Genomic DNA, 113,779 nt, shown 5'->3' with positions numbered 1-113,779 from the left:
CGCGCGGGCAGCACCGAGCGGGAGATCGCGGCCGTGGTCTCCGCCTCGATGGCGGCCGCCGGCCTGGAGCCCAGGTTCGTGGTGGTGACCTCGGGTGAGCGCAGCGCCCTCGCGGACGCGTACCCCACCGACCGGCCGTGGAACCCCGGTGAGCTGCTGCGTTTCGACGTCGGCGGCACGTATCACGGGTACTGGTCGGACCTCGGGCGCACCGCGGTGCTGGGCGAGCCCGACGCCGAGCAGGCCGCGCTCTACGAGGCGGTCCTGGCAGCCGAGGACGAGCAGTTGGCGCTGATCCGGCCCGGCGTACCGGCGAACCGCGTGTTCGACGTCGCGATCGAGCGCGTGCGCGGGGCCGGGGTCCGGTACCGACGGCACCACGCCGGGCACTGCATCGGGCTGCTGCTCTACGAGCCGCCGATCATCTCCCCCGGCGAGGAGGCGCCCCTCGAAGAGGGCATGACGATGTGCATCGAGCCGCCGTACTACCGGCTGGGCTGGGGCGGAATGATGGTCGAGGACACGATCGTGGTCACCGCGGACGGCTGCGACCTGTTGAGCGTGTCGGATCGGAGTCTGCGGGTGGTGGAGGCGTGAGCTATCTCGGATACCTGCGGTGCCTGCGCTGCGGCACGAAGGTCGCGGCCGGCGCCGGCTACGGTGGCTGCCCCGACTGCGCGGCGGCCGGTGTCAACGTCAACGCGCTGCCGGCGTACGACCTGTCCGGAGTGGACGATCTGATCCCGGTCGACCGGAGCCAGCGGGGCATCTTCCGGTACCGTCGACTGCTGCCGCTGTCGGGCGGCGACCCGGTGGTGAGCCTGGGCGAGGGCGGGACCCCGCTGCTCCCGGTCCCCCGGCTGGGCGCCGCCCTCGGCGTGCCGCGGCTCTACCTCAAGGACGAGACCCGCAACCCGACCTGGTCGTACAAGGACCGGCTGGCCGCCGTGGCGATCAGCCGCGCGGTCGCGGACGGGGCGGAGACGGTCGTCGTGGCGACGACCGGAAACCACGGCGCGGCGGTCGCCGCGTACGCCGCCGCGGCGGGGCTGCGGTGCGTCGTGCTCACCCTCGAGTCGGTGCCACAGACCATGAAGACCCTCATGCAGGTGTACGGCGCCGAAGTGGTCGCGCTGCGCGCCGCCCCGGAGCGCTGGCAGCTCATGGCCGAGGCGGTCCGCGAGCGCGGCTGGGTGCCCATGTCCGGCTACCGCAACCCGCCGGTGGGCTCCAACCCGTTCGGCGTGGACGGCTACAAGACCATCGCGTACGAACTCGTCGAGCAGCTCGGCACCGCGCCGGACGTCGTGGTGGTACCCACCGCGTACGCCGACGGCCTGGCCGGCATCGGCCGGGGCTTCGACGACCTGCGGGAGCTCGGCGTCATCGGGCGGGCGCCTCGGCTCGTCGCCGCCGAGTCGTTCGGGCCGTACTCCGACGCCCTCGCCAGCGGCGCCGAGCTCGGCGGCCCGGTGCCGGCCGGGCCGACGGTCGCGTTCTCGATCGGCTCGCCGTTCGGCACCTACCAGGGCCTCGCCGCGCTGCGCGGCTCCGACGGGGTTGGCGTCGCGGTGCCCGACGACTCCGAGATCCTCGACCACCAGGCGCTCGTCGGGCGTACCGAGGGCCTGTACCTGGAGAACGCGTCGGTGGTCGCGGTGGCCGCAGCCGGGAAACTGGCCCACGCCGGCCAGCTCGGTCCACAGGAGACGGTCGTGGTGATCGGCTCCTCCACCGGCCTGAAGGACGTGGGCGCCACGGCGGCGCGGCTGCCGGCCGTGCCGGTCATCGCACCGGACCTGGCTTCGCTCGATGCCGCTTTGGGAACGGTCACGCGATGAGGCTCGCGTACTCTCTGTCGGGGCAGCGCGACCTGCGGGAGGCCGTCGCCCTCACCCAGACCGCCGAGGCCAGCGGCTTCGACGAAGTCTGGGTCACCGAGGACTACTTCGAACGCGGCGCGTTCACCGCCGCGGCCGCCATCGCGATGGCGACGACCCGGGTACGGATCGGCGTCGGCGTGGTCAACCCGTGGACCCGCCACCCGATGCTGACCGCGATGGAGCACGCCAGCCTCGACGAGCTGTCCGGCGGCCGGGCGATCCTTGGGCTCGGCGCGAGCAACGCCCGCTGGATGGAGGAGATGCTCGGCATCCCGTTCACCCAGCCGCTCCCCCGGCTGCGCGAGTCGGTGGAGATCCTGCGCAAGGCGCTGGCCGGCGAGGCGGTCAGGCACGACGGCGACGGCTGGCGGGTCGACGCCCGCCTGTCGTTCCGGCCGGTACGCACGAATCCACCGATCCACCTCGGGGTGAAGGGGCGGCATGCCCTCGCGCTGGCCGGCGAGATCGCCGACGGCGTGCTGCTGTCGCTGCTGTCCTCCCCCGCGTACGTCACCTGGGCGCGGGAACGCATCGAGCGAACGTCCTGTGATGTCGGCGCCTACCTCGCCTTCGCCTGTGGCCCCGCCTCCCACCGGGCCGAGATCCGCGATTCGCAGCGGCCCCTCGTCGCGCGGTTCCTCGGTATCCACGGCGTCCACGACATCACGAAGGTGGCGGGCATCGAACCGGAGCTGGCCGAGCGGTTCCGGGCCGCCTGGCGGTCCGGCGAGCCCGCCGTCGACCTGGTCACCGACGACATGCTGGACATGTTCACGGCGGCGGGCACGACGGACGACGTGGTGGCGTCGTTCGCCCGGTTCCGCGACGCCGGTCTGACCACGATCGTGGTGCGCGACGATCCGGCCGTACCCGACCCGTCCCGGCTGATCGCGGATGCGGCCGTCTGCTTGCAGGTGGCCGCGTCATGATCACCCGGAGTTTGCGGTGTCATAGCACCGCAAACTCCGGATGATCACGGGGACTACTTGAGCCGCTGCCAGAAGAACTCGAGGATCAGCGCCCGTTTGAACGCCAGCTGCTCGTTGTCGGCGGCGGCGCCGTGCCCGCCTTCGACGTTCTCGTAGTACGACACGTCGTAGCCGTGCTCGCGCAGCAGCGCCACCATCTTGCGGGCGTGCCCGGGGTGGACCCGGTCGTCGCGGGTGGAGGTGACGAACAGGACCGGCGGGTACGGCCGGCCGGCCCGCACGTTGTGGTACGGCGAGAACCTCGACAGGTACGCCCAGTCGGCTTCGGTGTCCGGGTCGCCGTACTCGGCCATCCAGGACGCCCCGGCCAGCAGCAGGTGGAAGCGGCGCATGTCGAGCAGCGGCACCTCGCTGACGACCGCGCCGAACAGTTCCGGGTAGCGGGTGAGCATGACCCCGGTCAGCAGGCCGCCGTTGCTGCCGCCCCGCACCCCCAGCCGCTGCGGCGTCGTGATGCCCCGCTCGACCAGGTCGGTGGCGACGGCGGCGAGGTCGGCGTACGCCCGCGGCCGGTTCTCCCGGAGCGCGGCCCGGTGCCAGCGCGGGCCGTACTCCCCGCCGCCCCGGATGTTGGCCACCACGTAGGTGCCGCCGCGGGCCAGCCAGCCCCGCCCGATGGCGGCGTCGTAGCTCGGCGTCAGCGAGATCTCGAACCCGCCGTACGCGGTGAGCAGCGTCGGCCCGGCGGCCGGGTCCTGCGGCCCCACCACGAAATATGGCACCAGGGTGCCGTCGGCGGAGGTGGCGAAGTGCTGCCGCACGGTCAGGCCGGCCGCGTCGAAGAACTCCGGCTCCCGCTTGAGGTCTTCGACCTCACCGCCAATCTGGCCATAGCGAAGCGTGGTGGGCCGGGTGAAGCCGGTTACCGACAGCAGGTACGCGTCGCCCACGTCCGAGTCGGTGTCCACGATGTCGGCGTGGTCGTACTCGGTGGCCCCGGCGAGCGGCGCGCGACTCCAGCCCGCATCGCCCGGAGTGAACACCTCCAGCCGGCTCCGCACGTCCGCGAGCGTGGCCAGGAGCAGGTGGTTGCGCGTCCACACGTGGTAGCTCAGCGAGGTCCGCTCGTCGGGTTCGAACAGGACGGTCAGGTCCCGGTCGCCGGCGAGGTACGCGTCGAGCCCGGTGACCAGCACGGCCCCGGCCGGGTAGGTGACCGCGCCGACGGTCCACGGCGACCGTAACCGGATCAGCAGCCACTCCCGGTGCATGTCGATCTTCGCGTCGTCGGGCACGTCGAGGCGGATCAGCTCGCCTGCGGCCGTGCGGACGTACCGCTCGCTGCGGTAGAAGTCGAGCATCCGGTACACGTAGTCGCGCTCGAAGCCCGGCGTCGGGTCGTGCTCGGCGCCGACGGCGACGTCCTCCGCCGCGCCTTCGAAGACGGTGACCGCCGCCGACAGCGGCGTCCCGCGCCGCCACCGCTTGACGATGCGCGGGTAGCCGGAGTTCGTCAGCGAACCGGGCCCGAAGTCGGTCGACACGTAGATGTGGTCGGCGTCGATCCAGCCGACGCCGCTCTTGGCCTCGGGCAGAGTGAAGCCGCCCGCGACGAAAACACCGTCACGCAGGTCGAACTCGCGCACGACGCTGGCGTCGGAGCCGCCCCGGGACAGGCTGATCAGGCAGCGCTCGTAACCGGGCTTCAGCACCTCGACGCCCTGCCAGACCCAGTTCTCGCCCTCCCGCTCGGCGAGGGCGTCGAGGTCGAGCAGCACCTGCCAGTCCGGCGCGTCCGTGCGGTAGCTGTCGAGGGTCGTGCGCCGCCATAACCCGCGCGGGTGCGCGGCGTCCTTCCACAGGTTGTACAGGTACTCCCCGCGCAGCGTCGGGTACGGGATCCGGTCGGCCGAGTCGAGCACGTCGCGCAGTTCCGCGCGCAGCGCGGCGAACGAGTCGCCGAACGTCAGCGCCCCGACCGTCTCAGCGTTGCGGTCGCGGACCCACCGCGCGGCGCCCTCGTCTTCAAGATCTTCCAACCACAGGTACGCGTCGTCGCCGCCGCTGACCGTCTCGACCACGTTCCAACCGTCCCGGAGAGTAGGTGTCGGGCAGCCATGACGAGAATCCATGGCTGCCCGACGAACGCTACCCCGTGCCTGGGACTACTTCGCCGACGCCGGCACCTCTCCGTGCCAGTCCTCGCCCAGCTCGCCGATGACTTCACCGTTCTCGTTGAAGACCGAGCGGCCGGTGTGGTTGCGCGAGAGCGGAGAGTCGGGCGTCAGCGCCCGGTCGCTGAGGCGGTAGAGCTCCCAGTACAGATCGGCATCGACCGGCATGCCCTGAGTGGCGACCGCGTCGACCGGGGAGGCGTCGGCGGCGCCGCGCTCAGCGACGATCTCGACGCTCTCCGGGGACAGGAACTGTACGTCGACCCGGAGGCCGTCCTGAGCCAGGTGCGGCAGCACGGCCAGCAGATCCGGCCGGGTCACGCCGTCGACGCGTACCCGCGCATGGGCGTGCCGGGCGACGGTCAGCGCCGCGACGTCGAGCAGGCCGGGCACGGCGAAGAAGGCGTGCACGCCGGTGCCGTCGACGACGACGTCGGCGCCGTCCGACCGGAGCGCGAGCCGCCGGCCGACCGACTCGGTGAGCAGGTCGAAGTCGTCACGCAGCCGCCGGAACCCGGCCAGGCCGACCGCCTCGCAGGCGATCACCGTCTCGCGCGCGGACGGGGCGGCGCCCAGCGGGATGCCGGTGAGCCACAGCGTGCGCCCCACCGTGACCCGGGCCTCCCGGAGCGAGATGTTGAGAATCGACATGGTTACGCACGCTCCGCAGGTCGTTCGGGGTAGATCCAGTCCAGCCCGCTGCGCTGGTTGAGGTCGGCACGGGTCGGCGCGCCGTGCAGCAGCAGACCCATGACGAACCGGCCGAAGTTGTCCACCGTCTTGTCGATGCCGTGGAAGGCCGCGTTCATCAGCCGGATGATGTGCACCGGGATGAAGTCCTCGGCCAGCATGTTCATGTGCGGCGAGTGGTAGGACAGCTCCGCGAGGCCCTGGATCCGCTCGACCATGCGGCGATCCTCCGGGTAGTCCAGGAGGTACTCGCCGACGGTGCGGTCGGTCGGCTCGGCCTCGAGGCGTCGGGTGATCCGCTGCACCTCACCCGGGATGTCAAGCGCCCACTCGTGGCTGACCGGGACCTCCTCGACCGGGCCGCGCCGCGGCTCCTCGGCCGTCTCGGACTTGTACCAGCGGTAGCGGCACTGGCGCGGGTCGGCCATGTCGTAGGCGTACGCCCAGCCGTAGTCGCGCCGGATGAGATCCAGAAGCTCGCGTACGGTCGCCTCCGGCCGTCCGCGCAGCGTCTCGTCGACGGCGAAGTGCTCGATCGCCGCGTCGACCTCGTCGGGCCGCAGCTCCAGCAGGAGCACGTTGAAGACCTCGATGGCCTCCTGACACACGTCGTACCGGTCGCTGGCCACCACGTCGCCGTACCGGACGTCGCCGCCGGCCGCGGCGAGCGCCTCGAGCTCCTTGCGGATCAGGCGCAGCCCCTCGGCGATGACCGTGGGGTGCGTGAAGGCCTCGTACGGGCTGGGGTCGTCGTCGTAGAACCGGGCCGCCCGCCGCAGCAGGTCGTGCATGCGGTTCCACGCGGGCGACCCGACGACGACGGGGAGGTCCTGGCACATCCGCACCGCTTCGGCGCGCAGGGTGAGCCACCGGTCCAGGAGCACCGGGTGGTTGTTGACGAAGTAGACCAGGCCGAGGCCGGAGCCGTTGCCGAGCCCGAGGATGCGCTTGAGGTCGGCGTCGAGCGTCGCCGCCTGCGGGTTGATGGTCCGGGCGAGGTGCTCGGCGAGGTCGAACGAAAACTCCCGCATGAGGAACACCGCGAGCATCTGGGCGTGGTACGGCACCCGCAGCGGGTGGTCGGCCTCGTACGCGACGAACGACTTCGTCCCGAAGGTGCCGTTGCCGTCCAGGCCGGTGTTGCGCATCAGGTACCCGACGCGCCACAGCTCGTCCCCGTCGGGCTGCGCCCCGGCGGCGAGCCGCTCCACCACGTGCTCGAAGAGCCGGAGGCTGCGGTTGGAGCGGCACCAGATGAGCGTGTTCGGGGTGGCCCGGCCCGCGTACAGCTTCGGCATCTCGGCGCGGGTCTGGTCCACGATCTCGGGCGTGGCCTCGCCCTCGACGAGCGCGCCGAGCATGTCCCAGGCCGTCCCGATGATCCGTCCGGTCCGCCCCTCCAGGACCGGCTCGAACGAGAAGACCATGAAGTCGAAGCTCATGCCTGGGGCGTGGACCCGGTAGATGGCCTCGCCCCGGGCCCGGTCGTCGATGTCGAAGCGGACACACTCGACGGACCACTCTTCCCGGGCCATCTTGTTCAGCAGCGACCGGCTCGCGCTCAGCCGGGAGGGCGCCAGCGTCGCCAGTCTCGTCGGCTGCATGAGTTCGTCCGGGGCGGGCAACTGGGCGCGCACCGGGCTGGTCGGTTTTTGCGTGTCAATCACAGTTCTCTGCTCCTCGTTCACAGCGGCGAAGCGTCCCCAGGACCCGGCGTCGGTCAGAGCAGGTTGGGCTCGCCCGGCTCGGAGGCCTCCGGGACGTAGCCGTACTTGTCGAGGATCTTCTTCAGCTCACCGCTCTTGCGCAGGGTCGCGACGTTCTCGTCCATGGCCTTGCCGAGGTCCTCGTTGTCCTTGCTGACCGGGAACTGCGTCTGGCCCGGCTTCAGCGTCGACTTGACCGCGGGGTCCGGCCCCGGAATCTTGATCTTGGCACCGTCGATGGGGTGCTTCTGCAGCTGGTACGCCGCGGCCGACGAGCCGTTGACGGCGACCTCGATGCGGCCCGCCTTGAGGTCGGCGTACTCGGCCTCCGCGGAGTCGTACAGCTTGTAGTCGTCGCCGAGCAGCTTCTTCATGTCGTCGTTCCAGAGGAAGCCCAGGACGGAGCCGACCTTCTTGCCCTTCAGGTCCTGGATGCTCGACACCCCGCTGGCGGAGACCAGGGAGAGCCGGTCGGCCACGACCGGGGCACCGAGCCGTACGACCTCGGCCCGCTTCGCGGTGCGGTACCAGCTGCCCAGGGTGGTGTCGGCGCGCTTCGACTGGACATTGGGGATCATCGCGGAGCTGGCGCCCTGCACGACCTTGATCTTCAGGCACTCCATCTCGGCCACCTTGGTGAGGATCTCGCCCTCGGCCCCGGTGAGCTTGCCGTCCTTGACGTCGGCGAACGGCGGGTACACGTAGGCCGCGACGGTCAGCGTGCCCTGCTCGATCGTCTTGACGTTGTTGTGGGCGGGCTTGCAGCCGCCGCCGGCCTGTGCGTCGTTGCCATTGCTCTTGCTGTTGCCACCGCAGGCGGTGAGCGCCAGGGCGACCACCACGGAGCCTGCCGCGGCGGCTAACTTGGGCGTGCGCGTACTCATCGTTGAGGACCTTTCTGACGGACAGGTGGGCGCGGAATCTACAAGTGCCGGCTGAGTCGTTTCTCGACGAGAGAGACCAGGCCGGACGCTGGAATCGTGACGGCGGCGTAGAGGAAGCCCGCCGCGAGGAAGACGGACAGGTAGTCGAAGTTGACCGTGCCCAGCAGGTACGCCGCCTGCATGATCTCGGGCAGCGTGATGACGTAGGCCAGGGACGTGAACTGGAACCACTGGACCGCCAGGTTCATCAGCGGCGGCACCGCGAGCCGTGCCGCCTGCGGCAAGATGACGAACCGGAACGTGTCGCGGTCACTCATGCCCGCCGCGATGGCGGCCTCGCGCTGGCCGACCGGGACCGCCACCAGGCAGGCACGGATGACCTCGGCCGAGTAGGCGGCCGCGGACCAGGTGAACGCGGCTACGGCCGAGACCATGGCGGTCGCCGTCAGCCCGACCTGGGGCAGACCCTGGTACACCAGGTACAGGAGCACGAGCAGCGGCAGCCCGCGCCCGATCTCGACCAGGCCCACGGCGACGAGCCGGAGCGCGCGTACCCGGCTGTCGGTCAGCTTCGCCAGCACCAGGCCCAGCGGGAAACCCAGCAGCAGCGAGAGTCCGGTGAGCCGCAGGGCGACGCCGAGGCCACTCGCGAGCTCCGGAAGGTACTCCGTCCATTTCATGAGAGCGCCCCCATCACGTCATCGCGTAGCGCGCACGGATGCGGCTGTCGAGCCGACGGGACATCGCCGCCAGCGGCAGGCTCAGCAGGACGTAGAGGACGCCGGCCGCGACGAAGAACGTGAGCCCCAGCCCGGTCCGCTGCGTCTCGGCGTTAGCCCGGAACGCGATCTCGGCCACGCCGATCGCCGAGGCGAGCGCGGAGTCCTTCAACAGCCCGATGAGGTAGGTCGCCGCGGTGGGCAGGATGACCCGGAGCACCTGCGGCGCGACCACGTGCCTGGCGGTGTCGAGCCCGCTCATCCCCAGGGCCGCGCAGGCTTCCCACTGTCCCCGGTGGATGGCGGCCAGGCCGCCCCGGTAGATCTCCGCCAGGTAGCTCGACGCGATGACGCCGAGCGTGACGATGGCGGCGGTGAGCGGCTGGAGGCTCACCCCCACCTCGGGCAGGCCGAAGAAGACGACGAAAATCCAGACCAGCGGCGGCACCGCGCGAATGATCTCCACATAGGTACGGATCAGCGCGCGTACCGGGAAGAAGCGGGAGCGCTGCGCCCATGCGACCGGGGCACCCAGCACCGCTCCGATGGCGAAGGCGGCGCCCGTGATGACAAGGGTGCCGACGACCCCACCGAGCAGGTAGACCAGACTCTGCGTGTTCATCGGCCGAGCACCGCGCTCAGGAACTGCCGGGTCCGCGCGTTCGTCGGGTCACTCATGACCACCTCGGGGCTGCCGTCCTCGACGACGGCCCCGTCCACCATGACCACGACCCGGTCGGAGACGTCGCGGGCGAAGGCCATCTCGTGGGTGACGACCACCATGGTCATTCCGTCGCCGGCGAGTTCGCGCATGACGGCGAGGACCTCCATGCCGACCTCCGGGTCCAGCGCCGAGGTCGGCTCGTCGAACAGCATCACGGCCGGGTCGAGGGCCAGGGCCCGCGCGATCGCGATGCGCTGCTGCTGGCCGCCGGAGCAGCGCGACGGGTAGCTGTCCGCCTTGTCCTTCAGCCCGACCCGCGCCAGCAGCGCGCGGGAGCGCTCGTCGGCCTCCTGCCGGGACCGGCCGAGCACCCGCTCCTGCGGCAGGGAGATGTTGCGCAGCGCCGTGAGGTGCGGGAACAGGTTGAACGACTGGAACACCATGCCGACGTTGCGGCGCAGCGCGGCGAGGTCCTTACGCGACGGCGTCGCGTGGTCCGGGCCGACCGCGACCGACCGGTCGCCGATCGTCACCGCGCCCGCCGTGGGCATCTCCAGGAAGTTGAGGCAGCGCAGGAACGTGCTCTTGCCGGCGCCGCTGGGGCCGATGATGGAGACGACCTCGCCCGCCTTCAGGTCCATCGACACGTCGTCGACGGCCCGGTGGTCGCCGTACGCCTTCACGATGTTCGCAGCCCGCACGAAGGCGGCCGGGCCGGCGCTACCCTGCGGAGTGTCATATTTGTCCATGGCTAACTTCCCTGGTCAGCTGATGCAACGGCCGCGATGGCGCTGATTTCGATCCGCTTGCCGCCGCGGAACCCCGCAACCTGCACGGTGGTGCGAGGTGGAAGCGGTCGTCCGCGCAGTCGCGCCAGGTAGGCGGCGTTGTACGCGTCGAAATCGGCTAGATCGGCAAGGTACACGGTGAGTTGCAGCAAGTGATCTAGGTCTGACCCTGCGGCGTGGAGAACGCGCTCCAGATTGTCCAGACATACCGTGACCTGCTCGGCGAAATCGGCCGGGACGACTCCGTCCGTACGTACCGGGACCTGCCCGCACGGGTAGACGACGCCCCCGTGCACCGTCGCCGCCTGGTACGGACGGTCCTGGCCGTCCGCGTGCGGAATGATTCGGATCGAAGCGGGCATCACGCGCTCCCCTCGAAGACGGTCTCGAACAGGTTCAGCCAGTTGCCGCCCAGGACCCGCGCCACGTCGTCGTCGTTCAGGCCGGCGTCGAACAGTCCCTCGGTGAGGGTCGGGAAGTCCTCCGGGCCGGTGAACCAACTCGGCCACGACGGCCAGGTGGGCTTGTCCCCGTCGCCGCTCGGCGGCTGCCACCGGCCGTTGCGCAGCCAGCCGACGTAGTCGTCGTCCCAGTTTCGGGCGCAGTCGCTGCCGATCGCGACGTGTTCGATGCCGATCTCGTCGACCAGGCGTACCACCATCTCGCAGAACTGCTCGCGGGTGACCCGGGCGCCGCCGAGGACGTTCGGGTAGAGGCAGCAGCCCAGGATCCCGCCGCGGTCGACGAGGGCCTTGATGACGTCGGCTGGCTTGTTGCGGGCGGTGTCGAAGAACCACGTCGGGTTGGCGTGGGTGATCGCCACCGGGGTGGCCGAGGCGTCGATGGCATCCCGGCAGGTGCGGTTGCCGACGTGGGAGAGGTCGACCAGCATGCCGACGCGGTTCATCTCGGCGACGATGTTGCGCCCGAAGCGGGTGAGGCCCGAGTCCTCCGGGTCGTAGCAGGCGCCTCCGACGACGTTCTGAATGTTGTACGTCAACTGCGCGATCCGTACGCCGAGGCGGTGGAACACCTCGACGAGGGTGTAGTCGTCGGCGAAGGGCGAGGTGTTCTGGAACCCGAGCAGGACGGCGATCCGGCCCTCCGCCTTGGCCGCCACGATGTCGCCCACGGTGGACGCGAGGGTCACCAGGTCGCTGTGCTTGCGCGCCAGCTGGTACCAGTCGCCGATGTTGCGCAGCGCCTCGGTCGGCCCTTCCCAGACCGCGCAGGTCGCGTTGACTCCCGACACTCCCCCGGTGCGAAGCTCCTCCAGGGCCGCGCGATCCCAGTTGGTGATCTGCAGACCGTCGATGACGAGGAAGTCCTCCCTCCAGACGTCGCTGCCGCGGTTCGCTGTGTTCGGCTGAGCCACCGGTTCTCCCCTGCGGAATCCGTACTTGATGTCCACGATGGCGATGAGCGTAAGGACGACATCATTCGGAACACAAAGACCAATCGACGCAAGATTAATAAGCGAATATGCTTAATCGATGGAGCTCTCGCAGCTGCGCTACTTCCTCGCCGTCGCGGACGAACTACATTTCGGCCGCGCCGCCGAGCATCTGCGCATCGCCCAACCCGGCCTGAGTCAGCAGATCCGCCGCCTGGAGCGTGAGCTGGGCACACCGCTGTTCATCCGGACGACGCGCAGGGTGGAGCTGACCGACGCGGGCCGGGCCATGCAGTCGGAGGCTCGGCGCGTGCTCGCCAGCGTGGAGCGAGCCAGGACGTCGGTCACTCAGGCGGCGAACGGTGAGGCGGGCGTCCTTCGCCTCGCCTTCGTCTCGTCGGCGGCACTCCAGATCATCCCCAACGTGACGAAGGCCCTGCACCAGCGCTGGCCAGGGATCGACCTGCAACTGCACGAAATGACCACACCGGCCCAGTTCGACGACCTCCGGGAGGGCCGACTCGACGTCGGCATCGTGCGCGAGGCGGGCGTGGTCGACGATCTCGTCATCCGCCCGCTCGTACGCGAGCGTCTGTACCTCGCGGTGCACGAATCCCACCGCCTGGCCGGACAGCGCAGCGTGACGCTCGCCTCGCTGGCCGGCGAGCGGTTCATCATCTTCCCGCGCCACCGGGTGTCGCTGCTGTACGACCACATCGCCGGGCTGTGTCACGCCGCCGGGTTCCGCCTCGAACCCGCCGAGGAGGCCGTCCAGTTCCCGACGATTCTGGGCCTCGTGGCCAGCGACGCGGGCGTGGCGATCGTGCCCGACTCGCTGCGGTCGCTCAGGCTGCCCAGCCTGCGCTACCTCGCGCTGGAGGACGCGGCCGCCAACACGGAGGTGTCGATCGCGTACTCGCCCGAGCGGGCGCTGTCGCGTACGGTGCAGAACTTCGTCGAGGTGGCGCTGAGCGTGTACCGAAACGACACCGGCGCCGCAGCGGCCGGTTAGCCGGGGCCGCCCCGGGTAGATTTTGTCAGCCGATGTCGGCCGTGCGCCGCCGGCGCTTGCGCATCACGCGCACGATCGCGACCGTGGCACCGGCCTTGATCAGCAAAATGGTGCAGAACACGATCGTCAGGATCCGGTTGCTCGAAGCGTGCTGTTGCGCCTGGATCGTGGGCGACGGCAGCCGGTGGCCCTGGCACGCGGCCGCGTCTGCGACCCGGCCGCCGGACTCCACGACCTGGAAGTAGAACTTGCTCTGCTGCGCGTCACCGTCTCTGGCCACCGTCGAATACGACACCGCGTACACCCCCGGCCGCTGCAGCGCGGTCACCGAGAGGCAGAGCGTGCTGCCGTCGACCAGTACCGGCTGCCCCGAAGCCACTGGCTTGTCATCGGGGCCGGATACGCTGACCCGGTGCGGCCCCTGATCGCGTAGCGGGCCGAACGTCAGGGCCACGGCCTGCGCACCGGGGGCGATCTTGTCGCCGGGGCCGGGCGAGGCGCTGACCAGGCCACTGTGCGCCGATGCCGGCGCGGGGACGGTGAGCATCCCCGCGGCCAGCATCAGGATGGTCAGAAGTCGGCGCATGCCAACCTGTTGTCCATCGCGTCCATGGGGTGCACGACCAGCGCGCGGGCACCATCGCCGACCTTGCGGTCGTTGGCGACCGTCACCGTCGCCTTGCCGGCGGCATCGGCGGTGAAGCCCAGGTGCACCTCGTTGGGCGGCGTCGTCGGGCCGGCCGGGTCGAACATGAAGTGCGGACCGCCGTTGTCCTTGGCGCAGGCCTGCGCGTGCAGGTGGGCCATGTACTCCTTGCCCGGCTTGAGTCCGGTCATCGTGATCGTGACCGTCGTGCCCTTGTCGTTCTGGGCCAGCCAAGCTGTTCCGGCCGCGCTGTCGGTGCCGGGCGGCCGGGTGTCGAGCAGCGTGAAGGTCGACTTCTTCGCACCGTCGATCTTGTCTGCGGGGGTCGCCGAGGGGTCACCCATCGACATGCCGGAGGGCACTCCGTGGGCGCTGGCCGGCGTATCGGTCGGAGTGTGGGCCTTTCCGCCACACCCAGCCAGCGCCGCGACGGCAAGCAGGCCAACAATCGACATTCCGACCTTCACCCGGCCTGGACGAGCAGTACGCTCGCGCATCAACCCTCCCAAAAATCGCTCAGCAGCATCGAATCAGGTAGTCGTCGACTCGACCCGGGAGGTTCCCGGAGAGGCGAGCGTCACGTCTCTTGCCTCCCTAACGTGATCCGACCCCTCCTCAATACGCGCTGGAGTCAACCTGGCGCAGGGCGCAACATTAGCGCAGGTCAGAGGACAATCGGCCGCCGTCCCGTCGACAACGCCTGCGGCAGACAAGCGCCTGCGGTTGCATACGCCCGACTTCACTGCGCCAACCAAGGACATCGACACCTTTCGCTGCATCCGTACGCAGCAACCGCCACCGCTCAGCCCTACCGGGCGCACCACGGGGCAGCACGCCAGACCGTGAAGCGTTAAGTTTGTCGATGTCACGCTCGTCAACGCGGAGCCACGGACAAAAAGAAATAGATCGCATTCGAGGGCGGGCGGACAGTCTCGAGCGCACCCTGCTGCAACTACGGCAGTCGCCACCCGAAGCTGCAGCGTAAGCAGGCAAGGGACCTCTATCACGGGAGACGCACGATGAATGGATCTTCGCTAGCGCTCTCGTTCATGCTCCTAGCGGCTGCGCTGCTGCCAGTAGGCCTGATACTCCAGCTTTCCAACTGGGCACATAGCAGATTCCGCAATCACCTGTGGAATCTACGAGATTCGCTGGTCGACGATTTACTCAGCGGGGCAATAGAGCTCAGCCCGGGGGCAATCAAGCTACTAGACCTCATCGAGACCCATATACGAGACGCGAAGAGACACTCTTTTTCCGACGTGATGCTGGCCGTCGTCCTGCTTGGCGAAACGCGACTTCCGTCAATCACCGACGACATGCTCAATGACCGCGTTCCACTGACGGATCGCCAGGCACTCCTCAAGTACTTCAGTGACTTCAGGGCGGCGAACCTCGAGCATCTCCTGAACAGCTCGCCGTCTGGCTGGATCGCTGCAGCATTCCTGTGGCTGGCGAAGCACACATTCCGTCGCCGACCTGATGCCGCACCAGTCAATCCGGAACTGCAAAAACAGGTCATACGGGTAGAACTTCGCGTCATGCCCGAGTTCATGCCAGCGAAGCACCCAAAACACAACGGGCCTATCACCGACAGCGCCGTCGCAGCGTGACGATATCCCATACTCGAATAGGCCTTGATCGCTAAACGCGAGCGCCTTTCGCCGTAGGCCGTGACCAGTCGCCTCAGTGCCACCGGGTCACGGCCGACGCGCATGGTCCCGGCGAAGATTCGGCGATACCGCCGGCAGCGCGGGAACCCGGTCGCGCGGTCCGCACCGGTCGGTCACTGCTCGTGATGGCGCGCAGCGCACTCACCCGACGGGACGGGGGCGTACTTCGCTAGCTGATCATTTCGGTGCGCCACGCGCGGGCGCGGAGAAGGCGCAAGCCGTTGAGGCCGACGATGACGGTGGAGCCCTCGTGGCCGGCCACACCGAGGGGCAGTGGCAGGTGGCCGAACAGGTCCCAGGCGACCAGCACGGTGATGAAGGTCGCGGCGATGACGAGGTTGGCCACGACGAGCCGCCGGGCTCGGCGCGACAGTGCGATGACTGCGGGCAGGGTGGGCAGTTCGGCGCGGACGATGACCGCGTCGGCTGTCTGCAGCGCGAGGTCGGAGGCGTGACGACCCATGGCGACGCCGAGGTCGGCGGCGGCCAGGGCGGGGGCGTCGTTGACGCCGTCGCCGACGAGCAGTACCCGCCGACCGTCGCGTTGCAGGTCCCGTACGCGGGCGACCTTGTCGGCAGGCAGCAGTCCCGCGTGCAGGTCGGAGATGCCGACCTCGTCGGCGAGGCGGCGGGCGGCGCCGGAGTTGTCGCCGGTGAGCAGCACCGGCGGAGTGCCGGTGAGTACGGTCAGCGCGCGGACGGTGGTGGCAGCGCGCGGGCGCGACTGGTCCGCGAGGGCAAGGACACCGGCGGGGACGTTGTCGACGATGACCACGACGGCGGTGCGACCGGCGTTCTCGGCAGTATCGACCGCGGCGGTGACCTGCGCCAGCGCGTCGGTGCCACCCGACGTCGGTGACAGGTCGGCCAGCAGCGCGGGGCTGCCCACCCACACCTGCCGCCCCTCGACGGTGGCGGACACTCCTCGGCCGGGGGTGGACGCGAAGCCCGCTGCCACCGGGACGGCCAGTCCGCGTTGGCGGGCGGCGGCCAGCACCGCCGTGGCCAGCGGATGCTCACTGGGGTACTCGGCGCCGGCAGCCAGCCGCAGCAGCTCATCGCCGCTGAGCCGGTCGGCGGGGTGGATCTCGGCGACGCGCGGGGCGCCCTCGGTCAGGGTGCCGGTCTTGTCGAACGCCACCACCTGGCTGTCGGCAAGCTGTTCCATGACCACGGCGGATTTGACCAGCACACCGTGGCGGCCGGCGTTGGCGATCGCCGCCAGCAGCGGCGGCATCGTGGCCAGCACCACCGCGCACGGCGAGGCGACGATCATGAAGGTCATCGCCCGCAGCAGCGTCGGCTGCAGCGCCGCGCCGAGCGCCAGCGGAATCGCGAACAGCGCGAGAGTGGCTACGACGACGCCGACCGAGTACCGCTGTTCGACCTTCTCGATGAACAACTGGGTACGGGCCTTCGTCGCGGACGCCTCGTCGACCAGGGCGACGATGCGGGCGATCACCGATTCCCCGGCCGGGCGGTGTACGCGTGCGGTGAACGAACCGGTGCCGTTGAGGGTGCCGGCGAACACCTCGTCGCCGGGGTACTTGGACGCCGGCAGCGGCTCGCCGGTGATCGAGGCCTGGTCGACCTCGCTGGCCCCGTCGACGACGACGGCGTCGGCGCCGACGCGCTCGCCCGGCCGTACCCGGACCACGTCCCCGACCTCGAGGACTGCGGCGCCGACGATCTCCTCGCCACCGTCGGGACGGACCCGGATGGCCTTCTCCGGTGCGAGATCGAGCAGGGCGCGTACCGAATCGGCGGTCCGCGCGGTGGCGAACGCCTCCAGCGCGCCGGAGGTGGCGAAGATGACGATCAGCAACGCGCCGTCGAAGACCTGCCCAATGCCGGCGGCCGCGACTGCGGCGACGATCATCAGCAGGTCGACATCGAGGCTCTTGTCCCGCAGCGCCCGTAGCCCAGCCAGCGCGGGTTCCCAGCCGCCGGCCGCGTAGCAGGCCAGGTACAGCCCCCACCACACCGGCCGCGGTGCCCCGGCCAGCTGCGCGGCGCCGCCGAGGGCGAACAGCACGGTGGCGAGCGCCGCCCAGCGCACCTCCGCCAGGGCCCACAGCCTGGCGGGCAGCCTGCGGGCTGCGGATTGCCGGGGCGTCGGCGCGGCAACCGGCGTGGAGATGTCTTCAAGGCTGACCGTCACACCGAGCCACAATACCTGCGTACTCACGCAGGTAGCCAAGCAGCTAGGCAGACGAATAGAGATGTTCACGTTAGGCTGGGCGCGTGCATAGCTCGCTGCCGGACTTCCAGATGCCCAACGACGAGCAGGTCCACCTCGCCGCCGAGGGCTTCCGACTGCTCGCCGACCCGACCCGCATCAAGATCCTGTGGGCGCTGTTGCAGGGCGAGTCGTCGGTGGCGTGCCTGGCCGAGCTGGTCGGCGCCGCCCCCACCGCCGTCAGCCAGCACCTGGCCAAGCTGCGCCTGGCCGGCCTGGTCCGCGGCCGCCGCGAGGGCACTTTCGTGTACTACTCCGCCGCCGACGTCCACGTCCGCGCGCTGCTGAACGAGGCGTTGTTCCACGCCGACCACACCGACCGAGACCTTCCCGACCACGCCAGCGACGACCTGGCCACCCATACCGGCACGCCCACCCCGGTAGCCGGCTGAGCGGTACGCCCGGGAGCACTTCGGATAGGCGTCGCATAGCGTTTCGTGGATCAGCCGCGCTACGCGAAGCCTTCCCGGCGCGCGCCGCAGTACTCGCAGGTCACCGCGGATTCGTCGACTACGCCTGCTGACCTGCTCGATCTGTCGGCCGGCTTGGCTGTACGGATGGCTGTACAGCGACACGGATGGCTGTACAGCGACCGGCAGGGGCGCGTATGCGATCTGGGCGAGTTCTTCCTGGGATTGAGGCACCGGTTATTGGAAAGGTGAGAGCCATGAAGCTCACCGTCATCGGCGGTACCGGACTGATCGGCTCGCAGGTGGTCCAGAAGCTGACCGCGGCCGGACACGAGGCCGTCCCCGCGGCACCGTCCACCGGCGTCGACCTGATCACGGGGAAGGGTCTGGACCAGGCCCTAGAAGGCGCCGAGGTCGTGGTCAACCTGGCGAACTCGCCGACATTCGACGAGGCGTCCCTGGACTTCTTCCGCACCTCCATGAACAACCTGCTGGCCGCCGGAGAGCGCGCCGGTGTCCGGCACCAGGTGATCCTCTCGATTGTCGGTGTGGACCAGGTGCCCCAGCTGGACTACTACCGTGCCAAGGCCTTGCAGGAGGACCTGCTCCGCCAGGGGCCCACGCCGTACTCCATCGTGCGTTCCACCCAGTTCTTCGAGTTCATGGACGCGGTCGTGTTCTGGACCTCCGACGACACCACCGTTCGCCTGCCCTCTACCCGCCTTCAGCCGATCGCCGCTGCGGACGTCGTCGACGCGGTCGTCGACGTCTCCACCGGCACGCCGCTGCGAGGCATCCGCAACATTGCCGGCCCGGATGTCTTCCCCCTCGACGAACTCGGCAGGGTCACCCTGGCGGCACAGCAGGACAACCGGACCGTCATCACCGACGACAAGGCCGGCATGTTCGCGGGCGTCACCGGTGACGTGCTCATCGCAGGCCCGGACGCACACCTGGCACCCACGCACTACCAGGACTGGATCCAGACGGCCCGGTAACCGGGCAGCCGGCGGAATGCCGTGGTTCGTGATCGGCTGGACGGTCTGCTGAGCGCCGGACGCTTACCCGACGCCCATCCGGACACGTAGCCGGCCTCCGCCCCTGATCGACCCGCGCTGGAACGACTCTTCGTTTGCCACACTCTACGATCCGCCGAGACGCCCACGCCGCTCTCGCCCGGCTGACGGCAACGTCCGCTCATCGCCAGAGTCGGACGAGTGCTGCGGCCATCTCATGTTCCGGAGGCCATGTAGGCGGCGATCTGAACCGCCGCACCTCTTGCAGCCAGCGAACGAACAGCTCGATGTCGACTCGCCGCGCAGTCAGTACGTCGACCCCGACCTGGTCACACCAGCGTATAAACACCTGGAGATCGGACTCGACGGTGCGCTGCCAGCGGTCGCCACCGGAACCCCAACCTATCTGCGGCAAGAGCGGATGTTTCATACTGCCCGGCTTACCAACGTCGACGGGCCGCTGTGGCGGTCTACTCGCCTGCGTCTGCGTGGGTGAGTAGGCGGGCGGCCAGGGCGCGCACCTCGGCTCTGAGTTCGGTGGGCCGTTCGATGGTGAAGGGCCAGCCGAGCCCGGCCAACATCTGGGCGGCGCCGTCGAGGTGTTCGGCTCGGGTGGTCAGCCGCACTCCGTTGGGGACCTCTGTGAGTGTGCCGACCGATGGAGGGATCCGCCGCCGTGCCTGGGCGAGGCTGGTGTGCAGCAGGACCGAGACGTCGTGGGCGTAGGGCACCGAGGCCAGGCCGGCAAGGACGTGTCCGGTGGGGTCGAACCCGGCCGGTACCTCGAACGCCCCGTCGGTAGCGCCGATGGCGCCGATGCGGTCGAGTCGGAATGTCCGCACGGATCCGCTGGAGTGGTCGCGACCGGTGACGTACCAGCGGCCGTTGTGGAAGACCAGCCCGTACGGGTCGAGGCCGCGTTCACTGGAGCGGCCATGCCAGGTGGTGTACGTCAGCTGTACCGGGTGTCGGTCGCGGGCCGCCTCGGCGAGCACCAGCAGCACCTCGATGCCGGGTGGGGCTTGTTGCCGGACCGGTCCGGTGACGTCCATGGTGGCCAGTAGGGCGTCGATGCGCCGGGCAAGGGCGGCTGGCAGTACCCGGCGCAGCTTGGCGGTGGCGCTCTCGGTGGCCGTGTGGTCGGCTGTGACCAGTCCCGCGCGGCGCCCGGCGGCAAGGCCGAGGACGATGGCGACCGCCTCCTCGTCGGTGAGCATGAGCGGCGGCAACTTGTATCCGGGCGCGAGCCGGTACCCGCCGTAGCGGCCACGGCGCGCCTCGACCGGGATGCCCAGGTCAAGGAGGTGGGTCGTGTAGCGGCGGACGGTGCGCTCGTCGACGCCGAGCCGGCGGGCCAGGTCGGCGACGCTGAATGCGCCGCCCGACTGGAGGATCTCCAGCAGGGCCAGTACCCGCGCTGTCGGCCTGGCCAAAGCAGTCCTCCTAATCCGGGCGGAAACTGTCCGGTATTGACCGTAGCGTGCCGCGCATGACGACATTCGTACTGGTCCCCGGGTTCTGGCTCGGCGCCTGGGCCTGGCGTTCGACGGCCGCTGAACTACGCCGGCACGGCCACGACGTGTACCCGATCAGCCTGACGGGCCTCGGGGAGCGCGCTCACCTGGCCCGTCCCGACACCGACTTCGACGTCCACGTCACCGACGTGGTCAACCTCCTGCGCTACGAGAACCTTCGCGACGTGGTCCTCGTCGGGCACAGCTACGCCGGTAGCGTCGTCACCGCGGCCGCCGACCGCGTCACCGACCGCGTCGCCCAGCTGGTCTATGTCGACACCGGCCCGCTGCCCGACGGGGTGGCCCAGGTCGAGTTCACCCCGCCGGCCGAGCGCGAGCGCAACGCGGCATTGGTGGCCGACCACGGTGACGGGTGGCGGCTGCCGCCGCCGCCCTGGGCCGACTTGGCCGCCGACGTGCCCGACGTGGATGACTCGATCGTCACGCTGCTGCGCGAGCGGTCGATCGACCAGCCGTGGGCGACCGCCACCGCACCGGTCCGGCTGACCGGGGCGTGGGAGAAGCTGCCCAGACTCGGCGTGCTGTCGAGCTTCACCGCCGCGCAGGTGCAGGGGATGGCCGCGACAATGCCGCTGTACCGCCACATGGCCGGCGACGCGTGGCGCTACGAGGAACTGCCGACCTGGCATTGGCCGATGCTCAGCCGACCGATCGAGCTGGCCGCAATCCTGCACCAGGCGCGGCTGACGGCGTAACCGCCGCTGCCGGGTGACCACACACCAGCTCACCCGGCAGCGGTACGCGGTCGACGACGGAACCGAACAACCCGGCCACTCCCCCCAAAGCAACGTCCTCAATTCGGCTTCTTATCTACTGGTGCTACGACCGCGCCTTATGAGCGGTGAACAGCAGGTACTCCCAATCCATCGCTCCTGCACCGCGGTCGTGTCGGCGGGCAAGTTCAGCTAGCTCATGGTCCAGGGCGTCGACACGTTCGGGATGTTCCGCGATGTTGCGGTACGTGGCGATGGTCGGCCCGTAGCGGCTCTTGAAGAAGTCGCGGAACGCCTCCGCCGTGGGGAACCGATCCACGCGGACGGTCTTCCGCTGTGCGGTGACATCGGTGACCCGGTCGCCGAGGAGGGCACTGACGTAGTCCTCGTTACCCCACAATGGCGGCGGCTGCGCGCCGGCCGGCGGGGGCGCGGCGTACGGCTTCATGACGGCGAACATCTGCCCGATGAACCCCTCAGGAGTCCAGTTGAGTAGCCCGATGACGCCCCCTGGACGGGTTACCCTGACAAGCTCGTCTGCGCTGGTTTGATGGTGCGGCGCGAACATGACTCCGAGGCACGACATGACGACGTCGAACTCGCCGGTGGCGAACGGTAACGCCTCGGCATCGGCTTGGCGCCACTGTAGTTGCGCGCCGTGTTGCGCCCCTACGCGCTGGCCGGCCTCCAGCAGTTCCGGCGTCAGGTCGCTGGCCACCACCTCCCCGCCAGCCAGCGCCGCCGGGATGGCCGCGTTGCCCGACCCGGCCGCGACGTCCAGGACTCGCTGACCCGGCCCGACCCCGCACGCCTCCACCAGCACCCGACCGACTGCAGGGATGACCTCGGCGGCGACCGCTGGATAGTCCCCGAGCGCCCACATCGCGCGGTGCCTGGTCTTGAGCGCCCGGTCTGCCTCGAGCGCGTCCATCGGTGCGGTCATCGCCGTCCTCCCATCGCGTTGTCCGATATCGACCCTAGGAGCGGTGACGGAGCCGGCCTAGTACTGCATCTGTACTCGACCGGCCGCCGCCATCGGCCTACCGTCACCGCATGGGACGCTCGTACCATCAGTTCTGCCCGGTAGCCAAAGCCATGGAGCTACTCGACGAGCGCTGGACGATGCTCGTCATTCGAGAGCTGATCGCCGGCAGCCACCACTTCAACGAGCTGCGCCGCGGCCTGCCGCGGATGTCGCCCTCGCTGTTGTCGAAACGGCTGCATCAACTGGTCAACGCGGGCGTCGTGGAGCGGCGACCGGAGGGCACCGAGGTCCGGTACCTGTTGACTCCGGCTGGGCGAGAGCTCGAGCCGATCGTCATGGCGCTCGGCGCCTGGGGCGTCCGCTGGATCGGCGAGCTCGGCGACCAGGACCTCGACCCGAAGCTGCTGCTGTGGGACATGCACCGCAACATCGAGCACGCCGCCGTGCCGGACCGACGCACCGTGGTCCAGTTCCGGTTCCATGCCGTAGCGCCGCAACTGCGTGACTGGTGGCTGGTGATCACTCCGACCGACGCCGACGTCTGCGACACCGACCCAGGCCACGAGGTGGCCGTGGTAGTGACCACCAGCCTGCGCTGCCTGATCGCGGTATGGCTGGGCGATCTGCCCTGGCTCGATGCCCTGCGCTCCGGAGAACTTGAGATACACGGACCGGAGGCCCTGCGTCGCGCGCTGCCCACCTGGTTCAAGCCCACGATGTACTCCTCGGTACCCCGACCCGATGGCGACGTCGACGCGATCCACATCCGGGCGGCCGACACGGGTGTACCGGCCTGAGCGCCCCGTTGACGCCGGGCCCAGCCCCCATCATGGGAAGGCAGCGATACCCATGCCTGATCAGCGGACAGAGTCGACCAGACCACAGGCCGGCCAGCACCGCGTCGCAGCTATCGCCCCGCAGCCGACTACCGGAGAGTGAAACATCCGCTCATCGACGTTCAGCGCGTGTCTGCGCGCGGGTGCCGACCGGAATCATGGCGGTGCCGGCCAACCACAAGGGCCGCGCGCCCACACATTCGCTATTCGGCAGAGCCGGTAACCGCGTGGGCCCGGCGCGAAGCCCAGATTAGGGACACACACAGTCAGACAGTCTGGTCGGACTGCTTGCGGACGCGGAAGCGGAGGATGGTGGCGTCGCCCGACCGCGTGCTGCTGATTGGTTCCAGGTCTGTCCTCGCAAGGCCCGGGGCCGAGAAGCGGATGCCGTCGCCGAGCAGAACCGGCAGTACATACACCAGGATCTCGTCGACGAGCCCCCGCTGCAGGCACTGGCCGGCCACGTCGGCGCCGAGGATTTCGAGGTTCTTGCCGCCGGCAGCGTCCAGTGCCGTGGCGACCGCTTCGCCGATGTCGCCGGTGAGGATCGTGACGTTCGGGTTCGGCGGCTCCAGCGGCCTGTGGGTGAGGAGAAACATGGATCCGGAGAAGGGGTAGTCGGCGCTGCCCGGCTTCTCGGCCTCCATCCGGTCGCCTACCTCCCACGTCCGCCGGCCGACGAGCATGGCGCCGGTGGCCGCTGCGATCTCCGCGAAGTCGTCCGGTGCCACGAAGTCGGCGAGAGCGCGGCCATCCCCCCAGTTCATGGAATGGCCGGGGCCGGCGATGAAGCCGTCAAGCGACATACACCGGTTCACGACAACCTTGCCGCTCATTCACGACCGCCTTCCCGGGGGCATCACCGCACGTCTGACCTTCCCAGAGCGGACTCCTGCGAGACCTCAGCGCGCGCTGTCACGGTTCAGATCGTTCCACCGATCGGGGCAGTCGGGAAGACCGCGTCAACCCCATCTGGGCGCGTTGCGGCGGCGGCGAGACGCGTTGCGCTTCGCCGGGTCGGCGGTGACCATCCCGTAGCGGCGCAGGCCGTCGGGCAGGCTGATGCGGGGCCGGAAGCCCAGCAGGAAGCAGGCGTTGAACAGGTCGACGGTGGTCCCGGCGTGGTCGGACCGCTGGTGGTCGCCGGACACGGGCACCGGGAGGCCGGTGACGGTACGCACGATGGCGACCAGTTCGTCGAGGTCGACGGTGTGGCTGCCGGCGACGTTGACGGCCGCCTCACGTACCTCGACGGTGGCGGCGGCGAGCGCGGCCCGGACGGCGTCGGAGACGTACAGGGGCTGGCGGTGCCCGGCATCGCCGTACAGATCGATCGGGGTTTTCGTACGGGCAGCGCGCATGATCCGCGGGATCAGCGCCGTGGGGTGTTGACGGGGTCCGTAAACCTCGCCGTACCGCAGCGCGGCCACGGACATGGTGGCGCCGGTCGGGATGCCGCGACACAGGCACAGTTGCTCGGAGATCTGTATCGCCTGGCCGTGGGCGGTGGTCGGGGCCAGCGGGTCGGTCTCGCGGTTGGGCCCGGGCGTGCCGTACACGCTGGCGCAGGAGGCGTACACGAACCGGCGCACCCCAGCGGCTTCGCACGCGTCCAGCAGCCGACTGGTGGCGGTCAGGTGGTCGGTGAGCGCATCCTCAGGCGGGGCGGCGAAGTGGAACACCGTGTCGCAGCCGGCGACCCACTCCCCCGGGTCGTCACGGGTCAGGTCGGCATGGGCGAACGTGAACTGGCGGTACCGTCGGGCGTCGGCGAGGTTGTCGGTGTCGTTGCGGCGGTCGAGAGCGACGACCTGGAAGCCGCGGATGAGCAGCGCGTCGACCAGGTGCGAGCCGATGAACCCGGCCGCACCGGTGACCAGTGCCCGGCGGGTCACGCCTCCTCCCGGTGGCCAACCAGGGCCCGGACCGCGACCACAAGCTCGTTGAGCGACGGCGGATCGGCCCGGGGCAGCCAGTGCGCGAGGTACGACCGCCCGGCCGCGTGGTCCTCCTGCAGCACCGCCGGCAGCAGGCCGGTCGCCTCGACCAGGCCGGCCAGGAACATGTCGGGCCACCCCGTCGGGCCGTACCTGCCGGCGAGCGCCTGCCTGAGCAGCACCGGTCGCCAGTACGCCCGATTGGGGTCCACCGGCCGGTACACGACAGTGGTCTGCCGCAGCCGCCGCCGCTGCTGTTCGCGCTCGACCAGGCCGGCGCGCATGAGCCGGTCGGTCATCGTCGCTGCCGCGCTGTCGGCGAGGAACTTCACCCACACCTGTACGTGGTGAGCCTGCGACTCGGCGACGATCTGCTCCAGGATCAGGTGTGAGGTGGCGTCGACCGGCGGCGTCACGTCGGTGATGTAGACGTTCCGGTCATGGATGACGAGGTGCCCGGAGAGCACCAGTTCGCCGAGGAGCGCGCCGGCGAGACCGAGGCTACGTCTGGTTTCGTTGAGCCGGGGACGGCCAGAGTCAGCATTGTGGACGATGACCCAGAAGTCATCGGCGAGGTGGAGCCGGTCCGACCAGCGGCCGCCATCCGACAGACCGGCTGTCATCGCTGCGCTTCTCCTTGTCTGGCCCGGCGCTACCGCCCGAGACGTCAGCGGTCTTGGCTCTTCGCGTACAGAGGTTTGTGCGGGCATCCCCAATGAAGCTCCGACCCCTACCGGCGTCTTCATTTCCACCTCCCAAATCCGACGGATTACGGCTTGGTACCGGCTGGCGAGCCAGACGCTATCGATCGGCCGGAGGGCGAAATTGCAAACTTGTTGCAACCATGCGGCGTAGCGACGTACGCGGCAGAAGAGCCTTCGTCAGGCACCCATGACGCCGCGACAACGAGCAACAATGGATCCGTGCAGGATGACGAGCGGATCGGCACACGTATCGCTGCCCGGCGAAAGATGCGCGGTCTCACGGGCCGACAGTTGGCCGATCGCGCCCACGTCTCTTACAGCCTGCTGACGAAAGTCGAAACGGGCCGAGTACCAGCCTCTCCTGCCCTGGTTGCCGCAGTGGCACGCGCGCTCGGCGTCAGCACGGCCGCGCTGACCGGTCAGCCCTACAGCGACGAGAGTCGAACCGCAGCAAGGCTGCACGCCGCGATCCCTGACATCCGCCGTGAGATGGCCGCGTACCGACTGCCGCCCGCCGATGTTGAGCAGGTGCAACCACGCACGACGACAGAACTCGCTGCCGCAGTCGCGCAGGTCAGCAAAGATCGCCATGCAGCTCGGTTCGATCGGATGGCGGCGGCGCTACCAAGTTTGCTCGTCGAACTGCGAGCGGCAACCCATCTAAGCAACACCAGCACGGAACGTGGTCGGCTATACGGCCTGCTCGCCGAGGCGTACGCCGCAACAGGCCAACTCGTGTACAAGCTGGGATACCCAGACCTCTCGGCGATGACGACCGACCGCTACGAGTGGTCGGCCGAGAGGTCCGGTAATCGTCTGGCGCAACGAGTCGGCGACTGGTACCGGGCCGGAGAACTGATTGCCACCGGCGATTGGGGCGTCGCAGAGCTGGTGCTCCGGGGAGCCCGCGCCGACCTGGGGCCGGAACTGGGTGACGGCGAGGCAACCCTGGCCGTCTACGGCGCTCTACACCTCAAGTCCGCTCTTGTCTACGCTCGGGCGGGCAACGCGGCCAATGCCTGGAGTCACCACGCCGAAGCCGCCCGAATAGCTACTCAGATCGGTGTTGATCGCGACGACTACCGGCTGGCGTTCGGCCCCACCAACGCCGCCATCTGGGGCGTTGGCCTGGCCGTCGAACTCAACGATGGTCCCGCGGCGGTGACCCGCGCGCACGATGTTCGGATCGGTCCAGGCACTCCTCCCGAACGGACCAGCCACCACTACATAGACCTGGCGCGCGGCTGGCTCTACAACGGTGACCGTGGCGAGAAGGCACTCGCCTGCCTCAACACCGCCCGACGGCTCGCGCCGCAACAGACCCGCAACCATCCGATGGTCCGCGAGACTCTCCTCGCACTGGCCCGCGTTGAGCGTCGATCAACCGGCTCGCTGCGGGAGTTCACGCACTGGGTTGGCTTGGAAGGCCGTGATATCTGATCTCGCACCGGCCTTGACAGCTTCCGCGGGCCGGGGCCGGCCATCCCGCACGTGTTGTCAGCGAATTGTTTACGTAGCGCCCGACTGTTGCCGCGCCGACGGGCGATGCCGTGTAATCCAGTTCTGGCTGGGCTACGTGGGCACCAACGACCACGCCGGCCTACGCGGCCCGCAGGCGCTGACCCGGCTCGACCTGGCAACGGCTGCGATCATGAGCGACAAGCCGGAGCTTGAGCGCGGTTGCGCACTGGCAAAGCAGGCGATGACGGTCGCCGCAGAGCACCGAAGTTCGGCAGGTCCAACTCATTGCATTGAGCCGCGACGAACGGGTGTACCGGTGGAATGTCGCGGGCAGGGTTCGCCTCAGCGGCGAATAGTCACCGAGCGCGCCACGAGGAGGGCGCCGCGCCAGGGGTTGACCTTGCGCTAGATGCCGGGAAGCGCAGTGACGCCTTGCCGACACAAGAGCTTGCTGGCACAGAAAGGCAATCCGCTACGGGTCGCGGAGGCGGCCCACTGGTGTGATGCTTGTCGCCGGAACCGTCCAGATCTGAACTCTCGGCCGATTGGCTGATCGACGTTCATCAGTCAATATGACTGGCTGCCGATGCTCCTGTCAGACCCTGCCAGTACCGTAAAAGGAACGTACGGCACACGCGCAATCACCGATCGTTACCGCTAAACGAAAGGCGATTGAAATGCCCAGCGTCATCGTCAAGAGCCGAGAAGAACTGTGGCGCCAGCGGGAAGAGCTCCTCAACCGCGCACATACGACGTACGAAGAACTGCGCGAGCGCGCAGAGTCCTACCTGCTCACGGCCGACGAACGCAACATCTGGGAGACCCTGAAGACCATCGACTACCTCCTCGGCAATGAATAGCGGAGCGGTCCCAGCGCAGCTCCACGAGCTGGCCGCCGAGTTCGCCGACGATCTCACCACGCGAGTTCAACGGATCATCCCGACCGACGAGCGCTTCACCGCTCTCGCGATCGGACAGGACCACCGGGCCTTCGTCGGGGTGGGCGTCTTCACGGGTGAGGAGTTCATGCCACTCCGCCTCATGATCAAGGACGCCCACCGAAGTCGCCCTCCGGATCCCGCCACACCGAGTGGACGTGGTTCGCGCCGCGCTGAGTGTTGACGTACTCGATCAGCAGTCGCGGTCCTTGGATCCGGTAGTAGTGCGGATCCGATGGTTCGACGCCACCGGCCCAGGCGAAGGCCACGTCGTCGAGGCGCTCGCCGCGGAACCTGGATGCGTACTTCTCAGCGAGGCCGTCGGGAATCCGGTGGAGGTAGACGTCCAGCACGTTCCGAAGCAGGTGGCGTTGACTGTCGCCGAGCTGCGCCGCCGGAATCCCTTTGGGAGCCGCGGACAGCGTGACGGCATCACGGGCTTCCGCGGTCAGGCCGGCTCTCCGCTCCGCCTGATCCTGCATCGACTCCACGATCTGCGCGAGCGGGCCTTCGAAACGGATTCGCCACACGTCCTTCAACGGCAGCGGTTCATCGCCGGGACCGACCGCTGGGCGGTTCGCTCCGGCGATGTCGACGGGCGCCACGGTCGTGAGCAGCGTGTCGGCCATCTGCCGCTCGTCCAGGGTTCGTACAAGGTCGCGAGCGAGGTCCTCCTCAGCCGCGAGGGGGCGCAACGAACCCGCCCCCGGCAGTGGCGAACTCGCCGGGTCGGCCCCGAAGAAACACGGCGTCACGCTGACCACCTGCCCAGCAACCACCGTGTAGTTGAGGGAGACATGGTGGCCGCCAAAGCGCCACGACCAGGCGTGGCCGTCGGCCGGATCCCCGAACAGCCGGAGCCAGTATTTCCCGGGGTCCCGGCCGCGTTCCCGTCCCCAGTGGACGCTCCAGCCCTCGATTTCGTCGAGGATGTTCTCGAGGCCCATGATGGTGGACACCGCGACGTAGCCTGCCCGGGAGAGACCGGTGGCGACGAGGCGGAGGGCGAGTTGCTGCTGCGCCGGGCGAAGGTCCCCCAGAGCGACGCCGCCGTGGTCGGTTGGCGTGTAGAACCAGCGGCGCCGCTCGTCATCGCTGGGAAAGGGCCGCTGCCCGTTCTCGCGCTGCTCTGCCGTGAGGGACGAAAGGAACGCGACGGCGGCGGCTGACATCGCCGCAGCCACCTCCGCCTCAGGATCAACCATTATCATCAGTCAATGTATAGGGCTAGCTGGCCTCGGCGGGCCGTGACAGGAACGAGGTCATGATTGTGTCCCACTGTGCCGGGTCGCGGGGGTCGAAGACCTTGCCGGCGAGGTAGCCGATCGGGGACAGCGCCGAGGACGACGACGCCGCCAGCACCCGGCCGAACAGCACCGTGTGCGTGTAGGCGTCGACGCGACTCTCCACCACCGCCTCGAGATGGGCGCAGCTTCCCTCGATGAGTGGTGCGCCGAACCGGCCCGCCCGCCAGGCCAGCCCGTCGAACTTCTCCGCCCCGCCGCTGCGCGCGAATCGCGCCACCACCTCTGACTGGTCTGCGGCGAGCAGGTTCAGGGCGAAGTGACCCGAGCTGATGAGCGGTCGATACGTGGCTGAGGTCTTCGCGATACACGCGAGGACGACGGGCGGCTCGAGGGACACGCTGGCGAAGGCGTTGAGCGCCATGCCGCGGGGAGTCCCGCCCACCATCGTCGTGATGATGGTGACGCCGGACAGGCACTGCCGGTGGAAGGCACGAACGTCGGCGGCTGACGCGCTGCCGTTCAACACATCGTCCTTGGTGATACTCGTGCACGGCGGCAGACATGCCATTGGCGCCTGCCGGCCGCCCATTTCGCTTGTGTTCATCCGAGATAAGTCCTAAGCATCACGCGGTCACGGATCAGTTCGTCAGCTTTGCCGGCGAAGGTGATGCTGCCGCTGTCCAGTAGGTAAACGAACTCAGCGATACCGGATACTCGTTCGGGCGATTCCTCGACGATCAGCGTGGTCAGGCCGACCGCGTTCAACTTGGCGAGCGCGCTGTACAGGTTGTCGATGGCGACGGGAGCCAGGCCGAGCGACGGCTCGTCAATCATGATCAACTTAACGTCCGCCATGAGACCGCGGGCAATGGCGACCATGCGCCGTTCGCCACCACTGAGATTCCGAGCCAGCTCATTCCGCCGCTCGTGGATGCGGCCGAAGATGCTCCAGACCTTCTCCAGCCGCTCCTTGCGCTCCCGCCACGCCTTCGGCAGATAGGCGCCCAGCAGGAGGTTTTCCAGGACCGTCATGTCGCCGAACAGGAGATCTCCCTGCGGGACGTGGATGAGCCCGCGAGCCACGATTCGGTGCGAGGATTCCTTGGAGATCTCCTCGCCGTCGAAGCTGACCCTCCCGCCCTTCTTCGCGTGAAGCCCCGAGATCGCCCGCAGTGCGGTGGTCTTCCCGTGGCCGTTGGGGCCCAGGATCGCGACGGTCTCACCCTCGTGTACGCGAAAATTGATGCCGGTCAGGACAGGCGTGTCATCGTAGGCCGCCGTGAGGTCGTCGACCTCGAGCAGCGTACGAGAGTTGGCACCGCGCTCCGTGGTACCCATCAGCTACACCTCCGCCGTCGACCCGAAGTACAACTCCTGCAGCTTCTTGTCCTCGCGGGCGTCGTCCGCGGCTCCGTCGAAGAGCAGCTCCCCGCGGTTCAGGATCACGAGTCGTTGCGCGACGCTGGTCAGCACCCGCATCACATGCTCGATGACGACGACCGTCGTGCCCTCCGCCGCGATCCGCTGGACGTGCTCCAGCAGCGTGTCGGACTCTTCCTCGGACAGCCCGCCCACCGGCTCGTCGAGCAGGAGGACGGACGGCTTGTGGGCCATCGCGGAGGCAAGCATGATCATCTTCCGTTCGAAGAGGGAAGCCGTACCGCCCCTGATCCCCAGCCTGTTCCCGAGTCCGTAGCGCTCGGCAGCGGTGTCCGCCGCCACGTAGCTTCCGGCTCCGAAGCGGAACATCCCCCGCAGCCCGCGGTCCTTGGCGAAGTGCGCCCCCACCAGGACGTTGGCGTAGAAGCTCTGTTCGGTGATCACGTCGGCGAGCTGGAACGTCCGGGCCACGCCGCGCTGGAAGATCTTGTGAGGCGGTAGGCCACTGATGCGCTCACCAGCGAACAGCACTTCGCCAGCTACCGGCTTGACATGGCCGGAAATCACGTTGAAGAGCGTCGTCTTTCCGGCGCCGTTCGGGCCGGCAATTCCCAGTATCTCGCCCTCGCGGATCGACAGGCTGAGGTTTGAGATTGCCGTGACGCCACCGAACCTCACGGTCACTCCACGGCAATCGATCAGTGCGTCACCGTTGGGCATCAGCGGGCTCCCTCCATAGGCGCTTCCGGATGCCGCGCGCCGTAACCCCTTCCGCAGCACCGATGAGACCGCCGCGCAGGAACAGGATGGCGACGACCATGATGACTCCGGCGACGGCGTTCTCGTAGCCGGCCCAGATGCCCTGCACGTAGTAGACGACGACCGTGATGGCGATGGTGCCGACGATCGGCCCCCACACGGTTCCCCAGCCTCCGACAATGATCATGGCGAGCAGCGTCATGACGATTCCGAAGTTGAAGATGTCCGGAGAGACGACGCCGTTGTAGTGGCCATAGAGGGCACCGCCGAACCCGGCCACCGAGCCGCTGAAGACGAAGGCCACGAGCCGGTACCGGGTGACGCGCACGCCCCGGGCACGGGCGACGTTCTCGGCGTCCCGTGCGGCGACGAGCGCGAGCCCGACGGGCGAGCGAACGAGGAGAATTCCCGCGATCGCGACCAGTAGGACAGCCGCCAGGCCGATCCAGTACCCGAACGCGGACTGGAGCAGCAGGTTGTACGTGGCGATGTAGGGGCGCACCGGCCCCAGTCCGTTCGGTCCACCCGTGAAGCCGCCGGTGTCACCGCTGATCATCGTCATCAGCAGTTCGTGGAAGGCCAGTGTCACGAGCGCGACGTAGACCCCGCGAAGGCGGAGCACCGCCACCCCGACCAGGAGGGCCGCGAGCCCTCCCGCGACGAGTGCGGCGACCGTGTCGAGCCACGGCGGCACCTTCAGGTGCACACTCAGGATCGCGCTCGTGTATGCGCCGACCCCGAAGAACGCCAGCTGCCCAAAGGAGAGAATGCCGGCGTACCCGAGCGTCACGTTCCACGCGATGTTCACCACGATCCAGATCCACATGACCGCGAGAAACCCGAGCAGGCTGGCGCTCTGGAAGGCGAACGGCAGCACCGCCGCCAACGCCACCCCGACGAGGACTCCGGCGATGTCCAGCTTGGTACGGACCAGGCCGACCGGGCGCCGCCGAGTGGTGGTGGCGGCGTCTACGCGTAGAGCAGTGGCAATACTCATCGTGGGCCTCGCATGATCCGCTCCACCTGTGTGCTCGTTCGTCCGGCCCGCACTACAACCGCTCCTGTGCCACGCGACCGGCGATTCCCGTGGGCCGCACGATCAGGACGCCGATGATGACGGCGAAGAGCAGCGGAAGCGACCACCGGGTACCGAGGTACAGCGACGAGATCGCCTGAATGAGACCGACCAGGAACGCGGCGTACAGCGTCCCCGACATGCTGCCCAGGCCGCCCAGGATGGTGACGATGAGAGCCAGCAGCAGGTAGTTCTGACCGATGTAGGGCGTGACGAAGTAGTAGCTGCTCAATAGCACTCCGCCGACCCCCGCCAGGCCCGAACTGATGCCGAAGATGAGCATCGACGTCCGGTGCCGGTTGATGCCTACCAGTTGTGCGCCGTCGGCCTGCTGGGCGAGTGCGCGGCTCGCGAGCCCGAACCGTGTCCACTTCATGACCACGCCCAGGAGCGTCAGCAGCATGATCGTGGCAATGATCATCATGATGGAGTTCCAGGGGAACGCCACGCCGACGACGGTGAACTGGCCGTGCACCAGCGTCTGGACCGACTGCGGCTGCGGGCCGAAGGCGACAAGCGCCGCGTACTCGCCGAGGGTCGCCAGCCCGAACGTGAGCAGCAGCACCGCGTTCTCGTGATCCGGGCGCGCGGACACACGCCGGACCGGGCCGACGTAGAGCAGGCTCCCGAGTACTCCGATAATCACAAACGCCAGCAGCACGCCGATCACCGGCGACAAACCGCTCCGGCCCGCCAGGACGGCCGCATACGCGCCCAGCATGTACAGGGTGCCCTGGGTGAGGTTCAGCACCCGAAGGCCGCCCCAGACAAGGGCCAACCCCATCGACATCAGCGCGTACAGCGAGCCGAGCACCAGCCCGCTGAACAGCGCCGCCACCAGTTCTTTCGTCATCCTGCGCGTCCGATCTCTCTGCGGGTTCCGGCACCGCTACGCCTTCATCCAGGCGGGCAGTTGGAACTTGGCCACGGAGAACGGAGAGGGGTCGACCAGTACGCTCTTGCCGTTCTGGATCTGGTAGTAGCCGAGCGGCATGCCCTTCGCCGAGTCCTTGGTGTAGCCCGGGTAGGGCCGCGCCGTCTGGTCGGGATCGAACCCGAAGTACCGCGACCCGCACACCCCACGGAAGGTCATCGACTTCGTGGCGGCCGCGATCTTCTTCCGGTCGTCGGGGCCACCGGCGGACTCGACGGACTTGGCGTAGATGTTCACCGCGTCGTACGTCGTGGCGGCCGTACCGGAGACGGTCTCGTTGTACTTCTTCTGGAACTTCTGCGCGAACGCGTTGCCGATGTCGTCCTGCAGCAGCGGGATCGTGGTCGCCCACGTGACGCCATCCCCCGCCGTCCCCGCGAGCTGCCGGAACTGCGGGTTCGACGGCCCGTACTGCAGGTGCACAAGGGACTGAATGGGCTGCTGCGCGAACTGCTTCATGAAGTTCGCCTCGTCGGGCGCCAGGTAGTCGGTGACCCAGATCGCGTCGGGGTTGGCCGCACGCAGCTTCGCGAGAACCGGGCCCCACTCCGTCGTGGGGATGGTGACCTGCTCGACGAGGGCGAGCTTCCAACCGGACTTCTCGATCACTTCCTGCAGCGCCGCGCTGATGCCCGTCGTGTACTGGTCGTTGCCCTTGATGACGGCGAGCGTGTGGTCCCGGGGCTTCCACACCCCGGTCTCCTCGATACGCGTGAGGAAGCCCGGGAGATCCCTGCCGTACCAGACCTCGGTCGGGCAGTGCTGGAAGATTCCCCAGTAACGATTGGGGTCGCTCCGAACCTGCTTCGCGTCCGTCTCGTGGGTGTTCGTGTGGTAGTACAGAACCCCGGCGTTGGCGACGACGTCGATCTCCGGTCCCGACGTCCGCTGGTAACCACCGACGATCACGTCGACGTTCTTCTCGGTAACCAGGCGCTTGAAGTTGTTGACCATCGTGTCCGGCGCGAAGTCCTTCGCGTCCAGGATCTCGGACCTGACCTTGCGGCCCGCGATGCCTCCGGCCGCGTTGAGCTCCTCGATCGCCATCTCGATACCGCGGCTCAGGCCGAGCCCGTCGGCCGACGCCGTGCCCGTCATGGGAAGGGAAGCGCCGATGACGATCTCGCGCCCTGCCTTACCTGTCGCCGCTCCCTGGTTGCTACCGAACCCGCAGCTCGCCAGGGCGGTACCGACGCCGCCGGCGAAAATGCCCTTCATGAACGTGGCGCGGGTCAGCCCCTGCCGCGCCGGCTGCGTCATGTCGCTCGCCGGCTGGCTCATTCTCTCTGACGTCATCTTCTGCCCTTCCGGTGATTGCCGGACGCTGTCGGATCTCATCCGCGCAGTCACGGCCACGCCATACGTACGGTGATTGACTGCGCGACAGCGGACGCGAGCAGTCAGGCGCCAGCGACGACGCTGGCGCCGGCTGCAACAGCGGCTATGCAGTGCAGCGGATACGTGCCTCGGGAACGCTGGGACTAGGTGTAGTACGACACCCGCGGGTAGCGGTGGTTGACCGCGTGGTCGCCGATGAGCTTCGCCTTGTAGTCCACCGGGTCGTGCAACGAGAGCGTGCGCAGGTTCCGCCAGTGCCGGTCGAGACCGTACTTGGCAACGGTGCCGGAGGCTCCCGAGACCTGGAACAAGCGCTCGCAGATCTCCAGACCGACCTCTGTGGACATCAGCTTCACCTTTGACACGGCGACGATGGCCTCGCCGCGTCCGGTGTCCGACGGTGACGCCCCGGCGTCGTCCATGATCTGGTAGGCCCGGTCCTGCAGCGCCTCGGTCGCGTCCAGCTGGGCCTGCATGCGTCCGATGTGCCGCAGCACGTACGGGTCGTCGCTGGCCCGGTTCACGTCGCTCTGGAACCACGGCCTGGCCCGCGACCGCACGTACTCGATCGTGTCGTGCAGCGCGTTCTTGGCGATGCCGACGTGAATGGAGGACAGGAGGCTCTGCGCGAAAACCGTGATCATGCTTGACTGGGACTCGAAAAGGCCCATGAAGGTGTCGGGATCGGGTACGCGGCTGGCCGGCACCCGGGCGTTGACGAACTCGGCACTGCCGCTGGAGGTGCCGCGCTGGCCCATTCCGGACCAGTCGTCGATGATGCTCACCCCCGGTGTGTCCACGGGTACGAACGCGAGACGGTGCTCCTGCGTGGCGGGGTCCGAGCCGGTCACGACGAGCAGATCGGCCGCGAGGCTACCCGTGCAGTAGAACTTCCTGCCGTTCAGCAGCCAACCGGTTCCGTCCTTGCTCATCGTCAGGCTGGACTCGACCGCCGTTCTCGTTCCCAGCTCTGAGGCGGCGTTACCGAGCCACAGTTCACCCCGGGCGATCTTCTGGTTGAGTTCTGACCGCAGCTGCTCGGGCGCGGCCTGGTTCATCACCTCGGTCCAGTACAGGTGGACGAGAAAGATCTGGCCGATGCTGGGGTCGACTTCAGCGATCCGGCGCAGCACCCGGCAACGCTCCCCGTACGTCGCGCCGGATCCGCCGTCGGCCTCGGGAACACCGAGCGCGTGAATCCCGCTGGTCTTGAGCTCGGCGATCTCCGCGTGTGGGAAGGCCCGGGTCCGGTCACGCTCGACGGCCCCGAGGCGCCACCGATCGGCGAGTTCGCCGGCGATCGCGAGCGCTGCGTCGATTCCCTTGACGGGTCGGGTGACTGTGCTTGTGTTCTCATCCATGTAGTGCAGCTCCGCTTCTTCGATGCAGGCTGCCCACGCCGCCGCCGGTCCTGGCTGGCGATGTCTCTGGCCCGATGGTTGGCCTGGCTGCGTAGGCGTTTCTCTACACAGCAACTCTCGTGTGGATGCGCATCGGTGTCCAATATCAATAGCCGAGCCGGCGATACGTGATGAGTGTGGATACGACACCGCGCGCCGGGCATGAATGAGCAGCTGGGGCACCGACCGGTTGAACGGTGCCCCAGCTGGCGAGAATGAAGCGGATCAGAAGGCGTCGTCGGCCGTCTGGCGTAAGAGGTCGGCTACGGCTCGTACTGACTCGGTGATACTTCGCAGCTTGCGCGGCGCGTTGGACGCCCACGCGATTACCGTCTCGGGCATCTCGATGGGCGGACTGATGGGACGACGGCTCACCAAGCTTCCAGCGTCGCTCGCGTCTTTGAAAGAGAAGGGACGGAAAGCGACTCCCAGTCCGCTTGCCACGGCGAGCATGACGTCGCGGGCGGTGAAACATCCAGCATCCCGGACGCTGCGGAACCGATACCCGGCTTCCTCGATGGATGCGAGGAGGAGGTCATGCAGCGCCGGATCATTTGCCCGGGAGAAGATGGCGAGATCCTCTTCCTCCAGGTCATCCGGGCCCAGGCTGTCGTGCGCCGCCAAGCGATGATTTTTCGGCAGGAAAGCGGCAAGCTGCTCGCCGAAGAACAGCGGTACGAGCTCGATGCCGTCATGGTCTTCCGCATGGTGGAAGATGCCGTACTCGAGCGTTCCCTCTTGCAGGCGGCTCACCTGTTCGCGCGCCAGGAGCTGCGTGACCTGTGTCTGCACGCCCGGGTTCGCCACCCGCATGAGTTCGATGAATTTGAGTAGGCGCTCAATGGGAACGTCCGGCACGCATCCGATCCGCAGTTGTGAGGTAGTACCTCCGGCCTGCTTGGTGTCGGCTACCGCGGCTTCGAAACTCGCCAGCAACGGACGCACGTGTTCGGCGAACACGCGTCCAGCCTCCGTCGGTGCGACCGTCCGGCTCGTCCGGTGGAACAGCCGTACCCCGAGCGCCTCCTCCAACTTCCGGATCGACTGGGAGAGCGGTGGTTGTGCCATCTGGAGGCGGGTGGCAGCCCGGCCGAAGTGCAGTTCCTCATACAAGGCCAAAAAGTAACGGAGGTGACGAAGCTCCACCCCGGGCGCACATTGAGCAGTCGCTATTTTCCCGACCGTAACGCCTTGCTCGAAAACGGATTGCGGTGCAACACCCTGCTCAGACAAGACCACAGTCAAACCCCCCACAGGCGTCCAGTCATCTTGCAACGGCCCTCTATGGGTATGCTTGTATACCAGCGGTTTGAGTGCCAGGCCAGAGCGCTGAAGACAGTGATCGCCGGACATACGGTCAGAGGTCGAATCGACACGGGTACCGGCGCGGTCCTGCCTGCTGGCACGCGCCGGCATCGGGAGCGGGCGTCGGGGCAGGGGGCACCGACCAGCGCACCCGGCGCCGGTACCCGGTGATAATTCGGTTAGCGCTGTGAGCTTCCCTGGTACTCGAGAATGTACAGGCCTCCCCCACAGAAGTCCGTTGTGTAGGCCAGCCCGTTGGCATCGACGTAGACGTCGCAGGTGTGGGTGACCCGTGGCCGCCCCTGCCGGTAGTCCGTCCAGTTCTTCGGAGCCGGCGGAACGAAGTGCGCAACCTCGCGGGGCGCAAAGGGGTCAGTGAGGTCGAACGCGCGCACGCCGGCGTTCTGGTAGGTGGCGAAGATGAGGTCGGAACTCTGGAAGGAACCGATCCGGTTTTCGTGCAGATTGTGCGGACCGAAGTGGCCGCCCTTTGCGCGGTAGTCCGCGTCCGAGGGTGTCGGGAACGTCGAAATCGTCACCGGATTGGTGGGCTCACGGACGTCCACGACCCAGATGTACTTGACGCCGTCGGCACACTCGTCGGCCACCGCCTCGTCGGCCACGACCACCAGTCCCCGGTCGGGCAGCGGCAGGCAGGAGTGGGTGCCACCGCCGAACGGCGGGCTCCAGTTCAGGTGCGACAGCATCTCCGGCTTGGTCGGGTCCTTGACGTCGAGCAGGACCAGTCCTCCGTCGCGCCAGGCGCTGTACACGATGCCGTTGGCTTCCAGTCCGTGGTGCAGCGCCCACCGGTTGGTCCACTGCGGCTCCTCGCCACCGGCGGTCCACATTCCGGGTATCCACCAGCGGCCGACCTCACGTGGCTTGGTCGGATCACTCAGGTCGATCGTCGCGAAGATGTGATCGGTGTACCCCCACGGCAGGATCGATGCGTAGGCGTACTGGCCGCCGTCCCACCAGATCCGGTGCACGCCCTTGCCGTCCACCGGCATGAACCCGATTTCTCGCGGCTCAGCCGGGTTCGCGATGTCGAACACACGGATACCGGCGGCGAAGTTCTGGTCTCCCGTTTCGTTGACCGAACCGCCGTAGTAGTCGGTCTCGCTCTGGTACTGCGAGAAGAAGTCGAACTCGTTGATGACCAGCATGATGTCGCCGTGGGTCTGGAGGTGGATCGACCACGTGTTCGGCGGTGCGGCGACGAAGTTCACGGTCTCCGGCTTGCGCGGGTCCCGGACGTCGATCACCGAGAATCCACCGCTGAACATATGCCCGACGAAGGCATGGCCCTTGTTGATCATTACCTGGCAACCGTCACCCCTCCCGCCCTGGTCGGAGTGACCGAGGAGGGCGAAGCCCTTGGCGCTGTCGGGCTTTATGTCGTCAGAGTTGCTCATACGCGGTCTCCATTCCGTGCGAGTGTGCGCGTAGCCGCTTCTTCGTCTGGACGGGCGGTGGAAGACGGCGCGCGCGGGCAACGGCCGACCAGAGGGCGCAAGCGCCTGCTAACTCCGACGTTCTGACCGGACGTACACCAAACTCTCTTGGGAGCGGAGACCTAAGTCCAATACGAATACCGGCCTACCCGATACGACCTGCGTGTTAATCAACAGCAGTGACCGGATCGCCGGCCACGGCGACGAACAGCGGGCGGATACGGGTGAGCGCGAGGGTGCGCACCCAGGCCGCCAACGGAAGGGGTCAGCCTGCGGTCGGGATTGACGCTCCCGGCAGCGGCCGGGTCCGGGTCAGCGCGAGCGCCAGCACCCCACCAACAACCGCCAACACGACCGTCATGACGACCACGTGCGGCCACCCACCCGAGGTCCAGGCCCCGCCGGCCATCGCCCCGAACACCGACCCACCCACGTAGTACGCCAGCAGGTACAGCGCCGACGCCTGCCCCGTTCCCCCGCCACCGACCTGCGCCCGGGCCGCGACCCAGCCACTGGCGACGCCGTGCGCGGCGAAGAAACCGAACGTCAGCACCGCCAGGCCGAGGACGACCAGCGGCAGCGGAGAAGCCAGCGTCAGCAGGATCCCGACCGCCATGACAAGAATCCCGACCGGTACGACCGGACGCTGCCCGAACCGGCCGGCGAGCCGGCCGGACAGCGCCGACGCGACCGAGCCCAGTGGGTACACGAGGAACACGAGGCCGGCCACGCCGGCGCTGAGGTGGTACGGAGCGCCCGCCAGCCGGAACCCGAGCGCGTTGAACACGGCGACGAACGCGCCCATCAGGGCAGCGGCGATGCCGTAGAGGGCGAGCAGGACCGGGTCGGTGAGCAGTCGGGCGCTCAGCTTGGCCAGCCGCGCGGGGCTGGGCGGCGCCGCGACGAACCCGCGCGACGCCGGCAGCAGGGCGAAGACCGCGATCGCGCACACGACGGCGAGGACGGCGACGCCGCCGACGGCGGCGCGCCACCCCAGGAGATCGGCCAGGCCGCCGGCGACCAGCCGCCCGAGCATGCCACCGAGGGCGGTGCCGGAGATGTACAGCCCGGCGGCGCGGGCGTGCGCCTCCCGGTGCACCTCCTCACGCAGGTACGCCATGGCGACCGCGGGCAGCCCCGCAAGGGCTAACCCGTGCAGGGTACGCAGCCCGAGCAGCACCGACCAGGTCGGCGCGACCGCGCAGGCCAGGCCCACGATCGCGGTGGCTGCGAGGGAGAGGCGCATGAACCGGACCCGCCCGTACGCGTCGGAGAGCGGGCTGACCAGCAGCATCCCGATGGCGAGGGCGAACGTCGTCAGCGAGACGGTGAGCGCCGACTGCGCGGGCGTGACCCCGAAGCCGTGCATGAGTAGCGGCAGGACCGGCTGGGTGCAGTACAGCGACGAGAATGTCGCGACACCGGCGGCAAACAACGCAATGGACAGCCGACGGTACTCAGGGGTGCCGAGGCGGTGACCTTCGTGACGGGGAACTGCGGTAGTAGCGGCGGTCCGGGTAGTTTGCACCCGTCAAACATCTCTCGCCCGCATTCAGATTCAAAATGACGACACAGTGGCCCGGCTAACGCATGGAGGTGTAGGGAATCTTGGATATGGGCATCGGGGAGGCCATGGAAGCCGTACGTCTACTGACCGACCGGTACCGCCTGCTTGACCGCCTCGGCGCGGGCGGCATGTCAGTGGTGTGGCGGGCCCATGACGAGGTGCTCGGCCGCCACGTCGCGGTGAAGATGCTCAGCAGCCGGTTCGCCGGCGACGCGGGATCGCGGGATCGCATCCGCGCCGAGGCGCAGGCGGCGGCGCGGCTCTCCCACCCGCACATCACGAGCGTGTACGACTACGGCGAAGCGGTCGAACCGGACGGCACCCGGGTGCCGTTCGTCGTGATGGAACTCATCAACGGCACCACCCTGGAAAGCCGGCTCGCTCAGGAAGTCCTGCCCTGGTCAGCCGCGATACGCATCGCAGCCGAGGTGGCCGCGGCGCTGGCGGCAGCGCACGCGCAGGGGCTCGTGCACCGCGACATCAAACCGGCGAACGTGATGCTCACGGCGACCGGGGTGAAGGTGGTCGACTTCGGGATCGCGGCGCTGGTCGGCGCGGACGCCGACCGTACGACGAACATCCTCGGCACCCCGGCCTACCTGGCGCCCGAGCGGCTGAAGGGCAAGGCGGTCACCCCGGCCAGCGACGTGTACGCCCTGGGCCTGCTGCTGTTCCGCATGCTCACCGGCCGGCTGCCGTGGCAGGCGGAGACGGTCACTCAGATGATCACGGCGCACTGGTACACCGACCCGGGGCCGCTGCCGCCGATCGCCGGACTGCCCGCAGCCGTCGCTGACGTCTGCACGCGCAGCCTCGCGAAGGAACCCGAGGACCGCCCCATGGCCGACGTGGCCGCCCGTACCCTCGCCGCCGCGGTGGGGATGCGGGCCGCCGTTCCGTTCGACGACACGCTGACCTGGAGTCCGGCGCCCGTACAGGATGCCGAGACGGCGGTCCTCAGCACCGTCGGCAGTACCTCCGCCATCGACAGCGCCAAGGCCCACCGTCCCTGGCAGGCAGCGGCCGCTGCGGCCCTCGGCGCCCTTAGCGGCATCAAAACCAGCCTCAAGACCGGGCGCTGGCGGGAACACCGGCGCTGGCTGGCTGTGGGCGCGGCGGCCCTCGTCACCGTCACCGGGCTGACTGCCTGGGCGACCGCCGGGTCGCAGACGCAGTCAACGGCGGAGGCTCTGCCGGCGCAGCAGCAGGCGACCGCGCCGCCGATCTCCTGCGAGGTGCGCTACCAGACCAGGAGGGACCAGGGCGGGACCTTCGACGTCGATCTCGCCGTCGTCAACAGCGGCGCCCGGCCGGTGGAGAACTGGACCCTCCGCTTCGACTTCCCCGCCGACCAGCGACTGGCCAGCGGTACCGGCGCCACCTGGGCACAGTCCGGCCAGGCAGTGACCGCGCGCGGGTCGGCCGCCATCGTTCCCGGTGCGACAGCCACGGCGGGCATGACCGGCGGATACCAGGCGTCCAACCCGATTCCGACGGCCTTCACGCTCAACGACGCGCCGTGCCGCGCGACGGTCACCGGCGCCCCGGCTGCCATCCCCGTGAACAACGGCACCCCGGCGAACAACGACACCGCCGCGAACAACGGCGGTGGACCCGGCGCCAAGAACCGCTGGGACAAAGGCAGCAAAGAAAAGAAGGGCGGCAAGCACGACGACTGAGCCGGCCGCCAACCGGCACTGATCAGTCAGTAGCCGGCTCAGTCAGTAACCGGCGTGGTCACCGCGGCCGGCAGCGGGCGGCTCCGCATCAGCGCGAGGGCGAGCAGCCCACCGACGGCGGTCAGCGCGAGCGTCATGACCACCACCTGCGGCCAGCCGCCGACGGTCCAGGCGGTGCCGGCCATCGCCCCGAACACCGACGAGCCCGCATAGAAGGCGAGGAGGTACGTCGCGGAGGCCTGCCCGGTGCCGCCGCCGCCGAGTTGGGCCCGCGCGGCGACCCAGCCGCCGAGCAGGCTGTGCGCGGCGAAGAAGCCGATCGTCATGACCGTCAGACCGACGGCGATGATCGGCAGCGGCTCGGCGAGGGTGATCAGGATGCCGACCGCCATGACGACGGCCGTGGCCGGGGCGACCGGTCGCCGCCCGATCCGGCTCGCGATGCGGCCGGCGACGGTCGAGGAGAACGAGCCGATACCGAACACGACGAACACCAGGCCGGCCACGGCGGTGCTGAGGTGGTACGGCTCGGCCGCCAGCCGGAACGCCATCGCGTTGTAGACCCCGACGAACGCGCCGTTGAGGGCTGCGCCCATGGCGTACAGGGCGAGCAGGACCGGGTCGGTGAGCAGCCGGCCGGTCAGCCGGGCCAGTCGTGCGGGGCGCGGCGGGGACGGGACGAACCCGTACGACGGCGGCAGCAGCGCGAACACCACGGCCGCGCACGCCAGGGTGAGGATCCCGACGCCGCCGATGGCGGCCCGCCACCCCAGGAGGTCGGCCAGCCCGCCGGCGAACAGCCGGCCGAGCATGCCGCCGATGGCGCAGCCGGACACGTACAACCCGGTGGCCCGCGCGTGCATCTGCGCCTGCACCTCCTCGCGCAGGTAGGCCATCACCACGGCGGGCAGGCCGGCAAGGGCGATCCCCTGCGCGACCCGCAGCGTGAGCAGCACCGGCCAGGTCGGCGACAGGGCACAGCCGAGGCCGACGAGCGCGGTGACGGCCAGCGAGATCCGGATGAAGCCGACCCGGCCGTACCCGTCGGAGAGCGGACTGACGACGAGCATCCCGATGCCGAGCGCGATCGTCGTCACCGACATGCTCAGCGCCGCCTGGTCGGGGGCGATCCGGAACGCGGACGCGAACATCGGCAACAGCGGCTGGGCGCAGTACAGCGAGGAGAACGTCGCGATGCCGGCGGCGAACAGGCCGATGGACAACCGCCGGTAACCGGGGTCGCCGATGCGGTAACCCTCGTGGCGGGTGGTCGTCGTGACGGTGGCGCTCACGCCACAAACGATCTCTTAACAGCCATCATGTGCCAAATGACGATCGTGTCGAGAAACAATGCGCTAGACGCATAATGCAAGGGTGAACATCGACGAGCTGCGGTGGTTCCTGACCGTGGCGGATACCGAGCACGTGACCGCGGCGGCGAGCGACCTGTACCTGTCGCAGCCGACCCTGTCGCGTGCGCTGGCCCGACTGGAGCGGGAGGTCGGCACCCCGCTGTTCGACCGGGACGGGCGCCGGCTGCGGCTCAACCAGTACGGGCAGATCCTGCGCGAGCACACCGCCCGGGCCCTCGCCGAGGTGGACACGGCCCGCCAGCGCATCGACGCGCTGACCGACCCGGACACCGGCCTGGTCCGGCTGTCGTTCCTGCACTCTTTCGGGGCGTGGCTGGTGCCCGACCTGCTGCGCGGGTACCGGGCGCAGGCTCCGGGCGTACGCTTCGCACTGTTCCAGGATGTCGCCGAGGTCATCGCCGCGTCCCTGCGGGAGGGGCGCACGGACCTCGCGCTGACCAGCCCGCGGCCGGACGGCGACGATCTGGCCTGGCACCCGGTGCACCGCGAGCGGCTGTGTCTGGCCGTGCCGCCGGACCACCGGCTCGCCACGCGGCGGCGGGTGGCGCTGGCGGCCGTCGCGGACGAGCCGTTCATCATGCTGCGCGCCGACACCGGCCTGCGCGGCATCACCGACCGGCTGTGCCGCGCCGCGGGCTTCGACCCGGCCGTGGCGCTCGACTCCTCGGATCTGCAGACCATGCGGGCCCTGGTGGGGGCCGGGCTGGGCATCGCGGTCGTGCCTGAGCCGCACCTCGGCGACGAGCCGAACGGGCCGGTGTACCTGCCGCTCACCGACCCGGGCGCCGAACGCACCATCGGCCTGTGCTGGGTCGCGCAGCGCCCCCTCCCTGCGCCCGTTGCCGCCTTCCGCGATCATGTCTCGACGTTGGCCGGGTGAGAATGGGGCGTGGCTTCACGTAACCAGCCCTGCCCCTGCGGCCTCGGACAGCCGTACGACGAGTGCTGCGGTCGCTTCCACGCCGGCCGGGAGGCCGCGCCGACGGCGGAACTGCTCATGCGCTCGCGGTTCAGCGCGTTCGCCGTGGGTGACACGGCGTACCTGCAGCGCACCTGGCACCCCACGACCCGGCCGCGTCAGCTCCGACTCGATCCGACAACCGAGTGGACGCGCCTCGACATCCTCGGCAGGTCCGGCGGTGGCCTTTTCGACGCCGAGGGGACCGTCGAGTTCCGCGCCCACTACACCGAGCACGGCCAGCCCGACGTCCTGCACGAGAACAGCCGGTTCGTCCGCGACAACGGACACTGGGTCTACGTCGGCTCCATACCTACCGAGCGGTAACATCGGCTCCGCCAGCAGGATCCCAGAGTTGGCGGAGGGAGGAACACGTGCCCATCAGAATCCCGAGCGGCGATGTCACGCTCGCAGCCGACCCGTACGGCGACCCGGACAACACGCCCGTGGTCCTGTTGCACGGCGGTGGGCAGACCCGGCACTCGTGGCGGGCGACCGCGCGCGAACTGAGCGAACAGGGCTGGTACACGCTCTCGGTCGACCTGCGCGGCCACGGCGAGAGCGGCTGGTCACCGGACGGACAGTACGGGCTCGACCGGTTCGCCGACGACGTCGCGTACATCGTGGAGTTCCTCGGCAGGGCCCCGGTCCTGGTCGGCGCGTCCCTGGGCGGCAACGCGTCGCTCGCCGCCCTCGGCCACCACCCTGAGCTGGCGCTCGCGCTCGTCCTCGTCGACGTGTCGCCGTTCCTCCAGCCGGACGGGGCGAAGCGGATCCGCGACTTCATGACCGCCAGGTCGGAGGGCTTCGCCTCCCTGGAGGAGGTCGCCGACGCGGTCGCCGCGTACCTGCCTCACCGCCCCCGGCCGCGCAACCTCGACGGCCTGCGCAAGAACCTACGCGAGTCCAACGGCCGGTTCTTCTGGCACTGGGACCCCAAGCTGCTCCATGCGCCGACCGACCACGCGGTGCAGCGCAACTCGCTGGTCGACCCGGCCCGGCTCGGCGCCGCCGCGATGACGCTACGCATCCCCACCCTGCTGGTACGCGGCGGCGAGTCCGACGTCCTGAGCATCGAAGACTGCCGGCGCTTCCTCGACCTCGTGCCGCACGCCGAGTTCAGCGACGTCGCCGGCGCGCACCACATGGTGGCCGGCGACGACAACGCCGTCTTCGACAAGGTGCTCGGCGAATTCCTCGAGCGGCGCGTACGGTCCCGCCTGACCGCTCTGGGCTGAGCCCGATAGCGCTGAAAAACAGCGATCCCCGCATCCGTCGGCGCGACGGATGCGGGGATCGGAAGCTGTCGTCAGAGAGCGCGGACCTGCTCGGCCTGCGGGCCCTTCTGGCCCTGCACGATCTCGAACTCGACCCGCTGGTTCTCCTCCAGGGAACGGTAACCGTTGGTCTGGATGGCGGAGTAGTGCACGAACACGTCGTCGCCGCCCCCGTCCTGCGCGATGAAACCGAAGCCCTTTTCGGAGTTAAACCACTTCACGGTGCCCTGTGCCATTGCCATCTCCCTTGTCAGGCGAGGACCTGCGGTCGCAGATCCGGAAGCCATTGGTCTAGAGGCCCCACATCGCCCAACCCGCCAGCGCGCACGCGCGAACCAACCGGTTGGGATAAGGCGAACCACATACCCAAGAACCTCAATCACCGTAGCAAAGATCGTGCGCGCGCGCAGAAATGTTCGTCACAACACCGGAGTAAGCACGTCGGCCCGGGTGATCTCCGCGTCCTCAATGGCGCCCACCCTCGACACCTGATAGCTCGACACGACCTTTAACCGGCCGTGGGGAAGATGGGGCCGTCCGGGATCGCCCACCAGTACGCGAGCGCCCCGCGCCGCGGCACGCTCCAGGAACCCCAGCATCCGCTCGGACATGGACTCGCTGTAAAAGACGTCTCCGGCCAGCACCACCTCGGCGTCATCGCCGTCACCATCGAGCAGGTCGCCGCGGCGTACCTCGACAGCCACGCCGTTGGCACGCGCGTTCAACGCGATCGCGGCGAGCGCGTACGGGTCGATCTCGTTGGCAGTGACGGCCGCAGCGCCGGCCATGGCGGCCGCGATGGCGATTAGACCGGAGCCGGAGGCCACATCGAGCACCCGCCGGCCGGCGACGACGTCCGGGTGATCCACGATGTACCGCGCGAGCACCTGACCGCCGACCCAGGCATCGGCCCAGAACGGCTGCTGCAGCGCTCCGCCCACCTGAGCCTCCAATCTGGCCCGTAAGACGATGGCGTCCTCGGCGAGGTACAGCCGGACCCCAGGCACGAATGGCACCTGCGCGAGGCGTATCCCGTCGAAACCGGTTGCGCCGGACTCCAGGAACGGGTCAAGGACGACACACTCGACACTTGCCGGGGCGTGCTCGGGTTGATTGATCACCGGCCCAGCATGCCGCACGCACTCGGGTTTCGTCGCTACTCAGCGAAGGTCCCACCGTGGCGGGTGCGGCCCAGCGGCCATCGCGCTAGGCAAAGCGTGTACAGTACATGCAAAAGTTTCTGTTTGTGGTTGGTTTCCAGCCCGGCTACGACCCGGATCGGTCTCCTCTCGGATTCGTCGTTGGCTGCCGCTGCTCGAGACGGCCCGGCTGGGCTTCGCCGTGCGAGCGCCCCAACCGCAACAAAGGAGTTACCCGCTCGATCCGAGTCATACTCCCGGGTCCACCGTGGCCCGGGCGGCGCCGCATGGTGCCACGGTGTTCGGGCCCCGCAACGCTGCCCTGTGCTGTGGGGCCCGACCTCACCGCCCTCATCTCCGGTTCGTTCCTGCGAAACCCCGCCGGCCTGCCCGCGGGACCTTCCTTGTGGCGTGCCGACAACGGAAGGCTCCAGATTGACCACGCCCACGCGTGCCCGTAGCCGGCGACGCCCACCGGTAGCCCCTCACCACCGCGGCGTGACGGCTTCCACGGCGTCTCAGCCCGCGGCGACCGCGCCGACGCCTGACCGCGCGGCACCGGTGGCCGGCTCCTTCGCTGACCTGCCGCTGAACCCGGCGCTGCTCGCGACCCTGTCCCGGCACGGCTTGACCACCCCGTCGGCGATCCAGGCGACAGCCCTGCCCGACGCGATCGCCGGGCGTGACATGCTCGGCCGGGCCCAGACCGGCTCGGGCAAGACCCTCGCGTTCGGCCTGGCGCTGCTCACCCGGCTCGCCGGCCGGCGCGCCCAGTCGCGACAGCCGATCGCGCTCGTGCTGGTACCCACCCGCGAACTGGCCACCCAGGTGACCACCGCGCTGGCCCCGTACGCCGGCGCGGTCGGCCTGCGCTCCACCACCGTCGTGGGCGGCCTCTCCCTGCAGCGTCAGGCCGACGCCCTGCGTCGCGGCACCGAGATCCTGATCGCCACCCCCGGCCGGCTGAACGACCTGACCGAGCGCGGCGACTGCCGGCTGGACCGCGTGGAGATCACGGTCCTCGACGAGGCCGACCAGATGGCTGACATGGGTTTCCTGCCGCAGGTCAGCAAGTTGCTGGCGCAGACCGCCCCGGACGGGCAGCGCATGCTGTTCTCCGCGACCCTCGACGGCGACGTCGACCGGCTGGTGCGCCGCTTCTTGACCGACCCGGCCCGGCACTCGGTCGACCCGCCGGCCGGGGCCGTCGTCACAATGGACCACCACCTGCTCCACATCGAGATGGCCGACAAGAACGCCACCGCCGCGCACATCGGTGCCCGCGACGGACGGGTGATCATGTTTGTGGGTACCAAACACCGCGCGGACCGGCTGGCGCGACACCTGCTCGCCAACGGCGTTCCCGCCGCGGCCCTGCACGGAGGCAAGTCCCAGGGCCAGCGCACCCGCGCCCTCGACCAGTTCCGCACCGGCACGATCAACGCGCTCGTCGCCACCGACGTGGCCGCCCGCGGCATTCATATCGACGACCTCGACCTGGTCGTCAACGTCGACCCACCCACCGACGGCAAGGACTATCTGCACCGCGGCGGGCGGACCGCCCGCGCCGGCCGCTCCGGAACCGTCGTCACGCTGGTGCTGCCCGACGAGAAGCGCGACACCGCCCGGATGCTCGCCACCGCCGGCGTCACCGCACAGTCGACCGGTGTCCGGCCGGGCGACGCCGCGCTCGCCCGCATCACCGGCGCCCGCACCCCGTCGGGGGTACCGATTGCCGCCCCGGCAGCGGCACCGAAGCCCGCGGCCGCGAAGCCTTCGACCGGGGCTGCGACCGGAGCGACACGAGGACGCCGCCGGCGGCGCTGACGCGCGGCAGCGATAGCCACCCGCTTCATCGAGGACGACGACATCGGCGAACGAGCCATCGAAGGGGCTCGTCTTCGTCTACCGTCGGTAGGCCACGGACCGAGCCTGGGAGGACACCACCATGAGTAAGCCCCTCAACTACGACGCACCGCGCCGGTCCGTGCTCGACCTCGATGAGGACCAGCCGGAAGACCTCAGGATCGGCGGCACGTCGGCGCGGTCAGCCAGCCTCGACGTGGACGACGCGGTAGCGGCCGAGAATTTCGAGCTGCCAGGCGCGGACCTCTCCGACGAGGAACTGACCGTGCCGGTGGTGCCGATGCGAACCGACGAGTTCCGGTGCGGCCGCTGCTTCCTGGTCCATCACCGCAGTCAGCGTGCCGGCGAAGATATCTGCAAGGAATGCGCCTGACGGCCCTATTCGGGAGCCAACTCCCGCCACTCCGGCCGGCCGCCCAGCCACGCGTCGGCGAGAATCTCCGCTGACGCCCTGCCGGGGCACTGCTGAATTTTCGATCGACCCGCCGCGCCCCCGCCCGCGCGCGCTTCCACTTCCCAATGTTCGCCGTCTGTACGTATGTACACATCGCGACGGCCACGAAGGCTCCGGTTCCCGTTCCACCAGTGGCGCTCGACTCTCACCCGACCACCGTATAGCAGCCTCAGCCGGAGACAGAACCCTCTGAGCGGCCAGGGGGGTGGACAGCGGAGCACGGCGAGCGGCGACGGAGAGCGGCGGGAGCGGTCGGCGGCGCCCGAAACCGTCCGCGGTCCCTTCCGTCCCCGTAGGACCTTAATTTGTCCGTTCGGCGTGAACTGATTGGCCGTTCGTCTGGTCTCGATGGCTGAACGTACGAGTGGCCATCGTACTTTCGTCTATGTGAGGCCGCTCACCTTCAGGCCCATTTGGGTGCATCACGGCACGTGCCAGACGAGTCCGATAGTTGCCACATTGGGGCACTTACCCGGTGATCCGGCGACGCACCTGCAGTCACTCAAAGTAACTACAAACATTCACAATTGTTTCTCTGCCGGACCGCTTAATCCACAGAAGGTAGTAAATGCGAAATTGGTGTCACCACGGAGTGAGACGGTGACTCTGGACAGGTAATTTGCACGTCGCTTAAGTTTTGCGCCTCGCCCGCTCGCGTTTGACGCCGGGACAGTAACTCCTCGCAATTCCTGCGAAACGAGGTGTGATGAAGCGCAGCAAACCAAAGCGCAGCAGATCCATCCGGCGACAAATGTTCGCGATGCTCGTCGTGCCTCTGATAGCCCTCGTCGGGTTGTACACGTTCGCCCTCGTCACCGTGGCCAAGCCAGTGCTCGACCTGCGCCTGGCCGACGTCGCCAAGCGGGACGTACGTACCCCGGGCAACGCCGTCGTGGCAGCGCTTCAGGCCGAGCGGAAAGCGGTCGACATGTACCTGGCCGGCGGCCGCCTCGACCCCACCACGCTCCAGGCTGCCCAGGCGACCAGCGACACGGCGGTGTCCAAGTGGCGCCGGCTGCTCAGCAACTCCGAGCTGCGCAACAACAACGAAGTGACCAAGCGCAAGATCACCGAGACGCTCCAGGCGCTGGACAAGATGCCCGCGAACCGGCAGGCGGCGGCTGCCGCTCCGGACCGCCCCACCGCCCGGTCGCTCTACACCAGCACGATCTGGGCCATTTTCGCCCTGTTCGACGCGCTGCCAGAGAGCGTGACGTCCGAGGTCGCCAAGGAGCAGGCCGGTCAGACCGGCACCGCCCGCCTCAAGGACCAGCTCAGCGAGGAAGACGCGATCATCGCCGGCCTGGGCATCGCGCGCCGGTACACGCCTCCGGACTCGGTGGCGCTCACGCAGCTGATCGGCGCCATGGCAAACCAGGTGAACCAGGCGTCAGCGCTGTTCACGGGCGATCTCAAGGACCTCGTTGACCGGTTCGTCGCGGCCAAGTCCACTCAGGACGTGTACGCCCACAACATCCCCATGCTGGCCAAGGGTTTCAACGGCTTCGTCCCGCCGACCGACCCCACCACCTGGGAGGCCGTCTACCAGCCGGCCCTCGCCGTGTTGAACACGTTCATCAGGGCCCTCGGTGACGACATCGACCGGCGCATCAACGACGCGGCCGACGTCGCGCTGCGGAACCTGGCGCTGACCGGTCTCGGTGGTCTGCTCGCCGTCGTCCTGTCGCTGTTCCTCACCATCCGGCTGGGCCGGTCGCTCTCGATCCGCCTCGCCGGGCTGCGCGGCGCCGCGCTCGACCTCGCCGACGTACGCCTGCCTAGCGTGGTGAGCCGGCTGCGCCGGGGCGAGCGGGTCGACCCGGCTCTGGAAGCGCCTCCCCTGGACCTGGGCAACGACGAGATCGGCGAGGTCGGCGAGGCGTTCAACCGGGTACGCCGCACCGCTATCGACGCCGCGGTGGAAGAGGCCACCCTCCGCCAGGGCATCAACCAGTTCTTCGTCAACATCGCCCGCCGCAGCCAGGGCCTGCTCCACCGGCAGCTCGCGCTGCTCGACAGCATGGAGCGGCGCACCACCGAGCCGGACGACCTGGCCAACCTCTTCCGGGTCGACCACCTCGCCACCCGCATGCGCCGCCACGCCGAGGACCTCGTCATCCTCGCGGGCAACGCCCCCGGCCGGGGCTGGCGCCAGCCGGTACCGATGGTCGACGTCATCCGCGGCGCCATCTCCGAGATCGAGGACTACGACCGGGTCGACCTCTCCGTGGTCGGCGAGGACGCCCTGGTCGGGCGGGCCGTCGGCGACATCGTGCACATGCTCGCCGAGCTGATCGAGAACGGCACCGACTACTCGCCTCCGCACACCAAGGTCAACGTGACCGGACAGGCGGTCGGCAACGGCTTCGCGATCGAGATCGAGGACCGCGGTCTGGGCATGACGCCTGACGCCGTGGCCGTCCTCAACCGGCAGCTCCTCAACCCGCCGGACTTCAACCTGGCCGACAGCGCCCAGCTGGGCCTGTTCGTGGTCGCACGGCTCGCCGCCAAGCACGGCGTGCAGGTACAGCTACGGCCGTCGCTCTTCGGTGGGATCACCGCCATCGTGCTGCTCCCCACGGAGCTGATAGCCACCGGGGAGCAGTTGGCCGAAGCAGCGGGCTCGGTCGGGCGCGCCGCCGTGACCCAGCAGCTACCGGCGATGGATCCCGGCCAGCACCGGGCCGACGACGGCGCCGAATCGGTCGCCCACCCTGACGCCGACGAGCACGCGGGATCGAACGGACGGGGCACCAACGGGTACTCCCGGCCGGACGATTCCGAGCAGTTCGAGTGGCTCCGCCGCCACCCGGAGGTTCCGCCGCAGTTCGAGGTGCCACTGCGCCTGGCACCGTCGGTCGGCCAGCAGTGGCCAGCCGGGCAGCCGGTCGCCAGCGCTCCCTTCCAGCGCTCGGCCGAACCCGCTCCCTTCCAGCGCTCGGCCGAACCCGCTCCCTTCCAGCGCGCCGCCGAACCGGTCGGTTTCAGGGCGGAGGCGGGCCCGGACGAATCGGGCACTTCGCCGACGCCGCTCGGCCGTCCACGCGGCCTGCCGCGCCGCGTACGGCAGGCGAGCCTCGCGCCGCAGCTGCGCAACGCCGCCGGACCGACCCTCATCGCCGAAGAGGACGAGGCCCCGGCGGTCTCACCTGACCTGGTCAGGAGCCGTATGTCGTCGTTCCAGGCGGGTACGAACCGGGGTCGCCGGGCCGGCGACGCCCTCGGACAGGAGGAAAACCAGTGACGGTGCAGACTTCCGGCGCAACAGTCTTCAACTGGCTGCTCGACGACCTGGTCGACCGGGTGCCGTCGGTACAGAAAGCCGTCGTGCTGTCGGTCGACGGACTGCGGATGGGCGCCTCGCGCGAGCTCAGCCAGGAGGACGCCGAGCACCTGTCCGCGGTGGCCGCCGGCTTCCAGAGCCTGGCGCGCGGTGCCGCGCGCCACTTCGGTGGCGGCCCGGTGCGGCAGACCATCATCGAAATGGAGTCGGCGTTCCTGTTCGTGACCGCCGCGGGGCGCGGCGCCTGCCTGGCCGTACTGGCGGACGCCGACTCCGACATCGGACTCATCGCGTACGAGATGGCGATGCTCGTGACCCGGGTGGGCCAGAACATCTCCACCGCGCCACGGACCGCCTTCGAAGCAGGATGAGCCGCGCCAGGACGGCCAACGAGTTCTGGGAGGACTCCGAGGCGGGGCCGCTGGTACGAGCGTACGCGATGACCGGCGGCCGGGTACGCCCAACGGCCACGCTGGACGTCGTCGCGTACGTGATGGCCAACGCCGGGTCACACGCCAACCTGTCCCGCCTACAGCCGGAACATCGGGCCATCCTGGCGGCCGCGCGTCGGCCGATCACCGTTTCGGAGCTCGCCGCTCACCTCGACCTGGCCCTCGGGGTGACCCGCATCCTGCTCGGCGACCTGCTGGAGCAGGACCTCATATCGACGTACGAGCCGCCCGGAGTCAGCACGCTGCCCTCCGAGCGCGTCCTGAAGGCGGTACTCCATGGTCTCCAAGCCCTCTGACATGGCGCCGGTCCCCACCGCGGTGAAGATCCTCATCGCGGGGGGCTTCGGCGTCGGCAAGACCACGATGGTCGGATCCGTCAGCGAGATCCGTCCACTGCAGACGGAAGAAGTGCTGACCAGCGCGAGCGTCGGCGTCGACGACATGTCGGGCATCGAGGGGAAGACGACCACCACGGTCGCCATGGACTTCGGCCGCATCACCTTCGAGGACAACGTCGTGCTGTACCTGTTCGGCACGCCCGGCCAGAACCGGTTCTGGTTCCTCTGGGACGAGCTGGTCCTCGGCGCGCTCGGTGCGGTGGTGCTCGCCGACACCCGCCGGCTCGAGGACTCCTTCCAGTCCATCGACTACTTCGAGCGCCGCGGCACACCGTTCGTGGTCGCGGTCAACTGCTTCCAGGACGCTGAGCGGTACGGCGACGACGAGGTCCGCGAGGCGCTCGACCTCGACCCGGACGTGCCGCTGCTGCTGTGCGACGCCCGCGACCGCGAGTCCAGCAAGCTGGTGCTCATCACCCTGGTCCAGCACGTGATCGCCACGGTCCGGATACGGCAGTCCGCCGTCGCGCTGGTCCGGTAACCCACCGCCCCCGCGCCCCGGACCGGCGCCGGGTATTCTGCCTGTTACCTGGAAAGTTTTGACGGCAGCTTGGCGACCAGGACAAAAACGCCTAAAGAGCCCGCGCCACGGTCGCGCGCCTCTTGGTCTGACTGCCGGAGGACGCGGTTACGGAGGAGCGCGGTGGCGGCGAGTGTTGAGACCTTGAAGGATGCTCTCGACCGGCGAATTCTGGTCCTGGACGGCGCCTGGGGCACCATGCTTCAGCGGGTCGGGCTGACGCCGGAGGACTACCGGGGCGAGCGGTTCGCCGACCACCCGCGCGACCTCACCGGCGACCCCGACCTGCTCAACCTGACCCGGCCGGACGTCATCCTCGACATCCACCGGCAGTACTTCGCCGCCGGCGCCGACATCACGACAACGAACACGTTCACGGCGACCAGCATCGGCCAGGCCGACTACGGCCTGGAGGCGGCCGTACGCGAGATGAACCTGGCCGGGGCGCGGCTGGCGCGGCAGGCCGCCGACGAGTTCGGTGGGCGGTTCGTGGCCGGGTCGGTCGGTCCGCTGAACGTCACGCTGTCGCTGTCGCCCCGCGTCGACGACCCGGCGTTCCGGCCGGTGACGTTCGACCAGGTCCACGCCGCGTACGCCGAGCAGATCGCGGCGCTCGCCGAGGGCGGCGTGGACCTGCTGCTCATCGAGACCATTTTCGACACGCTCAACGCGAAGGCGGCCATCACCGCCGCGCGGGAGGTGGCGCCGGACCTACCGCTGTGGATCTCGGTGACGATCGTCGACCGCAGCGGCCGTACCCTGTCGGGGCAGACGGTCGAGGCGTTCTGGACGTCCGTCGCGCATGCGCGCCCGCTGGTGGTGGGCGTCAACTGCTCGCTCGGCGCGGAGGAGATGCGGCCCCACGTCACGGAACTGTCGCGGCTGGCGGACACGTACATCAGTTGCCACCCCAATGCCGGCCTGCCCAACGCCTTCGGCGGCTACGACGAACAGCCGCACGACACGTCCCGGCTGCTGCGCGGGTTCGCCGAGGCGGGCCTGGTCAACGTCGTCGGCGGCTGCTGCGGGACCAGCCCGGCGCACATCGAGCAGATCGCGCAGGCCGTGACGGCAGTGCCGCCGCGCCGGGTGCCGGCGCCCGCTGCGCGCTCGCGGTGGAGCGGCCTGGAGCCGTTCGAGATCGGGCCGGACACCGGGTTCGTGATGATCGGCGAGCGCAACAACGTCACCGGTTCGGCCCGGTTCCGGCGGCTCATCGAGGCCGGCGACTTCCAGGCCGCGGTCGACGTCGCGCTGGAGCAGGTACGGGGCGGGGCCAACCTGCTCGACGTCAACATGGACGCCGACCTGCTCGACTCCGAGCGGGCGATGACGACGTTCCTGAACCTCATCGCCACCGAGCCCGAAGTCGCCCGGATACCGATCATGATCGACAGCTCGCGCTGGAGCGTGCTCGAAGCCGGCCTGAAGTGCGTGCAGGGCAAGGGCGTGGTCAACTCGATCAGCCTCAAGGAGGGCGAGGAGCCGTTCCTGGAGCAGGCCCGCCGCATCCGGGACTTCGGGGCCGGCGTCGTCGTGATGGCCTTCGACGAGCAGGGGCAGGCCGACACGGTCGACCGCAAGGTGGCGATCTGCGGGCGGGCGTACGACCTGCTCACGCGAGTGGCCGGGTTCGCGCCGCACGACATCGTGTTCGACCCCAACGTCCTCGCGGTCGCCACCGGCATCGAGGAGCACAACGGGTACGCGAAGGCCTTCATCGACGCGCTCCCCCTCATCAAGCAGCGCTGCCCCGGCGTTCGGCTGAGCGGCGGCATCTCCAACCTGTCGTTCTCCTTCCGGGGCAACGACGTTGTACGCGAGGCGATGCACTCGGCGTTCCTGTTCCACGCGATCCGCGCCGGGCTGGACATGGGCATCGTCAACGCCGGCCAACTCGTCGTGTACCAGGACATCCCGGCCGACCTGCTCGAACTCGTCGAAGACGTGATCTTCGACCGGCGTCCGGACGCCACCGACCGCCTGGTCAGCTTCGCCGCGAGCGTCAAGGGCTCGGGCACCAAGCGGCAGGTCGACCTGTCGTGGCGGGACGCGCCGGTGGAGAAGCGCCTCGCGCACGCGCTCGTGCACGGCATCGTCGACTTCATCGAGGCCGACACCGAGGAGGCGCGCCAGGCCGCCGCCCGGCCCCTCGACGTGATCGAGGGTCCGCTGATGGACGGCATGAAGATCGTGGGCGACCTCTTCGGCGCCGGGAAGATGTTCCTGCCGCAGGTCGTGAAGAGCGCCCGGGCGATGAAGCGGTCCGTGGCCTACCTGGAGCCCTTCATGCAGGCCGAGAAGGAGCAGGCGCTGCGCGAGGGGCGTACCGGCGGCGGGCGCGCCCAGGGCAAGGTCGTCCTGGCCACCGTCAAGGGCGACGTGCACGACATCGGCAAGAACATCGTCGGCGTCGTCCTCGGCTGCAACAACTACGAGGTCATCGACCTCGGCGTGATGGTCCCGGCGGACACCATCCTGGACACCGCGGTCGCCGAGGGCGCCAGCGCCGTCGGGCTGTCCGGGCTGATCACGCCGTCGCTCGACGAGATGGTCAATGTGGCCAAGGAGATGCAACGCCGCGGCCTCGACCTGCCGCTGCTGATCGGTGGGGCGACGACGTCGCGCCAGCACACCGCGGTACGGATCGCGCCGGCGTACGACCGCCCGACCGTGCACGTGCTCGACGCGTCCCGGGTCGTCGGCGTCGTCTCCGACCTGCTCGACCCGGAGCGCGCCGCCGACCTCGACCGGCGCAACCGCGCCGACCAGGAGCGGCTTCGCCAGCAGCACGCCGAGAAGGAGCGGCGGCCGCTGCTACCGCTGTCGCAGGCCCGGGCCAACCGCCAGCAGGTCGACTTCAGTGATCTGCCCACGCCGCCGTTCACCGGCGCCCGCGTCGTCGAGCCCGACCTGCGGACGCTCCGGGAACTGATCGACTGGCAGTTCTTCTTCTCCGCGTGGGAGATGCGGGGCAAGTACCCGGCGATCCTGGAGCAGCCGGCGGCCCGGGAACTCTTCGACGAGGCCCAGACCCTGCTCGACGAGATCATCGCCGGTGGCCTGCTGACGGCGCGCGGCGGGTACGGCTTCTGGCCGGCGCACGCCGAGGGCGACGACATTGTGGTCGACGGCGGGCCGCGCTTCCCGATGCTGCGCCAGCAGGCGACGCGGACGGACACCCGACCCAACCGCAGCCTCGCCGACTACCTCGCCCCCGCCGGCGACCACCTCGGCGCGTTCGCCGTCAGCATCCACGGCGCGGACGAACTGGCCGCCCGGTACGAGGCCGAGCACGACGACTACCGCGCGATCATGGTGAAGGCGCTCGCCGACCGCCTCGCGGAGGCCTTCGCGGAGTACGTCCACCTCGAAGCGCGCCGCGGGTGGTACGAGCCCGGCGCGCAGCCGACGCTGGAAGACCTGCACGCGGAGCGGTTCCGCGGCATCCGGCCCGCCTTCGGCTACCCGGCCTGCCCGGACCACTCGGAGAAGCGGAAGCTCGTCGACCTGCTGGACGCCGAGAGCCTCGGCATCGCGCTCACCGAGTCCTACGCGATGACGCCGGCCGCGGCCGTCAGCGGCCTGCTGTTCGCACACCCGGACTCCCGCTACTTCGCGGTCGGCCGGATCGGCAAGGACCAGGTCGCCGACTACGCCGCCCGCAAGGGCGTCCCGGTGGCCGACGTGGAGCGCTGGCTGCGGCCCAACCTCTCGTACGACCCGGAGTGAACGGCAAGGGCTGGGCGGTGGTTGAGGCTCAACCACCGCCCGGCGGTGCCCTTTACTCGACCGGCTTGGCGACCGCGTCCAGGTCGCGGTCCGCCTCCGGGATGATCCGCCACTCCCGCTGCACGTCCAGCGACCGGCACAGCAGCCAATACAACACCCCGGCCACCGGGATGCCGACGAAGAACGCCAGGTCGACCCCGTTGAGCGCGTTGGCGATGAACCCGTGGAAGAAGCTCAGGTACATGAACGGGATCATCACCGCGAAGGAGATCCAGTACGCGGTGAGCCCGCGCCAGTTCCACCGGCCGTACATGCCGGCCGGGTTGAAGATCTCCCGGACCGAGTACCGGTTCTTCCGGACCAGGAAGTAGTCGACCAGGTTGATGGCGGTCCACGGGGCCATCAGGTACCCCAGCACGGCCAGCACCGTGTAGAACGTGCCGTTGAGGAAGTCGTCCGGGATGAACAGTCCCACGACGGTCGCCGTAATCGCGATCAGCAGGATCGTGACCATCCGGATGGCGCGGGTCGCGGACACCGGCTTGACGCTGTCCGCCGCGCTGATGAGGGTCAGCGAACCCCCGTAGATGCACATGCCGGTGAAGATGGCCAGCGAGATGCCGCCCAGGATCAGCACGATGGCGCCGAGGCCGTTGAACACCTGGTCGGACGCGTCCTGCAGCGCGCCGGTGAGGCCGGCGTCGGGGAAGACGGCGGCCGCGATCGCGCCCAGCGCCTCCATCCAGTACACGCCCAGGCCCGCGCCGAGCGCGGTGTACGCGATGATCGAGCGGTGGCTCGTGTGCGCCGGCATGTAGCGCGAGTAGTCGGAGACGAAGAAGGCCCACGACAGCTGGTACACCGCGGCGGCCGAGGCCACGATGAGGAACTTCGTCAGGTCGAACGTCCCCGAGGCGCTGAGCTGCCCGGCCGGGATGTGGCCGCCGACGGCGGCGCCGACCGTGAACACCAGCAGCGCGATGACGAGCAGGACCGTGACGATCCGCTGGCCGACGTGCAGCCAGTCGTACCCGTAGATGGCGAACACCGTCGCGACGATGCCCAGGACGACGATCCAGAGCCAGCTCGGGCCCATGCCCAACTGGTGGGCGGTCGCGCCCATGGTGTTGACGCCGAACACGACGTAACCCCAGTACACGAGCACGGCCACGGCCCAGATGAACATGGACCCGTAGCGGCCGAACTGCGGCCGGGACTGCACCATCTGCGGCAGGCCGAGGTGCGGGCCCTGGCTGGCGTGCGCGGCGACCGGGATCGTACCGATGATCGTGCCGACCGCCAGCGCGATCAACGTCCAGAAGAGATTGAGCCCCGACCAGATGCCGATGGCGCCCGTCGAGAGGCTGAGTAGCTGGGCGCTCCCCGCGAACCAAATCGTCGCCTGGTCACTGAGGCGACCGTGCCGCTCGCTCGCCGGCACATAGTCGATGGAGCGCGACTCGATACCCCGGATGGGCGCGGTCGTCGCCGTGGTGGCGCTCGAGCCGGAGTGCGGCGAGCGCAGCTCCGACGACCTGGGTAATTCCGACATAGGGTCTCCATAAGGGTGGGCCCGCGGCGACAGGAAGTGACGACAGGCCGGTTGCGGGGACAGTAGAAGGAGCCCCGGCGCCACCGCTATCGTGCGCGCGAACCAAGATCTGGCCTGGCCTTGTGCTTTCGGACGACGCGGTCGTCCACTTCGTTGTCCCGTATGAAAGCGGTGCCGGCCTTTAAGAACCCGGCACAGTTGTCGCGCCCCCGCCCCGCGGCGGATCCTCTCCGCAAGCCCAGCGCGCGCACGTCTCGCGCTGACCTCGATTTGGAGCCGGAGAGTATGGACGCAGCCAAGGAGTTCGCCCGCCTCAGCGGAGCGCTGTTCGTCGACGGCGGGATCCGTCCGAGTACCGCCACCGCCCGTAAGGCAGTCATCGACCCCGCGACGGGCCTGAAACTCGGCGAGATCGCGGACTGCACCCCGGCCGAGGTGGAGGAGGTCGTCGCCCGCGCCAACGCCGCGCAGCGGACGTGGTGGGCCGAGTCGGCGCTGCACCGCTCGGAGGTCCTGCACGAGGTGGCCCGCGCCATGCGCCGCCTGAAGCCGCAGCTCGCCGAGCTGCTGACCCGCGAGACGGGCAAGCCGTACAAGGAGAGCGCGGACGAGGTCGACTGGAGCGTCACCGCGACCGACTACTACGCCGAACTCGGGCGGCACTCGCACGGGCAGGTCCTCGGCCCGGCGGTGGCCGGGCAGATGCACTACACGCTCAAGGAGCCCATGGGCGTCGTGGTCGTCATCCTGCCGTCGAACTTCCCGCTGCTGCTGTTCGTCTGGGAAGCGGCGGCCGCCCTCGCCGCCGGCAACGCGGTCATCGTGAAGCCGTCCGAGTACGCGTCGCTGACCACCCTGAAGTTCATGGAGGCGTTCGCCGACCTGCCCCGCGGTCTGGTCCAGTGCGTCACCGGCGGCGGCGAGGTCGGCAGGCAGCTCGTCGAGCACTCCGACACCCACATGGTGGGCTTCACCGGCAGCGTCCCGACCGGCCAGGCGATCGCCCGGGCGTGCGCGGAGACGTTCAAGCCGCACCTGATCGAGGCGTCCGGCAACGACCCGTTCATCGTCATGCCGTCCGCTCCCCTCCAGATCGCCGCCCGCGCCGTCACCTTCGCCGCGTTCATGAACTGCGGCCAGGTCTGCACGTCGGCCGAGCGCATCTACGTCCACACCGACATCTACGACCAGTTCGCCCGGCTCGTGGTGGCGGAGACGGCGAAGCTGCGCATCGGCAACGGTCTGGACAAGGTGGACGTCGGCCCGATGGGCAACGCCCAGGAGCGGGACCGGTTCGAGCGCCTCCTGGCCCACGCCGTGGAGCAGGGCGCGAGCGTAGCGTTCGGCGGAGAGCGCCCGGAGGGCTTCTCCGCCGGCTTCTTCCACGAGCCGACCGTGCTCGTGGACGTGACGCCCGAGATGGACGTCCTGCACGGTGAGGTGTACGGGCCGCTGGCGCCGCTGTGCCGAGTGTCCTCGTTCGACGAGGCGATCGAGCTGGCCAACGCGTCGCCGTTCGGCCTCGGCGCCACCGTGTACACCACCGACCTGGTCGAGACCCACCGGGCCGCCCGCGAGATCCAGTCCGGCATGGTCTGGATCAACGCCCCGATCCTCGACAACGACGCCGGCCCGTTCGGCGGGCGCAAGATGTCCGGCACCGGCCGCCAGCTCGGTACCGAAGGGCTCGACACCTTCCGGCACACCAAGCTCGTCATGGTCGACCCCGCCGCCGACCCGCAGGACTTCTGGTGGTTCCCGTACTCCGACGACGAGGCCTGGAACAAGCGCTGACCGCGGAGTACCGCCAGCTCAGCATGGGGAAGGTACTGGGCCACTGACGCGTGAACCGCGGGGCTAGACCTCGTGTAGCCCCGCGGCGATCGCGGCCTGCAGGGACATCCACAGTTCGGCCACGTCCGCCGTGGAGCCGAGGTTCCGGCCGGTGAGCTCCTCGACCCGGTCCATCCGGTACACCAGGGTCTGCTTGTGCACGAACAGGCGCGAGGCGGCCCGCGTCCAGGAGCGGTTCTCCTCCAGGAAGACGCGCAGGGACAGGACCAGTTGGCTGCCCTTCGCCTCGTCGTACTCCAGCAGCGGGCCGAGGCAGCGGCGGGCCGCCTCCTCGCACTCGACCAGGCTGGCCGGTAGAAAGCCGGAGAAGCGCCGATCGGTGGAGTAACGTCCCAGCCGGCGGTCGGTGTCCCTGACCTGGTGCAGGGCCCAGGTGGCCTGCAGGAGCGCCGGCCTGGTGTCCACCACCCGGTCGATGGGGGCGCTCGCCCCCACCCGCGCCGACGGCGGCAACTCGTCGAGGAGCATCGCCAACGCATCCTCCTCGTCGGGTAGGAGCGCGATGTTCAGCCGGTTCCTGGTCAGCAACGCGTTCGGCACGCCCGCGTCGTCGAAGCGGTGGTGCAGGTCGGCCCAGACCGCGTCGCTCTCGTCGTCGACCTGGGTCACCACCACCAGGCGGCGGCCACCCAGCCGCCGCTCGACCAGCTCATCCAGGGCCACGGTCGGGTCGATGTTCCCGTCGAGCAGGCGTACGAGCAACGATGCCCCGAGGCGCCGGGCGCGTTCCCGCTCCGCGGTGGCCGCCGACCGCTGCGCCGACACGACCGCCGCGGCATGCTGGACGAGGCCGATGTCGAGCATGCGACCGGGGGTCGGCACCGCCACCAGGGTGGCCGCCTGCGGGCCGGGTAGCCGTACCGCGATCGCACCGTCCGGGAGCCTGGTCGGGGCGCCGCCGTCCCCGGTGGGTAGGCCCGCGCCCGCATTTGCGCCCGCCGACGCCAGGGTCAGGGTCGCGCCGAGTTCCGTCCCGAGATCCCGCAGCAGTTGCGGAGTCCCGTCGACCTGCGAGAGCGAGCGCATGTGGCGGTAGAGCCGTTCGGTCGTCGCCAGCCGGGCCTGTTCCTCGCGGGCGTTGGCGTTGGCCACCGCGCGGGCCAGCGCCACGAACGGCACCTCGGCCTGCGTGAGCAGCAGCGGCAGGCCGCACGCGTCCGCGGCGGCGAGCATCTCGGGCTGCAGGTCGGGCGACTTCATCCGGTCACCGATGGCGATGCCGACGACCCCGGCGGCGGACAGCTGGGTCATGTAGTCCGCCTGGCTCTTCGCGTCGGCGGGCACGCCGATGCCGGTCGTCATGAGAAGCTCGCCGTCGCCGAGCCACAACCACGGCTCCGGCAGCTCGCAGACGTGCGCCCAGGAGATCCGGCGGTCCAGCCCGGCAGCGCCCGCGACGACCCGCGTCTCCAGGGACGGCACCCCGACGAGCTCACCCACGGTGATCGCCATCGAGCCTCCTCATCCTGTCCGTACGCGGGCGCGTCCCGTCATCGCACCGTGCGGGCCACATCGTACGGACGAAGGCGCCGTTTCGTCAGAAGATCGACCGGCCGGCCCCGCAACCGAGGAGGAGATGAGTCAAGAGTGGTAGACGTCGGCGCGGTGGTCGATGCGCACGACATGGACGGTGCGGGTGTCGTCGTCGATGCGGTAGACGACCCGGTAGGCACCGCGACGAGCGGAGTGGTAGCCGGCCAGGTCGCGGGTGAGCGCTTTGCCGGCTCGGTGGGGGTTGCCCAGCAGCGGTCCAGAGATGAACTCACCGACGGCCGCGGCCACGGCCACGGCGAGAGGCAGCCCGGCCGGAGGAGACTCGGTCAGTGAGCGACGTGCGGCGGGTGCCAGTGACAGGCGGTAGGCCTCGTCAGCCACGGCTTTCCCGTTTTGCCCGCTCGGCAAGCAGTACGCAGCCTCATCCCCTTCCCGTATCCCCTTCCCGTGGAAGTGCGTACGCTGATCGTGAATTTCTGCTGCGTCATGACAGGAGAGCGCCATGCCTCGCCCACCGCTGCCGCCGTTCACGTACGAGACCGCCGTGCAGAAGGTGCGGATGGCCGAGGACGCGTGGAACACGCGGGACCCGGAACGGGTCGCGCTCGCCTACACGGAGAACTCCGAGTGGCGCAACCGGTCCGAGTTCCTCACCGGCCGGCCGGCAATCCAGGAATTCCTCACCCGCAAGTGGAGCCGCGAGCTGGAGTACCGGCTCATCAAGGAGCTGTGGGCCTTCACCGAGAACCGCATCGCCGTCCGGTTCGCGTACGAGTGGCACGACGACTCCGGCAACTGGTTCCGCTCGTACGGCAACGAGAACTGGGAGTTCGACGCCGACGGCCTGATGCGTCGACGGATCGCCAGCATCAACGACCTGCCTATCGCCGAGAGCGACCGGCTGTACTTCTGGCCGCAGGGTCGGCGCCCCGACGACCACCCCGGACTCAGCGAACTGGGACTGTAGGGGCGTAGGCCAGCTCCCCGGCCCGGATCTCGGCCTCCAGCCGGTTTTCCGGCGGCGCGAGCGGGCAGGCCCACCTGCTGTCGTACGCGCAACTGGGGTTGTACAGGTAGTTGAGGTCCAGCCGGACCCGGCCGGACCCGAGCAGTTGCACGCCCCTGCCGAACGTGCCCTTCACCGTGTCGGTGAGGTAGCGACCCCCGCCGTACGTCTCGCGTGCGCTGGTGCCGTCGCGCAGCGGCAGGAACAGGCCACCGCCGTACGCGGCGATCCACCACAGCGACACCTGCCCCCACGGGGTGCCGAGCACGCCGACCCGGTCGTACCGGATGACGCCGTCGGGGCCGCCGGTGTCGATGTCGAGGTGGCCGGGCTCCTCCCGCAGCGGCACCTCCACGATGGCGTCCTCGGACGGCGGGAAGTACCGCAGGCCTTCGAACGCAGCCCGCTCGGCGGCCGGGATGGGTGATTGGGGATGGGTGGCGAACAGCTCATCGCGCCGGGCCCGGAACTCGGCGAGTCCGGACGTAGACAGGTACAGCCGCGTCACCGCTTCGCGGTAGTCGGCTAGCTCGATCGCCTGCATGCGATCAAGCTAGCCGGTGGCCCGGCACGGGTATCCCCGAGGTCACCGACCGTCGGCTAGCTCGGGGTGGCCCTGCCGGAGCAGGTCGATGAGGACCCGCTCCGCGTCGGGCGGAAGCATCGCGACGAACCTCGTCAGAACGGCGCGACGATCGCCGCCCGCGTCCAGAACTGCCCGGATCCGGCCCGCCGCAAGCTCGGCCCGGTCCGGCGCGGCGGTGTACAGGCAGGACCGCCCGACCCACTCGCACCGGGCCAGCCCCTGCTCCAGCAGCCGGTTCAGCACCGCCATCACCGTCGTCGCCATCACCGTCCGCCCGAGCCGCTCGCGTACCTGCTCAAGGGTCATCGGTTGGTCACCCGACGCGAGCATGCTGATCACGTCGCGTTCGAGGTCGGCCTTGGTGGGTGACGCCTGATCCAACATGCCGCCATCGTCTCCTTCGCACAGCGAACCTGACTGCCACCATGCCGACCCAGCCACCTGTGCGCCAGGGACTTAATCGGTAATCAACACACAACTAAGCCGTTCGGCAGCACGGCGCGTCGAGGCGCCCGAGTCGCAGCAGGCACCCCACAATGGGTCGTGACCGACGAACTGACCCTGTTCGACCTGCCCACGACCCCGACGACGTCGGCCGTCGCAATGCCGTCAGCCGTCGCAATGCCGTCAGCCGTCGCGGCTGGCGGTTCACCGGTCGGGGCGCTGGTGGTCGCCGCAACTGACGGCTCGTGCGAGCCGAACCCGGGTACGGCAGCCGGCGCCTGGTACGTGTCCCCGACCTGTTACGGGGTGGCCCCCATCGAGGGTGAAGGCACGAACAACGTCGGTGAGCTCTCCGCGATCAAGGCCCTGCTCCAGGCGGTACCCGCGAACCGGCCGCTGGAGATCGTCTACGACAGCGAGTACGCCCGGAAGTGCCTGACCGAGTGGATCGGGAACTGGAGCCGCGGCGGCACCCTGCCGCCGGCCGCGTGGCGGCGCGGGCGGACCCGGGAGCCGGTGAAGAACGCCGAACTGATCGCCGAGACGCACGCCCTCCTCGCCGGCCGGACGGTGACGTGGACGAAGGCGAAGGCGCACGTCTCGGTCAAGCTCGGCGGCCACGCGCTCAACCACGAGGCCGACCGGCTCGCCGGCACCGCGGTCGAGGTGATGCGGCGCGGCGGCGTCCCGGACCGGGGCCCCGGCTGGGTCGAGTAGCCGCCGGGCGGTTACGCCCGGTGGGGAAGGCGACGCCAGGCCTGGACGACCTCGTCGGCGTCGACGGTGGGCAGCACGACCGGCGGTCCGTCGATGAGTCCGCGCCGCGCCCGGAGGATCCGTTCGTTCAGGTCGTCGACGTACCCGCGTACCGACGCCTCGGTCCTCTTGTCCGCCACCGCCTGCGGCAGATCTTCGACCTCTTTGCGTAACGCCAACGAGGCAGGCACCACGCCGGTGATGTTCTCCCGGCGGACCAGATCCTTGATCCACCAGTCCTCGTCGTACTCTTCGCCGATTCCCGGCAGCGGCTTGCCCGCACCGGGCAAGTTGTCGAAGTCGCCGCGCTCGTACGCCTCGCGGATCTGACGGTCGATGTACGACTCGTACCAGCTGGTCATCAACACCACCTGCCCGGACTCGCCGCGATCGGAGCAGAGCAGGATCAAGCCTACCGTCGCGGATGCCGCCCGATCGGCACGCGGCGGTGGCCGGCCCGGACGGCCCGGGCCGGCCACCGCGTTCGCCGCACGCGGGGTCGGTCAGCTCACGGGTAGCTGACGACGGGGCTGGTCCCGTACGAGCCGACGACCGGAGCGCCCGCCTCGTTGATCGTCCGCTCGATGCCGCCGCTACCGTTCAGGAAGACGGTGATCATGTTGTGGAAGCGGACGCCCGGCACCTTCGGTACCTCGATCGCCCGGTCCGCGCGGATGTCCACGCCCTGGTTGAAGTACGCGTAGACGCCCAGGCCCCACGCCTCGTGACTGCGCACCCACGGGCCGACCTGGTACGACGCCCAGCCCTTGCCGGTCGGGCTGGTCCACGCCTGCTGACTCGGTGGGTCGTACGGCATCTCGCTCTGGTAGAAGACCGTGCGGCCGCGCTGGCCGTTCCAGATGGTCTGGTACTTCTGGTAGTGCTCGACGAACAGGCCGTACGCGGTCACCCCGTCGCCGTTCACCACCACCCCGGTGTCGGCCGTGTTCTGCGCCCAGCCGACCCCGTTGCCGTGGTCGGCGCGCCAGGCCCAGAGGTTGTCGATGATCGTGTCATTGCTGTTGACCACGAGGCTCGTCTTCGCCCTGCCGGCCCACGGACCGCCGATGCGGAAGAACACGTCCTGCAGGGAGATCGGGTTGCCCGAGTGGCTCCGGTGGCTGTTCCGCTTTCCGACCTCGACGAGCACGTCGGACTCGTGCCGTCCGGCGTCGACGAGTACGCCCGCGACCCGTACGCCGTCGACGTCCTCGATCCGCAGCACGGCATCACCCGTGTCCGGGGTGAGGCTCGGCATGCCGAGCCCGAGGACGACGGTGTCCTTGTGCGTCACGCGCAGGGCACGGTCGAGGTGGTAGACGCCCGGGGTGAGCAGGAGGTGCTTGCCGCGCGCCAGCGCCCGGTTGATCGTCTGCGCGGTGTCGGTCGGCTTGGCGATGAAGAAGTCGCCGATCGGCAGGGACGAGCCCTTCTCCCCCGGCCCGGCCGCCCACGTCGTACCGGACGAGTCGTGACGCAGACCGGGGACGAAGACGCGGTACCGGCCCGCGTCGTCGAGGTACAGGAAAGGCTTCTCGCGCGTGACGGGGCTGGTCGGCAACGTCGTGTAGGGCGGGTTCGGGAAGCCCTCCGCAGGCGCCCCGACGACGCCCGAGAACACCTGGTTCCAGACACCGTTGGTCCAGGCGCCGCCTAGTTCGCTGTCGCGGGTCAGCCACTGCTGCTGCGAGCCGTTGATCGTGATCCCGTCGACCTTGGTGTCGGCGAGGTAGCCGCCGCTGGAGTAGCCGCCATTGCCGGGCTCGAGCCAGAGGGTGCCGCGGATGTGCACCCGCCGCATGGGCGAAGCCTGCGACACCGCCCACTGGTTGGACCAGTCGGTCGGGGTCACCGACAGGTTCTCGGCCGAGCGCCAGAAGTTGGTGAGCGCGGAGATGCCGGCCGGCGAGTTCGGGTCGGGCTGGCCGACGACGCGTACCGCGCCGTGGATGTCGACGTCATCCGGTGACCGGCCGAGCCCGGCGACGCTCGTGTAGTAGCCGACCTTCGCGTTGACGTCGTACCGGCCTGGCTTGAACAGGACGGCGTACCGGTTCGTACCCATCTCGTTGTGCTCTTGCTGCTTGAAGATCTCGTCGAGCTTGGCCTGGATCTGGGCGGCCGGCGTCGACGGGTCGTACACGAGGACGTTGGGCCCCAAGTCCGGCTGCCCGGCGGGGTGCGCGGCGGGGTGCGCGGCGGGGTGCGCGGCGGGGTGCGCGGCGGGGTGCGCGGCGGCGGAGCCGGCGGGGGACAGCAGGCCGACGGCGGGGAGCGATGCCGCCGTGACAACGAGGGTGAGCAGACGGCGTAACGCGAGTCTCGTACGGGCGCGCGCTGGCACGCCGTGGTTGCGGGCTGTTCTCATCGACCTACCTATCGACGACGGTCGGCGAGACCGGGCCGGGCGGACGGGCGGAGCGACTGGGAGAGCGCTCTCCTGCCCGGCCCGGCTAGGGTCAAGCCATAGAAGGGGGTGAGTTAAAGACTTTCTACCCTGTCCACCCCGCCCAGCGCTACCGCTCGGCCGCATCGCCCTGTCGACCGGCGCCGCCTCCAGCGCCTCGGCCCCGCCGAGCACGAACGCCCCACCCACTGACGCCTTCTCCCGGATCTTGGAAGGTTTGACATCAAATCCGATGTCAAACCTTCCAAGATTCAATAGTTCACCGGAGGTTGCCGGCCACGGCATCCGGGCATGCAGTCGTAAAGGGGCATATGCCCTACCGCAAGAGATCCCTCAGGGAGGGACACCTCATGTCATCGCCCCGCGAACCGGAGGGCGCGCCCAGGGGGCCCGAAGTAGCGCCAACGCCACCGGCCCGGGAGACCTAGTCCCCGGCGAGGAGCTCCTCGAACGACGTCGACAGCGCGAACGGGTCGGGCGCCGTCGCGGGCTCGCGCAGGTTGATCTGCCCGGCAAGCTCCCGCGCGGCGCGCTGGATCCGGCCGCGCAGCGCCCCGCCGGCCGCCGCGCCCCCGCCGGCCGCCGCGCCCCCGCCGGCCGCCGCGCCTGCGCCACTGCCACCCCGACCGCCACCACCGGCCCAGTCCTCCGGCGCGGCGAAGACGGCCGTGGGCACGACGACCGCCCGCAGGTACGCGAACATGGGCCGGAGCGCGTGTTCCAGCGCCAGTGAGTGCCGCGCGGTTCCGCCGGTCGCGCCGATCAGGACAGGCTTGTCCACCAGCGCGGTGTCTCCGATGACGTCGAAGAACAGCTTGAACAGGCCGCTGTACGACGCGTTGAAGATCGGCGTGACGGCGATCAGCCCGTCCGCGGCGGCCACCGCGTCGATGATCGGCTTGAGCTGGGCCGACGGGAAGCCGGTCAGCAGGTGGTTGGTCAGATCATGGGCGTGGTCACGCAGGTCGACGGCCGACGTGGAGAGCTGGATGCCCAGCCGCGAAGCCTCCGCACCGGTCGCGGCGGCGAGCTGGTCGGCGAGCAGGCGCGTGGACGACGGCTGGCTCAGACCGGCCGAGACCGCGACGAGTTTGCGCCCCGTCATCGAGCGGCCGCCTTCAGCTTCAGCGAGGCGTGGGTCGGCGCCTCCGGTACGTGCGCTGGGCGCAGCGCGTCGAACTCCTTGCGCAGCACCGGCACGACCTCCTCGCCGAGGAGGTCGAGCTGTTCCAGGACGGTCTTCAGCGGCAGGCCGGCGTGGTCGAGCAGGAAGAGCTGCCGCTGGTAGTCGCCGACGTACTCGCGGAAGCCCAGCGTACGGTCGATCACCTGCTGCGGGCTGCCGACCGTCAGCGGGGTCTGCGACGTGAACTCCTCCAGCGACGGGCCGTGGCCGTACACCGGCGCGTTGTCGAAGTACGGCCGGAACTCGCGGACGGCTTCCTGCGAGTTCTTGCGCATGAACACCTGCCCACCGAGGCCCACGATGGCCTGGTCGGCGCTGCCGTGGCCGTAGTGCTCGAACCGCTGCCGGTAGAGGGCCACCATGCGCTGCGTATGCGAAGCGGGCCAGAAGATGTGGTTGGCGAAGAAGCCGTCGCCGTAGTACGCGGCCTGCTCGGCGATCTCGGGGCTGCGGATGGAGCCGTGCCACACGAACGGCGGGATGCCGTCGAGCGGCCGCGGCGTCGAGGTGAACGACTGCAGCGGGGTCCGGAAGCGCCCCTCCCAGTCCACGACGTCCTCCCGCCACAACCGGCGCAGCAGGGCGTAGTTCTCGATGGCGAGGGCGATGCCGTTACGGATGTCCTGCCCGAACCACGGGTACACCGGACCGGTGTTGCCTCGGCCCATCATCAGATCGACCCGCCCATCGGCCAGGTGCTGCAGCATCGCGTAGTCCTCGGCGATCTTCACCGGGTCGTTCGTGGTGATCAGCGTGGTCGCGGTCGAGAGCAACAGCCGGTCGGTCTGCCCTGCGATGTAGGCCAGCGTCGTCGTCGGCGAGGAGGAGAAGAACGGCGGGTTGTGGTGCTCACCGAGGGCGAAGACGTCGAGCCCGACCTCCTCGGCCTTCCTCGCGATCGCGACGACCGCCTTGATCCGCTCCGCCTCGGCCGGCGTACGGCCGTTGGTGGGGTCGGTGGTGATGTCACTGACCGTGAAGATCCCGAACTGCATGTCTTGCTCCTGCCTCAGAAGCGGAGGCCACCTCGGTCCCCCCGAACCTGCCATCGACAACATATTTGACGCGGCAACAATTTCGGGGGCTGGTGTTGCGGGCGACACACCCGGCCGGGTGACAGCGAATGGAGCGCCGGGTCGCAGCCCTCACTCGAAGGTGAGCTGCTCGCTGCGGCGCGGCATCAGCAGCAGCGCACCCACGCCGAGCACCCCGACCACGACCAACGCGAGGAAGACGTTGTGGGTGGCGGCGTACAGGGAGCTACGGACGTACTCGGCCACCGCCGGCGTCGCTGCGCGGGTGTGCCCACTGAGCAGGAGGCTGGACGCGTCCGCGTTGCTGGGCAGCCGCCCGGCGATCCCGGCAGGCGGGTGGGCGAAGCGCGAGGCCAGGGTGGCGTTGGCGATAGCGCCGAAGACGGCGGCGCCGACCGCGCTGCCCAGCGAACGGCTGAACATGTTGGTGCCGGTGACCACGCCCCGGCGGTCCCAGCCGACCACCGACTGGACCGCGACCAGGGTCGGGCTGGCAGCCAGACCGAGCCCGACGCCGACGACGAAGGCCGCCCCCGCAACCGCCAACACCGACGAGTCCGCCGCCAGCAGCGAGATCAGCACGGCGCCGCCGATGACGAACACACTGCCGATGAGCGCGGTGTCCCGGAAGCCGACCCGGAGATAGATGCGCCCGGACAGGGTGGCCGCGATCGGCCAGCCGACGGTCATCGCGGCCAGGGCGAACCCGGCGACCAGCGCGCTCGTGCCGAGCACGCCTTCGGCGAAGGTGGGCAGGTACGAGCTCAGCCCGATCGTCAGCGCGCCGACGACCAGGGACGCGAGGTTACCCCCGGTGAGGACCCGGCGACTGAACACCCAGAGCGGCATGACGGGCTCGGCGGCGCGGCGCTCGATGAACACGAACGCGACGAGCAGGGCGGCGCCGATCACGAAGATCACGAGGCTCCGGGTCGAGGCCCAGCCCCACGCCACTCCCCCTTCGAGGAGGCCGAGAATGATCAGCGACAGCCCGCCGGTGAGCACGGCGGCGCCGACGAAGTCCACCCGGTGCTTCCGACGCTCCACCCGTTCGACGAACCGGCGGGCCAGCACCCACGCCGCGACCGCACCCAGTGGCAGGTTGACGAAGAAGATCCACCGCCAGGACAGGTACTCGGAGAAAACGCCGCCGAGGGTCGGGCCGACCACCGCGGAGATTCCCCAGACACTCGCCAGGTACCCCTGCACCCGGGCACGCTCCTCGACGGTGTACAGGTCGCCGACCATGGTCATGCTGATCGGCTGGACCGCGCCCGCGCCGATGCCCTGGACGGCGCGCGCGATGATCAGAACGGGCATGCTCCAGGCGACGCCGCACAGGACCGAGCCCAGCAGGAACAGCGCGATACCGAAGAACATCACGGGCTTGCGGCCCAGCGAGTCGGCGAACTTGCCGTACAGCGGCACGGTGACCGCCTGGGTGAGCAGGTAGATCGAGAACAGCCACGGGAACTGGGAGAAACCGCCCAGGTCGCGCACAATGGACGGAATCGCCGTTGCGATGATCGTGGAGTCGAGGGCAACCAGGGCCATGCAGAGCATGATCGCGGCGAGCACTGGGCCGCGGTCGGACCTGAAGCCGACGCCTGTCACCGACTTGGTGTCGACTGCCGGGGTTGTCGTCATGCAGATATCGCTTTCACTGGACGGTGAATCACTGAGATCAACTGGTTTGCTATGCGAAGCATTCCAGCTACCGGCTCCCGAGACGCGGATCACCCACGGCGATATCCGGGAAATCACAGCTCGTGAGGCGAATTGGCCGGTTCAGGTTTATCCGGCGGGCGGCGACGGTACGGGTCTGTTGACCGTCCGGCCCGAGGAGGTTCTCAACCCGTGAACGTCAGCGACCTGCTGATCGAGTACTTCGATCGACTTCCTGACCTCGTCCGCTCCGCCGTCGACGGCCTGACGCCTTCGCAGTTGCGGTGGTCGCCGACGCCCGGAGCGAACTCCATCGGCTGGCTCGTCTGGCACCTCACCCGGGTACAGGACCACCACGTCGCCGAACTTGTCGGCCAGGACCAGGTGTGGGTGTCCGGCGACTGGGCCGGTCACTTCGGGCTCGACCCCGACCCCGACAACACCGGCTACGGCCACTCCCCCGAGCAGACCTCCGAGGTCCGTCCGGACAGCGCCCAGGTACTCATCGACTACTACGACGCGGTCGCCGGGCGGACCCGCGAGTTCCTGCGCGGCCTGAAGCCCGAGGATCTCGACCGGGTCGTCGACAAGCGCTGGGACCCGCCGGTGACCCTCGGCGTCCGGCTCGTCAGCATCGCCAACGACGACACTCAGCACGTCGGCCAGGCCGCGTACGTACGCGGCCTGCTGCCCGAAAGCTGAGCTGTCCACAGCGGTCACACGTACGGGCCCGTCGTCTCGCCGTCAGTCTTCGACACCCGTACGGAGACGACGTTGGCGAGGTTGAGGACCACGCCGTGCTCGTTGGTGTCGGGCCCCTCCTTCGCGTGCTTCAACACCAGGCTGCTGCGCTCGTCCAGAGCGCGCGCCACCGCTTCCAGCGCCTCCTCCTGCCCACTGAAGTCCGCGCTCAGCAGCGAGACGTCGTCACCGCCCACCGGGTGGAATCGAATGACCAGTTCGACCTTGCCAGCCACGGTTCGCCCCTTTCCCGCTCGCACGCCTGCCCGGTTTGCGGCCGGCAACACCTTCCGCCGCAGACGGCGACCGGATCAGTAGAGCGGCGGGGAGATGACCCACATGACCGTGGCGGGGCGGGGCGTGGGGTTGTGGAAGGAGTGCGGCAGGGACGGATCGAGCAACAGGGTGTCGCCCGCCCGCAGGCAGTACTGGTCGTCGCCGACCGAAATCTCGATCTTTCCCTTCAGTACGACGACGCACTCCTCGTCGCCGGCGTGCGTGTACGGCTCGTCGCCGGACCCCCTACCGGCTCCGACCACGGACTCGATGAGCTGGATCCGGCGAGCCACGGGCGGAGTGAGCAGCGAGTCCTCCCACGCGCCGGCCGGCTGCGCGAGCCGCCTGCGGTCCGCGACCCGGACCACCATCCCGGAGACCGGCCCACCGTCGAAGAGCGACGCGATCGGCTCGCCCAACGCCTCCGCGATCCGGCGCAGGGACGCCACGGACGGATTGGCCATCCCCCGCTCGACCTGCGAGAGAAAGCTCTCCGAGACGGAAGCCGCCTCCGCCGCCTCCCGCAGCGACACCTGTTTGCCGGTACGCAGCTGCCGGATCCGCTTGCCCAGCTCCTTGTCCGCCTCGCCGTCGTCCGGCCCGCCGGAAGCGGGGCGCGCGACGCGATCGCGTTGCTTCGCCCCCGCTCCGGTTCGGCCAGTGTGCGCCATCGGCCCGATCGATTGCGTAGGCCCGACCAAGGCAGCTACCTCTCGTGACGAATACCGTGACCCTGTCATTCTCGGATCGAGGCGACTTCGGCGTCTCAGTCCGCCGTACGCGCTGGATTCACCCTAGCCGATGCGCGGCTTGATGCGGTCGATCGCGACGGCCCCGATCAGCACCGCGCCCAGTACGAGCTGCTGCACGTAGCTCGAGATGAGCAGCAGGTTCATGCCGTTGCTGAGCACCCCGAGAAAGATGACGCCCAGGACGACGAACGCGAGCCGGCCCTCTCCGCCGAAGAGCGACGTGCCTCCGAGGACGGCGGCCGCGACGGAGAGCAGGACGAACGAGCCGCCGATGGTCGCCTCGCCCGAAGCCACGCGCGCCGTGAGCAGGACTCCGGCGAGTGAGCTGAGGAGGGAACAGATCACGAACGCGCCCACGAGCTGCAGCTTCACCCGTACCCCGGCCAGCAGCGCCGCCACCTCGTTGCCGCCGATCGCATAGATGTTTCTGCCGAACGTGGTCCAGGAGAGCACGACATACATCACCACGATGGCGCCCGCGCCGATGAACAGCGGGACCGGTACGCCGAACCACTGCCCGGTACCGAACATCGACGTGAACTCGCTCGGCACGCCGGTGACCGGCGCCCCGTGGGACATGATGAGCGCGATGCCGGTGGCGATCGACGCCGAACCCATCGTCACTATGAAGGACGGCACGCGGAGGAACGCCACGACGATGCCGTTGACGAGACCCACGACCAGGCCGACGCACAGGCCGGCCGCCATCCCGGCCATGATGGTGCCCGCCGTCGGCTGATCCGCGTTCGACATCGTCGACGCGGTCACGACGCTCGTCAGCGCGATGGTCGCGCCGACGGACAGGTCAAGCTGGGCGCAGAGCAGCACGATCATCTGCCCCAGCGTCACCAGTAGCAGGTAGACCGCTTGCCGGCCGACGTTCGACACGTTGGGACCGGAGAAGAAACTGGTCTCCCGGACGGCGAAGAAGACGACCATCGCGGCCAGCAGGATGGGCAGCAGGCCGATCTGCAGGAAGAGGTCACTCATACGGTGCCGTAGCGACACCTCGCCGGGGACGCGGACTGCTGTCGCTTCGTCAATTGCTGTCACGACCGCTCCTGAAGGGTATCGGGCGCAGCCGCCGGGTCTGCCGGCGGACCGAAGAAGCGCGCGAGAACGTTGGATTCCGTGACGGCGTCGCCGGTCAGTTCACCGGCTATCCGACCTTCGTGCATGACGTAGACGCGATGGCACAGGCCCAGCACCTCGGGCAGGTCCGACGAGATGACGACGACGGCCCGACCGCTCTCGCACAACTGCTGGAGCACCTGGTACACGTCCGCCTTCGCCCCCACGTCGATGCCGACGGTGGGCTCATCGAAGATGTGGACGGCCGCCTCTCGGATCAGGCCGCGCGCCAGCAGTACCTTCTGCTGGTTGCCGCCGGAGAAGAACTGCATGAGGCGGCCCGGATGTCCCGGTCTGATGTCCAAACGGGACACCGACTTGCGCGTCAGGTCCCGCTCGTACCGACGGCGGATGAAGCCGCCCCTCTGGGCGCCCGCCTTGCGGAGGCTGCCCAGGGTGAGGTTCTCCAGCATCGAACGGCACAGCGCGAGGCCCTCGCCCCGCCGATCGGGCGGGTAGTACACGACGCCGTGCCGCAGCGAGCGCACCGGACTCGGCGAACGCAACACCTTGCCGTCGACCGTGATTGTTCCGGCGGATACCGCGCTCAGGCCGAAGCAGGCCCGCCCGACGGTCGACTTGCCGGAACCCAACAGCCCGGCGAGCCCGACTATCTCTCCCGCCCGGGCCTCGATGGACACGTCGTGGAGACCGGGGCCGCTGACGTTGCTCATCGCCAGGCGTACCGGTCCCGGCTCCGGCGGGATTCCGGGGTACAGGGCGTCGACCTGACGGCCCGTCATCATCTGCACCAGGCGTTCCTCGTCCGCCTCCGCCGCCGTCAACGTCGCGACGAGGCGCCCGTCGCGCAGTACGGTCACGCGATCAGAGAGATCCCGCACCTCCCGCATGCGGTGGGTGATGTAGATGATGCCGATCCCGGAGCCCGCCAGGGTGCGGATCACGTCGAGCAGGCGGTCGCTCTCGCGGTCTCCCAGGGAGGCGGTCGGCTCGTCGAAGATGAGGATCCGGGCGTCGTCGATCAGCGCCTTGGCGATCTCGACCAACTGCTGTGCGGAGCGCGGAAGGGATCCGACGCGCGCCTTCAACGGAAGCGTCACCCCGATGCGGCGCAGCGCCTCGCCCGCTCGGCGGCGCATCGCGCGGCGCGACACGAGACCGGCGTGTGCCGGGATCCGGCCGAGGAACAGGTTCTCCTCGACCGTGAGCGTCGGTACGAGACTGAGTTCCTGGAAGACCGTGCTCACTCCGGCGGACCGCGCCTCGCGGGGCGAGTTGTGGCGCACTTCCCGTCCGGAAATGAACACCCGCCCGCTCGTGTGCCGGTACACGCCGGCCACGACCTTGATGAGCGTCGACTTCCCGGCGCCGTTCTCCCCGAGGAGCACATGGACCTCGCCGGCCCGGAGGTCCAGGGACACGTCGTCGAGAGCGAGCACTCCGGGAAAGCGTTTGGACACCGATTCGAGGCCCAGGACGACCTCGCGGTCCGCACTGTCACCGCCGGGCTCTTCAGCGGGTACGGCGTCGACGATGCCGCTCGCCGTCATGACCCGACCTTTTCTCGAGCGTGCACCTGCTGCCCCGCGACGTACACGGCGTCGACGAGGACGTCGCGGATCTCTTCGCTGGGGACCGTACGCGGGTCCCGGTCCAGCACGACGACGTCCCCCAGCTTGCCGGGTTCGAGCGACCCCAACCGGTCCTCCTGGCCGAGCGCCCGGGCGGCTTCGATGGTGTGCAGGCGCAACGCCTCGGAGACGGTGAGGCGCTCGGAGATCTCGATGGTCCGCCCGAAGAAGCTCTTCCGCTCCACGCAGCACCAGATCGAGAACAGCGGGTTCGACAGCTCGTCCTCCGCACCGATCGCAACGTCCGAGCTGGCCGCGGGCACGATGCCCTCCTCCAGCAGCGTCCGCAGCGGCATCCGCCCCTTGGTGCCGCCACCCCCGAGCACGACGGGGAGGAAGTCGCCGATGAAGTTGTAGAGGAACTCCGGCTGGAGCGACGGCAGGATGTTGGCCTGCCGCCAACTGCTGAGACGGGACCGGTCGGACACGAAGTTACCAGCGTGCTCGATGCGGATGAGCGGGCCGTCGTAGTCGACGCCGGCCGACAGCACCGCGGAGACGACCTCGTCCTGGGCGCGTTCACCGTTGGCGTGCACGGCGAGCTGCACGCCGTGCTCTCTGGTGAGCCGCACCGCCTGGACCAGCCGCGGATGCGTCAGGTTCAGCCGGCCCATCGACCCCGGGCGCAGCGAATGCTCGTCGACGTACGGCGTCTTCGCCGCCGCGTTGCGCGCCGAGTAGCCGCCGTCGGAGAACATCTTGACTCCGCGCGCGCTGAGCCAGTCGCTTCCGGCGGCACTGCGGTAGTCGGCGGCCCACCCGGCCGCCTGTTCGATCGGCAGCATGCTCGGCGCCATGGGGTACAGCGCGCCGCGGGCGGGGATCTGCCCGTTCGAGATGAGGGCATCGAGGTGCTCGACGCTGGATTGCGAGTCGACCATCTCGCCGAACGTGGTCACCCCGTAGGTGGTGAACCAGTCGAAGTAGGTCGACGCCAGTTCCTTGCGCAGCGACTCCGGGTCGAGCGCGGGCAGCGGCAGCGAGTTGTTGATTTCGGCCACCAGTCCGGTGGGGCGACCGGACCGGTCCACCTCCACGACCGGACTCCCCCACAGCCCCGGGGCCCCGTGCAGGAACCGCTCCACCTTCGCCAGTTCGAGCGCGCGGGTGTTGAGCACGGACACGTGCCCGCCGCAGTGCAGCACGATGGGGACGGTCCGGCTCACGCTGTCGAGCTCCGCACCGGTCGGCAGCCGCCGGTCGGCGAGCTTCAGGTCGAAGAACAGGTTTCCGTACCCGATGAGCCAGCCGCCGTTCGCCTCAGCGGTCGGGAGCGCCTCGAACAGCCGCTCCAGCACGTCCGCGATGGAGCGGCAGCCCGGGACCCGGCAGTCGACTCCGCGCGCGCGGCCGGTCGCCAGGTGCTCGAGATGGATGTGGGGGTCGACGAAGCCCGGGAGCACGACGCGGTCGCCGAAGTCGTGGATCGGAATGCCCCGGTGCTCGGCCTGGGTCAGAATGCCGCGGTCGCCGACGGCCTCCACCGTGCCGTCCGTGATGAGGACGGCTTCGGCGTCGGTGGCGCCGGCCATGGAGATGACGCGCCCCGCGATGGCGACGGTCCCCTGTTCCCTTCTCATAACCATCCCTCTTCGGAGGTTGCGGGGGCGACCGTACGGCCGCCCCCTACTGACAGGGCGTGTGGTTACGGGCTCACCTTGAACACGGGGCTGTAACCCTTGGGAGCGAAGCTGGTCTTCTCGTCGAAGGTGCTCAGGTTGTTGTCCTTGCCCGCGGCGGGGCCGCAGACGAGCAGCGGCCGCGGCGCGTAGCGCTCGTACTTGTCGTCGAGGGGCTTCTTCTCGAGCCTGCGCACGGCCTGGTCCACGGCCATGCTGTAGGTGATCACCGGCTGCTCGGTGGGCGCGCAGGACGCGGCCCCGGACTTGATGAGATCCAGCGTGGTGGGGATGAGGTAGGTGGCGACGAGCTTCACCTGCTGCTCCCTGCCGCGCTCCACCAGCACGGTACGGGCGACGTCGATGGTGACCGCCGTACCCGCGATGACGTCGACGTCCTTGTGCGCCGAGAGCACGTCTTCGACGAGCTTGAGCTGGACCTCCTTCGCCGTGTCGCCATACTTCGTGTCGATGATCTGCACCGGGCTGCCCGCGATCGCGTCCTTGAAGCCCTGCGCCGAGCGCTCGGACCAGCTCACACCCGCCGGGCCGGGCAGGAGCGCGACCTTCGCCGGCTTGCCCTGCTTGGCCAGGTAGGCGCCGGCGGACTTGCCCATCTCGTAGTAGTCGAGGACGGTCCTGGTCTTGATCTTGGGGCTGGAGATGCCGTTCCCGCCGTCGATGACGACGATGCCCTTGTCGATGGCGCTCTCGATGACCGGGTTCAGGGCGTCGAAGCTCACCGCCCCGACGATGATGGCGTCGACCTTCTGGGCGGTGCAGTTCTCGACCTGCTGCGCCTGGTTCGTCACCTCGGTGTAGCCGCCGGCGTCGTGGAACTGCATGTTGACCCCGAGCCGACGGCTCTCCTGAACCGCCGCGTAGTTCTGCGCGACCCAGATCGGGTCCTTCAGGTGCGGCACCGTGATGCAGATCTTCCACGGCTTGGTCACGTCGGAGCGGGCCAGGGAGGTGTACGTGCCCTCCGTCGCCTTGCCTGCGCAGCCCTTCGGATCCACGTCCGGCGCATCGCAGTCAATCATTACCGCCGGGGCCGACCACGGCTTTCCGTCGTTTGCCGAACTACCGGACGCGGCGGGTTGGTCGGTGCCGGAGTTCCCGCAGGCGGCCACTGTCCCGAGCACCAGTACGGAAGCGGACGCGAGGAGTAATCTCCTCGGCCGAGTTCTACGTTTCATCGAAAGACCTCTCTGTCAACGCGGGGGAAAGTTGGATGAGGAGGTGAGCGTGACGTGGCGAAGTCGAAACAACCCTCGGGCGAAGCGGGCCCGAAGCCGCTACGCGGCGGTGGTCAGGTTCGGGAAGTGATCGGCCGCGAAGTTGATCCTGCGCTGGACGGTCTTCGACCGCCCGAGGCTCCAGATCAGCCCCGAACGCATCGTGAGCAGGTTGTCCGGCCAGTGCGTGCCGAGCCAGCCGTAGAAGCGGGAGTACCTCTGAATCCGGTCCACAACAGGGCGCTCGCTGGCTTCCCACGTTCGCAGCGCGTCCTCCACTTCGGACTTCATGGAGAGCGCCTGTCCGAGCGCGACGGCATTGGTCATGGCGACACAGGCGGCCTGACCCAGGTTGGGCGACATCGCGTGGGCCGCGTCCCCGATGATCGCGACCCGGCCCGCACGCCAACTGCGCGCCTCGACGTCGTAGAACTTCGCCCACCGCCCCTCCGTGTCGTCCGGAATCCGCTCGATCTGGCTCGCGTAGTGGGGGTACGTCTTCAGCCAGGTCTCCCGCCGGAACGGCTGTTGCTGCGTGCCCTCCGTGTCGCTCTCGGGGCAGCACAGGAAGATGTACGTCTCGGTCGGACTTGAGGGCACGACGCCGATCCGGCGTCCCCCGTGCCACTCCTCGATCGTGGTGCCGACGGGATCGTCGGAGTTCCGCGGAATCAGGTGCCGGCCACACCCGTCCTTGAGGTCGACCACCGCCTTGGCGAGCCCGAGCGAGTCGCGGACCTTCGAGTTGACCCCGTCCGCGCCGACCACCACGTCGGCCTTGACCGTCGTGCCGTCCTCGAGTTTGAGGGTCCCGTCCGGGGTGGCGCCCACCACGCGTGAGTTGGTGACGATCTCGACGCCCGCCGCGATGGCCGTATCGGCGAGCGTGCGGTGCAGGTTGCTGCGCACGACGGTGTAGAGCCGACCGTGGCGCAGCCACTCTCGCTGGACCACCTTGTGCCGGTGGTCGAACAGCGTCGGGCTCTCCACCCGCTCGCCGAGCTTGGCGACCTGCTCGAAAGCCCCGATGTACTCGAGAGCGCGGAGGGCGTTCTCCCACAGGAAGATGCCGGCCCCGATCTCCCGCAACTCAGGTCCGCGCTCGTGCACCCGCACGGACCAACCATCCTGCGCCAGTACTGCCGCCGTGGTGAGGCCCGCGAGCCCAGCACCGGCGATTTCCACGTGCCCTTTGCTTCCCATTGACTCTCCCGACGTATGCCGATGGCCCGAGGTATGCCGGTAGCCCGACGAATTTCGATAGCCCGACGTATGCCGATAGGCAGGACAAGGAGATGAGCAGACGTTCGCGAAGGGTGGCTCGAGCCGCTCGCCTGCCGCGAGCGACGAACGCCACCGCATTCGCCGCGACACTAGTGATCGAGCCAAGAGGCTCGGTGTGGCACTGCTTCAGAGGTTGTGACCGTACTTCAGGCCTGTCGGCGGCGCAATAGTCCGGAGCGATCACGTTGAATATCGACGGCGCACACCTTGATACAGCACCTGAGCTGGATGTTCGCTATACCGGAGAAGATCGGTAGCCGAACGGATCATGACAGCGGTACGAACGGCGGATGACGTCGGCTCAGGGGTCGGTGCCGGCCCCAATAGGCTCCGGTAGCACCACCCGCCGCCCGGAAGTCGAAGGTATGACCAACAGCGCACAGCCACCCACCCGCGTGGGCATCACCGCCACCGGGTCGTACCTCCCGGAGCGGACGCTCACCACCGCCGAACTGCAGCGCGACCTCGAGCGGGCGAGCGGGCTGCGGATGCCGGAGCGGCTCTTCGAGACGGTGAGCGGCATCGACCAGCGCCACGTGGCCGGGCCCGACGAGTACGCCTCGACCCTGGCCGCACACGCCGCGCGGCGCGCCCTCGCCGCCGCGGACGTCGACCCGCTCGACGTGGATCTGCTGCTGTTCGCCTCGGCCAGCCGGGACCTGGTGGAGCCGGCGACGGCCCACATCGTGCAGGCCGAACTCGGCTCGCGGGCGCACGCGCTGGACCTGACCAACGCGTGCAACAGCTTCCTCAACGGCATCGACACCGCACGCGCGCTCATCCTGGCCGGCCGGGCCAGGCGGGCGCTGGTCGTCACCGGCGAGACGCCGACCCGCGCCATGCGTACCCGGCTGGACTCGTTGAGCCAGGCCCGCGAGGCGTTCGCCGGGTTCACGTTCGGCGACGCCGGCGCGGCGGTGGTGGTCGAGGCGGTCGACCGGGGTGGGGTCCTCGACGTGGACACCGACACCGACTCCGCGCACTGGACCGTGGGCGGGATCCCCGGCGGTGGGTCGCGGCACCCGCGCGGGGACGAGTACACGTACTTCACCGGCGACGGTCGGGAACTGCGCGGCGTCTTCGAGAAGCTCGGCACCTCGATCCTGGACCGGGTGCGCTACCGCACCGGCCTGGACTGGGCCGACTACGCCCGGGTCCTGGTCCACCAGGTGACGCTGCCGTACCTGGACCGGTTCGTCGAGGTCACCGGCGTGCCCCGGGACCTGCTGGAGGTCACCGTCGCCGACCACGGCAACATGGCCAGCGCCACCCTCGGCGTGCAGCTCGACCGGGTGTGGCCGACCCTCGCCGCCGGTGACCGGGTGCTCTTCATCGGGCTCGGCGGCGGGATCAGCGTAATGACGATCGCGTGGGAACGCTCGTGAGCGGACCGCTGTGGGTCATCGTGCCCGCGTACAACGAGGCGCGGCGCATTCGGGCCACCCTGGACGCGCTCGCCGCCCAGTCCGATGTGGACTTCACGCTGCTCGTCGTCGACAACGCTTCGGTGGACGCGACGGCGGACGTGGTACGGGAGTTCGCCGCGACCGCGCCGATTCCGGTGACGCTGCTGACGGAGCTGGACAAGGGTGTGGGCTGCGCGGTGGACACCGGATTCCGGTACGCCATCGAGTCCGGCGCCGCACTGCTGGCCCGTACCGACGCGGACTGCCTGCCACGCCCGGAGTGGGTGGCGGCCGCCCGGGCGGCCCTGACCGGCGGCGCGGGCATGGTGTGCGGCCGGATCACCGCCCGCCGCGACGAGAACGGCCCGCTCGCCCGGGCCGGGTTCGCCGTGGCGGTCGCCGTCGCCACCGCGTTCGGCTGGCTGCGCCCGGCGCACCGCGGCGAGTACCTGGCGCCCTACCGCATGCACGCGGGCAACAACATGGCGATCACCGCCGAGCTGTACCAGCGCTGCGGTGGGATGCCCCGCCGCCCCTCCCCCACCGACCGTACGTTCCTCAACCGGGTCCGGCGCACCACGGCGTCGATCGCGCGCAGCAGGGACATGGTGGTGGAGAACTCCACCCGCCGGCTGCGGGCGTACGGGGTCGTGCGTACCGCCCGCTGGTACCTCGACCGCGGCAGCGGCGACCTGACCCCGGATCCCCGCTGATGCTCGGCGGACTGGAGACGGCGCTGCGCCGTAGTCACCCGGACCGGCCGGCGGTGCTCGGCCGCCGGGGCATCCGCCGGGGCGACCTGGCCGACCTGGCCACGATGTACGCCGGCGCGCTGCACCACCGCGGGCTCACCGCGGGCGACACCCTCGGCGTGGCGGTCCGGCCCGGCCCGCGGGCGCTCGCCATCATGCTCGCGGCGTACCGGCTGGGGCTGCGCGTGGCCGTCCTCGATCCGTCGGCCGGCCCGGACGTGCTCACCGCCCGGCTGGCGCTCGCCCAGCCCGCACTCGTGGTCGCCGACGCGGCGGCCCAAGCGGTGGCGGGCTGGGCGCAGCGGCTCGCCGGGCGGGCCGGCCTGGCGCTGCCATCGCTCGACCGGCTCGGCCCCGTCGTGACGGTGGGCCGCCGGCTGCCCGGCTGCGCGCCGGCTCTGGAGTCCCGCGCGGGCGGCGCCGCGCCCGACCGATCCGATATGGACGGTGACGCGGTCATCGTGTTCACCTCCGGCACCACCAGCCGACCCCGGGCGGTCGTGCACACCCGCGCGAGCGTGAGCGCCGGGATGGCCGCGGTCGCACGTCTGGTCGGGCCGCGCCCGGACGACGTCGTGCTGGGCGGGACCTTCTTCGTGCTCGTACCCGCGCTCGCCAGCGGAGCGACGGTGGCGCAGCCGGCCCGCTCATCCCGCAAGCTCGCCGCGCAACTGGGCCGGCTGCGGCCGCAGCACACCTACCTGACCCCGCCGCAGCTACGCGCCGCCCTCGACGCCGGTGCCCGCTTCACCGGCTCCGTCTACAGTGGCTCCGCTCCGGTCAGCGCGGCGCTTCTCGACCGCGCACGGGCGGCCGGCGCGACCGCCGCCTACGGCGTGTACGCGCTGACCGAGCTGTTCCCCGCCGCGGCTGTGGAGGCGGCGGAGAAGGCCGCCTTCGACGGCGACGGCGACCTGATCGGCGCGCCGCTGCCCGGCGTCTCCGCCTCGGTGGACGACACCGGGCAACTGCTGCTCTCCGGACCGTCCGCGGCGCACCGCTACCTCGGCGAGGAACCGCTGCGCAACGTGGCCACCGGCGACGTCGCCCACCTCGACGCGCACGGGCGGATCGTGCTCGGTGGCCGGTGCAAGGACATGATCCTGCGCCGCGCCGAGAACATCTACCCAGGCCTGTACGAGCCGGCGCTGCACGTGCCCGGCGTCAACCTGGCCCTGCTGGTGGGGGTGCCGGCCGGCGACGGCGACGAGAAGCTCGTCGCCGTGGTGGAGCCGCAGCCGGGCGCCGACGAACGCGCGCTCCGGGCCGCGCTCGCCGCGCCGCTGGCCCGGATGGGCGCGGCCCGGCCGGACGCGGTGGTGTTCGCCCCGGTGCCCGTGGCCGGCCGCTCCCGCAAGCCGGACCGGGCTGCCGCCTCGGCGCTCGCGGCACGGCTGACGGCGGCCGGGGACGGCCGTGGCTGAGCCGGTTCGACGCGCCCAGGCGCGGGCACGGACCCGGATCATGGCGGCACACCGCCGCTACACCGAGGCCTTCGGGGACGCGCTCGCCGGCTCGCTGACGTACGCGTTGCTGATCAGCTCGGCGCCATTCGTCGCGCTGGCCACGGTGGTGCTCGGCGGGCTCGGCGTGAGCAGCCGTACCGTCGCGGCGGCGCTGCACCGCGCAGCCGGCGTCGTCCTGCCGCACCACGTCACGGCCGCCGTCGACAGCATCCAGCCGGGGCCGATCGCCCTACGGCTCGTTCTCGTCGCAGCCCTGCTGTGGGGATCGCTGCGGTTGATCCGGGCGCTGCGCACCGGCGTACGGGCGATGTGCGGCCAGCCGGCCGGCAGCGGCAACCCGATCCGCGACGCCGCCCGGGACGCGCTGCTGGGCGTGGGTCTGCTCGCCGCGATGGCCGCCGCGACCGTGGTCACCGCGCTCGCCGCCGGCGGCAGCCGGTGGGGAGTCCTGCTCAGCCTTCCGGTGCTGGCCGTACTGCTGGCCACGGCGATGGTGCGCTGCTCGTGGCGCGGGGAAGGCCGCCCGCGGTGGCCAGCCGCCCTGCGCGCCGCGGCCGCCGCCGCGGTCGCCCTGCACCTGCTGACCCTCGCGGCCGGACCGTACTTCGCCGCGGCCGGGGCGCTGCACGCCACGCTGTACCGGTCGGCCGGCGCGGTGGTGGGGGTGCTGGTGTGGTGCAACATGGCCTGCCGGATCGTGCTGCGGGCGGTCGCGTGGGCCTCCACCGCCGACGCGGCGCACACGCGGACGGAGCCGGCGGCGGCGATTGGTCCACTGTGGGTGGTCGTCCCCGCGTACAACGAAGAGGCGGGCATCGGCGCGACCCTCGACGCGCTCGCCGGCCAGACCGACCTCGACTTCTCGCTCGTGGTCGTCGACAACGCCTCCACCGACGGCACCGCCGAGGTGGTCCGCCGCTTCGCCATCACCGCACCGTTCCCGGTGACCGTGCTCGCCGAGACGGAGCGCGGCCCGGGGGCCGCCGCCGACACCGGGTTCCGGTACGCGATCGCGCACGGCGCGGTCCTGCTGGCCCGTACCGACGCCGACTGCCTGCCCGCGCCCGACTGGACGGCCCGCGCGAAGGCGGTCCTGGCCGGCGGCGCGGAGCTGGCGTGCGGGCGCAGCGTCCCGCGCCGCGACGAGCAACCGAACCTCGCCGAGCGGTACCTCTTCCCGGCCGCCGTCCGGATGGCAGCCTGGTACGGCCGGTTCCGACGCGCGCACCGCTGTCCGGAGTACCGCACGCCGTACGTGCTGTGCCACGGCCACAACCTGGCCATCACCGCCGACCTGTACCTGCGCTGTGGCGGCGCCAGCGGCACCCCCCTGCACGCCGGCTCCGAGGACGTGGAGCTACTCAACCGGGCCCGCCGGCACAGCGACCGGATCGCGCGCGACGAGCGGCTCGTGGTCTACAACAGCCTGCGCCGGCTACGCGCCTGGGGACCGCGCCGGACCCTGTTGTGGTACTGGGACCGCCGCTACCGCCCCGCCGACGAGGCCGCGGTACACATCCGGGAGGCGACCACGTGACGCCGGCCCGACGACGTGACCGGGCCGTCTACACCCGTAGCCATCCGGCGCTCTTCGCGTTGCTGAGCCTCACCCGGCGGGCCGCGGCCCTCCGGATTGGACGGACCGTGCTCGTGCACGGCACCGACGCGTACCGGGAGGCGCTGACCCGGCTGCCGCTGGACCGTACGGCGACCGGCACCACCGGCGGCATCGCCCGCGAGGTCAGCGGCGGCGCCGGGGTGCTGTTCGACCAGGCCGGCGACGACCACCGCGGAGCGCGGCGCGCGCTCGCGGACGAGCTGAGCGCGCCCGGCGTGGAGCGGCTGCGGCCGCTGGGGCGGGCGGTGCTGGACCGCCGGCTGGCGGACCTCGCCACCGGCCGGCGGGTCGACGTCGTGGACGTGGCCCTCGAACTGTCCGGCACGGTCACCGCCGCGCTGCTGGGCGTCGACCTCGCAGCGCGCGACCTCACGCCGCGCGACCTCGCCGTCGCCGCCCGGGTCGCGGCCGCCGCCGGAGCCCGCGCCCACCTGCCCGGCCCGCTGGCCCCCCGCCACCGGCGGACCGCCCACACGGCCGCCACGGACCTGGTCGCGCTGGTCGGCGACGTGCGTGCCGCGATGCTCGCGGTGGCGGCGGTGAACACGATCGTCGCCGCCGTTCCCCGAGCCGTCGCCTGGTGCGCTGATGACGGTTTATGGCCGCAGGCCGCCGACCCGGCGACGCGCCCGGCGCTGGCCGACGAGCTGTTCCGGGTGCTCGCCCCGACGCCGCTGCTGCCCCGGGTCGCGGCGGCCGACGGGACCCTCGCCGGCCGGCCGGTGCGGGCGGGCGACCGGCTCATCCTGGTGGCCCGGCACGCCGCCCGCGCCCACGACCGTGACCCCGACGCCGTCGCGGCTGCGCCGGCCGCCACCGCTCAGCTGGTCTTCGGCGCGGGGCCGCACGCCTGCCCCGGCGCCCGGCTGGCCCGCGCCCAGCTCGTCGACGTCCTCGCCGCGTTCGCACCGCACCGGCCGGTCGTGCGGCGGGCCCGCGTCGATCGCCGGGCCGCGCTGCCCGGCTGGGCGAGCCTGGAGGTGACGGCGTGCGCCTCGCGGTGACCGGTGCGAGCGGCTTCTGCGGCGCCGCGGTCGCCCGGGCCGCTGCGGCAGCCGGCTTCGAGGTGGTGTGCCTGGGCCGCCGACCGGGCCCGGTCGGTCGCCACGTGCCGTGGGACGCCGCGCGGGACGCTCCCGACCTGACCGGCGTGGACGCCGTCGTGCATCTGGCCGCCGCGGTGGGTGACCCACCGCCCGGAGCCGCGACCGAGGCCACCTTCCGACGGGTCAACGTGGACGGTACGGCGCGGCTGATGGCGGCGGCCGCCGGGCGGCCGGTGGTGTACGTCAGCAGCGCGAGCGTGTACGCGCCGGGCCGGCACTCCAAGCCGCTCACCGAGGAGCACCCGGTCGGCGGCCAGCGCACCGCGTACGGCCGGACCAAGGCCGAGGGCGAGGCCCGAGCCCTGGCTGCCGGGGCGGTGTCCCTTCGGCCCCGGGCCGTCTACGGCCCCGGCGACCCGCACCTGCTGCCCCGGCTGCGCCGGGCGGTACGCGCCGGTGTGGCGCTGCTGCCCGGCCCGGACACCACGCTCAGCCTGACCGCCGTGGCGAACCTCGCCGACGCCTGCCTGGCCGCGCTGGACTGGCCGCCCGGCGCGTACAACATCGCGGACGCGACAGCCTACCGGCGCGACGACGCGGTCGGGCGGGTACTGGACGCGCTGGGTACGCCGGCCCGGCTGGTACACGTACCCGCGGGGTTGGCCTACGCCGCGGCGTCGGCGGCCCGGCTCGCCGGCCGGGTGCGACGGACGCCGCCGGCCCTGACCCGGTACGCGGTCGACCAGCTCGCCCACGGCATGGTCCTCGACACCGGCCGGGCCACCGCCCTCGGCTGGCGGCCCCGGCACGACCTCGACGGGTTCACGGCGTGGCTCCGCGCAGGTCGTACGTGAGTTCCAGAGCCGCTCGCACCGGATCGTTCGACCAGCGGCTGGCGAACGCGTCGCGCAGGGCCCAGCCCATGCGCCGCAGCGCGCGTTGGCGCTCCAGGTGGGCGGGGAGGCCCTCGGGGTGCACCCCGCAGATGAGCCCGACCGCGTCGTCACCCTCGCCGACGCACAGGTCGACGCTCCACCGCCCGACCGGGTAACCGACCCGCACGGCGAGGCCGGCGGCCCGCAACTCCGCGGCCAGCCGCGCGGTCCAGTCGTTCCCGTCCGCCCCGGCGGGTTCGACCGCGGGCAGCGGCACCGATCCGTACGCGAGGTAGTCGCCGATGATGCCGCCGCCCCGGGTCAGCGAGGTGACGACGACCAGCCGCTCACGGGCGCGCGTCACCATGACGTTGAACAGGTGCGGGTCGCTGGCGAACCGTTGCCGCGCCGGGGAATCCCCGTCCACCAGGCCCAGCGACACCACGACCGTGTCGGCCTCGCTGCCCTGGAACGCGTGGACCGTACCGGTACGCAGGCGGAGCCGTTCGATGTCCTCGACGGGGAACGCCGCGAGCAACGCCGACTCGAGCGCGTCGGCCTGGTCGCGGAACGGAGTGATCACACCGATGCCGGTGGCCTTGCGCTCCGCCAGGTCTTTCACCACGGCCACGACGGCATCCACCTCGGCCCGGTTGACTCCGCCGTCCACCGCGCCGGAGTCGACGGGGACGACGTCGATGGCATCGGCGCGGTCGTTGCGCGGATGCCTGGTCATCAGCGCGATGCGGTCGCGATAGAACCTGCTCGCGGAGAACTCGATGAGGTGCGGGATCGAGCGGTAGTGCTCCTCGAGGTACGTCACCGGCGTCGCACCCACGGCCACGTCGTACGCGCTCGCCCGCCGTACGTCCAGGCGGTCGCCATACCCGTCCAGACCGTGCCGGGCGAGGGTCACCGCGACGTCCACGTCGGCGACGAACGACACGAACCGCAACTGCCGCGGGTCGCCGACCACGAGGGCCGACCTGGCGCGGGCGAGGACCGGCGCCGCGCGGATCTGGTCGATGTGCGCCGCCTCGTCGAGGATCACGAGATCGAACATCCCGGGTACGGGAGGCAGCAGGTCCTCGACGTCGGTGACGGTGCCGACCCACAGCGGCAGGGCGCGTACGAGCGCCGCGCCGTCCAGGCCGGCGAGGGCCGCCCGGCGTCGGTTGCGCCCGGCGCGCAGGGCCGTCGCGAGCGCCGTCACTGCCCGGCGCGCATCCGGTGACCAGCGGCGGGCGCTGCGAGCCCGGTTACGCATCGCGACACCGACCGCCTCGGCCAGGGCGGCATCCGCGTCGGCCAGCGCATCCCAGGACGGGCCAAGGTCGGTCCCGCCGGTCGCGGCCAGCCGGGCGGCTGCCACCGTGGCCTCCGCCGCACTGAGCGCCGCCGATACCCGGTCCAGCCTCACCTGCTCACCCGAGCCGGTGGCCCGGCGCAACCGCCGCAGCGCCGTCTTGCGCCGCCATCGCCGCCACCGGCCGTCGTCGGTGGCCGGGGTGGCCCGAAGCAACAGGTCACGGGCTGCCTCGACGTCGAATCCGGGCTCGAAACCGCGCGGCGCGTCCACCCGCAGTCCGGCCATCAGCGGCTCCCACGCCGGCACCTGCGCCGCGCGCTGCTCGACGGTGAGCGCGGCCGCGATCCCGCTCGTCATGGCCGCCACCCTTGCCTCGGCGTCCGCAACCGCCGCGCGGTCGGCGCCGGTCCGGCGGTCGTCGACCCCGGCAGCCGCGCCCTGCGCCAACTCCGCCGCGATCGCCTCGCGCCGCTCGGCGTCGCCGAACAGGACGGGTACCGCTCCCGGGTAACGGCGCAGCAGGTCACCAAGGACCTCGGCGGCGTGCCGGGACTGGGTGGCCACCAGCACCGATCCGCCTCGGTCGACGGTGTCGAGCGCCGCGGCCACCACCGCGTGGCTCTTTCCGTTACCGGGCGGTCCGGACACCGCGACCACGGGCTCGTGCCGTACTCGGCGCACCACCTCCCGCTGCGGCCGGCTCAGCGGCAGCGGCGAGAGCACGGTCTCCTCCGGGTCCGGCCGGTCAACTCCAGCTGACTCGCCGTACACCCGGGCGAGCGCCGTCTCCTCCAGGCCGTCCCGGCCGGCCCACGTCAGCAGGGTGTCCCGGAGCCCGGTCGAGGAGACGTCGCGCACGACGAACAGCGCCGCGACGGCGTAGCCGACCAGCTCTTCGTCGGAAATCCGGGGCATCGCCCCGTCGACCGCTGCGACCCGCTCGGGCGCCACCCCCGCCGCCGCGGCGGCGGTGTGTATCCAGTCGGCCGCCCCGGCCGCCCGCAGCCACTCCGGGCCGCCCAGCCCCGGCGCCGTTTCCAGCGCCGCGGCCGCCTCGCGGTCGGTGACGAGCGAGGTCAGTTCCAGGTCCCCGGCCGGCACGACGCGGTACCCGCGCAGGCCGCGTTCGAGCCGGACCGGCTCGGCGAGCAGCGGCAGGCGTACCTTGCGCCGGACGCCGTCGACCTCCGCACCGCCGACCACCCACGCCCAGCCCCGGCGCAGGATCCGCTCGTCGCGGTGCAGCTCGTCGAGGGCCGCCAGCCGGTCCACCGTACGGTTGCGCGGTGCACGCGCCGGGTCGCGTAGCCACAGGATCGGCTGGCCGCCCTTTGACACGTCGAGCACGCGCTCCCCGCCGGCCGGGGCCAAGTCGGCGAGCGCGGCCAAGATCCGGCGCGGGTGCATGACGCCTGATTCTGCCGGATTCGGGTAGTGGCTCCGGCATGGCCCAGCAGGAGCAGCCCCGCCGTGTCGACACCGCCGCCCTCAAGCAGCGCATCGGCCGGGTGGGCGTGTGGAGCTTCGCGCTGAGCGACGAGTCGGCGTCCTTCGAGCGGTCGGCCGCCGCAGAGTTGGAGGACCTCGGCTACGGGGCGGTGTGGCTGGGTGAGGCGCCGTGGACCAAGGAGGCGCTGACCCACTCGGCCATCCTCCTTTCGGGGTCGCGCCGGCTGGTGGTCGCGACCGGTATCGCCAACATCTGGGCCCGCGACGCCACCGCCGCCGCGAACGGAGCGAACACTCTGGCGGAGGCGTCCGGCGGCCGGTTCCTGCTGGGCCTGGGGGTGAGTCACCGGCCTCTCGTGCAGCCGCGAGGTGAGGAGTACGGCGGCCCGCTGTCGAGGATGCGCGCCTACCTGGACGCGATGGACCGGGTTGAGTACCACGCGCCGCTACCGGAAGCGCCACCGAGGATGCTCGCGGCCCTGCGCGGCCGGATGCTGGAGCTGTCCGCGGAGCGCACCCACGGCGCCCACTCCTACTTCGTGCCGCCCGAGCACACCGCACGCGCCCGCGCAGTCCTCGGGCCCGATCCGGTACTCGCCCCCGAGCAGGCGCTCGTCCTCGACGTCGACGCCGCGCGGGCACGCCGGGCCGCCCGTGCGTACATGGCGTTCTACCTCGCCCTGCCGAACTATCTGAACAATCTGCGGGAGCTGGGCTGGAGCGACGAGGACTTCGCGGACGGCGGCAGCGACGCCCTCGTCGACGCGATCGTCGTGTGGGGCACTCCGGAGACGATCGCCGAACGGGTCCGGGCCCACCACGATGCCGGCGCGGACCACGTATGCGTCCAGCCCGTCACGGACACCGCCGGCGAGCAGCTGGAACACCTACGGATACTGGCCCCCGCACTGACCGGACAGTGACCGGACAGTGACCGCAAAGTGACCGGACAGCGCCCGCCCACCGCGCCCAGGTGCGGGTATTGACCGCAATTCAAGAAACGTTATTGAATGTCGCAGTGGTGAGATGTTCCAGGTAAGCGGCCTCGGCACGGACCACCAGCGCGGTCCCAACGATCGGTTTTGCTTATGGCTCAGCCATGAGTGCCGATAGGACGACGTGGGCCCAGTGGACTACCGGGTGACCGAGCGCCGCCGCAGGATGCTGCTCGGCGCCGTGCTCTACATCGTCTCGCACGGGGTCGCGTTCACCTACTGCCTCATCACGATGCACGAGCCGAACCGCGGCTTCATGCTCGTCGGCTACGGCAGCGCGATGGCGGCTGGCGCGATCGGCGCGTGGGCAGCGAAGACGGTGACCACGAAGGCGTCGGTGTACCGCATCTCGTTTGCGATCTTCCTGGTCTCGCTCGCCGTGGCCGGCATCGGCGCGTACTGGGACGGCGGCGCGGATTCACCAGCCGCCCTGGGGTTCGTGACCACCTCCGTGTTCCTCGCCATCTACACTCCGCACCTCCGCGCGATGATCGGGCTCGAGGCGCTCAGCCTCGGGGCGTTTCTTGTCGTCGGCATGGCCGGACCACCGCCGCGCCCCGGCCATCTGTTCATCTACGTCGCGGGAATGCTGGTCCTGATCTCGGTGTGCGGCACCCAGGCGCGGCTGGTGGCGCGGCAACGCGCCCAACTGCGCGCTCTCGCCGAGCTGGACCCGCTCACCGGGGCGCTCAACCGGCGCGGCCTGGCCGATCTCGCCACCCGACTGTTCCGGAACGGCGGCGGCCCTGGCCCCTCCGTGGTCTGCCTGGACGTCGACCGATTCAAGCAGGTCAACGACAGCCTCGGCCATGCCGCCGGCGACGAGCTGCTGCGACGGACGGTGTCGATGGCTCGCGAGGTACTGCGCTCCGGGGACGCGATCGCGCGTACGGGCGGTGACGAGTTCGTCGTCGTTCTGGTCGACGCCGACGAGGCCACCGCCCGGTCGGTCGCGGGCAGAATCGGCGCGGCGGTCCGCGAACCCACCGGCGTCAGCGTCGGCTGGGCCACCGCCCCGCGCGACGGCGCTACGCTCGAAGCCCTGATCCAGGTCGCTGACCGGCGCCTTTACCGCGCGAAGCAGGCACTCCACCGCGCCGTGGACCCGCCGGTACGACGCGGCCAGGGCCTGGTGCCCACCGGCTCCGACCCCTTCGGCGCACCGTAGCCGGGGGGCGAGGCCGGATCCACACACTCCCCGCCGATGGACGGACAGCAATGCCAACTTCAATGAATCGCTTTCGTATTCTTTATGAGGTGCCCTTTACGCGGTATCGCCGGCCCGGAAAAGCGGGCGTCAACAGCTCAAAATATTCGCAGGAGCTTGTCGGAATACCTCACAGCCTCGATATTCCGACCGATCTGGCAGGTCGTAATCCATGTGCAACGCGGCTCGGAGAAGTGAGTGCAAACCCTTTCAGGTAGGACGATCCTGCTGCCCGCCGCAGCGCCTGGCTCTTCGCGCCCCGGTGCTACCGGCCGGACTGACGTGATCGGAGGTTGACGCGTGAACGCCTCCCTGCCGCCCCACTTCCACGAGCGCGCGCTGGCTGCCGGCCAGGCGATGATCGCCACCGATCTCGCCGGCCGGGTGCTGTACTGGAACGCCGCCGCCGAAAAGCTGTACGGGTACGAGTCGTCGCAGGCCGTCGGCCGGGTCCTGGCTGACCTCATCGCCCCCGCCGACCACCGCGACGTGACGCAGGTCCGGCACTTCGCCGTCATCGTCGAGAACTCCGACGACGCCATCGTCGAAACCGATCCGGACGGCGTCATCCGCGCGGTCAACCCCGCGGCCAGGGACGTCTTCGGGTACGAGCCCGGCGAGTTGATCGGCCGGCACGTCGACCTCCTGGTCCCGGCGGAGGAGAGCGCGCTACTCGGCGCGGTCCGGGCTGCCGTCCTGGCCGGCGAGTCACCCGAGGTCTTCGTCACCAAGGCCGTCCACAAGGACGGCTCGCTGGTGAACGTGGCGGTGCGCCTGTCGCCGGTGTTCGAGGCCGGCGCGGTCGTCGGGGTGAGCGGGCTGTCGCGTGACCTCACCGCGGATATCCGCGCAAAGGCCGACCTCGCCGCGAGCGACCGGAAGTTCCGGGACCACTTCGAACGGGTGGGCGCCCCGCAGACGGAAGTTTCCCTGTCCGGGTACGTGACAAGCGTCAACGACGCGGTGTGCGCGCTGCTCGGCCGGCCGCGGCACGAGGTCGAGGGGGCGCCGTTGTGCGCCTTCTACCACCCGAGCGACCAAGGGGCGGGTAACGAGCGCCTCGCGGCCCTGCTCCGCGGTGACGCCGACGCCGGTTCCTGGGAGCGGATCCTCGCCGCCGGGGACGGTTCTGCCGTCCCGGTGCTGGTCCAGGCCGCCGTGGTCAAGGACGCGGACGGCACGCCGTACGGGATCGCGGCCTTCCTGCACGACCTGCGCGAGTTGCGCGCCGCCGAACAGGCCCTCCGGGTGTCGGAGGCGCGGTACCGGGCGATCGCGGAGACCGCGCAGGAGGGCATCTGGACCATGGACCGGTCCGGTCGCACCCTGTACGCCAACGACAAGCTGGCCGCCATCCTCGGCGTCCCCATCGACGAGATCTACCGGCGGCCGGTCACGGAGCTGGTCGGCGCGGCGAACGTCGCCCCCGTCATCGCCAATCTGAACAGCCGGACCGAGCGGGGCACCGAGGAGTACGAACTGTCGTACCCGCACCCCGACGGCGGGACCCGCGTGCTGCGCATCAGCGCCAGCCCGCTGCGCGACGACACCGGCCAGTCCGGATCGCTCGCGATGATCGCCGACGTGACCAGCGCCCGCCGGGCCGAGCGCGAACTGCAGCAACGAGCGCTGCGCGACGAACTGACCGGCCTGGCCAACCGCGCGCTGCTGAACGACCGGCTCGAACGCGCGATCTCCCGCGGCGCCCGGGTCAGCAGTCCGGTCACCGTCATCATGGTCGACCTCGACCAGTTCAAGCTCATCAACGACACCTGGGGCCACGAAGCCGGCGATCAGCTACTCGTACACGTCGGGCAGCGACTGATCTCGGCGGTACGGCCGGAGGACACCGTCGCCCGGTTCGGCGGCGACGGGTTCGTCATCGTCTGCGAGGACACCGACGAGGAGCGTGCCCACGAGGTCGCCGACCGGATCATGGCCGGATTCTCGGAGCCGTTCGACCTGGACGGTCAGCGGCTGCACGCCCGGATCTCGGTCGGCATCGCGATCTGCCCGCCGCACTCGGCACCCGATCTCGTACGCTTCGCCGAGGCGGCCATGTACGACGCCAAGGCCCGCGGCCGCAACCGGGTCCAGGTCTTCAACGCCGCGCTCGCCGAGGAGTCGGCCGACCGCCTGTCGCTCAGCAATGACCTGCGCGACGCCCTGGCCCGCGACGAACTGGTCCTGTACTACCAGCCGGTGGTGAACCTGCGCACGGGCGAAGTGCTCGGGGCGGAGGCGCTCGCGCGCTGGCACCACCCCACCCGCGGGCCGGTCTCCCCCGCCAAGTTCGTGGCCGTGGCCGAGGCGACCGGCCTCGCACCGGCCCTGGACCGGTGGGCGCTCGACCGGGTCCGCCGCGACGCCGCCACACTGCGGCGCGCCCTGCCCAGCCTGCACATCAACGTGAACATCTCCGCCACCCATCTCTCCGACCCGAGTCTGGAAGAGACGGTGCTGTCGGTGTTCCGCACCGGCGACCTGTCGGTCGACGAGCTCATGCTGGAGGTCACCGAGAGCGCCATGATGGCCAACCTCGAGCAGGCGCGGGCGGTCCTCGAACGGCTCAAGGCGCATGGGATCCAGTCGGCCATCGACGACTTCGGCACCGGCTACAGTTCGCTGGGCTACCTCAGCCGGCTGCCGGCCAGCAAGCTCAAGATCGACCGCAGCTTCATCGAGCACATCACCGAGGACGCCGACGCCCTGGCGATCACGTCCTCCGTGGTCCGGTTGGCCAGTCGGCTGCGCATGATCACGGTCGCGGAGGGTGTGGAGACGCCCGAACAGCTCGCCGTCCTGCGCGACCTCGGCTGCACCGGGGCGCAGGGTTACCTGTTCAGCCCGGCCGTCGCGCCGGCCAGGCTCGCCGACGTGGTCAAGCGCCTGACCGGGACTGACCGCAGCACCGACGTCGCCAGCTGAGCGCCGGCACCACGCGCCACAGGTCAACAGCGGAACGAGGACGCCAGCCTGGTCAGCTCGGTCGACATGGCCGCGAGCTCGGCGGCGGCGCCGCGGGTCTGGGTCGTGGCGTCGCTGGCGCGAGCGGCCGCGTCCCGGACGCCGGTGACGGCGGCCGTGACGGCCGTGGAGTTCTCCGACGCGTGACCCGCTCCGCTCGCCATGGCGTGCGCGGCGGTCGTCTGCTCCTCCACCACCGAGGCGATGGTGTGCTGGTACGCGCTGATGGACTCGATCACCGAGGCGATGCTGGCGACGGCCTCGACGGCCCGTTCGGTTTCGGCCTGGATGTCGCCGATCTTCTGGGTGATCTCCTCGGTGGCGGCCGCGGTCGCGGTCGCAAGGTCCTTGACCTCGCCGGCGACGATGGCGAACCCGCGCCCGGCCGCACCGGCGCGAGCCGCCTCGATGGTGGCGTTCAGCGCGAGCAGGTTGGTCTGCGCCGCGATCGCGGTGATCGTCCGAACCACCTCGCCGATGCGGCGACTGGACTCGCGCAACTGGTCGACGTTGGTCGCCGCCAGCTCCGCGGTGTCGATCGCGCCGGCGGCCGCGGTCGACACCGCGGTGGTGTTGGTACTGATCTCGGCGATGGCGCGCTGCAACTCCCCGGTGCTGAGCGCGATCCCCGCCAGGTCATGAGTGGACCGCTCCGCCGAGCTGTACACGGTCTCCAGCTGGCTGGCCGTCTCGTGTACCGAGCCTTCCATCGTGCTGCTCGTGGACTCCAGGCCCTGGGCGGCGGCCGCGAGCCGGTTCGCGGTCTCCCGCATGTTGCGGACGGTCTCGCCCATCTGGATGGTCATGGTGTTGAACGAACTGGCCAGCAGCGCAAGCTCGTCCTTGCCCATGACGTCCATCCGGATCGTCATGTCGCCCTCAGCGGCGGCCATGGCGACCTTGGCCGCGTGCCGGAGCCCCCGCACCACCGTCAACTGAACCGACAGCTGTACGAACACGACGACCGGCACCAGAGCGGGAAACCAGATCGCGAGCGTGGCGAGCGTCTGCAGGCCTTCCCGGGCCGACGAACCGGCGGGCAGCTCGGCCAGCGCGGCCGTAGCGGCGTTGTGCCCGACGATGCTGAGCGTGAGGATCGCCGTGATGTAGCTGAGCAGTGCCCCCACGTTCCGGACCTTCGCCGGAATCCAGTTCACGAGCTTGTACATGACACCCCCGATCGTTGCCGTAGTCATCGGCGCCGATGGGGCATCAATGAGCGTTTAGACGACCGTTTCTGCGCATCGTGCAAGTCGCTGGATAGCGTCCAGCCCGGCCCGGACCGCCGCCACCGATCCGTCGGAGTCGAACGGGGTGACAAGTGGCACGTAGACACCGCCGAGCTGGACCGCTGCGTTCGTCATCACGCTGACGGTAGTTCACCCGCGCCGCACGGCAACCCCAATAACCTCGGGCAGCGTCGCCCAACCCTGCGCAGATTTAAATACATGAATATAGATGGAACAAGAACGGGCATCAACGATCGGCACCGGCTGCCGTTACAGCGCCGGTACGACCGGGCGACGCCGATAGCTGCCGGCCGTGACGATCATCGGGGACCGTAGACCCACAGCACCTCGTAAACCCGGTCAACGGCCGGATCCTTCGATACCGCCGTGGCCGGGCCGCCGCCCGCCGGCGCCGCCATGGCCAGTGCGGCACACTCGGGCAGCCCGAGCTTCGTGGCCAAGGCCGCGGCGTCGGCAGGGTGCAGGGCGCGCTGGCCGAACAGCGCCGCCACCACCCACGCCACCGGCTTGCTGATCGCGTCAGCGAGATCCTGCCAGGACAACCCGCGCGCGAGCTTCGCCGCCAGCACCGATTGGGTGATCTCTTCTCGCGTCATGGCCGCCTCCCCAGGCGTCAGGGCCACTGTGACGACGGTAGGAGAGCCCGGTGCCCGCAGCAACCGGAGCGCCACCCGCAGCGCCGTCCCGAGCCGGAGCCGGCATAACGGCGGACAAGCCGGGTAAGCGCTATCTCGTGCGCAAGCTGGCCGCAAGGCCCGGCACGGACCACCCTCCCCGCATCCTCGTCATCGGAGGCGGCCATCTCGGCCTGTACGCAGCCCAGCGCCTGCAGCAACGCTTACCGCCGGGAGAAGCGGAACTAATCCTCGCCGAACCCCTGACCCACATGACCTACCAGCCGCTGCTGCCCGAGGTCGCCGCCGGCACCGTCGAACCCCGGCACGTCACCGTCCCCGTGCGCCCGGCGCTGCCCCGGTTCCACGTCGTCACCGCTGAGGTCGTCGAGTTGCGGCACGCCGACCGGACGGCTCGGGTGCGGCTGATCGACGGCTCAGAGCGCGACCTCGCGTACGACCATGTCGTGGTCGGCCCCGGCACGGTCTCCCGGACGGCGCCGGTACCCGGGCTCGCCGAACTCGCCGTGGGGTTCGAGACCCTCGGCGAGGCCGTCTTCCTGCGCAACCGGGTGATCATCCAGCTCGCGCTGGCGGCCTCCACCTCCGATCCCGCCGTACGGCGCCGAGCCCTGACGTTCGTGGTCTTCGGCGCTGGCTACGCCGGCGTGGAGGCCGTGGGCGAGCTGTCGGACCGGTCGATGGACGCCATCAAGACGTTCGCCGAACTACGGCACGAAAAGGTCCGCTGGATCCTGGTCGAGCCCACCGACCGCATCCTGCCCGAGGTCAGCCCCGCACTCGGTGAGTACACCGCGAACGTGCTCCGCGCGCGAGGGGTGGAGATCTGGCTCGAAACCAGCATCGCCTCCTGCGTCGGCGGACGGGTCAGGTTCCACGGCCGGCACGCCGGCGACGTCGTCGAGGCCAACACGAAGGTGTGGACGGCCGGTATCCGGCCCCATCCGATGCTCGACCACACCGACCTCCCCCGCGATCCCGAAGGTCGCGTGCTCGCCGACGCCTATCTGCGGGTACGCGGAACGCCGGGCGCCTGGACCGGCGGTGACTGCGCCGCGGTGCCCGACCTCACGTGCGACGAACCCGGAGCGCTGTGCGCGCCCACCGCCCAGCACGCGATCCGGCAGGGTCGACGCCTGGCCGACAACCTCGTCGCCGACGTCCGGGGCCCGCAGCGCAACGGCCCACCCAAGCCGTACCGACACCGCTACGCCGGCTCTGTGATGGGCATGGGGCGCATGCAAGGCGTGGCCGAGGTCTACGGGGTACGCCTGAGCGGCACGCCGGCCTGGCTGCTGCACCGGGTGTACCACTGGCTCATGCTGCCGAGCGGGGCCGGCAAGGCCCGGGTGCTCACCGACTGGATCTTCGACGCGCTCTTCTCCCGCGACATCAGCGCCCTCGCCGAACTCCAGGAGCCGCACAAGCCGCTCCAGACGGCGGCGCGGGCGCCGGCCCCCAGCACGCAAACTGCATGACGGGCAGGCCGCTTTCCTCGCCGGTCGATGTCGCTGTGGCACGTACCACTGCCCTAGCGGCTCAGGCCACCGCTCTCCCTCCCGATGGGTACTGATGGACCCCTGTCGGCAGTCTGCCCCCTACGCCGCACGGGTGCCGGGAGGATAGAAATGGCCACAAGAAAACACCTGGTCCGCGTAGCCGTGCTCACGGCGGTGGCACTGATGTCGGCAGCCGGCTGCGGAGGCGCCAAAGCCAACGCGCCGGCCGTGGGAGGATCGGCATCCTTCGCCGGATGCGTGCAGCACCCCAACGACTGCAACAGCGGTCCGACCACCCGCGGCGGGACCCTGACCTACGCCGTCGAGAAACCGATCAACGGCTGGAATCTCGCCGACGCCGACGCCAACAGCTTCGAGTCCACGCAGGTGCTCGCCGGCGTCCTGCCGTCGGCGTTCATCGCCTACCCCGACCTGTCCGTCCGGGTCAACAGCGACCTGCTGGTATCTGCCGAGCAGACCGCGACCAGCCCGCAGACCGTGGTATACCGCATCCAGTCGCGCGCGGTCTGGGACGACGGCACACCGATCAGCGGCGACGACTTCGCGTACGCCTGGCAGACGCAGAACGGCAAGGACTGCCCGGACTGCTCCGCGGCGTCCACCGCCGGCTACGACCAGATCGCCTCGCTGTCCCAGAGCGACGGGGGCAAGACCGTGACGGTCACGTTCCAGCCAACGTTCGCCGACTGGAAGTCGCTGTTCACCAGCCTGTACCCGGCGCACGTGGCGCGCGCGCACGGCGCCCTGGCCGCCTCCTGGAAGTGGTTCAACGCCAATCCGCCGACCTTTTCCGGCGGCCCGTACAAGATCTCCGGGTACGAGCCCGACGTCGCGGTGACGGAGGTGCCCAACCCGCGCTGGTACGGGAAGGTCCAGCCGGCGCTCGACCGACTGGTGTTCCGGATCATCACCGATCAGACCGCTGAGCTCTCCGCGCTGCGCAACAACGAGGTCCAGGCGATCTACCCGCGCCCCACGGCGGATCTGGTCAACTCCGTCAAGGCGGAGCCGTCGGTGCAGTACACCGTGGGCAAGGGCCTCAGCTGGGAGCACCTCGACCTCAACCTGAAGAACCCGCTGCTGTCCGACGGTCAGCTGCGGCGGGCGGTCTTCACCGCGATCGACCGCAAGGCGATCATCAGCAAGACCGTCGGCCAGGTCCTCGCGGACACCCCCGCGCTGGGAAGCCACAACTTCGTGCCCGGCCAGCCCAGCTATCGTGACGTGGTCACCCCCACCGGCCAGGGAGCCGGCGACGTGGCCAAGGCACGGAAGCTGCTCACCGACGCCGGCTACCGCGATGTCGGCAGCGCCCTGAAGACCCCCGCCGGGGCGCCGGTCACCCTGCGGGTGACCTATGCGGCGGGTAACAGCATGCGGGCGCAGATCGCCGAACTGATCCAGGGTCAGCTCGGCCAGCTGGGGATCACCGTCAAGATCGTGCCGGTCACCGATTTCGGCACCGCGCTCACCGGGGGCGACTTCGACCTGATCCTGTTCGCCTGGACCGGCAACCCGTTCCCGGTCGGCAACGCGCTGCAGAGCTGGGCCAGCGACGGCGGCGGCAACTTCGGTGGCTGGCAGAACGACGCCAGCGACAGGCTCCTGCGGCAGGCGGCGACCGAGACCGACGCGGCCAAGGCCGCCGACCTGCTCAACCAGGCGGACCAGATCATGGCCGGCGACGCCTATGTGCTGCCGCTGTTCCAGAACCCGACGCTGCTCGCCGTCAACGGCCGCTTCGCGAACATCCGCGACAACGCAACCAGTTTCGGACCGACCTACAACGTGCAGGAGTGGGGCCCGCGGAAGCGGTAGCAACTTCCGAGCTCCAAGAAAGATCAGAGGGCGTACCCGTCGACGGGTACGCCCTCTGATCTTGTTGGTCCGTCAGGCGGTGGCCTCAGCGATTCCCTGCTGGTCCACAGCCGCACCGACCTGGTCGTCGGCGGACGGCTTGGCGGCGATGGACACGGCGATGGCGCCGATCGCCGCCACCCCGCCGAACACGTAGAAGCCCCACGGGTACGCGAGGCCCGCGGTGAGCAGCCAGCCACCCACGATCGGACCGCAGATCGCGCCGATGCGGCCGACCCCCGCGGAGCCACCCAACGCGGTGGCGCGGCCCGCCGCCGGGTACGCCCGGCCGACGTACGCGTACACGAGCACCTGGGCGCTGAACACGAAGATGCCGGCGAGCAGCACGCTGATGTAGAGGCCGATGGTCGGCAGCTTGATGCTGAGCGCGGCGAGGAACACGGCCGCCGCGGCGAACCAGGCGATCGTGGAGCGGCGGATGCCGTTGCGGTCGGCGACCCGACCGGCGACGAGGAGCCCGATCACCGCGCCGACGTTGAGGATGAGCAGCAGGACCAGCGCCTCACCCAGCTGGTAACCGGCCGATCGCATGATCTGCGGCAACCAGGTGTTGAGCCCGTAGACGAGCAGCAGACCCATGAAGGAGGTCACCCAGAACGCCAGCGTGGACCGCGCCATCCCGCCCTGGAACAGGGTCGCCACGGCGCGCTTGCCGGTACTCGCCGCTGGAGCGGCGGTGCCGTTGGCGGCCGCGGCCCGCGCCGCGAGGAAGGACTCCGACTCGGGCAGGTAGCGCAGCATCAGCGGCACGATCACCAGTGCCGGCGCTGCGCCGATGACGAACATCGTCTGCCAGCCGTACCGTTCGATCACTTCGATCCCGAGCAGCGCCGTGAGGACCGCGCCCACGTGGTAGCCGGTCATCAGCGTGGTCGTGGCGCTGCCACTGCGCTCCCGCCGGGAGTACTCGGTGACCAGCGCGATCGCGGTCGGCAGGCAGCCGCCCAGGCCGAGCCCGGCGAGGAAGCGGAGCAGGCTGAAGATCTCCGGCGACGGGGCGACCGCGCACAGCAGGGTGAACACGGAGAAGCTGACCACCGCGATCAGCAGGGCCTTACGACGGCCGATGATGTCGGTGATCGCGCCGATGGTGACGGCGCCGATGGTCATGCCGATGAGGCCGACCGTGGCGATGAGGGAAGCCGAACCGGGGTTGAGGTCCCACTGTTTGTACTTGAGCAGGGACGGCATCACGGTCCCGAGAACGACGAGATCGAAGCCGTCCAAGAGGACGGCTAACCAGCACAACGGCAAAACCCAGGATGAGGCCCTCTGACGGTTTTGTGCCGATATCGCGCTTGTCATGAGCTACCTACCATGATCGTACTCTGTGCGAAGATACGCGCACGTAGTATGCATCACTCTCGACAACAGTGAAACGGGCTTCCCGCCACGACGCGCCAACCATCCTCATAACCACGATCGTGGCGGCTTTCCGTGTTCTGGCACGGAAAAGCCGCCACGATCGTGAAGTGAAGAATTCAGTCCGCGGCGCGGTGGCGCCCGACCGGCTGCTCGCCCTGCGGCTCGGGCTCGTCCTGCGACTCGGGCTCGTCCTGCGACTCGGGCTCGTCCTGCGGCTCGGGCTCGTCCCGCGGCTCGGGCTCGTCCTGCGGCTCAAGCGCGGCCAGCGCATCGAAGGCGCGGGGCACCGTGACATCGGGCAGCACTTCAGCGCCGTCGCTGATGCCGGCGCCGCCGCCGACACTGACATCGTCCAGCCATTCGGCTGGGCTGTCGGCCAGGTCGGTGCGGATGCCCTGCAGCCAATGCTCAAGATCGTCACGCTGGGCGGCGGGGTCGCTGGCGTCGACCGGCTCGACCCAGCCATGGTCCGACGTCATGACTGGCACTCTCCAAACGGCTGCGGGCAAGCGGGTCCGGTTAGGGTACCCGGCCCCCGCCAGCACCGGCCGGCGGCACGCCCGCGCAACGCGATCATCTGCTCACACCCCGCAGTGGTTCGTCATACGGGAGGGTGACGGCGAACCGCGCGCCGCCCTCCGGGGCGTGGCCGGCTTCGATCCCGCCGCCGAGGCGCCGTACCAGCCGCGCGGCCAGCGCCAGCCCGAACCCGCCGCCGGCTTTGCGTACGCCGTGATAGCGCTGGTAGAGGGCGCCCCGTTCGAACGCGACCACCAGGTCGTCGTCGGTGAAGCCGGGACCGCCGTCTCGTACCTCGACGATCCCGCCGTCCGGGCCGGCCCGTACTGCCAGCACCAGCGGACCTCCGGGCGGCGTGGCCCGCAGCGCGTTCTCGCACAGGCCATCCACGACCTGGCGAATACGTCCCGGATCGGTACGCACGACGACGCGACCGCCCGGCAGGTCGGCACGAAGCGCCACGGCGGCTGCGGCGCAGCGGGGTCGCCACGCCCGGTCCGCCGCTTCGATCAGCTCGACCAGATCCACCCGCGTCAGCTCGACCGGCAGGTCCGCGGCCTCCAGCCGGGCCAGTACGAGCAGGTCGGAGACGAGGCGATCGAGCCGATCGGCCTCGTCGAGGATCGTCCGGCCGGCCGTGGGCGCGCCGGCGGCGTCGACGACTCCGTCGGCGAGCGCCTCGGCGTAGCCGCGGATGGTCGTCAGCGGCGTACGCAGATCGTGGGAGACCGACAGCAGGAAGTCGCGCTGGCGCCTCTCACTCGTAGCCAGGTCCGCCGCGAGCTGGTTGAACGCCGTGGACAGTTCAGCGACCTCGCCCACGTGCCGGGCGGCCAGCCGTACCGTACGGTCCCCGCTGCCCAACCGCGCGGCCGCCGCTGCCGCTTCCCGGATCGGGGTCACCACCAACCGTCTCAGCAGCACACCGGCGGCGATCCCGGCACCCAGGCCGGCGAGGAGCCCGACCCAGAGGTTGCCGAACGCCAGCGCGGCCGACGCGGTGACCGCCGGAGTGGTCAGGACGACGCCGTTGCCGTTCGTGGCTGCAACGCCCTGGCGGACCAGGTACACCTCGCGGCCCTGCCGGGACTGCCGGTTGGCCAGGATCGCCCGGGCGGAGAAGGTACGCGTCAATGCCGGTCCTCCGCGGCGTAGCCGACGCCCCGGGCCGTGCGGATCCAGGCGGCGGCGGCGCCGAGCTTCCCGCGCAGCTGCGCCACGTGGACGTCGACCGTACGCGTGCCGGCGTGCGCGGCGTACCCCCAGACCGAAGCGAGCAGCTCCTCGCGGCTGAACACCCGCCCCGGCCGGGCCATGAGGTGCCCGAGCAGGTCGAACTCGGTCGGGGTGAGGCTCACCGGGGCGCCGTCCACGAGCACTTCCCGCCGGCCCGGGTCCAGCATGATCGGCCCGAGCTGCCGTACCCGGTCGCCCTCGGGCGGCCCGGCGGCGCGGCGCAGCAGCGCCTTGACCCGCGCGACCAGCTCGCGGGGGCTGAACGGTTTGGTGACGTAGTCGTCCGCGCCGAGCTCCAGCCCGAGCACCCGATCTATCTCGCCGTCGCGCACGGTCAAGAAGATGACCGGCGTCCAGTCGCCGTCCTCGCGCATCCGCCGGCACACGTCCGTGCCGTCCATACCCGGCAAGGCGATGTCGAGAATGCAGGCGACCGGCCGGAGTTTGCGTGTTGCGGCGAGACCGGCCACGCCGTCGTGTTCGACGTGAACGTCGAAACCGTCGCGGGTCAGGTACAGCCCGACCAGGTTGGCGATCGGACGCTCATCCTCGACGACGAGCACCAGCCCCTTGCGCAGGGCTTGCGGACCCATGCTGCCATCATCCCGCTACTGCGTCGGGATGTGCGCACGCCGCGGCAACTCTCCGGGGCGCCCGGGCCCGGCGCGGTGCTGCCGGGCCCGGTGCCTGATGTCCCGCGGTGGCAGGTGCGCTACCTCGACGGGCTGGGGTGTGGTGTCTTCCCGGTCAGGGGCTGGACGTCGGCCGCAGGGGAGGTCGCGGTCTTGGTGGGTTTCGGCGACGGATGCGGGGTGGCCGCCGTGGCGGCGGTGGCGCCTGGACCGAACAGCCCGACCACGACCGCGCCCACGGCGAGCATCTTGTGGATCCGTTTCATGGGTAGGTGCTCCCTCGAAGTCCGCGTGCTCGACTCCCAGCCTGCCGACAAGATGCTTACTTTCCACAAAGCCCACGTAAGGCTCGGGTAAGGATGCGAGCCCGGTATGGCGGGGAACCACCGCCGGCCTCGATCCGTTTCGACATGGCCTGTCCCGGTAAGTAGATCGGGTGCCATCGTCTTGAACAAAGGGAGCTGGCGGGTCAGATGGCCGATCGGCCGGACGCGGGCTGGGCGAGCGGCGCCCCGGCGGAGTATCCGGCCAACCGCTGCGGCCCAGCGACGCGGCCGCGCCGGCGCGACTACGTCAAATCGGTCGGGCCGGGGGTGGTTGCCGGCGCGGCCGACACCGACCCGACCACGGTCGCGACGCTGGTCGTCGTCGGCGCCACCACGGTCTACGGCCTGGCGTGGCTGACGCTGCTGCTACTTCCGCTGCTGGCGGTGGTGCAGACCCTCGCCACCCGCGTGGGAATGGCCAGCGGACGCGACCTGGAGAAGGCGGTGACTGACAACTACGGTCGCCGATGGAGCGTGCTGCTGCTGGGGTCGATCCTGACCGTCAACGTGGTGACCATCGCCGCCGACCTGGAGGCCGGTGCGGCGGCGATGAGCATCCTGACCGGCGTCGGCGGGGCCTGGTTCGTCATCCCGTTGGCCCTCGCGCTGCTGGGCCTGCTGATGATCGGCAAGTACGACGAGGTCGAACGGGTGCTCAAGTACGTACTGCTGTGCCTGTTCGCGTACGGCGCGGCCGCGATGCTGGCGCACCCGCACTGGGGCTCGGTGGCGCGCGGGAGCCTCCTGCCGTCGGTGCACCTGAGCCCCGAGTACGTCACCGGCGCGGTGGCGCTGCTGGGTACCACCCTGACCACGTACATGTACGTGTGGCAGACGGTCGAGCAGGTCGAGGAGCGGTGCAGCCGCGCCTGGGTGGGCGTACGCGAACTCGATGCGGTCGTGGGCACCGTGCTGGCCGTCGCGGTGTTCTGGTTCATCCTCGTCGCCAGCGGCGCCACGCTGGGCGTACACCACCAGCACGCGGAGACCGCCGAACAGGCCGCGCAGGCGCTCCGGCCGGTCGCCGGCTCCTTCGCCAGTGGCCTGTTCGCCATCGGCCTGCTCGCCTCCGCCGCCCTGGCCCTCCCCGTGATCATGGCGTCCACCGCCTACGCCACCGGATCGGCCTTCGCCTGGCGCTGCGGCCTGTCCCTGCCCGTGCGCGAGGCACCCGCCTTCTATGCCGTCCTCGCCACCGGCGCCGTGCTGGGCAGCGTCCTCGCGCTGGCCGGCATCAGCCCCATCCGGCTGCTCTTCATCGCCAGCATCATCGCCGGCGTCGCCACGCCGATCGGCCTGGTGCTGCTCGTCCTCGTCGCCGGCAACGCCCAACTGATGAACCACCAGGCCGTCGGCCGGCCCCTGCTGACCGCCGGCTGGGCGGTCACCGCCCTGGTCGCAGGCGTCTCGATCGTCTACCTGGCGCAGCAACTCCACCTGCTGCCCGGATAACGACGGTGGCCCCGCCCCGCGCACAGCGCGGGGCGGGGCCACCCGAATCGCGGCTGCTACTCGAAGCCGCCGAAGTCGCCTTCGTCGCCGAAGGCCTCGTCCATCATCTCGCTGGCGACGTATCCGCCCACCATTCCGGCGGCCAGGCCACCGAGGACCGCTCCGGCGCCCATGCCGCGGTGCCCGTGACCATGGCCGTGACCCGGCTTGCCGTAGCCCGGCTGGCCGTAGCCGTACGCCGGCGGCGCGCCGAAGTGCCCGCCGCTACGGGACAGCACGGCCTGCTGCAGCCAGCCGTCGATCTGCGCGGCCCAGTCCGTCCGGTCGGCGGTCGCGTGCTCGACGCGCAGGTGGTGGAACACATCGCGGCCACTGGTGAACAGCCCGCCGCGCTTGTCGACCTCGATGATCACGTCGAGGCCCTGCTGGTTGGCCACAAAGGTCAGTTCGAGTTGGTTGAGGGCGCGGGCGTACTGCGGCGCCGCCCAGAACTCGATCTCCTGGTAGAACGGCAGGCTCTGCTGCACGCCGCGGATGTACCCGCGCTCCAGGTCGGCCTTCTGGAACCGGAAACCCAGCCGGCCCATCGCCTCCAGGATGGCCTCCTGGGCGGGCAGCGGGTGCACGAAGACCGGGTCGAGGTCGCCCTTGTCGACCGCCCGGGCGATCGCGACCTCGGTACGCAGGCCCATGGTCATGCCGTGCAGGCGCTGGCCGTAGACGTCGGTGACCGGGGTCTCCCACGGGACGGCGAACTGGAAGGGGATCGACTGGCGGGCGCCGGCGGGCAGGCGCAGCGCGCCGCTCACCGGCACCCGGAGGAACTCCACGGTGCTGTTGTATTCGTGGTCACCGCTCTCCGTCTCGACCCGGGTGACCAGCCCGACGGTGATGTGCTCGATGTCGACGTCGCTCTTGCCGCCCTCGAGGTGGACCTGCCCCTGCAGCATCCCACCGGGGCGGGTGTTCGGGTCGGCCAGCACGGTGTCCACCGACGGGCCACCGACGCCGAGCGCGCCGAGCATCTTCTTGAAAACCACGTGATCTCCTTCTCTGTAGTAATCAGCGCAGGACAGTGGGGTCGTTCGCCATCTGCTGCAGGCGGCGGATCCGGTCGGCGGTCGGCGGGTGGGTCCGGAACATCGCAGCCAGGCCGCCGGCGGTCAGCGGGTTGGCGATCATCAGGTGGGCGTGGGCGGCGTGCTGGGAATCGGCCGGCAGGGGCAGCATCCGCGCCCCGTGCTCGATCTTGTTCAGGGCGCTGGCGAGGCCCAGGGGGTCGCCGGACAGCCGGGCGCCGTCGGCGTCGGCCTGGTACTCGCGGCTGCGGCTGATCGCGAACTGGATCAACCCGGCGGCGAGGGGGCCGAGGATGAGCATCATCATGATCGCCAGCGGGTTCGGCGCGTCCTCGTCGTCCGAGGTGAACGGCAGGAACAGGGCGAGGTTGGCGACGGCGGTGATGATGCCGGCGAGCGCGGCCGCGACGCTGGAGATCAGGATATCGCGGTTGTACACATGGGACAGTTCGTGGCCGAGCACCGCGCGCAGCTCGCGCGGGTCGAGCAGGCGCAGGATCCCCTCGGTGACGCACACCGCGGCGTTGGCCGGGTTGCGGCCGGTGGCGAACGCGTTGGGCTGCGCGGTGGGGCTGACGTACAGCCGCGGCATCGGCTGGCCGGCGGCCGTGGCCAGCTCGCGCACCATCGCGTACAGCTCCGGCGCCTGCGCCTCGCTGACCGGCTGGGCGGCCATCGAGCGCAGCGCGATCTTGTCCGACCAGAAGTAGGTGCCGGCATTCATCGCCAGCGACAGCACCACGGCGATGACCAGTCCGGTGCTGCCGCCGATCCAGGAACCGGCGGCGAGGATGAGCGCGGTGAGCAGGCCGAGCAGCAGGGCCGTCTTCAGCCCGTTGAAATGACGGTGCATGGTCGTCTCACTTCCGTGCAACCCGGGCGTTGGCCACCCGGGTGTGGTCGGTTTCGTCATCGAACTCGCCGATGACCTCCTCCAGCAGGTCTTCGAGCGCCACCAGGCCGACGACCTGTCCGGCTTCGGTGACGAACGCGACCTGCGCGCGGTGCTGGCGCATGGCGGTGACGGCGGCCGGCACGGTCAGGTCGACGGCGGCCGTGAACGGGCTGGTCATCAGGTCACCGGCCCGGGCGGGCCGGGCGGCGGTGGTCGCGCGGACGGCGTCGCGTACGTGCACCTGGCCGACGATGCGGCCGCCGTCGTCGACCACGGCGAGCCGGGACCGACCGGTCTCCTGGCTGACCTGCTCGACCCGGTGCGCCGGCGCGTCGACGGGAACCGTGACGATCTGCTCGCGCGGCGCCATCACCCGGTGCAGGGGCGTGTTCTGCAGTTGCAGCAGCCGGGTCAGCAGGCGGTGCTCGCCGGCCGGCAGGAGCCCGTGCTCGCGGGACTGCTCGAGCAGCATGCGCAGCTCGTCCGGGCCGTGCGCCTGGGCGACCGTGTCGACTCCGGTGACCCGTACCGCGCGCAGGGCGAGGTTCGCCAGGCCGTTGAGGACGGACAGCGCCGGACGGGCCAGCCGGGCGAAGGCCCGGAACGGCAGCGCCAGCAGCAGAGCCGAGCGTTCCGGGTCGCTGATCGCCCACGACTTCGGCGCCATCTCCCCCACCACCATGTGCAGGAAGACCACCAGAGCCAGGGCGACCAGGAACGCGACCGCGTAACTGACCTCGGCGGGCAGTCCGACCGCGGCCAGCGCCGGGTCGAGCAGGTGGGCGATCGCCGGTTCGGCGAGCGCGCCGAGCCCGAGCGAGCACAGCGTGATGCCGAGCTGCGCGCCGGCGAGCATCAGCGACAGCTCCCGGCTGCCGGCCAGTGCCGCGACGGCGGCCCGGCTGCCGTGCTCGGCCGCCTGTTCGAGGCGGTGGCGCTTGCTGGCCACGAGCGCGAACTCGGCGGCCACGAAGAAGCCGTTGGCGGCCAGCAGGACCAGCGAGATGATCAGGGCCCAGGTGGTGCTCATGCCGCCACCGCCTCGTCCGCCCCCGCGATCACGGCGATGGACGCGGGCACGTGCCGGGCGACCGCGACGACCTCCAACGTGACCCGTGGCGTCGCATCATCACCGGTCGCCGGCAGCGTGACCTCGGCCCGGTCACCGGGCTGGGGCACGCGTCCGAGCAGGGTCATGACCAGGCCGGCGATGGTGTCGTAGTGCTCGCCTTCCGGCAGCTGTACGCCGGTCGCGTCGGCGACCTCGTCGACGCGCCACCGGCCGGGAACCAGCCACGCCCCGTCCGGGCGCCGCAGGACGCCGGGCTCGGCGGGGTCGTCCTCGTCGAGGATCTGGCCGACGAGCTCCTCGGCGATGTCCTCCAGCGTGATCACGCCGGCGAACGCCCCGTACTCGTCGAGCACGCAGGCGAGTTGCCGGTGCTCGCCGCGCAGCCGGTCGAGCACGGCCGGCAGCGGCAGGGATTCGGGCAGCAGCAGGGCCGGCGTCGCCACCCGGGCGACCGGGGTGGCGGCACGCTCGGCCGGTGACAGGGCGAGAACGTCGTTGATCCCGATGACGCCGACGATGTCGTCCACGCTGTGGTCGCCGAGGACCGGGAACCGCGAGTGGCCGGTGTCGAGCAGGTCCACCACCCGGGTGGCGGGCTCGTCGACGCGTACGGTGTGCACGTCGACCCGGGGGGTCATGACCTGCCCGGCGGTGTGCTGCCGGAACTCCAGCCCGCGGGCGAGCAGCCGGGACGTTTCGTCGTCGAGGTGGCCGCCGGCGCGCGCGTCGGCGACGATGCGCTCCAGCTCCTCCGCCGTGGCGCCGGTCGGCAGCTCTTCTACGGGCTCGACGCCGATGCGGCGCAGCAGCCGGGTCGCGGCGACGTCGAACAGCCGGATCACCGGGCCGGCGACCGCCAGGTAGGCCAGCGTCGAGCGGCCCAGCGCCCGGGCCAGCGTTTCGGGCCGGGCGATCGCGAGGTTCTTGGGCGCCAACTCGCCGAGCACCATCTGGACCACGGTGGCGAACAGCAGCGCCGCCGCCACCGACAGGGGAAGGCTCACGGCCGTCGGTACCCCGGCGGTGTCGAGAAGGTTGGCGAGCCCCGCGCCCAGGTACGGCTCGGCAACGAAGCCGACCAGCAGCGCCGTCACGGTGATCCCCAGCTGCGCGCCGGAGAGCATGAACGACAACCGGCCGGTCACCCGCAGCGCCCGCCGGGCCGGCTCGTCGCCGCCATCGGCCAGCTGCCGCAGTTTGGCGCGGTCGACCGCGACGTAGGCGAACTCCTGAGCCACGAAATACCCCGTTGCAGCCGTCAGGGCAACAATCAGGACAAAACCAAAGAAGATCAACATGCCGGGACACCGTCCACGGCCTTCACCGGGCCGGCCGGGGCCGGTCCCGCTGGAATCTGCAGCCGGGCATAACCCGGCCCGGTACTACAGCCTTCGCTGTCAGCCGAGCGTCTCACGAAAAAAACACTAGCACGTGCAACTGTATGGTTGCGGTGTAAGACTGAACCCCAGGGGGTGACTGATGTCCGACGGACTACTCCGCATCGGCGAACTGGCCGCGCGTGCGGGGGTGAGCACCCGCACCGTGGACTTCTACACCAACCTGGGCCTACTCAGCCCGGCCGGCCGCACCGGCGGCAACTTCCGCCTCTACGCCCCCGACGCCGTGGAGCGCATCGGCCTCGTCCGCCAGCTGGAGGCCCACGGCGTCAGCCTTCAGGACATCGCCGCCGCGATGCGGCGCGAGCCGACCGGCGACGCCATCGCCGGCCTGCTCACCAACCTGAGCCAGGACCTGCACTCCCTGCAGGAGGTCGCACACAGCGCCGGCCCCGAGGCGCACGGCATCCTCGCCGCGATCACCGCGCGCGCCCACTCACTGATCACCACCGCGCTGGAGATCGCCGCCAACATGCCGCCGCCGGCGTGACCCGGCCGCCGTACCGGGCGGGTACGGCGGCCGGTGAAGCCTGAGAACGGGCCGGTGAAGCCCTAGAACGGGTACGCCGGGAGGTCGCCGCGCACGGTGACCCACTGGGTTTCGGTGAACGCCTCGATGTTGGCCTGCGGGCCGCCGTGCCGGGAGCCGGTGCCCGAGGCACCGACCCCGCCGAACGGCGCGACCGCCTCGTCGTTGATCGTCTGGTCGTTGATGTGCACCAGCCCGGACGGGATGCGCTCGGCCAGCTCCAGCCCCTTGTAGACGTCCCGGGTCAGGATCCCGAGCGAGAGGCCGTACTCGGTGCCCGCGGCCAGCTCGGCGACCTCGTCGAGCGACGAGAACGGGGTGACCGGCGCGACCGGGCCGAAGATCTCCTCGCGGTAGGCCGGGGCGTCGACCGGCACGTCGCCGAGCACGGTCGGCCGGTAGAACAGCCCCTCGAACGTGCCGCCGGTGCGCACCGTGGCGCCGGCGTCCACGCTGGCGGTGACCAGCCCGTGCACCCGGTCGCGCTGGCCGGCGTCGATCAGCGGGCCGAGCGCGACCTGCTCCCGGTACGGGTCGCCGACCGGCAGCTTCTCCACCTTCTCGGTGAGGATTCGGGTGTACTCCTCGGCGATCGAGGAGTGCACCAGGTGCCGCGAGGTGGCCATGCAGATCTGGCCCTGATGCGAGAAGGTGCCGAAGGCGCCGACGGAGGCGGCCTTCGCCACGTCGACGTCGGGCAGCACGATCAGCGCCGAGTTGCCGCCGAGCTCCAGGTGCGCCCGCTTGAGGTGCTGCCCCGCGAGGGCTCCGACGGCGCGGCCGGCCCGGGTCGAGCCGGTGAACGCGATGATCCGTACCGCTGGCTCCACGACGAGGGCCTCGCCGACGTCGGCACCGCCCGGCAGTACCTGCAGCACCCCGGCTGGCAGCCCGGCCTCCTCGAACACCCGGGCGAACATGGCCCCGCCCGAGATCGCGGTGCGCGGGTCGGGCTTGAGGATCACCGCGTTGCCCAGCGCCAGCGCCGGCGCGACCGCCCGGATCGCCAGGATGGTCGGCACGTTGAAGGGCGCGATCACGCCCACCACGCCCGCCGGGACCCGCCGGGCGAACGACAGCCGCGGCGCGCCGGTTCGCAGCAGTTCCCCGTACGGGTGGCTCGGCAGGGCCGAGGCCTCGTAGCACTCGGCCGCGCTGGTGTGCACCTGGAAGTCGCCGAACGGTCCGATCGCGCCGGACTCCCGGGCCAGCCAGCCCTTGATCTCGTCGGCGTGCTCCTCCATCAGCTGGCCGGCCCGCCGCAGGACCCGCGCCCGCTCCGCGTACGGCAGCGCCGCCCACGCCCGCTGCGCCGCCACGGCCCGGTCGGCCGCCGCGGAGACGTCGGCGGGCGTCGCCCGGCCGACCTCCCCCAGGCTCTCGCCGGTGGCCGGCTCGACCGCGGTGTACGTGCCGCCCGTGGCTTCCGTCCACGAACCGGTCCAGATCTTGCCCTGCCAGGTGCCGTCGTCGAGCAGTGCCATCGCGTCTCCTTCGTCGAGCCAGGCGCGGAGCGTAGGCAGGCCCACGGGGGCGAGTCAATGCCCGGTGCCGGTCTCGCTCCTTACATTCCGCCGGCGCGCCCGCCGCTACCCCATCCGGGCGGTGGTGGAGGTGCCGAACCGCTGCGCCACAAGCTCCTTTAGTCCGTACGGGAACCGGCTGCGCGCCGCCTGGTGCGCCCCGAACAGCCGGCGCTGCGCTGTCGGGTCCCCGTCCCATGCGGCGAGGCAGTCTTCGGGTACCGCGTTGGCGACCGCGAGGATCGCTCCGGCGGCGCCAAGCGCGCCCGCGTAGCCGGTCAGCACCGGAGCGCCCACGTACGTCCAGCCGTCCCACGCGTCCAACTCGGCGAGGAGCCGCTCCGCGTTGCCGGTCGAGTCCTTGAGCCCCGCGACGGGCAGCCCGGCCAGCGCCTCCACCGGCACCTCTCCCCCGGCCACGCCCGGGAAGTGGTAGGCCAGCACCGGTGCCGGTCCGGCCGCTGCTGCCACCGCCGAGTAGTAGGCGGCCACGTCGAGACAACGGCCCGGGGGCGCGACGAGCACCGCGTCCGCGCCGGCCTTGACCGCGGCTTCGGTACGCGCAACAGCAGTCCCGGTCCACGGGCCGGAGGTACCGGCAATGACGGGTACGCCCGCGCACGCCCCCTTGACCGCCGCGACCAGGGTTGCCCGCTCGGTGTCGGTGAGCGTGTCCGGCTCGCCGGTGCTCCCGGCCACCAGCACCGCCCGCACGCCCGACTCCACCAGGCGAGCGGCGTGCGCCGCGGTCGCTGCCACATCCACCCGGACGCCGTCCGGGTCGAACAGGGTGACCAGAGCGACGGCGACACCGCGCCAGAGCGGTTCCGGGCACGAACTGATCATGGCGCTAGGATGCCAGACCGGTACGCACGACGCCCAGCCCTTCCTCCCCAATGTCGCGTTAGGACAATTCGGAAAACGGAGCCGGTTGATTCTCGGCCCGTGACGGCTGACGGTGGGACGTCCGGGCCGCGCGGCTGCGATGGCTACGCGGACTCCTGTCGAGCTGAGCCCTCATACGCTGGTCATTCCGACTCCGGCCGCTTGCCGGCGATAGGAATGCTCAGGATGAACTCGGTGCCCTCGCCGGGCGCGGAGTGCACCTGGATGGTGCCCCCGTGCCCGTCGATGACCACCGCCCGCGCCAGGGCGAGGCCCTGTCCGGTGCCCTTGCCGACCTCCTTGGTGGTGAAGAACGGCTCGAAGATCTTCTTCTGGAGGTGCTCGGGGATA

103 protein-coding genes and 1 pseudogene (1 of these 104 cut by a window edge) are annotated in these 113,779 nt (G+C 70.1%); 40 read left to right on the top strand and 64 right to left on the bottom strand.

The window, feature by feature from the left end:
• The 3 genes in view from HC028_RS14815 to HC028_RS14805 are tightly spaced (each overlapping or abutting the next) and all read left to right on the top strand, a layout consistent with a single transcriptional unit that may run on beyond the window.
• A protein-coding gene (locus HC028_RS14815; protein WP_168077658.1) for a M24 family metallopeptidase crosses the window boundary here: on the top strand, nt 1-597 show its 3' portion. It extends 504 nt beyond the left edge of the window; the window shows 597 of its 1,101 coding nt (coding positions 505-1,101); the start codon falls outside the window, past its left edge; the stop codon is at nt 595-597.
• Entirely contained in the window at nt 594-1,841 is a 1,248-nt protein-coding gene (locus HC028_RS14810; RefSeq protein ID WP_203981284.1) for a threonine synthase, read from the top strand. The genes HC028_RS14815 and HC028_RS14810 overlap by 4 nt, the downstream gene beginning before the upstream one ends.
• The gene (locus tag HC028_RS14805; protein ID WP_168077657.1) at nt 1,838-2,812 is read left to right on the top strand and encodes an LLM class flavin-dependent oxidoreductase; all 975 of its coding nucleotides are present in this window, start codon (nt 1,838-1,840) and stop codon (nt 2,810-2,812) included. The genes HC028_RS14810 and HC028_RS14805 overlap by 4 nt, the downstream gene beginning before the upstream one ends.
• A 53-nt stretch (nt 2,813-2,865) precedes the next feature.
• Here the strand turns inward: HC028_RS14805 and HC028_RS14800 are convergent, their stop codons facing one another.
• The 9 genes from HC028_RS14800 to HC028_RS14760 form a co-directional block, all read right to left on the bottom strand.
• Nucleotides 2,866-4,893: a prolyl oligopeptidase family serine peptidase gene (locus HC028_RS14800; RefSeq protein WP_239075425.1), complete on the bottom strand. Its 2,028-nt coding sequence runs from the start codon at nt 4,891-4,893 to the stop codon at nt 2,866-2,868.
• A gap of 84 nt (nt 4,894-4,977) precedes the next feature.
• Nucleotides 4,978-5,637 (bottom strand): hypothetical protein, encoded by a 660-nt coding sequence (locus tag HC028_RS14795; protein WP_168077655.1) that lies wholly within the window; start codon nt 5,635-5,637, stop codon nt 4,978-4,980.
• 2 nt (nt 5,638-5,639) lie between these two features.
• Nucleotides 5,640-7,343, bottom strand: a complete 1,704-nt coding sequence (locus HC028_RS14790) for a hypothetical protein (protein ID WP_168077653.1) — start codon at nt 7,341-7,343, stop codon at nt 5,640-5,642.
• Nucleotides 7,344-7,396: 53 nt separating this feature from the next.
• Entirely contained in the window at nt 7,397-8,266 is an 870-nt protein-coding gene (locus HC028_RS14785) for a substrate-binding periplasmic protein (protein WP_168077651.1), read from the bottom strand.
• Nucleotides 8,267-8,304: 38 nt separating this feature from the next.
• Nucleotides 8,305-8,946, bottom strand: coding sequence for an amino acid ABC transporter permease (locus HC028_RS14780; protein WP_168077649.1), 642 nt, complete (start codon nt 8,944-8,946; stop codon nt 8,305-8,307).
• A gap of 13 nt (nt 8,947-8,959) precedes the next feature.
• The gene (locus HC028_RS14775) at nt 8,960-9,607 is read right to left on the bottom strand and encodes an amino acid ABC transporter permease (RefSeq protein ID WP_168077647.1); all 648 of its coding nucleotides are present in this window, start codon (nt 9,605-9,607) and stop codon (nt 8,960-8,962) included.
• Nucleotides 9,604-10,398: an amino acid ABC transporter ATP-binding protein gene (locus tag HC028_RS14770; RefSeq protein WP_168077645.1), complete on the bottom strand. Its 795-nt coding sequence runs from the start codon at nt 10,396-10,398 to the stop codon at nt 9,604-9,606. The genes HC028_RS14775 and HC028_RS14770 overlap by 4 nt, the downstream gene beginning before the upstream one ends.
• Before the next feature lie 2 nt (nt 10,399-10,400).
• Nucleotides 10,401-10,799, bottom strand: a complete 399-nt coding sequence (locus HC028_RS14765; protein ID WP_168077643.1) for a RidA family protein — start codon at nt 10,797-10,799, stop codon at nt 10,401-10,403.
• Complete coding sequence (locus HC028_RS14760; protein WP_168077641.1) at nt 10,799-11,812, bottom strand: membrane dipeptidase; 1,014 nt, start codon at nt 11,810-11,812, stop codon at nt 10,799-10,801. The genes HC028_RS14765 and HC028_RS14760 overlap by 1 nt, the downstream gene beginning before the upstream one ends.
• A 118-nt stretch (nt 11,813-11,930) precedes the next feature.
• Here HC028_RS14760 and HC028_RS14755 point away from each other — a divergent pair, with 118 nt between their 5' ends.
• Nucleotides 11,931-12,842 (top strand): LysR family transcriptional regulator, encoded by a 912-nt coding sequence (locus HC028_RS14755; protein WP_168077639.1) that lies wholly within the window; start codon nt 11,931-11,933, stop codon nt 12,840-12,842.
• Between the two features lie 25 nt (nt 12,843-12,867).
• On the opposite strand, the gene HC028_RS14750 is transcribed toward HC028_RS14755, so the two are convergent.
• The gene (locus tag HC028_RS14750) at nt 12,868-13,428 is read right to left on the bottom strand and encodes a copper resistance CopC family protein (RefSeq protein ID WP_168077637.1); all 561 of its coding nucleotides are present in this window, start codon (nt 13,426-13,428) and stop codon (nt 12,868-12,870) included.
• Nucleotides 13,413-13,943 (bottom strand): superoxide dismutase family protein, encoded by a 531-nt coding sequence (locus HC028_RS14745; RefSeq protein ID WP_203981283.1) that lies wholly within the window; start codon nt 13,941-13,943, stop codon nt 13,413-13,415. The genes HC028_RS14750 and HC028_RS14745 overlap by 16 nt, the downstream gene beginning before the upstream one ends.
• A gap of 564 nt (nt 13,944-14,507) precedes the next feature.
• Here HC028_RS14745 and HC028_RS14740 point away from each other — a divergent pair.
• Nucleotides 14,508-15,101, top strand: a complete 594-nt coding sequence (locus tag HC028_RS14740; protein ID WP_168077632.1) for a hypothetical protein — start codon at nt 14,508-14,510, stop codon at nt 15,099-15,101.
• Between the two features lie 229 nt (nt 15,102-15,330).
• Here the strand turns inward: HC028_RS14740 and HC028_RS14735 are convergent, their stop codons facing one another.
• Entirely contained in the window at nt 15,331-17,349 is a 2,019-nt protein-coding gene (locus HC028_RS14735) for a heavy metal translocating P-type ATPase (protein ID WP_373313893.1), read from the bottom strand.
• A 56-nt stretch (nt 17,350-17,405) separates the two neighbouring features.
• Here HC028_RS14735 and HC028_RS14730 point away from each other — a divergent pair, with 56 nt between their 5' ends.
• Nucleotides 17,406-17,792, top strand: a complete 387-nt coding sequence (locus tag HC028_RS14730; protein ID WP_168077630.1) for an ArsR/SmtB family transcription factor — start codon at nt 17,406-17,408, stop codon at nt 17,790-17,792.
• Nucleotides 17,793-18,067: 275 nt separating this feature from the next.
• Nucleotides 18,068-18,808, top strand: a complete 741-nt coding sequence (locus HC028_RS14725; protein ID WP_168077628.1) for an SDR family oxidoreductase — start codon at nt 18,068-18,070, stop codon at nt 18,806-18,808.
• Nucleotides 18,809-19,296: 488 nt separating this feature from the next.
• On the opposite strand, the gene HC028_RS14720 is transcribed toward HC028_RS14725, so the two are convergent.
• Nucleotides 19,297-20,259, bottom strand: a complete 963-nt coding sequence (locus HC028_RS14720; protein WP_168077626.1) for a helix-turn-helix transcriptional regulator — start codon at nt 20,257-20,259, stop codon at nt 19,297-19,299.
• 56 nt (nt 20,260-20,315) lie between these two features.
• On the opposite strand from HC028_RS14720, the gene HC028_RS14715 reads away from it, so the two are divergent.
• Entirely contained in the window at nt 20,316-21,056 is a 741-nt protein-coding gene (locus HC028_RS14715; RefSeq protein ID WP_168077624.1) for an alpha/beta fold hydrolase, read from the top strand.
• Between the two features lie 124 nt (nt 21,057-21,180).
• On the opposite strand, the gene HC028_RS14710 is transcribed toward HC028_RS14715, so the two are convergent.
• Nucleotides 21,181-22,017: a class I SAM-dependent methyltransferase gene (locus tag HC028_RS14710; protein ID WP_168077622.1), complete on the bottom strand. Its 837-nt coding sequence runs from the start codon at nt 22,015-22,017 to the stop codon at nt 21,181-21,183.
• A 110-nt stretch (nt 22,018-22,127) separates the two neighbouring features.
• Here HC028_RS14710 and HC028_RS14705 point away from each other — a divergent pair, with 110 nt between their 5' ends.
• Nucleotides 22,128-22,856, top strand: coding sequence for a winged helix-turn-helix transcriptional regulator (locus HC028_RS14705; RefSeq protein ID WP_168077620.1), 729 nt, complete (start codon nt 22,128-22,130; stop codon nt 22,854-22,856).
• Between the two features lie 305 nt (nt 22,857-23,161).
• Here HC028_RS14705 and HC028_RS14700 read toward each other — a convergent pair whose 3' ends face one another.
• The 3 genes from HC028_RS14700 to HC028_RS14690 form a co-directional block, all read right to left on the bottom strand.
• Nucleotides 23,162-23,731: a dihydrofolate reductase family protein gene (locus tag HC028_RS14700; RefSeq protein ID WP_168077618.1), complete on the bottom strand. Its 570-nt coding sequence runs from the start codon at nt 23,729-23,731 to the stop codon at nt 23,162-23,164.
• Between the two features lie 126 nt (nt 23,732-23,857).
• Nucleotides 23,858-24,790 (bottom strand): NAD-dependent epimerase/dehydratase family protein, encoded by a 933-nt coding sequence (locus tag HC028_RS14695; protein WP_168077616.1) that lies wholly within the window; start codon nt 24,788-24,790, stop codon nt 23,858-23,860.
• On the bottom strand, nt 24,787-25,455 hold the full coding sequence (locus HC028_RS14690) for a GOLPH3/VPS74 family protein (RefSeq protein ID WP_168077614.1): 669 nt from the start codon (nt 25,453-25,455) through the stop codon (nt 24,787-24,789). The genes HC028_RS14695 and HC028_RS14690 overlap by 4 nt, the downstream gene beginning before the upstream one ends.
• A 300-nt stretch (nt 25,456-25,755) precedes the next feature.
• Here HC028_RS14690 and HC028_RS14685 point away from each other — a divergent pair, with 300 nt between their 5' ends.
• Both HC028_RS14685 and HC028_RS14680 read left to right on the top strand, forming a co-directional pair.
• Complete coding sequence (locus HC028_RS14685) at nt 25,756-26,976, top strand: helix-turn-helix domain-containing protein (protein ID WP_203981282.1); 1,221 nt, start codon at nt 25,756-25,758, stop codon at nt 26,974-26,976.
• Nucleotides 26,977-27,674: 698 nt separating this feature from the next.
• On the top strand, nt 27,675-27,857 hold the full coding sequence (locus HC028_RS14680) for a hypothetical protein (RefSeq protein WP_168077612.1): 183 nt from the start codon (nt 27,675-27,677) through the stop codon (nt 27,855-27,857).
• 185 nt (nt 27,858-28,042) lie between these two features.
• On the opposite strand, the gene HC028_RS14675 is transcribed toward HC028_RS14680, so the two are convergent.
• The 11 genes from HC028_RS14675 to HC028_RS14625 all read right to left on the bottom strand — a co-directional run bounded on the left by HC028_RS14675 (nt 28,043) and on the right by HC028_RS14625 (nt 40,358).
• Nucleotides 28,043-29,140, bottom strand: coding sequence for a DUF3500 domain-containing protein (locus tag HC028_RS14675; RefSeq protein WP_168077610.1), 1,098 nt, complete (start codon nt 29,138-29,140; stop codon nt 28,043-28,045).
• 22 nt (nt 29,141-29,162) lie between these two features.
• Nucleotides 29,163-29,786 carry a flavin reductase family protein gene (locus HC028_RS14670; RefSeq protein ID WP_168077608.1) on the bottom strand — a complete coding sequence of 208 codons (624 nt, stop codon included), beginning with the start codon at nt 29,784-29,786 and terminating at the stop codon, nt 29,163-29,165.
• Entirely contained in the window at nt 29,783-30,520 is a 738-nt protein-coding gene (locus HC028_RS14665; protein WP_168077606.1) for an ABC transporter ATP-binding protein, read from the bottom strand. The genes HC028_RS14670 and HC028_RS14665 overlap by 4 nt, the downstream gene beginning before the upstream one ends.
• A gap of 3 nt (nt 30,521-30,523) precedes the next feature.
• The gene (locus HC028_RS14660) at nt 30,524-31,240 is read right to left on the bottom strand and encodes an ABC transporter ATP-binding protein (RefSeq protein ID WP_168077604.1); all 717 of its coding nucleotides are present in this window, start codon (nt 31,238-31,240) and stop codon (nt 30,524-30,526) included.
• Between the two features lie 28 nt (nt 31,241-31,268).
• Nucleotides 31,269-32,318, bottom strand: coding sequence for a branched-chain amino acid ABC transporter permease (locus tag HC028_RS14655; RefSeq protein WP_168077592.1), 1,050 nt, complete (start codon nt 32,316-32,318; stop codon nt 31,269-31,271).
• A gap of 52 nt (nt 32,319-32,370) precedes the next feature.
• The gene (locus HC028_RS14650; RefSeq protein WP_168077590.1) at nt 32,371-33,249 is read right to left on the bottom strand and encodes a branched-chain amino acid ABC transporter permease; all 879 of its coding nucleotides are present in this window, start codon (nt 33,247-33,249) and stop codon (nt 32,371-32,373) included.
• 36 nt (nt 33,250-33,285) lie between these two features.
• Nucleotides 33,286-34,626, bottom strand: coding sequence for an ABC transporter substrate-binding protein (locus HC028_RS14645; protein WP_168077588.1), 1,341 nt, complete (start codon nt 34,624-34,626; stop codon nt 33,286-33,288).
• A 185-nt stretch (nt 34,627-34,811) separates the two neighbouring features.
• A complete protein-coding gene (locus HC028_RS14640; RefSeq protein ID WP_168077586.1) occupies nt 34,812-36,029 on the bottom strand; it encodes an acyl-CoA dehydrogenase family protein in 1,218 nt (405 codons plus the stop codon).
• 264 nt (nt 36,030-36,293) lie between these two features.
• Nucleotides 36,294-37,421 carry a LysR family transcriptional regulator gene (locus tag HC028_RS14635; protein ID WP_203981281.1) on the bottom strand — a complete coding sequence of 376 codons (1,128 nt, stop codon included), beginning with the start codon at nt 37,419-37,421 and terminating at the stop codon, nt 36,294-36,296.
• A 131-nt stretch (nt 37,422-37,552) separates the two neighbouring features.
• Nucleotides 37,553-38,791, bottom strand: coding sequence for an LVIVD repeat-containing protein (locus tag HC028_RS14630; RefSeq protein ID WP_168077582.1), 1,239 nt, complete (start codon nt 38,789-38,791; stop codon nt 37,553-37,555).
• Between the two features lie 304 nt (nt 38,792-39,095).
• On the bottom strand, nt 39,096-40,358 hold the full coding sequence (locus tag HC028_RS14625) for an MFS transporter (protein ID WP_203981280.1): 1,263 nt from the start codon (nt 40,356-40,358) through the stop codon (nt 39,096-39,098).
• Nucleotides 40,359-40,444: 86 nt separating this feature from the next.
• On the opposite strand from HC028_RS14625, the gene HC028_RS14620 reads away from it, so the two are divergent.
• Nucleotides 40,445-42,076, top strand: a complete 1,632-nt coding sequence (locus HC028_RS14620) for a serine/threonine-protein kinase (RefSeq protein WP_168077580.1) — start codon at nt 40,445-40,447, stop codon at nt 42,074-42,076.
• Nucleotides 42,077-42,114: 38 nt separating this feature from the next.
• Here the strand turns inward: HC028_RS14620 and HC028_RS14615 are convergent, their stop codons facing one another.
• On the bottom strand, nt 42,115-43,368 hold the full coding sequence (locus HC028_RS14615) for an MFS transporter (protein WP_168077570.1): 1,254 nt from the start codon (nt 43,366-43,368) through the stop codon (nt 42,115-42,117).
• Nucleotides 43,369-43,450: 82 nt separating this feature from the next.
• On the opposite strand from HC028_RS14615, the gene HC028_RS14610 reads away from it, so the two are divergent.
• The 3 genes from HC028_RS14610 to HC028_RS14600 are packed head-to-tail and all read left to right on the top strand — an operon-like array spanning nt 43,451 to nt 45,645.
• Nucleotides 43,451-44,329, top strand: a complete 879-nt coding sequence (locus HC028_RS14610; RefSeq protein ID WP_168077569.1) for a LysR family transcriptional regulator — start codon at nt 43,451-43,453, stop codon at nt 44,327-44,329.
• Between the two features lie 9 nt (nt 44,330-44,338).
• Nucleotides 44,339-44,734, top strand: a complete 396-nt coding sequence (locus HC028_RS14605; protein WP_203981279.1) for a YchJ family protein — start codon at nt 44,339-44,341, stop codon at nt 44,732-44,734.
• A 47-nt stretch (nt 44,735-44,781) separates the two neighbouring features.
• Entirely contained in the window at nt 44,782-45,645 is an 864-nt protein-coding gene (locus HC028_RS14600; protein WP_168077567.1) for an alpha/beta fold hydrolase, read from the top strand.
• Nucleotides 45,646-45,716: 71 nt separating this feature from the next.
• Here HC028_RS14600 and HC028_RS14595 read toward each other — a convergent pair whose 3' ends face one another.
• The gene (locus HC028_RS14595) at nt 45,717-45,920 is read right to left on the bottom strand and encodes a cold-shock protein (protein WP_168077565.1); all 204 of its coding nucleotides are present in this window, start codon (nt 45,918-45,920) and stop codon (nt 45,717-45,719) included.
• Between the two features lie 183 nt (nt 45,921-46,103).
• Entirely contained in the window at nt 46,104-46,805 is a 702-nt protein-coding gene (locus tag HC028_RS14590; protein ID WP_239075424.1) for a class I SAM-dependent methyltransferase, read from the bottom strand.
• Nucleotides 46,806-47,384: 579 nt separating this feature from the next.
• Between HC028_RS14590 and HC028_RS14585 the strand changes: the two are divergent.
• From HC028_RS14585 to metH, 7 genes and pseudogenes are all read left to right on the top strand, one after another.
• Nucleotides 47,385-48,775 (top strand): annotated as a pseudogene (locus tag HC028_RS14585) (DEAD/DEAH box helicase).
• A complete protein-coding gene (locus HC028_RS14580; protein WP_168077563.1) occupies nt 48,772-49,062 on the top strand; it encodes a DUF4193 domain-containing protein in 291 nt (96 codons plus the stop codon). Before HC028_RS14585 ends, HC028_RS14580 begins: the two are co-directional and overlap by 4 nt.
• Nucleotides 49,063-49,903: 841 nt before the next feature.
• A complete protein-coding gene (locus HC028_RS14570; protein ID WP_168077561.1) occupies nt 49,904-52,387 on the top strand; it encodes a nitrate- and nitrite sensing domain-containing protein in 2,484 nt (827 codons plus the stop codon).
• Nucleotides 52,384-52,797: a roadblock/LC7 domain-containing protein gene (locus HC028_RS14565; RefSeq protein ID WP_168077560.1), complete on the top strand. Its 414-nt coding sequence runs from the start codon at nt 52,384-52,386 to the stop codon at nt 52,795-52,797. Before HC028_RS14570 ends, HC028_RS14565 begins: the two co-directional genes overlap by 4 nt.
• Nucleotides 52,794-53,174, top strand: coding sequence for a DUF742 domain-containing protein (locus tag HC028_RS14560; RefSeq protein WP_168077559.1), 381 nt, complete (start codon nt 52,794-52,796; stop codon nt 53,172-53,174). Before HC028_RS14565 ends, HC028_RS14560 begins: the two co-directional genes overlap by 4 nt.
• Nucleotides 53,155-53,757 (top strand): GTP-binding protein, encoded by a 603-nt coding sequence (locus HC028_RS14555; RefSeq protein ID WP_168077558.1) that lies wholly within the window; start codon nt 53,155-53,157, stop codon nt 53,755-53,757. The genes HC028_RS14560 and HC028_RS14555 overlap by 20 nt, the downstream gene beginning before the upstream one ends.
• A gap of 162 nt (nt 53,758-53,919) precedes the next feature.
• A complete protein-coding gene (gene metH / locus HC028_RS14550; RefSeq protein ID WP_168077556.1) occupies nt 53,920-57,528 on the top strand; it encodes a methionine synthase in 3,609 nt (1,202 codons plus the stop codon).
• Nucleotides 57,529-57,580: 52 nt separating this feature from the next.
• On the opposite strand, the gene HC028_RS14545 is transcribed toward metH, so the two are convergent.
• Complete coding sequence (locus HC028_RS14545) at nt 57,581-59,080, bottom strand: purine-cytosine permease family protein (protein ID WP_168077551.1); 1,500 nt, start codon at nt 59,078-59,080, stop codon at nt 57,581-57,583.
• A gap of 285 nt (nt 59,081-59,365) precedes the next feature.
• Between HC028_RS14545 and HC028_RS14540 the strand changes: the two genes are divergently transcribed.
• Nucleotides 59,366-60,874, top strand: coding sequence for an aldehyde dehydrogenase family protein (locus tag HC028_RS14540; RefSeq protein ID WP_168077550.1), 1,509 nt, complete (start codon nt 59,366-59,368; stop codon nt 60,872-60,874).
• 63 nt (nt 60,875-60,937) lie between these two features.
• On the opposite strand, the gene HC028_RS14535 is transcribed toward HC028_RS14540, so the two are convergent.
• Nucleotides 60,938-62,386, bottom strand: coding sequence for a PucR family transcriptional regulator (locus tag HC028_RS14535; RefSeq protein WP_168077549.1), 1,449 nt, complete (start codon nt 62,384-62,386; stop codon nt 60,938-60,940).
• 129 nt (nt 62,387-62,515) lie between these two features.
• Complete coding sequence (locus HC028_RS28155) at nt 62,516-62,809, bottom strand: type II toxin-antitoxin system RelE family toxin (protein ID WP_275408239.1); 294 nt, start codon at nt 62,807-62,809, stop codon at nt 62,516-62,518.
• 121 nt (nt 62,810-62,930) lie between these two features.
• Here HC028_RS28155 and HC028_RS14525 point away from each other — a divergent pair, with 121 nt between their 5' ends.
• The gene (locus HC028_RS14525; RefSeq protein WP_168077547.1) at nt 62,931-63,395 is read left to right on the top strand and encodes a nuclear transport factor 2 family protein; all 465 of its coding nucleotides are present in this window, start codon (nt 62,931-62,933) and stop codon (nt 63,393-63,395) included.
• Here the strand turns inward: HC028_RS14525 and HC028_RS14520 are convergent.
• A complete protein-coding gene (locus HC028_RS14520) occupies nt 63,376-63,978 on the bottom strand; it encodes a DUF1684 domain-containing protein (protein WP_168077546.1) in 603 nt (200 codons plus the stop codon). The genes HC028_RS14525 and HC028_RS14520 overlap by 20 nt on opposite strands.
• A gap of 42 nt (nt 63,979-64,020) precedes the next feature.
• Entirely contained in the window at nt 64,021-64,404 is a 384-nt protein-coding gene (locus HC028_RS14515; RefSeq protein ID WP_168077545.1) for a BlaI/MecI/CopY family transcriptional regulator, read from the bottom strand.
• A 159-nt stretch (nt 64,405-64,563) separates the two neighbouring features.
• Here HC028_RS14515 and HC028_RS14510 point away from each other — a divergent pair, with 159 nt between their 5' ends.
• Complete coding sequence (locus HC028_RS14510; protein WP_168077544.1) at nt 64,564-65,181, top strand: RNase H family protein; 618 nt, start codon at nt 64,564-64,566, stop codon at nt 65,179-65,181.
• An 11-nt stretch (nt 65,182-65,192) separates the two neighbouring features.
• On the opposite strand, the gene HC028_RS14505 is transcribed toward HC028_RS14510, so the two are convergent.
• From HC028_RS14505 to HC028_RS14485, 5 genes are all read right to left on the bottom strand, one after another.
• Nucleotides 65,193-65,582, bottom strand: a complete 390-nt coding sequence (locus HC028_RS14505; protein ID WP_168077543.1) for a DnaJ family domain-containing protein — start codon at nt 65,580-65,582, stop codon at nt 65,193-65,195.
• Between the two features lie 146 nt (nt 65,583-65,728).
• Nucleotides 65,729-67,588, bottom strand: coding sequence for an adenylyl cyclase (locus tag HC028_RS14500; protein ID WP_168077542.1), 1,860 nt, complete (start codon nt 67,586-67,588; stop codon nt 65,729-65,731).
• 463 nt (nt 67,589-68,051) lie between these two features.
• Complete coding sequence (locus tag HC028_RS14495; protein ID WP_168077541.1) at nt 68,052-68,732, bottom strand: FMN reductase; 681 nt, start codon at nt 68,730-68,732, stop codon at nt 68,052-68,054.
• Complete coding sequence (locus tag HC028_RS14490) at nt 68,729-69,808, bottom strand: LLM class flavin-dependent oxidoreductase (RefSeq protein WP_168077540.1); 1,080 nt, start codon at nt 69,806-69,808, stop codon at nt 68,729-68,731. Before HC028_RS14490 ends, HC028_RS14495 begins: the two co-directional genes overlap by 4 nt.
• A 150-nt stretch (nt 69,809-69,958) precedes the next feature.
• Nucleotides 69,959-71,401 carry an MDR family MFS transporter gene (locus HC028_RS14485; RefSeq protein ID WP_239075423.1) on the bottom strand — a complete coding sequence of 481 codons (1,443 nt, stop codon included), beginning with the start codon at nt 71,399-71,401 and terminating at the stop codon, nt 69,959-69,961.
• Between HC028_RS14485 and HC028_RS14480 the strand changes: the two genes are divergently transcribed.
• Nucleotides 71,400-71,708: a hypothetical protein gene (locus tag HC028_RS14480; RefSeq protein WP_168077478.1), complete on the top strand. Its 309-nt coding sequence runs from the start codon at nt 71,400-71,402 to the stop codon at nt 71,706-71,708. The two genes, HC028_RS14485 and HC028_RS14480, sit on opposite strands and share 2 nt — an antisense overlap.
• Nucleotides 71,705-72,214: a mycothiol transferase gene (locus HC028_RS14475; protein ID WP_168077538.1), complete on the top strand. Its 510-nt coding sequence runs from the start codon at nt 71,705-71,707 to the stop codon at nt 72,212-72,214. The genes HC028_RS14480 and HC028_RS14475 overlap by 4 nt, the downstream gene beginning before the upstream one ends.
• A 14-nt stretch (nt 72,215-72,228) precedes the next feature.
• On the opposite strand, the gene HC028_RS14470 is transcribed toward HC028_RS14475, so the two are convergent.
• The 7 genes from HC028_RS14470 to HC028_RS14440 form a co-directional block, all read right to left on the bottom strand.
• Complete coding sequence (locus tag HC028_RS14470; protein ID WP_168077537.1) at nt 72,229-72,489, bottom strand: hypothetical protein; 261 nt, start codon at nt 72,487-72,489, stop codon at nt 72,229-72,231.
• A 75-nt stretch (nt 72,490-72,564) separates the two neighbouring features.
• Nucleotides 72,565-73,200, bottom strand: coding sequence for a helix-turn-helix domain-containing protein (locus tag HC028_RS14465; protein ID WP_168077536.1), 636 nt, complete (start codon nt 73,198-73,200; stop codon nt 72,565-72,567).
• A gap of 123 nt (nt 73,201-73,323) precedes the next feature.
• A complete protein-coding gene (locus tag HC028_RS14460) occupies nt 73,324-74,334 on the bottom strand; it encodes an ABC transporter permease (protein WP_203981278.1) in 1,011 nt (336 codons plus the stop codon).
• Nucleotides 74,331-75,923, bottom strand: a complete 1,593-nt coding sequence (locus HC028_RS14455; RefSeq protein ID WP_168077535.1) for a sugar ABC transporter ATP-binding protein — start codon at nt 75,921-75,923, stop codon at nt 74,331-74,333. The genes HC028_RS14460 and HC028_RS14455 overlap by 4 nt, the downstream gene beginning before the upstream one ends.
• Nucleotides 75,920-77,584, bottom strand: coding sequence for an amidohydrolase (locus tag HC028_RS14450; RefSeq protein WP_168077533.1), 1,665 nt, complete (start codon nt 77,582-77,584; stop codon nt 75,920-75,922). Before HC028_RS14450 ends, HC028_RS14455 begins: the two co-directional genes overlap by 4 nt.
• A 65-nt stretch (nt 77,585-77,649) precedes the next feature.
• Nucleotides 77,650-78,822 (bottom strand): TMAO reductase system periplasmic protein TorT, encoded by a 1,173-nt coding sequence (gene torT / locus HC028_RS14445; RefSeq protein WP_168077531.1) that lies wholly within the window; start codon nt 78,820-78,822, stop codon nt 77,650-77,652.
• 99 nt (nt 78,823-78,921) lie between these two features.
• Nucleotides 78,922-80,064, bottom strand: a complete 1,143-nt coding sequence (locus tag HC028_RS14440; RefSeq protein ID WP_168077529.1) for an FAD-dependent oxidoreductase — start codon at nt 80,062-80,064, stop codon at nt 78,922-78,924.
• Between the two features lie 446 nt (nt 80,065-80,510).
• On the opposite strand from HC028_RS14440, the gene HC028_RS14435 reads away from it, so the two are divergent.
• From HC028_RS14435 to HC028_RS14410, 6 genes are read left to right on the top strand one after another with little or no spacing between them, the layout of a single operon-like run.
• Nucleotides 80,511-81,530, top strand: coding sequence for a 3-oxoacyl-ACP synthase III family protein (locus HC028_RS14435; protein ID WP_168077527.1), 1,020 nt, complete (start codon nt 80,511-80,513; stop codon nt 81,528-81,530).
• A complete protein-coding gene (locus tag HC028_RS14430; protein ID WP_203981277.1) occupies nt 81,527-82,264 on the top strand; it encodes a glycosyltransferase family 2 protein in 738 nt (245 codons plus the stop codon). The genes HC028_RS14435 and HC028_RS14430 overlap by 4 nt, the downstream gene beginning before the upstream one ends.
• The gene (locus HC028_RS14425; protein WP_168077525.1) at nt 82,264-83,727 is read left to right on the top strand and encodes a class I adenylate-forming enzyme family protein; all 1,464 of its coding nucleotides are present in this window, start codon (nt 82,264-82,266) and stop codon (nt 83,725-83,727) included. Before HC028_RS14430 ends, HC028_RS14425 begins: the two co-directional genes overlap by 1 nt.
• Nucleotides 83,720-85,306 (top strand): glycosyltransferase family 2 protein, encoded by a 1,587-nt coding sequence (locus tag HC028_RS27585; protein ID WP_239075422.1) that lies wholly within the window; start codon nt 83,720-83,722, stop codon nt 85,304-85,306. The genes HC028_RS14425 and HC028_RS27585 overlap by 8 nt, the downstream gene beginning before the upstream one ends.
• A complete protein-coding gene (locus HC028_RS14415) occupies nt 85,303-86,391 on the top strand; it encodes a cytochrome P450 (protein ID WP_168077523.1) in 1,089 nt (362 codons plus the stop codon). Before HC028_RS27585 ends, HC028_RS14415 begins: the two co-directional genes overlap by 4 nt.
• Nucleotides 86,376-87,287 (top strand): NAD-dependent epimerase/dehydratase family protein, encoded by a 912-nt coding sequence (locus HC028_RS14410; RefSeq protein WP_168077521.1) that lies wholly within the window; start codon nt 86,376-86,378, stop codon nt 87,285-87,287. The genes HC028_RS14415 and HC028_RS14410 overlap by 16 nt, the downstream gene beginning before the upstream one ends.
• Here HC028_RS14410 and HC028_RS14405 read toward each other — a convergent pair.
• Entirely contained in the window at nt 87,256-90,024 is a 2,769-nt protein-coding gene (locus HC028_RS14405; RefSeq protein ID WP_168077519.1) for a DEAD/DEAH box helicase, read from the bottom strand. The two genes, HC028_RS14410 and HC028_RS14405, sit on opposite strands and share 32 nt — an antisense overlap.
• Nucleotides 90,025-90,062: 38 nt before the next feature.
• Between HC028_RS14405 and HC028_RS14400 the strand changes: the two genes are divergently transcribed.
• The 3 genes from HC028_RS14400 (at nt 90,063) to HC028_RS14390 (ending at nt 95,196) form a co-directional block, all read left to right on the top strand.
• Nucleotides 90,063-90,989 carry a TIGR03620 family F420-dependent LLM class oxidoreductase gene (locus tag HC028_RS14400; protein ID WP_168077517.1) on the top strand — a complete coding sequence of 309 codons (927 nt, stop codon included), beginning with the start codon at nt 90,063-90,065 and terminating at the stop codon, nt 90,987-90,989.
• Between the two features lie 205 nt (nt 90,990-91,194).
• The gene (locus tag HC028_RS28470; RefSeq protein WP_168077515.1) at nt 91,195-92,229 is read left to right on the top strand and encodes a GGDEF domain-containing protein; all 1,035 of its coding nucleotides are present in this window, start codon (nt 91,195-91,197) and stop codon (nt 92,227-92,229) included.
• A gap of 339 nt (nt 92,230-92,568) precedes the next feature.
• On the top strand, nt 92,569-95,196 hold the full coding sequence (locus HC028_RS14390) for an EAL domain-containing protein (RefSeq protein WP_168077513.1): 2,628 nt from the start codon (nt 92,569-92,571) through the stop codon (nt 95,194-95,196).
• Nucleotides 95,197-95,219: 23 nt separating this feature from the next.
• On the opposite strand, the gene HC028_RS14385 is transcribed toward HC028_RS14390, so the two are convergent.
• The 3 genes from HC028_RS14385 to HC028_RS14375 form a co-directional block, all read right to left on the bottom strand.
• Nucleotides 95,220-96,431, bottom strand: coding sequence for a methyl-accepting chemotaxis protein (locus tag HC028_RS14385; RefSeq protein WP_168077511.1), 1,212 nt, complete (start codon nt 96,429-96,431; stop codon nt 95,220-95,222).
• A gap of 27 nt (nt 96,432-96,458) precedes the next feature.
• Entirely contained in the window at nt 96,459-96,599 is a 141-nt protein-coding gene (locus tag HC028_RS14380; RefSeq protein WP_168077509.1) for a hypothetical protein, read from the bottom strand.
• A gap of 185 nt (nt 96,600-96,784) precedes the next feature.
• Nucleotides 96,785-97,081 carry a hypothetical protein gene (locus HC028_RS14375; protein WP_168077507.1) on the bottom strand — a complete coding sequence of 99 codons (297 nt, stop codon included), beginning with the start codon at nt 97,079-97,081 and terminating at the stop codon, nt 96,785-96,787.
• A 146-nt stretch (nt 97,082-97,227) separates the two neighbouring features.
• Between HC028_RS14375 and HC028_RS14370 the strand changes: the two genes are divergently transcribed.
• Nucleotides 97,228-98,598 carry an NAD(P)/FAD-dependent oxidoreductase gene (locus HC028_RS14370; RefSeq protein ID WP_168077795.1) on the top strand — a complete coding sequence of 457 codons (1,371 nt, stop codon included), beginning with the start codon at nt 97,228-97,230 and terminating at the stop codon, nt 98,596-98,598.
• Nucleotides 98,599-98,748: 150 nt separating this feature from the next.
• Entirely contained in the window at nt 98,749-100,458 is a 1,710-nt protein-coding gene (locus tag HC028_RS14365; protein WP_168077505.1) for an ABC transporter family substrate-binding protein, read from the top strand.
• Nucleotides 100,459-100,530: 72 nt separating this feature from the next.
• On the opposite strand, the gene HC028_RS14360 is transcribed toward HC028_RS14365, so the two are convergent.
• From HC028_RS14360 to HC028_RS14340, 5 genes are all read right to left on the bottom strand, one after another.
• Nucleotides 100,531-101,823 (bottom strand): MFS transporter, encoded by a 1,293-nt coding sequence (locus HC028_RS14360; protein WP_168077503.1) that lies wholly within the window; start codon nt 101,821-101,823, stop codon nt 100,531-100,533.
• A 176-nt stretch (nt 101,824-101,999) separates the two neighbouring features.
• Complete coding sequence (locus HC028_RS14355) at nt 102,000-102,362, bottom strand: hypothetical protein (protein WP_168077501.1); 363 nt, start codon at nt 102,360-102,362, stop codon at nt 102,000-102,002.
• A gap of 94 nt (nt 102,363-102,456) precedes the next feature.
• Entirely contained in the window at nt 102,457-103,536 is a 1,080-nt protein-coding gene (locus HC028_RS14350) for a HAMP domain-containing sensor histidine kinase (protein WP_168077476.1), read from the bottom strand.
• Nucleotides 103,533-104,231, bottom strand: coding sequence for a response regulator transcription factor (locus tag HC028_RS14345; protein ID WP_168077500.1), 699 nt, complete (start codon nt 104,229-104,231; stop codon nt 103,533-103,535). The genes HC028_RS14350 and HC028_RS14345 overlap by 4 nt, the downstream gene beginning before the upstream one ends.
• Nucleotides 104,232-104,350: 119 nt before the next feature.
• Nucleotides 104,351-104,536 carry a hypothetical protein gene (locus tag HC028_RS14340; protein WP_168077498.1) on the bottom strand — a complete coding sequence of 62 codons (186 nt, stop codon included), beginning with the start codon at nt 104,534-104,536 and terminating at the stop codon, nt 104,351-104,353.
• Between the two features lie 207 nt (nt 104,537-104,743).
• On the opposite strand from HC028_RS14340, the gene HC028_RS14335 reads away from it, so the two are divergent.
• Complete coding sequence (locus tag HC028_RS14335) at nt 104,744-106,048, top strand: NRAMP family divalent metal transporter (protein WP_168077496.1); 1,305 nt, start codon at nt 104,744-104,746, stop codon at nt 106,046-106,048.
• Nucleotides 106,049-106,104: 56 nt separating this feature from the next.
• On the opposite strand, the gene HC028_RS14330 is transcribed toward HC028_RS14335, so the two are convergent.
• The 4 genes from HC028_RS14330 to HC028_RS14315 are packed head-to-tail and all read right to left on the bottom strand — an operon-like array spanning nt 106,105 to nt 110,392.
• Complete coding sequence (locus tag HC028_RS14330) at nt 106,105-107,088, bottom strand: sporulation protein (protein ID WP_168077495.1); 984 nt, start codon at nt 107,086-107,088, stop codon at nt 106,105-106,107.
• Between the two features lie 22 nt (nt 107,089-107,110).
• A complete protein-coding gene (gene htpX / locus HC028_RS14325; protein WP_168077493.1) occupies nt 107,111-107,980 on the bottom strand; it encodes a zinc metalloprotease HtpX in 870 nt (289 codons plus the stop codon).
• Nucleotides 107,981-107,987: 7 nt separating this feature from the next.
• A complete protein-coding gene (locus HC028_RS14320; RefSeq protein WP_168077491.1) occupies nt 107,988-109,052 on the bottom strand; it encodes a hemolysin family protein in 1,065 nt (354 codons plus the stop codon).
• Nucleotides 109,049-110,392: a hemolysin family protein gene (locus HC028_RS14315; protein ID WP_168077489.1), complete on the bottom strand. Its 1,344-nt coding sequence runs from the start codon at nt 110,390-110,392 to the stop codon at nt 109,049-109,051. Before HC028_RS14315 ends, HC028_RS14320 begins: the two co-directional genes overlap by 4 nt.
• Nucleotides 110,393-110,573: 181 nt before the next feature.
• On the opposite strand from HC028_RS14315, the gene HC028_RS14310 reads away from it, so the two are divergent.
• Nucleotides 110,574-110,981 (top strand): MerR family transcriptional regulator, encoded by a 408-nt coding sequence (locus HC028_RS14310; RefSeq protein ID WP_168077487.1) that lies wholly within the window; start codon nt 110,574-110,576, stop codon nt 110,979-110,981.
• 62 nt (nt 110,982-111,043) lie between these two features.
• On the opposite strand, the gene HC028_RS14305 is transcribed toward HC028_RS14310, so the two are convergent.
• From HC028_RS14305 to HC028_RS14295, 3 genes are all read right to left on the bottom strand, one after another.
• Nucleotides 111,044-112,504, bottom strand: coding sequence for a benzaldehyde dehydrogenase (locus HC028_RS14305; RefSeq protein WP_168077485.1), 1,461 nt, complete (start codon nt 112,502-112,504; stop codon nt 111,044-111,046).
• Nucleotides 112,505-112,609: 105 nt separating this feature from the next.
• A complete protein-coding gene (locus HC028_RS14300) occupies nt 112,610-113,389 on the bottom strand; it encodes a dihydrodipicolinate synthase family protein (protein ID WP_168077483.1) in 780 nt (259 codons plus the stop codon).
• 182 nt (nt 113,390-113,571) lie between these two features.
• On the bottom strand, nt 113,572-113,779 hold a 208-nt coding region (locus HC028_RS14295; RefSeq protein WP_240940106.1), incomplete at its 5' end, for an ATP-binding protein.

This window comes from Planosporangium flavigriseum, from assembly GCF_011947225.1.
GTDB lineage: Bacteria > Actinomycetota > Actinomycetes > Mycobacteriales > Micromonosporaceae > Planosporangium > Planosporangium flavigriseum.
Note: the sequence above shows the minus strand (reverse complement) of the source record. Positions and strands in the feature narration are given on the sequence as shown.

Excerpts from the sequence above, each read along its gene's own strand:
- HC028_RS14535 (WP_168077549.1), bottom strand. The coding sequence starts at position 62,386 with ATGGCGATCACCGTGGGTGAGCTCGTCGGGGTGCCGTCCCTGGAGACG.
- HC028_RS14725 (WP_168077628.1), top strand. The coding sequence starts at position 18,068 with ATGAAGCTCACCGTCATCGGCGGTACCGGACTGATCGGCTCGCAGGTG.
- HC028_RS14480 (WP_168077478.1), top strand. The coding sequence starts at position 71,400 with ATGCAGAGCATGATCGCGGCGAGCACTGGGCCGCGGTCGGACCTGAAG.
- HC028_RS14440 (WP_168077529.1), bottom strand. The coding sequence starts at position 80,064 with ATGGGAAGCAAAGGGCACGTGGAAATCGCCGGTGCTGGGCTCGCGGGC.
- HC028_RS14335 (WP_168077496.1), top strand. The coding sequence starts at position 104,744 with ATGGCCGATCGGCCGGACGCGGGCTGGGCGAGCGGCGCCCCGGCGGAG.
- HC028_RS14505 (WP_168077543.1), bottom strand. The coding sequence starts at position 65,582 with ATGACCAGCTGGTACGAGTCGTACATCGACCGTCAGATCCGCGAGGCG.
- HC028_RS14375 (WP_168077507.1), bottom strand. The coding sequence starts at position 97,081 with ATGACGCGAGAAGAGATCACCCAATCGGTGCTGGCGGCGAAGCTCGCG.
- HC028_RS14785 (WP_168077651.1), bottom strand. The coding sequence starts at position 8,266 with ATGAGTACGCGCACGCCCAAGTTAGCCGCCGCGGCAGGCTCCGTGGTG.
- HC028_RS14520 (WP_168077546.1), bottom strand. The coding sequence starts at position 63,978 with ATGCAGGCGATCGAGCTAGCCGACTACCGCGAAGCGGTGACGCGGCTG.
- torT (WP_168077531.1), bottom strand. The coding sequence starts at position 78,822 with ATGAAACGTAGAACTCGGCCGAGGAGATTACTCCTCGCGTCCGCTTCC.
- HC028_RS14560 (WP_168077559.1), top strand. The coding sequence starts at position 52,794 with ATGAGCCGCGCCAGGACGGCCAACGAGTTCTGGGAGGACTCCGAGGCG.
- HC028_RS14435 (WP_168077527.1), top strand. The coding sequence starts at position 80,511 with ATGACCAACAGCGCACAGCCACCCACCCGCGTGGGCATCACCGCCACC.
- HC028_RS14555 (WP_168077558.1), top strand. The coding sequence starts at position 53,155 with ATGGTCTCCAAGCCCTCTGACATGGCGCCGGTCCCCACCGCGGTGAAG.
- HC028_RS14680 (WP_168077612.1), top strand. The coding sequence starts at position 27,675 with ATGCCCAGCGTCATCGTCAAGAGCCGAGAAGAACTGTGGCGCCAGCGG.
- HC028_RS14780 (WP_168077649.1), bottom strand. The coding sequence starts at position 8,946 with ATGAAATGGACGGAGTACCTTCCGGAGCTCGCGAGTGGCCTCGGCGTC.
- HC028_RS14340 (WP_168077498.1), bottom strand. The coding sequence starts at position 104,536 with ATGAAACGGATCCACAAGATGCTCGCCGTGGGCGCGGTCGTGGTCGGG.
- HC028_RS14630 (WP_168077582.1), bottom strand. The coding sequence starts at position 38,791 with ATGAGCAACTCTGACGACATAAAGCCCGACAGCGCCAAGGGCTTCGCC.
- HC028_RS14770 (WP_168077645.1), bottom strand. The coding sequence starts at position 10,398 with ATGGACAAATATGACACTCCGCAGGGTAGCGCCGGCCCGGCCGCCTTC.
- HC028_RS14675 (WP_168077610.1), bottom strand. The coding sequence starts at position 29,140 with ATGGTTGATCCTGAGGCGGAGGTGGCTGCGGCGATGTCAGCCGCCGCC.
- HC028_RS14525 (WP_168077547.1), top strand. The coding sequence starts at position 62,931 with ATGCCTCGCCCACCGCTGCCGCCGTTCACGTACGAGACCGCCGTGCAG.
- HC028_RS14645 (WP_168077588.1), bottom strand. The coding sequence starts at position 34,626 with ATGACGTCAGAGAGAATGAGCCAGCCGGCGAGCGACATGACGCAGCCG.
- HC028_RS14425 (WP_168077525.1), top strand. The coding sequence starts at position 82,264 with ATGCTCGGCGGACTGGAGACGGCGCTGCGCCGTAGTCACCCGGACCGG.
- HC028_RS14635 (WP_203981281.1), bottom strand. The coding sequence starts at position 37,421 with ATGTCCGGCGATCACTGTCTTCAGCGCTCTGGCCTGGCACTCAAACCG.
- HC028_RS14300 (WP_168077483.1), bottom strand. The coding sequence starts at position 113,389 with ATGATCAGTTCGTGCCCGGAACCGCTCTGGCGCGGTGTCGCCGTCGCT.
- htpX (WP_168077493.1), bottom strand. The coding sequence starts at position 107,980 with ATGCACCGTCATTTCAACGGGCTGAAGACGGCCCTGCTGCTCGGCCTG.
- HC028_RS14665 (WP_168077606.1), bottom strand. The coding sequence starts at position 30,520 with ATGGGTACCACGGAGCGCGGTGCCAACTCTCGTACGCTGCTCGAGGTC.
- HC028_RS14515 (WP_168077545.1), bottom strand. The coding sequence starts at position 64,404 with ATGTTGGATCAGGCGTCACCCACCAAGGCCGACCTCGAACGCGACGTG.
- HC028_RS14745 (WP_203981283.1), bottom strand. The coding sequence starts at position 13,943 with ATGTCGATTGTTGGCCTGCTTGCCGTCGCGGCGCTGGCTGGGTGTGGC.
- HC028_RS14705 (WP_168077620.1), top strand. The coding sequence starts at position 22,128 with ATGGGACGCTCGTACCATCAGTTCTGCCCGGTAGCCAAAGCCATGGAG.
- HC028_RS14775 (WP_168077647.1), bottom strand. The coding sequence starts at position 9,607 with ATGAACACGCAGAGTCTGGTCTACCTGCTCGGTGGGGTCGTCGGCACC.
- HC028_RS14620 (WP_168077580.1), top strand. The coding sequence starts at position 40,445 with ATGGGCATCGGGGAGGCCATGGAAGCCGTACGTCTACTGACCGACCGG.
- HC028_RS14345 (WP_168077500.1), bottom strand. The coding sequence starts at position 104,231 with ATGGGTCCGCAAGCCCTGCGCAAGGGGCTGGTGCTCGTCGTCGAGGAT.
- HC028_RS14490 (WP_168077540.1), bottom strand. The coding sequence starts at position 69,808 with ATGCAGTTCGGGATCTTCACGGTCAGTGACATCACCACCGACCCCACC.
- HC028_RS14320 (WP_168077491.1), bottom strand. The coding sequence starts at position 109,052 with ATGAGCACCACCTGGGCCCTGATCATCTCGCTGGTCCTGCTGGCCGCC.
- HC028_RS14715 (WP_168077624.1), top strand. The coding sequence starts at position 20,316 with ATGACGACATTCGTACTGGTCCCCGGGTTCTGGCTCGGCGCCTGGGCC.
- HC028_RS14595 (WP_168077565.1), bottom strand. The coding sequence starts at position 45,920 with ATGGCACAGGGCACCGTGAAGTGGTTTAACTCCGAAAAGGGCTTCGGT.
- HC028_RS14310 (WP_168077487.1), top strand. The coding sequence starts at position 110,574 with ATGTCCGACGGACTACTCCGCATCGGCGAACTGGCCGCGCGTGCGGGG.
- HC028_RS14385 (WP_168077511.1), bottom strand. The coding sequence starts at position 96,431 with ATGACTACGGCAACGATCGGGGGTGTCATGTACAAGCTCGTGAACTGG.
- HC028_RS14570 (WP_168077561.1), top strand. The coding sequence starts at position 49,904 with ATGCTCGTCGTGCCTCTGATAGCCCTCGTCGGGTTGTACACGTTCGCC.
- HC028_RS14305 (WP_168077485.1), bottom strand. The coding sequence starts at position 112,504 with ATGGCACTGCTCGACGACGGCACCTGGCAGGGCAAGATCTGGACCGGT.
- HC028_RS14400 (WP_168077517.1), top strand. The coding sequence starts at position 90,063 with ATGGCCCAGCAGGAGCAGCCCCGCCGTGTCGACACCGCCGCCCTCAAG.
- HC028_RS14710 (WP_168077622.1), bottom strand. The coding sequence starts at position 22,017 with ATGACCGCACCGATGGACGCGCTCGAGGCAGACCGGGCGCTCAAGACC.
- HC028_RS14360 (WP_168077503.1), bottom strand. The coding sequence starts at position 101,823 with ATGACAAGCGCGATATCGGCACAAAACCGTCAGAGGGCCTCATCCTGG.
- HC028_RS14805 (WP_168077657.1), top strand. The coding sequence starts at position 1,838 with ATGAGGCTCGCGTACTCTCTGTCGGGGCAGCGCGACCTGCGGGAGGCC.
- HC028_RS14580 (WP_168077563.1), top strand. The coding sequence starts at position 48,772 with ATGAGTAAGCCCCTCAACTACGACGCACCGCGCCGGTCCGTGCTCGAC.
- HC028_RS14465 (WP_168077536.1), bottom strand. The coding sequence starts at position 73,200 with ATGGCGCACACTGGCCGAACCGGAGCGGGGGCGAAGCAACGCGATCGC.
- HC028_RS14365 (WP_168077505.1), top strand. The coding sequence starts at position 98,749 with ATGGCCACAAGAAAACACCTGGTCCGCGTAGCCGTGCTCACGGCGGTG.
- HC028_RS14450 (WP_168077533.1), bottom strand. The coding sequence starts at position 77,584 with ATGAGAAGGGAACAGGGGACCGTCGCCATCGCGGGGCGCGTCATCTCC.
- HC028_RS14405 (WP_168077519.1), bottom strand. The coding sequence starts at position 90,024 with ATGCACCCGCGCCGGATCTTGGCCGCGCTCGCCGACTTGGCCCCGGCC.
- HC028_RS14655 (WP_168077592.1), bottom strand. The coding sequence starts at position 32,318 with ATGAGTATTGCCACTGCTCTACGCGTAGACGCCGCCACCACCACTCGG.
- HC028_RS14545 (WP_168077551.1), bottom strand. The coding sequence starts at position 59,080 with ATGTCGGAATTACCCAGGTCGTCGGAGCTGCGCTCGCCGCACTCCGGC.
- HC028_RS14495 (WP_168077541.1), bottom strand. The coding sequence starts at position 68,732 with ATGACGGGGCGCAAACTCGTCGCGGTCTCGGCCGGTCTGAGCCAGCCG.
- HC028_RS14650 (WP_168077590.1), bottom strand. The coding sequence starts at position 33,249 with ATGACGAAAGAACTGGTGGCGGCGCTGTTCAGCGGGCTGGTGCTCGGC.
- HC028_RS14540 (WP_168077550.1), top strand. The coding sequence starts at position 59,366 with ATGGACGCAGCCAAGGAGTTCGCCCGCCTCAGCGGAGCGCTGTTCGTC.
- HC028_RS14765 (WP_168077643.1), bottom strand. The coding sequence starts at position 10,799 with ATGCCCGCTTCGATCCGAATCATTCCGCACGCGGACGGCCAGGACCGT.
- HC028_RS14755 (WP_168077639.1), top strand. The coding sequence starts at position 11,931 with ATGGAGCTCTCGCAGCTGCGCTACTTCCTCGCCGTCGCGGACGAACTA.
- HC028_RS14795 (WP_168077655.1), bottom strand. The coding sequence starts at position 5,637 with ATGTCGATTCTCAACATCTCGCTCCGGGAGGCCCGGGTCACGGTGGGG.
- HC028_RS14740 (WP_168077632.1), top strand. The coding sequence starts at position 14,508 with ATGAATGGATCTTCGCTAGCGCTCTCGTTCATGCTCCTAGCGGCTGCG.
- HC028_RS14750 (WP_168077637.1), bottom strand. The coding sequence starts at position 13,428 with ATGCGCCGACTTCTGACCATCCTGATGCTGGCCGCGGGGATGCTCACC.
- HC028_RS14485 (WP_239075423.1), bottom strand. The coding sequence starts at position 71,401 with ATGGCCCTGGTTGCCCTCGACTCCACGATCATCGCAACGGCGATTCCG.
- HC028_RS14380 (WP_168077509.1), bottom strand. The coding sequence starts at position 96,599 with ATGACGAACGCAGCGGTCCAGCTCGGCGGTGTCTACGTGCCACTTGTC.
- HC028_RS14500 (WP_168077542.1), bottom strand. The coding sequence starts at position 67,588 with ATGAGAACAGCCCGCAACCACGGCGTGCCAGCGCGCGCCCGTACGAGA.
- HC028_RS14690 (WP_168077614.1), bottom strand. The coding sequence starts at position 25,455 with ATGACAGCCGGTCTGTCGGATGGCGGCCGCTGGTCGGACCGGCTCCAC.
- HC028_RS14455 (WP_168077535.1), bottom strand. The coding sequence starts at position 75,923 with ATGACGGCGAGCGGCATCGTCGACGCCGTACCCGCTGAAGAGCCCGGC.
- HC028_RS14355 (WP_168077501.1), bottom strand. The coding sequence starts at position 102,362 with ATGACGTCGGACCATGGCTGGGTCGAGCCGGTCGACGCCAGCGACCCC.
- HC028_RS14670 (WP_168077608.1), bottom strand. The coding sequence starts at position 29,786 with ATGAACACAAGCGAAATGGGCGGCCGGCAGGCGCCAATGGCATGTCTG.
- HC028_RS14640 (WP_168077586.1), bottom strand. The coding sequence starts at position 36,029 with ATGGATGAGAACACAAGCACAGTCACCCGACCCGTCAAGGGAATCGAC.
- HC028_RS14700 (WP_168077618.1), bottom strand. The coding sequence starts at position 23,731 with ATGAGCGGCAAGGTTGTCGTGAACCGGTGTATGTCGCTTGACGGCTTC.
- HC028_RS14315 (WP_168077489.1), bottom strand. The coding sequence starts at position 110,392 with ATGTTGATCTTCTTTGGTTTTGTCCTGATTGTTGCCCTGACGGCTGCA.